This window comes from Streptomyces sp. NPDC002206 (assembly GCF_053593595.1).
Map to the genome: position 1 here is coordinate 395,289 of NZ_JBSFCW010000003.1, position 112,541 is coordinate 507,829.

A 112,541-nucleotide genomic window follows, 5' to 3' on the forward strand; every position below is an offset into this window, starting at 1 on the left:
GGCACCCGCAGGGCGAACCGCAACCGGGGCCTGGCAAAGCTCGCCAAGAACGACTCGCTGCAGCGGGCACGCGCGGCCGGCTACACGGACGCGTACACCGGCAACGACGCGGACAACGGCCCGATGCTGGCGATCAACACATGGTTCGGCTACAAGATCTGCGCCACGGAGGTACGGCATGTACGCAGGCTCGGTTGAGGTCGCTCTGGTCAAGGCGGGCCGGACGAAGATCCGCTACCCGGCGGACGTCGTACGCGACGACGGCATCCGGGTGACGGTGACGGCCCCGTGGGCCGCGCCGGGCGTGCGCGACTTCGGCTTCGTACGGTTCGAGCCGGGCGATGTCTTCACCGAGCACTACTGGCGCGACCGGTGGTTCGCGGTGAAGGAGGTCCGTACCGGTGGGGGGACGCTGAAGGGCTGGTACTGCGACATCACCCGGCCTGCCGTGCTGCGCGACGGGGAACTGCTCGTGGAGGACCTGGATCTCGACCTGTGGGTGTCGGCGGACGGCTCCTCCGTACTGCGACTGGACGAGGACGAGTTCGAGGAGAGCGGCCTGGCCGCACGTGATCCGGCGGCTGCGGATGCCGCCCGCCGGGCGCTGGACGAGCTGGAACGCCTGGCCCTGGCGGGCGGGCTCGCGGGGCTGCTGGCACCGCCGAGCCCGTCCCGCGACACCACCTAACGCACCACCAGCTCCACCTCGAAGCCCGCCGCATCCTCCAGATACGCGGCGCAGTGCCCCTCGCCGCCCGCGTACGGATGGCGGTCCGGGAACAGCAGTCGCCAGCCGTGGTCCGGGGCCCGCGCCACCAGTGCGTCCAGCGTGGCCCGGTCCCGGACATGGAACGCCAGGTGGTTCAGACCCGGGCGGAGCCGGTCATGCGGCCCCGGGGTCAGATCGGCCGACTGCTCGATCACCAGATAGCTGTCGCCGCGCCGCCAGCTGCGGCCGCGCTCCCAGCTCTGGTACGGCACATGGCCCAGCTCGCCGAGCAGCCAGCCCCATCCCGCCTCGGCCGCCACCAGGTCGGGCACCCACAGCTCGATGTGGTGCACCCCTCCGGTGCCGGCCCCGCCCGACGGCAGCGGGACCGCGCGGCGGATGCCGTGCGGCTGGTAGGCCACGGTGTCGCCGTCCTCGTGCCAGTGGATCAGGAAGCGCTCTCCCGCCCGGTATCCGTCCAGCCCCGCACGGCAGTAAGCGACGATGTCGTCGGGCAGGCCGTCCAGCGGGAACCAGGCGAGTCCGGAGCACTTCTCCGGTTCACGGTTGTACGGCGGGCGGGCCGGGTCGTACTCCGCCTCGAAGAACCAGCCGGTCCGGGGGGCGCCGCCGGGGCCGCGGTGCTGCATGACCAGGGCGACCCGCAGCTCGTCCGGGTCCAGTTCGACACCGATCTCCTCGGCGGCCTCGCGGATCATCGCCTCGCGGACGTCCTCGCCGTCCTCCACATGTCCGGACGGGCCGTTGAACAGCCCGTCCGCGTATCCCGTACGGGCGCGGCGGGCGAGCAGGACGTCGGGGCCGCGACGGAGGATCAGATGCACATCGACGATCTCGGTGTGCCGGTGCGGTGGTTCGGCGCGGGCCAGCAGTGCGTAGCGGTCGTCGTCGACGTGCTTGCCCCACAGGTCCGGGTCGTCGGAGAGCCGCTCGTGGTGGATGCGCTCGGTGAACGGGGCGAGGAGTCCGGTCAGCTGCCCGGCGGAGAGACCCACCCCGCCCCACACCCCTTCGATCATCAGCAGCCGCCCGCCGGGCCGCAGCAGTCCGAACCAGTGCCGCAGGGCCGCCGCGGGGTCGGGCAGCAGCCACACCACATGACGGACCATGATCACGTCGAACTGCTGCTTACCGACCGGCGGTCGGGCCGCATCCCCGACCAGCACCTCGGCACCCGTCCCGACGAGCTTGGCCCGCGCCTGCTCGACCATGCGCGGCGACCGGTCGACGGCGGTGACGCGGTGGCCCTGCCCGGTGACGAGCAGGGCCAGACTTCCGGTGCCGCATCCCAGGTCGAGTACATCGGAGCGCTCACCGGGCAGCCAGCTCTCCAACCGCTGCGCCCATGCGTGCCGGACCACCGGATCGAGCAGCCCGTGGTCGGGCTCCTCGTCGAAGGAGTCGGCGGCGGAGTCCCAGTCGATCGTCGTCATGCGCCGATCGTCCCAGCCACCACCGACACAGTCGATCAGCAGGCCGACCGCTCACGGTGGTGGAAGGGGTGGCACGCGCTGCCCGCGCGCCGCTCCACCGGCTCGCCCGCGGACGGCGGGACGGAGCGGACGGCGGGACGGAGCGGACGGCGGGACGGAGCGGACGGCGGGACGGAGCGGACGGCGGGACGGAGCGGACGGCGCGGAGTGGAGGCGCCGGACCACGTCTTCTTCGATCGCTGCTGAGCGGGTCCTTGAGCCCGCCACAACAGTCCTACCGGGTGTCGCGGACCTCTCTGCGCAGGTCAGCGCCCGGTCACGGGACTCGCACGCCCACCGGGGAGCCAAAGCGGGAGCCATCGTGCGACGATCACGAGGATTCCGACATACCGTCGGCCGTCGACGCAGTCGGGACACCGAAGAGCTTGTGCAGGCCGTCGTCACGCAGGCCCCGGATTTACCAACAGCGTCCGGATCCCGGTGCGGGCCGCCCGCTTATTTTTTGCGTACACACAGGCATAGCGGGGGGCCGCCGCGGACGTCATCAAGGACAGCAAGCCCGCCGAGGAAGATCCCAGAACAACAAGAGAAGGTGACGATGGATGCCGAGGGCCAGGAAAACTTCCGGGAGTTCGTGGAGAACAGGTCGTCCGCGCTGCTGAAGACCGCCGTCCTGCTCAGCGGCGGCGACCGGCACGCAGCCGAGGATTTGCTGCAGAACGCACTGATCAAGGCCGCGGGACGCTGGCACCGCATCGACGAGCCCGAGGCGTACGTACGGCAGATCCTCTACCGGCAGCAGGTGAGTCGCTGGCGGCTGAAGTGGCCGCGGCGCGAACTGAGCGTTCCCGAGCCGCTGGAGAACCCCGCGCGCCACGGCACCGACGACGGGCCTGGCGCGGCCGACCTGCGCATCGTCATGCGCGCCGCACTGGCCCGGCTCACCGCCCGTCAGCGCACCGTCCTCGTACTGCGCTACTTCGAGGACCTGCCCGAGGCCGACGTCGCCCGTCTCCTCGGCTGCTCGGTCGGCACGGTGCGGTCCACCACGCACCGCTCCCTCGCCCGGCTGCGGCGCCTCGCCCCCGAACTGGCCGCACTCGGCCCCGCGGGCTCCGAGCAGCAGCCGTCCCGTGACTTCTCGCCTGTGGAGGTGCGTCCGTGAACGTCGACGAACTGGTGCGCGACTCGCTGCGCGAACAGGCCGCCGAACAGCCGGCACCGGGGCCGGGCTTCGCCGAGCGGGTGCTGACGGTCCGACGGCGCCGTCGGACCCGGGCGCTCGCGTCCGCCGCCGCGGCCACCGCCGCCGTGGTCGCCGTCGCGGTGGCGGTCCCGCTCCTGGACTCCGGCAAGGACGACGTGCTCCTCGCAAGCGAGATGAACCCGGGCGACGTCATCGCCCACCCGGACCAGACACCGCCGCGCGACCTGATCGCGGCGGGGGACGTCGCGCTGGCCGCGTACTACACCTGGAGCAACGTCAAGCAGACGGACGACCGCGGTGTCGCCGTCCGCACCTACCAGCTCCTCGACCAGAAGACCGGCACGTACGTGAAGACGACCAAGTGGTCCGTCATCGACGTCGCCCCCGGCATGCGGACCGCCGCCGTCCTGGAAAAGGACCTGCCCGCCAAGCGGATCGGCCTGCTCAACCTGCTCACCGGCGAGGTCGAGCGCTGGATCCCGGTCGACCGCGGCGTCGCGGGCGTCGAGTTCTCGCCAGACGGCAGCAAGCTCGTCGCGACGACGTACAACACGAACCCCGACCTGCGGTACAAGGCGGACTACGACAGCGACGGCGACGGCAAGAAGAACGACTGGATGCCGCAGTACGGTCAGTCGAACCGGACCGGCTTCTACGTCCTCGACGTGGACTCCGGCAAAGGCTCCTGGAGCGAGGTCACGTACAACAGCGACGACCTCAACGTCCGCCAGGACTTCGCCTTCAGCCACGACGGCAAGCTGGTCTACTCCGGACTCACGACGAGTCCCCACATGCAGTACTACGACTTCGTGGGCAACGAGGTCGCCAAGCCCGCGAACGAGGAGTACGTGCACTGGTTCAACGACGCGGGGCTGTCCCCGGGCGGCAAGCTCGTCGCGGGCGGCTACGCAGGTAACAACAAGAAGTCCGCATCCGAGCTCCTCGACCCCTACACCGGCAAGCGGGTCACCAAGGTGAACGGGCAGCAACTGCTTGCCTGGGTCGACGACAAGCGGCTCATCGCCTGGGACATCACGCCGGGCTCGAACGAGTTCCACAACCGGCTCGTGCTCGTCACGATCGGCAGCGACAAGGTCGTACCGCTGAGCGGTTTCCGCAAGGGGAACGACGGCGCGGCCGGACGCTGGACGCCGATCTTCGCCGAACGCTGATGAGGCGGCCGCCAGCCGCTCGTACGCCGCCGGCATCCCGTCGGCCGCCTCCCGGCCGGCGGCCCGCAGCGGTGCGCGGACCGGGCTCGCGGGCAGCCCGAGCGACCCGAGCAGCGCCTTCGCTGTGACCGTGCCGGGCAGCCCCGACGTCGTCATCAACTCGATGAGCGGTGGATGAGACCATCCTTGGGTGGCAGACGCACAGCTTCCTCCGGGGTGGACCCTTCAGCAGATCCGCGACGTATCCGGGGACCAAGAGGCTGTCGTCCTGGATCCGAACAGGGCGGTGAAGCGGGTCGCCTTCGACGGAGCCGACGAGGTGCTGCAACCAGAAATCGTGCTCGGGTTCCGCAGTCTGTGCCTCGTGAAGCCCGTCCGTGACGACGACTGGTACATGGGCAGCCTGTACGAAGACGGCAGCGTCGACTGTTGGACAGCCTACGACGACCTGTGCGAGGCACTACGCGGCCTGTAGGGGCACGGGCCGAGCGGGTCCAACTGCGCTCCCAGGGGGGACCCGGCAGCCGAGCGCTCAGAGGCTCAGGGCGCCCGGTGGGACGCCGTACGCGACCCCGTACGACGTCAGCGCCGGCAGCCCGCTGCCCTGGCGTCTACATCGACGACTGCACGATGACCAGCAACAACACGCATCCTGTCTCGGCGCAGGATGCTCGGATGGCGCTCACGGACGCGCAAGTGGAGGCGTGCGTGTTCTGCCGACCGGACACCGAGCCAGGGATCCTCGACTGAGCCCCCGCACGAGCGAGTGCGGGGGCTCGATCCATATTCGGATGGCCGGAGCACACTGGGAGTATGTCCGGACAAGCGCCCGTGATCGTTCACCCGCCGCAGCCGGACGGCGGACGGCGGGTGACGATCCGCAATGAGTACGTCGGCACGGCGTACCACCTGCTCGACGTGGTGGAGTTCCTACGCCTCGCAGGCCTGCCCGAGGCCGATACGAAGATCGACGACCCGGAGCTGCTCGAATGGTGCGGCGGGGGACCGTCCTACTGGGCTCCGGAGGCGCGCGGCTGAGGTTGGTGCGGTTGGGTATTCGTGAGCCCCCGCACGAGCGTGTGCAGAGGCTTCGCTGTACCCCTGTACATGCCCGGACGAGCCGAGAGACCCTGGTTAGGCAGGCCCATCCGGGCCTGGGGCTGTGCCGTGCAACGCTGCTCCTGCCACGGGGTGCGCAATGCGAGTGGAATTGATCAAACGCGCCGCCGACGTGCTGCTGGACGTCCCAGCCGACGCGCGCAAGGAGATCATCATGCTCATTGGCGCCGCGGCCGAGGCTCCGTTCCCGCCGCCAGGGGCGAAAGCGGCAGCGTTCGGCAATCAGTGCTGGGTCGAGTACATGGCCCGGGGCAACGTGATCGAAGTGATTGACGTCGGGTGCCTCTGCTGACGGAGCTACGCAGCGGCGCTCTGCTCGGTCCGGATGCGTCCGCACCTGGTGCAGCGGGCGACGGGGTCCGTGGACCGAGGTCTACCTCCTCAACCGTTCCCAAAATCTGAGCGGGAGCGAGTCCTGTTGCCAGGGCCCATGCTCAGTCGCGTGTCCCGAACGGTGTTGGACACGCTGGTTCCCCGCTGTGTCCGCACGGCCGGTCGCCGCCCTCGGGGGGCTGGTTCCGTTCCGTGTCCGGTGGAGTCCCTCACGCCCCCGGGCGGCCGGTTCGGTCTGGACGTTCCGATGCCCGTCACCATCGCTCCGGTGGTGGCGGGGCGGTTTCGTCCGTCGCCCTCGGCGTGAGTGCCCGACTCCCCTGACCGTGGTCGGAGTTTGGCCCTCAGAGGGTCAGGGCCGCTGGGTGGCTCCCGGGGAGCCAGCTGGGGAGCCACCCGGCACGACATCGGACGGTCTCCCCCGGACAACCACGGACGGCCCCTGCAGCATCGAGGCTGCTGACAGAGGCCCACCGGTGGACTTTCCTGAGCCCCCTCTTAGACGCTCCTTAAGCCCGCCACAACAGTCCTCATGAGCGTCTCAGCCCCTCCAGCGCAGGTCAGGGGCCTGCCAAGAAGCGCACGCGGCCGGCGGGGAGCCAAAGTGGGAGCCACGGCGCCTCGATCAGAGGTTTCCGGTGCACTGTCAGTCATCGTCAGGCTCGGCACTGAAGATGTTGTCCATGGCTTCGGCGCCTTCAGAGATCACGGGGCGCAGTTGCTTGCGGTAGACCCTCTCAGTGATGTTGGTGCCACTGTGGCCGACTACACGGGCGATTACCTCGATGGGAATGCCGTGATCTGACAGCAGGGAGACGAAGCTGGTCCGCAGCTCCCGCGTCGTCCAATTCTGCGGATTCTCGAAGCCTGCTTCCTTGAGAAGTGCTCTGAAGTTGCGCCGCACGTTGAGTGAGCTCCGCTGTTCGCCGTCCGCAGTCGGGAAGACAAGCCGCTTGTCAGTCCACAGGGCGCCGACGGCGGTGCATGCGTCTTCCTGCCGAGCCTTGTACCCCTGTAGAACAGTGGCCGCTTGCTGGGGCATAGCCAGCGATCGGCGGCTCTGCCTAGTCTTCGTATCACCGTGCCGACGCACAGACCTCCACACATCGACGTGTGGCCTCTCCCCCTCCTCCGGGTCGATGTGTACGTGGGTCCAGGCCAGCGGCCGGGCCTCTTCGGGCCGGACGCCTACGAGAAGTGATAGAACTACGTAGGCATGGATCCAACTGCCTTCCTTGGCCCGTAGGACCGCTTCCCCCTGCTCCAGCGACAGCGACTTGCTCGGGCGCCCAGAGCGGCCTTCCGGTACCTGAACCAGTTCGGCCACGTTCCGAACGACCTTGTTCCTTCGCTGTCCATGGCTGATGGAACGGCGAAGGATCGAATGGACCATTCTCAGGGACTGTGTAGCCAGAACGGTGGCCCTCTCCTCCAACCACTCGTCAAGCTCGTCCGCGTCCAGATCACGGAGCTTGGCAGCACCCAAGTAGGGCGTGATGTGCGTTTCCGCGAGCGTCCGGTAAGTGCCGATGCTGGTTTCGTCTCGCCCCTTCAGGCCCTTGTCGAGCCAGTCATTCACTGCTTGGGCAACGGTATAACTCGCTGACGTCTTCACACCGGCACCCAGGTCCTTCTTCAGGTCCCTGAGCTTGCGACGAACTTCGGTCTTCGTCTTCCCTGACACCTTCACTCGGTTTCGCTTACCTGCGGGCGTGTACCCGAGCGACACGGCGCCCACAAAACGATTCCTAGACTTGTCCCAGTAGATCGAGTCTTCTCCGTTGGCCACCTTGCGGCTGTGACCAGTCGGCTCGCTCATGCATGACCCTTCGTGAAACGCGCACGGGCCGCGTCCGTGCGGACGCGGCCCTGATGGGAGCGGTTGATGTCAGTGCGCGGAACGGGCCTCGCGTTTGAGTAGTTCGACGTAGTCCTCGATGTACTCCGTCGGGATGCGCCGGCAGCGGCCAATGCGGACGGTCCGAAGTCGTCCGAGCCGGATCTCTTCATAGGCGGTGGAGCGCTTCACTCCGAGGATCTCGGCCGCGGCTTCAACGCGGTGGAGTCGGCGCTGCGGGGTGGATGCGGTGGGTGCCGTGTCCATGGAGGTGTGTCTCCCTCGATATGCAGCCGATTGGAAGGGCTGGCCCCTCCCCCTGTCAGGTCCGCTACCTCCGCTACCTCCGCTACCGCCCTGGTCAGGGGCATGATCGAGGTAGCGGATAGGGGTAGCGGTAGCGGATAGAAGTCGGTTGAATGCCGGCATGCAGGAGAGCGACGACCATGCGAGAACCAGTGCCCGACTGACGACGTTTGGTTGTCTAGCTGGGTTGCTCGTCGCTCTCGCGATCCCTCTGTGGGTGGTCGGTGCTCTCCTCTTCGACGTCCTCTCCCGCTAGCCGCGCAGCGTCAAAACCGCTGCCGGCCCGGTGCGGTGAGCCATCGGGCCGGTAGCGGCAAGGTGGTGCGGGTAGCGGACAGGTAGCGGCTTGCCGCTACCTGGAAAGGGCCTCTGAGCTGGCCGGTAGCGGAGGTAGCGGAAGTAGCGGACTTTCAGTGGGGGGAGGGCAGTACCGCTGCCAGGCGTCGTAGAGGTCGCGGGCGTAGTAGCCCTTCATGACGCTGCCGCCGGTCTTGATGTTGCGGGCGGCGATGGGCTTGTTGTCCGCGGTCATGTACTCGCGGAGCATCTTGGCAAGTGCCCGGGAGTCGAGGGGCTTGCCGCCCATGTCGGCCCAGGGCGCTTCGTCGAGAGAGTTCAGCCGGTCGAGGATTGCGATGGTGGGCAGGCGGTCGATGCCGTTGAACACCTGGTCCCGCAGATCGGTGAGCAGCCGGATTCCGGTGGACCCTTTGTCGTCTGCCTTGGACGCGGTGACCATCTCGATGCACGCGGCCCGTGCCCGGTTGGGCCAGTCCCCGCCCGCCGCGTCGGCCACGGCGAGGAGGGGTTCCCATACGTCGGCGGGCCGGTCGGTGACCTCGTCGGGCATCTCGGGAAACGCCCCGTCGACCTTCTCCCGCACGCTGTCGGCCCATTCGGCGAGCCGGTCCCGCAACGCGTGGCCGATGCCCTCGTGGTGGCGCTGTCGGAACGAATCCACCTGCTCATTGGGAGCCCGGCGCCGCATGCGGACGATGACGGACCGGCTCAGGATCGTGTCGGGCAGGGTGCCGAGACCGGCGACGGCCACGGCGCAGAAGCTGGGAAACTCCTGCACCTGCTGGTTCGAGCCGTCCCCGACGCACCGATACATGACGCCGGAGCGCCGGTGGCCGGCGTTCAGGAAACCCCGCAGCTGTTCGTTCTCCCCTGCCTTGGGGCCGAACACTGTGTCGATCTCGTCGAAGAGGATCGTGGGCCGCGCATCCATTCCGGAGACGGCCCGGAAGAGGGCGGATGCGGAGGCGTTGACCGCGACCATCGGATACGGGGCAAGGGTTTCCACGATCTCCAGCGCCCTGCTCTTGCCGCTGGCCGGTTCCGGCGAGAGGAACGCAAGGCGGGGGGTGGCGTCGAAGCAGTCGAGCAGGTGGGCGTGTGCGTCCCACAACGTCACGGCGACGTACGCGGCTTCGAGCGGGAAGATGTTGAACCGGCGGTGGAAGGCCTCCACCTCATTGAGCAGGGCCGCACCGTCGAGGGGGCCCGTGATCTGCTGCGCGCTCATGCGGCGTTCCTCCTGTGCTCTGCGGGGGCGCGGTGCGGGCACTGCCCGACGCGTACACGGGTGGTCAGTTCTGTGACCGCCTTGCGGCCCCGTGCGCGCTCGTGGTGGCCACAGGCGCACAGCCAGTCGGCGATCGGGAACCCGCCCCGCTCCAGCCCTCGGAGATGAAGCCCGGGGCGGAAGCTGGTCACGGTGAGCGTCCGCGGGCCAGGGAGAACAGCAATGGGGACGGCCTGCCGGCCGACGACCTTCAGCGCGCTACTGCCGGATGCGGCCGGTGCCGGTTCGGCGATGCCGGGGCCGGTAGGGGTGGCAGGAAGGCTTTTCAGGTCCGGGCGTGGCTGGCGGCTCATGCGGCGGTCTCCCTCGGCCGGCAGGTCCGAATGGACCAGTTGAGGGCGCTGCGCACGGTGGAGCGGCACTCGGCAGCCGACAGTCCGGCCGACTCACCCGCGACCTGAAAAGCCTGCTCCACCTCGTGCCGGGGCAGGTCGCCCCATGCGACGAAACGGCCCACGGCGCGGGCGCTCCTGAGCAGCTGCTCGTTGCGGTCGCCCTCCGGTGCGGTGGCAACGGCCACGGTCTCGCGTTCCAGGGCGACTTCGGCGGCCCGGTTGCCGCACCGGGGCACGCGGATGCGTACCGGCTGTGCGGGCTGCGGGCCGGGCGTAAGGGCGGCCAGCAGCCATGCGGGAAGCTCAGCGACGGGGGCGGTGTCGGTGACCTCGTATGCCTGGCCGTTGATGGTGCTGCCAGGGGCGACGACGTTGCCGCCCCATACCCGGGTGTCGATCCGCTTGGCCAGCTTCCCTTTGCTGCTGGGGAGCCGAACTGTGGTGGGGGCGGTGAAGTACAGGTGCATTCCACCGCTGGGAGTCCGCACCCGGTAGGTGGTGGGAACGGCCTGTCCGGCGCGCTCGCAGAGCGCCTTGAAGGAATCCACACCGGAAGGTGTGTCCGCATCGTCTTCAGGCTTGGGCATGTCGAGGTCCACGACGACCAGCCCCGACGGGCCCGGCGCGAGACCGACGTTGAACGGCCGGACCGCCCACGCACCACGGATACGGTCGGTATCCAGGGTGGCGCGCTGCTCCCACTTCTGATGACCGGCCGCACAGCCTCCGGTGCCGGTGCAGTGTTCCTCTCCGTGCAGTGCGGGGGCTTTGCCGCCGGGGCGCAGAGGGTGGACGTACCAACCGCGATCGGCTGCCCGTAAGGCTGCGCAGAGCAGCGCAGTCTTGCGTTCATGGGTCATGCTGAATGCCTCCAGTTCTGTTGTGGCGTGCTGGACGAGGGCGGCCCCGGTTCATTGGCGTGAGATGGGGCCGCCCTCGACATAGCTACTCGCAGGTGCAGTCGGGGAACTTTCCGCTGCCGTCGGCGCCGCAGGCGCAGCAGTGCGGATACGGGTACGGCTCGGAGTCGTCGTTGGGGTCACACAGCTCGCAGTCGATGAACTCGTCGTCGTCCATGGGTCCTCCGGGGTCAGTTGTGGAAGCGGTTGGAGTTGGGGTTCTGGTCGAGCCAGTCCTCGGCGCACACCTTGTGGACCGGCTCGCGGTCGTGAGAGCGCATCGGGGTGGGCCTGCCGCAGAGCACGTAGGGCAGGTCCCTGTGCGGGTCGAAGTGCCGGTTGTCTCGCCAGTCGAGGAGGGCGGCCACGGCTGGTCATCCGTGGAAGTGGTTGCGTTTGATGACGGCCTTGCGGATGTTCACCGTTGTCGCGCCGCGCTGGTTGGTGGCGGTGAGGACCTGGACGGCGATCCAGCCGCCGAAGATGACGGCGGCCAGGATGATGAGCTGCTGGACCAGGGCCGCGAGTGCGGCGATGAACGTGGTCAGCAGGACCAGTCCGCCGCAGACGGCACCGAACCCGATCCCGCCCAGGGCGATGTTCACCGCCGCGCGGGAGACGACCGGCTTGGCCGTGACCGGTTCGGGTTGGCTGGGGGCGATGGCGTAGCCGGTGATGACCCGTCCGTCGGGCAGGACGATGGACGTCACGGCCGGCACCACGCCGGGCTGTATCGGGATGACAGGTGCGGCCGGGATGGTGGCGAGGGGGGTGGGTTGGTGGATGGTGACGGCCTGCTCGGTGAGCCGGTGGGCGGTGTTCTCGGGGTACATGCGGAATCTCTTCCTCTGCTGGGTCAGGGAGGCGGAGGCACCCCCATCGGGAGGCGCGCGGGAGGGGTGTCGGGGGTGTTGAGCTGGGGTGACTCCCTGACTCCCTGAACATCATTTGTGCAGGTCAAGGCCAGGGAGGCGGGGCAGGGAGGCGGTGAGGGAGTTCTCCCTGCCTCCCTGGCCTGCCGGGGGTGCGCTTCCCTCTACCGGGAGGCGGAAGTGGAACCGTCGGTGTCGCGGTTGGTGAGGGCGCGGGCGATGCGGTCGCGGCCGACGACCATGCGGCCGTCGGACTTGTACGGCTCGGCCCCGGTGCCGTCGAGGACCCGCTTGAGGTCGGCGTGCGTCCACTTCCCGTATGCGTCTTCGGACAGGGCGGTGAGCCGTTGCAGCACGTCCTGGGTGAAGACGCGGTTCGTGTCTCCGATGACGGTGGCGATGTCGGCGAGCGGGTCACGGTCCTCGTCGCGCTCGATGACGTGGAGGGTGGTGACGCCGTCGCGCAGGGCCCGGGCGCGGTTGGCGATCTCGACGGCCTGGTCGTCGTCGACGTAGTGGGTGCGGATGGTGATGGATGCCTGGCCGGCGGGGATCTCGATGCCGTCGCTCGCGACGACCAGCGTTCCCTTGTCCAGGCCCTGACGCAGCAGATGCGGAGCCGCCCCTCCCTCAACAGCCTTGTCACCCAAGGCCATCCGTGCCTGCGACTCCGTGCCCAGGACCAGCGAAGCGCGGGTGTGGGCGCCCTCGCGGACCAGCTTGGGCAGGTTCTGGTCCGTGGGGTCCTGCGTGCCCTCCCACAGCGTCACGTTGACCGCACGCCCCTGGTTGTGAATCTTGCGCACCGCCATGAAGTACCGGGACGTCGCCTTCGACCCGCCGTACGGCCGCTTTTCGCCGTCGACCACCGGGCACATGAACGCCACCTGTGCCTCATCCACGATCAGGACCAGCGGCGGGAACACCGTGCCGGGCGGCGCCTGGAGACGCCGCTCCATCTCGCTCACGCCACCCTCGACCATCTCCGTGGCCTGGACGACGTGGTCGTCGGTCGGGCCCTGGATGAGCACCGTGGCCAGGCCGTCGAACATGTTCCAGTCCCCAGCCCCCTTGAGGTCAGCAAGCCGGAACTCGACCGTGCGGTCCAGGGCCAGCCACAGGGCCAGGGCCCGGAGTGCTGCGGTCTTGCCCTGGTTGGACAGGCCGGTGATGAGCAGGTGGCGCTGGTAGAGGCTCAGGGCCGCTGCGTCGCCGCGCAGGTCCTGGCCCCAAGGGGCCCGTCCGGTCTTGTAGTTCGCGGTCATCGTCTGGTCGGTGACCAGCGGGGACGGGCCGATCGGCTCGTCCAACGCGCCGCTGTCCGCGATCCACAACCGGACGGTGCGGGCCGCTTCCGGGATCGTGATGAACACCTCGTGCTCGTGCCGGGACAGGTTCTCGGCGAGCTTGCGCCGCCGGTTCTGCACCTCGTTGGTGGCGACACCGGAGGGCAGGGTCACGTCCACCTCGACGCCGCATCCGGCGATCCGGATCGGGCCGAGCATGGACGCGCCGGCGTCGCCCATCTCCTTGATGGCGTTCCGTAGCGGAGCGATGCCCAGGTTGCGGAGGGCCAGGACGACGATGGACGGAGTGATCGGCTCCTCCCCGTTCCGGGCGTTGGCCGGGAGTGCCCACTGGGGTGCGGCCTGCTGGTGCTTGCCCACGGCCCACAGGCCGAGCACGGCCACCCACGGTCCGAGGGTGACCAGCGGTCCCCAGGTCACGGTGATGATGAGGACGATCCAGCGGACCAGTTCGATCACGGCCATGGTCGGCGCCGCGATGTCGGTCCAGTCTTTGTTCGCAACGGCGAGCATGATGCCCAGGATCAAGAGACCACCCGCGCCGATCCCGGCGCCGGCCGCGATGCCCTTGGCCGCGTCGAGCGGGGCGGTGAGCAGGTCCATGCGGCGGCGGTGGCGTTCCTGCCGGAACTGCCGCCCGCGCTCCTCCCACTCGGCTGCGGCGTCCATGTTTCCCGCGGCTTCGGCGGCACGGAGCAGGCGTTCGTAGCGGGAGGCGGTGCGGCCCTCCCAGGTACGGCGGGCCACGATCCTCGTGCCACCGAGGACGTAGAGGCCGTGGCGGGCAGCGGCGCGGCAGGCTGTCTTGGTGTGTTCGTGGGTGGCCATCGTGCGGACGCCCCGCGCGGAACGCTCCCACAGCGGCACAGATGCACTGTCAGCGACGGGCGCTGCTACAGCAGCCACTGGGGCGGCCTCAGGGGCGGGGGTGGTCGCTTTGAAGAGGCGGACGACGTTTTCACTCATGACGGAAGCACTCCTGACCGCCCCCGGAACCCGGGGGCGAAAGAATGGGGGAGGGTCGCCGGAAGGTCAGGCGGCGGCGGACGGGACGAGGCGGCCGGCGAGGTGCTCAGCCCCGTACGCCTCGCGCTCCTCGGCCTCCAGCAGCCGGTCGTGCTCACGGGACTGACGGCGCGAAAGGCGCTCGACCCCGAGGTCGTTGCACAGTGCGGCGATGAGCCGGTCGCGGACGCCCTTGCGGCTGGTCTGCATCGCGTGGACCAGCTCGTGCACGAGCGTGATGGCGAACGTGGCCTCGTTGGGGTGCTGGTCCACGTTGACGACGATCAGCACCCCACCGTCGGACAGCGGGATCGCGCGGGCGGCGGTCTCGCCGGCCAGCTTCTTCGCGGATCGCAGCGCACGGGACTGGACCCGCTTGTCCACGCATCCGGCAGTCTCGATCTCGGCGGCCGTGGCCACCTCGGCGAAGTACCGCTCCGAGGTGAGGACGACCTGCACGTCGGGCATCCGGCCGGCCACGGACCGCTCCACGACCCTGACGGCCTCTTCGGTCAGGTGCTTGGCGGTGCGGAGGGTGGCGCGGTAGCCGGGCAGCTTGTGTGTGCTGACGGTCAGCTTCACTACGTCTCCGTTCATCGCCGCAGCTCAGGCGGCGGACTCGGCGTCCAGGTCGGAGCAGGCAACGCACATGCCGAGCGAACGCGGGATGCAGTACCCGACATCGCGGCGGCAGTTGGGGCAGGTACGGCGCGCGGCCATCGCCGCTTCGAGAGCAGCCCGGCGGCCCGGCGTCATCGGACGGACCGGCTTGGCCAGGTCGATGCGGTAGAGGTAGGCCACCAGCGGGCCACGCCGCTTACGGGGCCGCTGAAGTTCGGCGGCCACGTCCTGACCGCCGGGCCGAAGCCCGAGGGCACGGAGCTGACGGCGAGTGGCGTACCCGTCCGGGGCCAGGCGCCACCGGTAGACGGAAACCAGCGGGTTCGCGCGATCCGAAGGCTGTCCTGACGGGAACCGGCCAGTGGGGTGTCCGTTCCCAGGTGGGGTGGCACGCGGGTTCCGCGTGGGCCGATACGGCACGATGAGATCTCCGATCGTCATAGGAGGGCTCTGGGGTGGGGTACGAACTGCAGGCAGTGATAGCCGGGGATGGCTTGCTTCGAGCCGCCTCACAGGACCTGGCTGCCGCTCGGGTGGCCCCCCTTGGGCAAGGCCTGGCCTTGATGCCGATGACCGACGAGCTCTTCGACTCCGTCACGGACGGCAGCACTGATCGACCGCTGGGATTCTGGAAACTGCCGGGAGCCTTTGACCAGGTCCTCGCGGAGTGGTCGACGGCAGGGCCGGTTGCCTATGTAGAGGCCGACTACTTCGGTGGTGCCGGCGAACAACGGGCCGCAGTCTGGGCGGAAGGAGCGCTCGATTTGGGTCCGCTCCAGACGGACAGCTCGATCTCACGAGCGCTCAGGCGGCTCGGTGCAGTGGCAGGTGCGGCCACGGACGAGTTCTCAGCCGTTGGGCTGGACCGGTACCGGTACATGGAGGACTGGGTTGACTAGGCAGCAGCTTCCGGATTCCTGCATGGATGCGCAACATGCTGGATCTCCTCACGGAATCTGCCTCTACCTGCGAGAACTCGACGCAGTCGTGTAACCACGCCGATCCGCTGTCTCACCTGGTCGCTTGCATGGATGCCTTCGGCGAAGGACCCATCGAACCCGCTGGAACTCCAATTGGCAGTGCCCCCATCACGCCACCATGCGTTTCCATGCGGCCCGCAGGCGGACCTCGGAGGCGGAGTGGCCCGCAGCCCGGAAGCGGGTGGCCATCTCCCGGTAGGACAGGGCAGGCGTCTCGCTGTGCCGGATGCGGTCGACGAGCGCGTCCAGCGCCTCATCGGTGAGCGCGCCGGCCGTCTCCAGGGCGAACGCCGAAACCGGCTCGGTCGGTCCCCAGACCGGCAGTTCCCAGCGGGGTGTGACGCCGGGTGTGACGCGGGTCGTCACGCTGGTCAGCGCCCGTCCGGTGTCCTCGCCCTCCCGCGCTTCCTCCAGCGTCGACCAGGCTCGGGAGAGGGTGTTGGCGGTCTTTGCCTGGACGTGCGCGACGCGGGCACCGGCCTGCGTCACGGCCGTCAGCCGCGTCTCCTCCGTGGCCGCCTCAGCCCGCAACCGGGCGCGGGCCACAGCCGCTTCGTCGCGGGCTTCCTGCTGGATGCCCTGGATCGCGTCCAGAGCCTCACCGGTGAGTGCGGTCCGCTCCCACAGCCCGTGGACCAGCCACAGCGCCTTGGCCGCGATCGGCAGCCACGCCACGGCCAGCCACGCGCCGGTGGACTCCTCGGCGGTCAGGGCGTGGGCGATCAGGACGCCGGTCGCGATCAGGCCGAACGACCAGCCGACGGCGGTGACCGGGGTGCTGTGGTCGCCCTGCGCGGCCAGACGCCGTTCGTAGGCGAGGGTGGCCAGCCACCCGCCGTCGATCCCGAGACCGACGACCAACGCGACGGGCCACGGCATCGCCGTGCCGAGCCACATCACGACCACGGCCAGGGTGAGCACCATGGACACCGCCGTCATCGCGACGGCGGGCAGAACGGTCTTGGCCTTCATGCCGCACCCCCGTCCAGCGGCCGGACCTTGGCCGCGGCCAGTAGTGCGACGCGCACCGGGTGCGGGTGGTACTCCGGCCCGGTGCCCTCCGTCCACTCCCAGTCGGCGCCGTCGGCGAGCGTGAACCCGAGTTCCGTCAGTGCCTCCAGGCGCTGATCGGAGGTCGGGATCTGGGAGGACGTCGGCCACGTGTAGGTGGGCCACTCACTGACCAGCCCGGTCATGGCAACGAACACCTGCCAGCACGGACCGGCCGTCACCTCCGGCATCGTGGTACCGCAGCAACGCAACGACAGGTGCGCTCCGAGGATCTGCTTACTCATGCCGCACCCCCGGACACCGTCGCGCCGACCGTGCGGTTGGCCAGGTCCCGCCGGGCCGCCATGACCCTGCGGCGGGCACGGCGGATGCGCCGGGCGTCCACCTCGGACACCGGGCGATCCAGCGTCATGATCTGCGCGTCCAGCAACTCGACTTCCGCCCGGATAACGGGCATCTCCAGCTCGATCGCGTCCAGCTCGGCGTCCGACGGCTCACCCTCAAGCGAGGCCGCCGTAACAAGGTTCTGAAGTGCAGCGATGGTCTTCATGAGTCGTTTTCTCCCTAGCAGGTGGTACGGCTCGAAAGCGGCCCCGGTGTTTGCCCACCGGGGCCGCGTGCCGTCTACGGGTCGTTCATGGCTACGAGCGACCACGGCGACCCGACACCGCCGCCCGCCAAAACAGCGGGGCGAATGCCGGGGACCGTGAGCGCTGGTGCAGGGTTCGGTTCTCGTGTTCGCTACGGCGCTGCTCGTTCCGGAGAGTTCCGAGATCCCGGAAGTTGTCGCAGTTTCGAAGGTGTGCCGTAGCGGTTCTTTAGAGCCGATGGTGTGTCCCCCACACGGAGGGGTGGGGCCCGGTTGTGACTCCGGGCCCGGTCTCGATCGGCTGATCTCCACTCGCCTCGGCCGGAACGGTCACGGCCGTCGCGCTGCGGTGGATCACGCTGTGCAGTTGTTGAGCGGTGCGACAGAAGTGCGCGTTCGCCCATCGATGCCAAAGCGACACCCATGAGGAACATGTATTACATGTTCCTCATCATGCAGAGAGGGGTTCGCGCCGTCAAGCCCGTTGGCTGAGCGATTCGGCTGTCCCTCTTGCTCGATGTGCTTCCAGACTGGCGCCGAAGCCAAAGACGATCGACCCCGCTCGTGTACGACTGGCAGACGACTTCGCTACGGTGAAGTCGTCCCAAGTCGTCCCAGCGGGGGAGAGCACGACATGGCAAACGAGAGGCTCCGCGGAGCGATCACTGAAAGCGGCCTGACGCTCGATCAAGTGGCGACTAGGTTAGGCGTGTCAGCCAAGACCGTTGAGCGATGGATCAGCGAACCGAACCGCAAGCCCTATCGCAGGTTCCAGTACGCCACGGCATCGCTACTGCAATCTGAGGTGTCGTATCTGTGGCAGGAGGAGCGCACATCTGCCGAGGTAACTGAGGCTGGAAACGCTGAACTTGTCCAGCTGTACCCGCATCGCTCCGTCGTACCGAACCGCCTATGGCCGCAACTGTATGCGCAGGCCAGGAACCACTTCGACGTACTCGTGTACTCCGGCTTCTGGCTCACTGAAGACGCCGCGTTTCACCAAGTCGTGAAAGAGAAGTCCGCAGCCGGCGTCTCCATCCGGTTCATGCTCGGAGATCCGGACTGCGCCGCCGTTGCGGCACGTGGTTCGGACGAGGGCATCGGCCCAGCCATGGCCAGCAAGATTCGGAACGCCCTGCTCAACTACGGCTCACTCTTCAGGCTCCCGGGTGTCGAGTTCCGCCTGCATTCCACAACGCTCTACAACTCGATCTATAGGGCAGACGACGAGATGCTGGCCAACGGTCACCTGTACGGCGTCGGCGCGTACATGGCCCCGGTTCTGCACCTCCAACGTGTGCCAGGGGGAGAGCTGTTCGACGCCTACGCTGAGAGCGTGGAACGCGTCTGGGAGTCCGCCCGGCCCATCTCCAAGCCCGACAACATCGGAGGTCAGGGCACATGAGCCGAATCGACCACTACAACGACCCATCCGCCCCCGAGGCGAACTCGGTCGTTCCCTCGGTCACGGCAGTCGTCCGCGATGACAGCGGACGATTACTCCTCATCCACAAGACCGACAACGATCTGTGGGCGCTGCCGGGCGGTGGCCACGATATTGGCGAGAGCGTGGCCGGCACCGTCGTCCGCGAGGTGGCGGAAGAGACCGGGATTGCTGTGAAGGTGGACAGCCTCGTAGGCCTCTACACCAACCCGCACCACGTGATCGCATACGACGACGGCGAGGTGCGCCAGCAGTTCTCGATCTGCTTCCGCGCTCACCCGGTCGGTGGTTCGCTACGTACCAGCCGTGAATCGAAAGAGGTCCGCTGGATAGATCCAGCGGACCTCAGCGGTCTCGACATCCACCCGTCCATGCGGCTGCGCATCGCGCACGGCCTGGACGACTCACGGCGTGAGCCCTACATCGGCTGATCAGCGGCCTTGACCAGCGAGAGCCGCCGCTCGACTCGCATTGCGGCTGCGTGGATTTCCGGGGCCGCCCGTTGGATGAAGCGGCCCACGATGCTGTCCGGGCCGTACCGCTTCACGATCTCGTCCAGCCGCTCGGATGGTGTCGTCTCCACGCCATCCGGCGTCGTCGTCATGTCGCAGAACACAAGGGCGTCCACCAGCTCGGGGCGCTCAAGCTCGAACTCGCTCTCAAGCTCCTCTCGGAGTCCGCGTTCCTCAGCTTCCAGGACGGCGCAGGAATGATGAGCCACAAGACGAACGACCCGCTCGTCCGCCCCCTGCCTGCGCAGGAACCGGGCGCCGTCCAACGGATGAAATCCTGTGAGGGCCAGCTCGGGCGAATACCCGATGTCGTGGAGCACCGCGGCGGCTTCCAGGAGCTCCGCGTCCTCGCCGAGAACCGAGGCAAGCGCCCGAGCCCGCTTGGCAACCCCGAGGGAGTGCGCCCACCTCCGCGGCAGCGAATCGGACAGCAGCGATTCGGAGAGCGAGTACGCCCACTCATTCAGTCCCATGGCGGCCAAGACTACGACCGGCCGGCAGAAGCCGGGAGAGCGCGCACAGTGCGCCCCTTGCCATGAACCGTGGCAAGCAATCCCGTCCCCTCCATCTGAGCAAGGCCCCGCCGCACAGCGGTGCGGGAGACACCGAACCTCTCGCAGAGCTTCGCCTCCGACGGATACGCGCTCCCCACCGTCAGCGAGTCTTCTTCGATCACGGCAATCATTCGTTCCACGAGGGTCCGCCGATCTCCACCCCGAGCCACGCGCCAGCCGGCGCCTGGTGCGGACTCCAGCGCGCCTTCCGCTTCGAGCACTTTGAGAGCGCGGCGAACCGTGTTGCGCGCGACACCGTAGGTATCCCCGAGCTCCGCCTCGGACGGCAGGTCATCGACAAGCTCGCCCTCTTCGATCCCGTTGCGTAGTGCCTCCGCGATGACCAGGTAGGTGCCGCGCGGACTGGCTTCCGACACGTGGGCTCCTCTCGCATCTCCATCACTCTGGTGCCAAGCGTCCCATGGCGCTCGGCAACGCATCAGTGCTGCTCCCGAGCCGCGTGCTCAGGCCGTTCGTCTCAGGTGGCGCCGCGGCCAGTGCAGCGCGGTAGCTGCAAAGCACGCAGATCGGCTTGTAAGCCACCGCGGTAGTACTTTCCCTAGATCATCAAGGCATCCAGCTCCGCTCCGCCGGGCGCGCTTCCCGGCTCTGGCTGCGCCCGCGCTCCTACCTTCGGCCCGCTCGGCGCTGACGCCGCAGATGCGCACATCGCTGCCTCCTCGTTCTGGCACGCTTTTGGCACAGTGGGTGAGGCGCCCACTCCGCCTTCGGGCATCGGTCCGGGGTCCAGTTGGGCACACGCCTCCTCACACGTCTCTTCCATGGCTGGCGGCCGTACCGCGACGTGAGGCTCCTGGCGGATAATAAGTGCACACTCATTCGAGAAATCCCTAAACCTGCCGCGCTGTTCGCTAGTACCGTGCACTCTGATTGGTGTCACGGGAAGGTGGGGGGATGCTGACAGAGGGATTGGTAGCCGTCGCCGCGGCGGGCGGAACCGCAGTGGTCCAGGCAGTGGGAACAGACCTTTGGACTGTTGTGCGAGGTCGCGTCGCGGCACGACTAGGTCGCGGGAGTGTAGAGCGGCAGCAGGTGGTACTTGAGCGACTGGACCGTACTGCGGCAGACCTTGTGCAAGCCGAAGTGAGCGAGTCTCAGCGCACACGTCTCGAAGCATCCTGGCAAGCCAGATTCGAGGACTTCATTGACGAGTTGCCTCCAGAGGAGCAGACCGAAGCCGTTGAGTGGATGCGCGAAATTTCCGCGCTTGGCTCACTCGCGCAAGGCGGTACGAATGCGGGTCCGCGCGGGCTGGCTGTGAGCGGAGATCTCACTGTTCGTGCTGAGACCGGTTCGATGGCAGGCGGCGTGCTGAACATCGATGGGGGCGTGAACCTCGGAAACCCCCCAAAGCCGGCGGCGAGCGAGGGCTGACCGCCTCCGGCACCTATCAGAGCCCCGAGATCGCAGCCGAGACATCCGTTGTGGCGCTTGCTGGTGGCGTTGCAGCCGGATACATAGGGCAACTCGTAACAACCCAAGACCGCAAAATGCCCGATCGGCCCATGTTGATTGGAGCTATGCCTCGGGAAGCTGACTGTTTTCAACATCGAGATCAGATCGATGAGATAAATCGAACGCTGGACAACAGTGATAATCCAAGTCGATTCCATCTGCTCGTTGGCGCAGGCGGAGTTGGTAAGACGCAGATTGCAGCTCATTACGTCAGGCAAATCCTGGCACGCAAAAGCGTCGAAGTCGTGGTTTGGTCATCAGCAAGCAGTCGCGAGTCAGTTCAGTCTGTTTATGCACAGGCTATTGGGGTCATTACTGGAGTCGATCTGGAAGATTCCGAACAAGCTGCACAACTCTTCTTGGCTTGGGCGCAAACCACTACGAAGGCGTGGGTGGTCGTCCTAGACGATGTAGACAGTCCCGCGACTCTTCGAGGGCTCTGGCCTCAACCTAATTCTTGCGGCCGAGTAGTGGTTACTACACGGCGTCGCGATGCTGCTCTTGGAGGATCGAGACGAACGCATATTCCGGTTGGTCTTTTTAGTCCGACCGAGGCTGCGAATTACCTTAAATCCAAATTGTCGGCGCATGTCCGCTCGGACGATATCGCCGAAATCTCGGCTCTGTCCGCAGAACTCGGATATCTCCCATTAGCTTTGGCTCAAGCAGCGGCATACGTTGTGGACTTCAATCTTAGTTGCGCAGACTATCGAAGCCTCCTATCGGATCGTCGCAACGCACTGTCTGAACTGCTTCCGGATTTTGAAAGCCTTCCAGACGATCACCGGGCGACCGTTGCAGCAACTTGGTCCCTATCTATCGAGCAGGCAGACCTACTCTCTCCGCGAGGGATGGCACGCCCAATGTTACGCATGGCTGCCACTCTAGACCCGAACGGAATTCCTGAAAGCGTCCTAACTGGTCGAGCGGCAACTGCATATCTAAATAAATTCATACCCGGAAAAGAAAGTATTGGCTCTGCGGGGCGCTCTGCTGGCGATGAAGTTCGAGCAATGGCTACTCTGCGCAACCTGCACCGCCTAAGCCTCTTGGAGGCGGGAGTAGGAACACCCGATCCCGTTGTTCATATTCATTCTTTGGTGCAGCGAGCAATCATTGAGGACTGCGAAGTCGTCGAACTCCAGGATGCGGCGAAAGCGGCCGCAGATGGTCTGCTCGAATTGTGGTCGGCGGATGAAGTCCACTCAGAATTTGCCCAGACGCTTCGATCTAACGCTGAGGCGCTTTATCAAAATTCCGGGTCGTTGCTATTTGATGATTCATGCCATGATGTTTTGATTCGCCTTGGGCAAAGTCTTTTGGAGGCCGGTTTCCCGACGGCGGCAGTAGCACACTTCACCGAGCTTCATTCCAAGTTGCAGTCGAGTACCCCCGGTCACTCGGATCTGATTTTTGTTCGCCTCGAGTTGGCTGGCGCATTGGAGTTTACGGATGATGTCGCTGCGGTGGCGGAGTATCGGTCAGTGGTCAACGACGCAACTGATATGTACGGGCCGGATGACAGCCTCGCTCTGCTTGCTCGCAGCTCATTAGCGGACGCGATGTGCGCCTCCGGAGATACGCATGGCTCTGTTCGGGAGTTCGAGGATTTGCTGCGCGATAGGATCCGTATCCAGGGAGCGGACCATGAGGATGCTAGAGACACCCGGCGTCGGCTTGCGGCAGCGCGTAGTGCGGATGGGGACTTTCCTGGCGCCATTGCAACATGCGAAGAACTTCTAGCTGAAGAAGTCGAGATCTACGGATCACAGCACCCTCACACACGACACACCCATCTCCACCTGGCCGAAGCGATTGGCCAGTCCGGAGACGTTGAAGGCGCTATCCGAATGCTGGAGGAGATAGTCTCTGATGTCGCCCGAACGCATGGATCAAAAAACGCAGAGACGTTCTCGAGCCGTGCCCACTTGGGGCGATGGTACCTTGCAGATGCCCGTCCGTCGAAAGCAGCTGCTATTTTCCGGGAACTCGTCGATGACGAAAAGGGGGCGCTTGGAGATGAACACCCTCAAGTGCTTGAGCATCAATGGCGCCTTGTAAATTCCCTGGGGCTGGTCGGCGATGTGGAACATGCAATTGCAGTCGGTGAGGATATTCTGAATAAGTGTGCCAACGTTTACGGCGCGCAGCATACAGAAACCCTAGATGCTCGCGGCTTGCTTGCCCATTGGAAGGGAGCTTCGGGAGACGTCGAGTCCGCCCTGGAGGAATTCGCTCATCTTGTCAAGGAGTGTGAGGAGTGTTTGGGGTCGGACCACGTTCTTACAATTGATATGCTGCAGCATTATGCAACATGGCTAGATGGGTCAGGTGATCTCCAGGCCGCTCTTCCCGTGTATCGAAGGGTGCTAGCAAGCAGGCTGCGAATCCACGGGCCTGATGACGGCCGCGTGTTGAGAGCTCGCGACGTCCTTGCGTACCATCTTCTAGAAATGGAAGACTTCGAGGGGGCGCTGGTTGCCTTTCGAGTTCTGCTTACCGAGCAAGTACGTGTACTGGGAGAAAATCATCCCGATGTGCAACACACGCGGGAGCACATCGAGGACCTTGAAGTATGAAGCGCCAGCCTCAGTCGGTGGTGCGGGTTTGGCCGGTGTCTTGCCCGGTTTGGGGTCGAGCATGATCAGGGGGCCGTGCGCTGGCCGGCATCTCGGGCAGGCTGTGATCCTTACCGGAATTTGAACGAGTGGCCCCCTGGTCTTACTCGACCCCAAACCGGGGAGGTGGCTAAAGCCGTGGGGCCGACCGCCCCCGCCCCAGCAGATTTCTCCCCACCAATGGCCCTTGCTGCCAGAGCGGGCCGAAGGCACGAGCGCCAGGCCTGGGCGGTGAGCTGGGGACCGCGTGGCGAGCGGAGCGAGGCGCCTTGACGAGGTGGGAAGACTTCTATCGCTGTCCGCGCTCTGGCTGGACGACAAGGCGAGTGTGAGTACCTCACGGACCCGTGGAACCGCTGTACAGCAGCCCAGTACCGCAACCACAGCAACCGTCCCCGTTCGCTACCGTCTTACTGGGGCCTCGTAACGGCCGGTATGGCCGTCGCTGACCGTTCCGCCTAGAGCTACGGATCAGAAGGTGTCCGAGCCCCTGCGGTGCCCGATCGACCGGTAACTGACGGGGAATTGGTTGACAGAAAGTGCACATGAGAGCGGCCTCCAACCGATTTATCGGCTCAGGGGCGGTTCATCTGCGGCAGGTGTGGGATTTGAAACCCCCGGTGACATCGCTGCCACGACGGCTTTGAAGATTGCTCAGGAGCTGACTCGCCCATTTAGACTCCACCGACCGGTACTTCCGGCTACGCTCCGGGAATGGCGACCGCGAACGCGTGGGGCGACGCCTCACTGCCCCCAATGCTGATCCAGTGTTCGTACTGCGACACACCTACCCTTGGCACACAGCGAGGGACATGGGAGCTCCTGCCGCAAGGTGAAGACGATTTTGAGCCCACGCTCTACACGCTCGTGGCATGCGACAAATGCCGCTCCCCTCAACTCCTGGTGCAGTCTGGTGGCATGACGGCTGGCGACTTCGGCTGGGGCGACCCGATTCGAGAGTGGCCGAGCGATTCGTCTGGGCCACTGAGCCCGAGTATTCCCCGCGCGATAGCACGCGAGATGCGCGAGGCGCGGGCGTGCTTCAGCGCCAAGCTCTACACCGCCACCGCAGTGATGGTTCGGCGAACCCTTGAGGGTATGTGCGTTGACCAGGGCACGGCTAAGAAGGTTCTCTTTCAGGCGCTTGGCGAGCTACGCGACGCCAATAAGATCGAAGGGCGTCTCTTTGACTGGGCCCAAGCCCTTCGTGTCCTCGGCAACCAGGGAGCGCACTTCAGCAAGGAATCAGTGAGCAGGGAGGACGCCAAGGATGCTCTGGAGCTTGCTGAAGCCCTGCTCGACTACATCTATGTCTTCACCGCCAAGTACGAAGAGTTCCAGAAGCGTCGATCAGCACCGCCTGCCGGCAGCGCAGCCAGCATGACGTGAAGCCGGTCCGGGCCCGTCGACCAGTGCCCAGACCAGCGAAGACCGAGGTCCCCAGGAGTGGCGACAAGACGAAGTAGTACCTGAGCGCGAAGGAGCCCGCTACCGACGGTTTCTCCACTGGTAGGGGGCTTGAGAGGCAGCCCGCTTGAGGGCGCCGTGTTTGGCGGAGCGGCTACGTGCGGGTGATGGGCTCGTTCGCCATGCGGGGACCCGGCATCGAAGCCCCATGTTCCGAGGCCTGTCGTCGAACGAGCGCCCGCAGTTCTGCAGGTGTGGGCCACGGCGCCGTGCGGTGGATCATGCGGTGGCAGTTTGAGCAGATGAGCGCGAGGTCAGAGAGCTTTGTTGTTCCTTCGCCTGCCTCGTGCAGCGGGACTACGTGGTGGCATTCGATGTAGCCCTCGCCGCGCTCGCCGTAGACCGCCGCGAAGTCGAACCCGCACGCCTCGCAGGCGAGCATGCCCCCTGACTTCAGCACCGCAGCGATCTTCTTCTGCCGGAGCCCCTTGTTGCGTTCCCGTGTGCGGTGCCGCCGATACAGCACGCGTCCCTCGGGTGCACTCGCCTCGTCCTCGGCATCATCGTCATCGTCCTCTGGCAGGACCGGGTCAAGGGTTCCGTGCTTCAGGCCTTCGCGCAGCAGGTGGGCAGCCTGGGCCATCTCTGCCGGCCGGTCGCGGAAGTCCTGCAGGACTTCCCGATCCAATCGACCCCCGTTGGTGCGCTTCTTCGTGTAGTCCGGGTGATGCGTCGCGATGTCGAAGGTCTTGCGTGCCGCTCCGTTGTTGTTGCGGTAGGTGGCTGCCCGTTCCTCTTCCGGGTAGGCGGCAAGCAGTTGCAGCAGATGTGAGAGCTCTGCGATCCGGGGGTCCTCCGCGGACAAGCCCTCCCATCCGTTCCGTACGACGACGTCACAGGCGAGGATCAGCTCGTCCCGTGTCCACTTCGGGTTGCGCGACGCCACGATGACGAAGCCTTCACGCTTGAGCCAGTCCACTGCGTGTCCCAGGCTGCCGCTGAGCTGCTTGTGCGTGAGGGGCGTGCCATGCTGGTGTTTGTGGGCCACTCCGGCGATGGCCTTGGCGACGTACTCCTTCCCGTTGTGCACGAGCAGGTACGTACTCGCCTCTCTGTAGCCGTAGAGGTCGAGGAACGCATCGCGTCCCAGACCGTCATACTCCTCAAGTGTCTTGAGGATGTCGTCCCGTGAGATCGCTCCCTTAGCCATGGGCGGGAGTGTATGGGGCGAGACTGACAACCGCGGTGGGCCACGTTTTCGCTCCCCTTCCCGGGCCGTCTCTGGGCCGTCGGAGGGCAGCCGACGGTGACCATCGACGACCATTGACGACCCCTCCACCTCCGCTTTGTGCTGCTGTTATGGAAATCGGCCGAGGCCACTGCAAGCCAGCACAAGTTCCTGCGCAACAAGAAGCAGCCGCGGACCTTCTTGGCGTGACGCCCGACGCTCAGCCTCTGGTGGAGTCTGGTCTGGTTCTCAGGGGAGTCTGGGCCGCTGGGTGGCTCCTGGGAGCCAGATTGGGAGCCACCCAGCACGACATCAGACGGTCTTCCCCGGACAACCACGGACAGCCCATGCAGCATCAAGGCTGCTCAGAGGGGCCCACGGGTGGGCTTTCCTGAGCCCCTTCTTAGACGCTCCTTAAGCCCGCCATAACGATCGCCGAGCACCCCTCCCAGCAGCCGTTTCCGGGCCGGCGGGCGGCTAGCTTCTCCTCCACGCAGACGTGAACCGCCGAAGGAGAGACGCACCATGACCGTGATCAGGACCGCTCGCCGCAAGGCCGCCGCAATCGTCGCGCTCGGTGTGGCGCCGCTCGCGCTGACCGGTCTGTCCGCGGCTCCGGCCGCCGCACATGGCTCGCTGACGGATCCGGTCAGCCGCGTCTCCGCCTGCTTCGCGGAGGGGCCCGAACATCCGAAGTCGGCGGCGTGCGTGGCCGCGGTCGCGGCGGGCGGGACACAGGCGCTGTACGACTGGAACGGGGTCAACATCGCCAATGCGGCGGGAAATCACCGACAGTTGATCCCGGACGGCAAGCTGTGCAGCGCGGGCAACGACAAGTTCAAGGGGCTCGATCTGCCGCGCGCCGACTGGCCGTCGACCAGGATGGCGGCGGGCAGCCACACCTTCCGCTTCCGCGCCACCGCACCGCACAAGGGCTCGTTCGAGCTGTATCTCACCAAGGCCGGTTACGACCCGACGAAGCCCCTGAAGTGGTCGGACCTGGAGTCCGAGCCGTTCGCCACGGCCTCCGAGCCGAAGCTGGAGAACGGATCGTATGTGTTCGACGGGACCGTGCCGAAGCGTTCGGGACGGCAGCTGATCTACACCGTCTGGCAGCGCTCGGACTCCCCCGAGGCGTTCTACGCCTGCTCCGACGTGGTCTTCGGGGGCGCCGACGGCGGTGGCAGTGGTTCGGTGGGCGCGGTCCCGGCGCCGACCGCGTCCGCGCCGTCCGAGCAGGAGATCGCCGGGGGCGCCGGCAAGTCGTCCGTGGAGCACGGCGGTCATGGTGACGACGACGCCGGTACGGGCGCGAAGGTCACCCGGGCGGCTCCGGCGGCCGAGGCGTCGGCCGGCCCGTCCGAGGCGAACGCACCCGAGCCGGACAGCGCCACCGGCCCCGCCCCGGCGGGCGAGAGCCTCGCCGAGACAGGTGGCGACAGCAGTACCCCGTACCTTGCGATCGGCGGTGCGGCCGCGCTCGCCGTCGGCGCGGTCGCCCTGTTCGCCTCGGTCCGTCGCCGGGCCGGCGGTGCGGCCCGACGCGGACACTGAGAGGCGGTTCAGGCCTGGCCTAGCCGAGGACGGAGGCGCAGGTGGTCGGGGTGGCGTGCGCCGGGTCCAGGGCGTTCGCCACCTCGTGGTAGGCGATCAGGTCCACGGTCCCGATCGCCACATGCTCGGACAGGTCGACCGGGCACAGGTCCTGGAGCAGGACGTTGCGTACGTTCGGCCCGTCCAGGTACTGCGTGCGGTACGGGGTCACCACCTCGTCGTACCTGGTCGCGATGACCGTGTACCGCACGCCGGGCACGGTGTCGCCGCCCGCGTTGAGCTTGGTGATGAAGGGGGATCCGGCCATCTGGTCGGCGAGGCCGGGCGTGTGGGCGTTCAGCAGGTCCTCGGCGCCCGGGAAGTACGGCAGCAGGTTGGTCAGCCCGAGGAGGGTGGTGCCGTGGTTGGAGGGGGCGAGTCCGATCAGGGCGTTCACCTTGGCGGCGCCACCGAGGAACTTCAGGTAGTAGTTGGGCATCATGCCGCCCTGGGAGTGACCGACGATGTCGGCCTTGGACGCTCCGGTGGCGGCGAGCACCTTGTCGACGAAGCTGTCGAGCTGGCCGGCTGATTCGTCGATCGGGCCGAGGCCGTTGAAGAACGGCACGCCGGGCAGCTGCCCGTAGTCGAGCGAGTAGACGCAGTAGCCCCGGCCGACCAGGTACGGGGCGAGGACGAGCCAGTTGTCGACCGAGTTCCCGAAGGTTCCGTGGACCAGGACGACGGGGCGGGGGTGGGCTGCGGAGGGTTTGCAGGAGTAGTCGTTCCAGCCACGGGAGGGGGCTGTGGCGGCGGCGGGGGTGGCGGCGGTGGCGGTCGCCGTGGGGGTGGCGAACGCTGCGACGGCGAGGAGCAGTGCGGCGAGTCTTCTCCGCGCACGTGGGGTGCGCGGCGCACGTGTCCAGGGCAGCATCGTGTGGTCTCCTTGCGGCTCAAGGGAGTTGCGATGTCACTGCGCCCTGCGGCCCGGACCACAAGTTCTGTACCGATGTTCCATGTGCTCATGCCAAATTACGCGCGAGTAAGGTAGCGGGGGAAGTTACGCGTCGGTAAAAACTGACGCAGCATCACTCTGGATCCAGGTCAATCCACATGACGACAGGTCAGGCAGCGAGTCGGCCCGGCATCACGGCCTGCGGACCGAACCTGGCCCGCAGCCGGTCCGCCACCGCCTCGATCCGCCGCGCCCGTTCGTCCACCGGGCCGAACGACAGCTGATGGGCGGCCCGTTCGCGGTCCGTGAGCCCCTCGGCGCGCAGCCCGATCCCCCGTACCCGGGCCCGCTGCAGCGCGAACGAGTCATGGATCCGGTAGGCGAGTCCGGTAAGCGCTGCGGAGTGGGCAGTGGGCTCACGGAGCGTGCGGCTGCGGGTCAGCGTCGAGTAGCCGGTCCGGTCGGCGTAGCGCACGGAGACCGCGAGTGCCCGGCACACCTGGCCGTCCCCGCGCATCCGGGCCCCCAGCTCCTCGGCGAGCGACATGAGTGCGCGGCGCTGCCGCTCCGGGTCCAGCTCGTCGCGCGGGAAGGACCGCTCGGCGGCGACCGACCGGGCGGCGGCGTTCGGCACGACCTTCGTACGGTCGATGCCGCGCGCCCGCTCCCACAGTTCGCGCCCGGTCCGTACGCCGGTGATCCGTTGCAGGGTGGCGAGCGGAGCCGCCGCGATCCGGCCGACGGAGTCGAGCCCGTATCCGCACAGGGTGCGGGCGGTCGCCGCCCCGACACCGTCCAGTGCGACGACCGGTTCGGCCGCGAGGAATGCGGCACCCCCGCCGCCGGGCACCACAGAAGTCGCCCCGGGCGCGGCCCGCCGCGCCGCCATCCGGGCGAGCATCGGGTTCTCGGCCGCCCCGATCGCGCAGTCCACCCCGTGCAGGGCGAGCGCACGGACCCGGATCACAGCCGCCAGCCCTGCCGCGTCCCGCCCGAAGTAGCGCAGCGCACCGCGCACATCGGCGAGCGCCCCGTCCGGCGGCGCCGCCTCGACGACCGGGGTGAACGCGCCGAGGAGAGCGAGCAGACCGGCGTAACCGGCACTGCCCGGAAGGCCACCGCCGACCTTGCGGAACCGCAGGTACAGGATCCCCGGCTCCTCGTGCGTATCGCTCATCCCGCACTCCCCGGGGACTGGTGCCACAGCTTCCTTCCGGTGGCGACGCCTTCGCCGGGCGGCTGGAGGTCGGACCAGGGGTTCATCTCGTATCCGGTCGGCAGGTGGATGCGGCGGCCGTTGTCGGCCGCCCGGTCGCCCGGGGGCTCCTCCTCCGCCGCGGGGCCCTCCGCCAGCCGGGCCGCGACCGCGTCGAGCCCGCCGGTACGCCGCAGTTCGGCCAGTTCCGCCAGGTTCCAGGCGGCCTCGCCGACCACGCTGAGACTCTGCGGCCCGCGCCGCTGCACCACTCCACGCACGAGCAGCAGCCAGGAGTGGAAGACGGTGTGCGCGCAGGCGGCGTGACTGTCGTCGAAGAAGGCCAGGTCGACCAGGCCCGTACCGTCGTCCAGGGTGGTGAAGATGACCCGGCGGCCGGACCGGATCGGCGGGGTCTGAGTGGCCGCCTTGGCGCCCGCGACCAGCACGGTCTCCCCGTGCCGCGCCTCGCGCAGCCGTTTGGCGGAGACCGCACCGAGCTCCTTCAGGAACGCGTGGTGATCACCCATCAGATGGCGGGAGACGTCCATGCTCAGAACGCCGAGCTCGGCGCTGAGGCGTTCCGCGTCACTGAGGTCGGGCAGGCCGATGGAGCCGGTCTTCCGGCCGTCGTCGAGCGGGAGTTGCGCGCCACCGGATCCGGACCTCGTCCCGGTTCCCCGCTGGGCACGGTGGAGCTCGGAGAGATGCAGCAGCAGATCCCGGCGGTTGGCACCGAAAGCGTCCAACGCGCCGACCTGGGCCAGCCGTTCGGCGGCCGGCTTGCCCGGCCGGGTCCGCTGCCAGAAGTCCAGCAGCGAGGTGTAGGGCTGCCCGGCCTCGATCCGGGTGACCTCGGCCTTGCTGATGCCGTGGACGTCCGAGAGCGCCAGCCGCAGCCCCCACACCTCGGACCTCTCCCCCTTACCGGACACCAGTTCGATTCGATGGGCGGCCGCCGACCGGTTCACATCCAGCGGCAGCACCGGCACACCGCGCCGCCGCGCGTCCGCGAGCAGCAGCCGCTTCGGGTACATCCCCGGGTCATGGGTGAGCAGCCCGGCGTAAAAAGCCGCCGGGTGGTGCACCTTGAGCCACGCCGACTGGTACGTCGGTACGGCGAAGGCGACCGCGTGCGCCTTGCAGAAACCGTACGAGCCGAATGCCTCGATGATCTCCCAGGTCCGGGCGATCACTTCGGTGCTGTAGCCCTTCGCCGCCGCCCGCTGCGCGAACCCGTCCTTGATCCGGCCCTGCAGCTCGGGGTCGGAGAGCCCGCGCCGCACCCGGTCGGCCTCGTCCCGGCCGCAGCCGGTCATGATGTCGACCATCTCGATGATCTGCTCGTGGAAGACGACCACGCCGTATGTCTCGCGCAGCGGTCCCTCCAAATCGGGGTGGGGGTAGCGGACGGGCGCCCGGCCGTGCCGGGCCTCGATGAACGGACGCACCATGTCGGCGGCGACCGGCCCCGGCCGGAACAGCGAGATGTCGACCACCAGATCGTGGAAGGTGGCCGGCTGCAGCCTGCCGACCAGATCGCGCTGGCCGGGCGATTCGATCTGGAAGCAGCCCAGCGTCTCGGCGGTCCTGATCAGCCGGTACGTCTCCGGGTCGCCGGGCGGCACGGCGTCCAGGTCGACCTCCTGGCCCGAGGCCCGCTTCACCTCCATGACCGCGTGCGCCATCGCCGACTGCATCCGTACGCCCAGCACATCGAGCTTGAGCAGCCCGAGGTCCTCCACATCCTCCTTGTCGAACTGCGCCATCGGGAAGCCTTCGCCGCTGGTGGGCATGACGGGCGTACGGCGCAGCAGCGAGGCGTCCGAGAGGAGCACCCCGCACGGGTGCATGGCGATGCCGCGCGGCAGGGCGTCCAGCGCCTCCACCAGCTCCCAGAACCGCCCGTATTTCTCCTTCTCCCGCGCCACCTCGCGCAGTTCGGGCAGCTCCTCCATGGCCGCGCGGGCGTCGCGGGCCCGGATGTGCGGGAAGGCCTTGGCGAGCCGGTCGGTCTCGGCCGGGTTCATGGAGAGCGCGGCGCCGACGTCCCGGATGGCATGGCGCACCCGGTAGGTCTCGGGCATGGCGACGGTTGCGACCCGCTCGGCGCCGAAGCGTTCGATGATCGCGCGGTAGACGTCGAGGCGGCGGGCGGACTCGACGTCGATGTCGATGTCGGGCAGCACGAAGCGGCGCTTGGAGAGAAAGCGCTCCATCAGCAGCCCGTGCTCGACGGGGTCGGCGTGGGCGATGCCCAGGAGGTGGTTGACCAGCGAGCCGGCCCCGGAGCCACGCGCAGCCACCCTGACCTTCATCCCCCTCACGTCATCGACGACTTGGGCGACCGTCAGGAAGTAGGAGGCGAAGCCGTGATAGTCGATGATGTCCAGCTCGTGATGCATCCGCTCCCAGTAGTCGCGCCTGCGGTCGTAGCCGCGCAGCACCATGCCCGCGGCGGCGCGGGAGGCCAGTACGCGCTGGGCGGTGCGGCGGCCCGCACCGACGAAGTGCGGCTCGGGGAAGTGAACGGTGCCGAGGCCGAGGTCGCGCTCGGGGTCGACGACGCAGGCGTCGGCGGTGCGCCGGGTCTCCGCGAGCAGCCGCGCTCCGGCATCGCGGCCGAGTCCGGCGGCGGAAGTGATCCGCTCGGCCGTCTCCCGCATCGCACGGTCGTCCTTGAGCCAGCGCTCACCGCTGTCGAGCGGCGCACGGCGCGGATCGACGGGGACGAGCCCGCGGGCGGCGTCGAGCACATCGGCGACCGGGCCCTGTCCGGCGTCGGCATACCGAACGGCATTGGTCAGCACGGCCCGTACCCCTTGTTCGGCAGCGAAGCCGACGGTACGGGCGGCGAGCCGCAGCGACCCGGGGCCGGTGCCTTCACGCCCGTGATGGACGGCTTCGAGGCGCAGGTCGTCGCCGTAGATCTCCCGCCAGGGCGCGAGCAGCACGGCGGCCCGGTCGGGGCGTCCGGCGGCCAGCGCCCTGCCGACCTCGGAGGCCGGGCCGAGCAGCACGGTGAGCCCTTCGGCGGGCAGCGCGGACCGGTCGACCAGGGGCTGCCCGGCACCGGTCCGCAGGTCGCCGGTCACGGCATGCGCGGCGGTGACGAGGCGGCACAGCTCCGCCCAGCCGCGTGCGCCGTCCCGGGCGAGGAAGGTCACCCGGGGCGCCGATTCATCGACGAAGGCGCCGCCACGGACCGGGGTCCGCAGCCGGTGCGTACGCCCGCCCTCCGGCGCGCGCTCCGCACCCTCCGCCTCCACCGCGAGCCCCACCCCGAAGAGCGGCCGCACCCCGGCCCTGTCGCAGGCCTTGGCGAAGCGGACCGTGCCTGCGAGGGTGTCGCGGTCGGTCAGCGCGAGGGCGTCCATCCCCCGCTCGGCAGCGCGCTCCGCCAGCCGCTCCGGGTGCGAGGCCCCATAGCGCAGGGAGAACCCGGAAACGGTGTGCAGATGCGTGAACCCGGGCACCCGCACCTCCTGAACCGATCCGTACTCACCACCCCCTCGCTCTCCACCATAGACCAAGTTTCGAACATGCGTACGATAATCGAGGCGCATCCACTCCTCCGCCATGCGACCCGCCCCTGCCTGCGCGAATGCCGGACTCCCCGGACCGTGAGGGCATGACTTTCGCTGACGAGGTGAGGAACGTCGCCACCGCACGGGCCGCGCTGCCGGTCGTCGGCGTCGGCACTGCAACTGCTGTTCATCGCCTCCTACGTCGGCGCGCCGGACGACGCCAAGGGAGCGGCGACCGCCCCTGGTGGCTCGGGCCCTGCCTGAGGGCAGGGTTCAGCCCAGCATCTCCTCGATGAGGCCGGCCGCCCGTGCCGTGCCGCCCTCGGACCGTGTTTCGGCGCGGAGCTGTGCCGAGCGCCGGGCGACATCCTCGTCGGCGACGAGTTCGGTGAGCGCGGTGCGCAGGGCCACGGCGGCGGCCTGTGCGGTGTCGATGCGGCGGGCCACGCCCAGGCCGACGAGCCGGTCCGCGTTCATGAACTGCTCGGCGGTCTGCGGGACAGCGATCTCCGAGCGACCGTTCCGCCCGGCGTCCGAAGATTCGCATCACAGAAGACTGTCGCCCCGTTGGCAGTGGCCCTGTTGACTCTCGCGGCCTCCGGCTGCGCGTCCGAGGAGGAGACACAGACCAAGGACGTCCTGTGTCACGCCGCCCCGGCCTCCGCCGAGGGCAGGGCTCTCCATCGCGTCCTGAGCGCGGCGGAGGAGATACGGACGACCATCCCAGCGGGCCGGCGCCACCAGTCTCAGAGGTCGCCGTCGAGCTCTTCATCCGCCCCGGGTACTGTCCGCTTGTTCGAACCGAGCCCCGAGCCAGGGGCTGCACGCGGGAGGGGCGCCATGAGTGGTGCGGAATCGGTCGACAGTATCTGGAAGCTGAGCAACGAAGATGGCGGAGAGCTCGCGGGCCGCTGGTGGAAATGGGCGCTGTCCGCCCCCGACGACCGCAGTCCGGTCAAGGACACAACAGGCGAGCACGCCGCCTGGAACCAGCCGGACGACCTCTGGTTCCTGGCCGGCACCTACGGCGGCCACGTGGTGCGGCGCTGCGCGATTCCCTCGGACCGGCCGGTCTTCTTCCCGGTGCTCAATATGCAGCACACCAGGTCGTACTCGAGGGTCCCTCGGTCCATGACGGTGGCAGAGGCCACGGCGTCGCTCAACAGCATTCCGTTGCCGCTGCAGGAGTTCTCCGCACCGTTCAGGACGGGGCTGACCCAGCGCTACGCATGGGGCATCTGGGGCGGTATCGCGTCGCTGACTCCCGGCCAGTACGTGCTGGAGATCAAGGCCAGGGCCACGAACGGCTTCTGGGTCGACACGACCTACCACCTGGAGTCAACGGCCTCCTGATCAGGGCTGCTCTGCGAGCAGTCCGACGCCGGCCTGACGCCTCGTCCGGTGCTGCTCGGCCGGAGCCTGAACTCCGGTATGACCGGTCGGGGTTCAGGGGCGACTGCCTGATACTCCACCCTGCCATCGCGGGTGGGTGCATGTGGCGCCGGTGTGACAGCCGTACGCGGGTCCAGGTGCCACGGAGCGGGCCCGGGGAGCGCGGTGCGCGGTGCGCGGCGGCACGAGCCGCGGCAGGGGATCGGTGGACGATGTCGGCGACCGGCTCGCTGCAGGTGGTCTCGCGACTACCCGCAGCGGAATGCCAGGGCCGGTACGGGCGCATATCTGACCGGCATCGAAGCCACAGGCCCTCCCGCCATCCGCGTCATGCCCGGACTCGTTCGTTGGCCGGGTCCGTCTCCGGGCCCGGCCAACGAACAGGGTCAGCGCACGTCGATGACCCGCCTGATCAGCCGATTTCCGCCCCGAACGCTGCCAGCGCCTCGGGCACCGGCTGGAAGAAGGTTTCCCCGCCCGAGGAGCAGTCGCCGCTGCCGCCGGAGGTCAGACCGATCGCGGCGTCGCCCGCGAAGAGCGAGCCGCCGCTGTCGCCCGGCTCCGCGCAGACCGTCGTCTGGATGAGGCCTTCGACGATGTCGCCGTTGCCGTAGTTCACTGTGGCGTCCAGGCCGGTGACCTGGCCGTCGTGCACCTGGGTGGTGGAACCGCTGCGGGTCACCGTCATGCCGACGGTCGCCTCGCCCGCCTTGGTGATCGGCTGGGTGGAGCCGTTGTAGAGGTCGACCTCACTGGGGTGGGGCGTGTCGGAGGTGTACTTCACCAGCCCGAAGTCGTTGCCAGGGAATTCGGAGCCCGCGTTCGTACCGATCTCCGCGCCGCCCTGCGAGTCGGACCAGCTGCTGATCGCCTCGGTGCAGTGTCCCGCGGTCAGGAAGTACGGCTCACCGTCCTTGACCACGTTGAAGCCGAGCGAGCAGCGCCCGCCGTTGCCCAAGATCGCGTCGCCGCCCGCGATGAACGGCTTGAACTCCCCGGCGGTCTTCTTGAGTTCAGCCTTGCCGTCCAGCCCGTCGACGACCGCGCCGAGTCTGTCCCAGGCCGCACCGTCGACCGTACGGTCGGCGGTGACGACCACCTTGTTGCTGACCGGGTCGACGGCCCATGAGGTGCCGGGGATCGTAGCCTTGGCAGTGAGGGTCTGCCGGACCGACTTCAGCTCGGCGAGCGAGTTCGTCACGACCCTGGCCCTGCCGCCCGCCTGCCGCACCTGCTCGGCTGCGGCCCGGTCGACCACGTTCACGATCAGGTTCTTCGACTTGGCGTCGTAGTACGAGCCGGCCGCGTCGCCGCCCAGATCCTGCCCGAGAGCGGTGGCGAGCTTTCCGGCCGCGTTCGCCGTCAGGGTCCGGGCGGTGAACTGCGGTACGTCGTCACTGGCGTTCGCACTCTGGAACGTGACTCCCGCTGCGACCAGAGCGACAACGGCCGATCCGGCCATCACCGCACGCTTCCTGGATATGCGCCGATGCTTCAACTTCGACCTCCTGTGGGGGCCGCACACAGGCAAGTGGGGTGCCTGTGTGCGGAGGATGGAGCCGCCCACTATTCCGACCGGGTCGATAGCACACAAGGTCGACTTCAGGACGCACACACGACACCACCGTTTCGCCGCGCCGTGTTCACCTTTCCGGCGTCACACCATGTCGGTTCCGATTGCGAACACCGCGTGCAACCGGCCGATCGGCAGTGGGTGAGGACTGGACCTGTCCGGTACTCGTCGTTGATTTACCTCAATTGCCATTCCGCACAAGGACTTTGATGAGCCATCATCGAATTGCAAGGAAAAGCCGGGCACTCGGTGCCCGCACGAAGTGGAGGAGGCGCGGAGTGCGCAATCGGGTGCGCGCAAGGGACGGGCGGCATCTGATGGTGGAGCGTCTGGGTGATCCGCGGGGCAGACCGGTCTTTCTGCTGCACGGAATGCCCGGCAGCCGGCTCGGTCCGGCCCCGCGCGGCATGGTGCTGTACCAGCGCAAGACACAGCTCATCACCTACGACCGGCCGGGCTACGGCGGCTCCGACAGACTCGCGGGCCGCTGCGTGGCGGACGTCGTGGAGGATGTGCGGGCCATCGCGGACTCGCTCGGGCTGGAACGGTTCGCCGTGGTGGGCCGTTCCGGCGGGGCCCCGCATGCGCTGGCCTGCGCCGCGCTGATGCCCGAGCGGGTCACCCGTACCGCCGCGCTGGTCGGGCTGGCCCCATGGGGCGCGGACGGCCTCGACTGGTTCGAGGGGATGGCCGCCTCCAATGTGCTGGCGTACTCCACGGCGGCGGCCGATCCGGCTGGACTGGCGGAGTCGTTCATCTCACGGTCCGCGGTGATCAGACAGAATCCGGTTCGGCTCATCGACGATCTGCGCCGGGAGCTGACCGACTCCGACCGGGTCATCGTCAACGACGCCGGGATCCGTTCGATGCTGCTGCGCAACTACCGTGAAGGGTTGCGCACTTCGGCGTACGGATGGATCGACGACGCGATCGCTCTCTGCACCCCGTGGGGCTTCGATCCGGCGGACATCACCGGCTCCGTGATGCTGTGGCACGGCGAAAAGGACGTGTTCTCGCCGGTCGGGCACTCCCGCTGGCTGGCCGGGAGGATCCCGGGCGCCACCGCGGTGCTGGAGCCGACAGCGGCGCACTTCGATGCGCTGTCCGTGCTCCCAGGCATCCTCAACTGGCTGTTGGAGGAGCAGGACACCACCGCCGCCGCCCTGCAGGGCTGACTCAGGCAGGGGCCCGCCATCGGCGGGCCCCTGCCTGCTCAGATCGTGATCGGTTCCAGTTCGCGCTGGAACCGGCTGTCGTCCCGGGCGATCCGGGTCAGCGGATGCTCGTCGCCGAGCTGTCGGGTCAGTTCCTCGACCGCCTCCGCCCGCACCTGCAACGCCTCGTCCTTGCGCCCCATCTCATCGAGCGTGACAGCGATGTTCGACGCCATGGCCAAGGTTTCCGGATGGTGCGCCCCGAGAGCCTCCCGGAGCTGCGCGGACACCCGCCGCTCCGTCTCCAGCACGATGTCGAGGCCACCGAGGTCCGCGGTTGCATTGGCCAGGTTCATGACGCAGAACAGCGTGTGCGGATGCTCGTGGCCGAACACCTCCCGCATCGAGGCGACCACCCGCGTCAGCAGCTTCTCGGCCTCCTCCGCCGCACCGGCCCCCGAGAGATAAACGCCGAGGTTGTTCTGGGCGGCCAGGGTGTACGGATGCTTCTCCCCCGGCACCTTCATGTACTGGTCGACGACTTCCTGTGCCGTGTCCCTGGCCTCGACCGCCTCACCGGCCGCAAACAGGTCGGCCGCCATATTGAGATCGCAGGCCAGCGATTCGGGGTTGGCCGAGGTGTACTTGGCCCGGTACCTGGCACGGGTGGCCACCGTCAGTCTGCGGGCATCCTCCAGTTGGCCCGCCCTGCGCAGCGACACAGCCAGGCTCTTCGCCGCGCTCAGCGTGCCGGGGAAGGCGCGCCCGAGGTGCGACTTGTAACTGTCGTAGGTGCGACTGAGCAGACCGACGGAGTCCTCGTATCGTCCTACGTCCCGCAGGTCGCGGGCCAGGTTCATGGCGGAGGACAGGCTGTACGGGTGGTTCGCGCCGAGCACCTCGGTGCGCCGGTCGTAGACGTCCTGATCGATCTCCCTGGCCCTGGCGTACTGCCCGACGAGGCGCAGATTCAGCGCCAGGTTGTTGGCCGCCGCCAGCGTCCTGGGGTGCGCTTCGTGGAAGATCTGACTGAACCCCTCGGTGGCTTCGGTCGCCAGCTCGATCGCCCGGCCGTACTCGCCGAGCGTGCCGAGGTCCGTCGCAAGGCTACTGGTGGTCATGTACGTGTGCGGGTGCTCCGAACCCAGTACCTCCCGCTGACGCGTGAGGGTGATTTCGTCGAGCTCCTTCGCCTCCACATAACGTCCGCGCGAGCGATAGATGTTGGAGAGATGGAAGCAGAGGTAGAGGTACTGGAGATCCCGCTCGCCGAGCATCTCCCCCCATGCCTCGCGCAGTTCGGCTCCGAGGGTGCCGGCCGTCCTGAAGTCACCGCGCTTCCACAGGTAGCGCACTCGGTCGATCAAGAGCCTGCGGGTCTCGGGTTCCTTGCAGTTGCGCGCGTCGGACGGGCCGAGGTGCGGCCAGATGGTGGCGAACCGCGGCCAGGTCAACGGGTTGTCGATCGGCTCGTCGTCATCGGGCCGGGCACCCGCCAGAATGCGGTGGACGACATGCCGGGCCTCGCGCTGCTCCTCCTCGCTGAGCTGCGCCCGGATGACGGCCTGGACGAGGCGGTGGACCTGGATGGAGTTGGAGACCTGGTCGACCTTGGCCAGGGCGAACCGGCCGATCTCCCGGATGACCCGGCCCAGCACCAGCTTCTCCTGGAGCGAGGCGTCGTACGGTTTGAGTGCCTCGATCATCTCCTTGCTGTACAGGAGGTCCCCCGAAATCGGCTCGGGGGCGAAGAAGGCGCAGAGCTGCAGCAGGCGCACGGCGGCGGGTGAGCGCTCCTTGAGGCGCTGGATGGAGATGTTCCAGGTGGCGGCGACGGGTTCCGGGTAGCCCGCGGGCTGGTTGAGGGCCAGGACCTGCGGGGCCTGCTGAGCGAGCTGTTCCAGATAGGTGTCGATCGGGGTGGCGGTCTCCGCGATCCAGGCAGCCGCCTGTTCGACGGCCAGCGGCAGGTCACCGACGGCGGTGGCCACCTGGGCGGCGTCCTCGTCACTCAGTCCCGGGGCGCGGCGCTGGAGGTGCTCGATGGACTCTTCCCGCAGGAAGACGTCGACGGGCAATGCGTCACCGTGCTGGGACCAGGTCTGGTTCCTGGAGGTGACCAGGATGTGACCGGAGCCGCCCTGAGGGAAGTAGCGCCTGAGCCGCTCGGGGTCGTCGGCGTTGTCGAAGACCAGCAGCCAGCGGTCCGACGGAACTCCGCGGCGCAGCAGGTCGACGGCCTCCTGGGAGGCCGCGGCCATGTCGTCGCCGCCCTGGGCGCCGAGCCGGACAGCGAGTTCGGCGAGGCCGGCCACCACATCGTCGGTCTGCTCGGACGATATCCACCAGACCAGGTCGTAGTCGGCCATGAAGCGGTGCACGTACTCCAGGGCCACCTGGGTCTTGCCGACGCCGCCGAGCCCGTACAGGGTCTGCGGCTGGGGCAGTACGACGGCCATCCCGCCGCCGAGCTGGTCGCGCATCCGCTCCAGGACCAGCGAGCGGCCGGTGAAGCCGGGGTTGCGGGGTGGTGCGTTCCAGATCTTCGGCACGGTACCTGGGAAGCGTGGGCCTGGAGCGACCCCGTCGACGAGCTGCACCGGGCGGTCCAGGGCACGCATCAGCGCCGAGGTGGCGTGCACCTCGTCGAGCCTGAAAAGGTCGACGGGGTTGCGGTCGATGTAGGGCGCGGAGAGGCGTACGTCCCCGACCCTGAGGGGCAGCAGCTGGCGCCTGCCGCCACCTGGGTCCTCGGCGACCGCCCTGTCCCACAGGCTCACGGCCCGCTGGGACTTGAGATAGGCGCTGGAGAGCAGGACGACGGTACGCGTGGCGGTCTCGGCCGCGGCGTGCGCCGGGTCGGCTGTGCCCCGTTCGGCGGAGACATCGCGTGGGACGACGCGGAATCCGGCCCGGGTGAGGACCGATTCGATCCAGTCGGCCCACATCCGGTTCTCCGCCACGTAGTTGAGGAAGAGATCGGCGGGCAGCGCGGGCCTGCGCCGGGTGAAGGCGTCGCGGATGCGGAGTCGTACTTCTTCTGCCACGGGGGGCATCGAGGTGATCTGCCGGTCGGTGATGACGGCGGTGAGCCGCTCGAAGGCGGAGAGCAGCGAGTTGGTCAGACCTGCCTCGTCGCCGAAGGTGGCCAGGGTCTCCTCGTACGCGTAGTAGGGGCGGTACGGAATCTCCACCGCCCCCCAGTAGGCGGTGAGTTCGTCACTGGACAGGTCTCGGGGCAGCCGGTCGAACTTCAGCCGGGCCAGGGCCCGGCCCGCGTCGGCCTTCTCCTTCTCGCCCTCGTCGATCCGCATCGGGACGGGGAAGATGGAGATGGGGCGACCGGTGTAGCGCTCGGAAATCTGCCGGGCGACGGATGCAGCGCCGTCGATGGACTGGTCGCTGAGCGTGAAGCAGTCGACGAGCAGGTCCGGCAGGTGGACGGTGCAGATGTCGGCGATGTCGCTGAGGCCGGTCCGGCTGTCGATGAGGACGTAGTCGTAGTTGGCCTTCATGTCGTCGCGCAGGGCGTCGAAGAAGTGGCCACCGCCGAGCCGGTCGTAGAAGTTGTCCCAGTCGAAGGTGGAGACGGTCGCGGAGTACTCGCGGTTCTGCCGTCCGGCGGAGACGAAGTCGAGCGTTCCGCCCTGCGGGAACTCCCAGCCGAGTGTCTCGGGCGTGAGGGAGACCGCGTGCGGCTGGATCCGGGCGTAGTCGCGATGCCAGTCGTCGGCGCGCTCGACCGGGCTGGTCGCGGCCCAGGCGTACTCGGTGATCAGATCGATGACGCCGGTGGTGGCGCCGAGGGTCGAGGGGTCGAGGAACGGGTGGAAGAACCGGTGGAGTCCCGGCGCCTCCAGGTCCCAGTCGACGGCCAGTACCCGTTTGCCGTTGGCGGCGAGTATCCAGGCGGTGTTGGCCAGGGCCATGGTGCGCCCGGTACCGCCTTTGTACGAGTAGAAAGTGACGATGCGTCCGTCACGCCCGGCCGTCATACGTCCTCCGCATCCGTCGCAGGGTCGTGCATGTCCGGTATGAACTGCGTGTTGCCCATGGGCCCCATCAGTCGTGTCCGTTCAGTGTGGCCGCCGCCCGTCGCCGGCGGATAGACCGCCGCATGGCGCAGATACTGCTGGGCCGCCGCCTCCACGACCTGCGGCAGGACTTGTCCGAAGGCGTCCATGCTCGGCACTCCTCTTGCCGCGGCACGGCAATAGGCGCGCCCTTGGCGAATCTTGGACGGCATGGTCTGTTCGAGCCTCTCGGTCAGCTCGGCCTCGGCGGCTCTGCTCTGGGGGTCCTCGCGGTTCCAGGGCACCACCATGGTCACCCATGGGCGGTTCTCGGCGTCGAAGGCGGCGAGCCTGCGGCGTCGGTCCTCGTCCATCAGCGCCCAGCGGTCGACAACCAGGATCTCCGGCCTGTTCGGCGGCCCCTTGCTCTCCGCGTGGCCGGACTCCTCGTCGAAGGAAGTGATGGTGGCCTGATAGTTGAGGGCACGCACCAGGTCCTCGGCGACATAAGCCAGAGGGCGTGCGGAGGCCGGATGGTATGGGTTCCAGTCGTGCGGGTTGTCGCCGTAGTAGTCGGCGCTACGCCCCTCGGGCAGGTCGTGCCGGGTGGGAGCCACGATGGTCACCTTCATCGGGCGGGGTGCACCGGCACCGCTGCTCAGCGAGCCGAAGGCGCTGGGGGCCAGCCGGTAGTCGACGGGACGACCCACTTCGATCCGGGCGGTGGCCGCGACGCTGACGATGCGTTTCGCGAGTTCGTAGACGGCCCGTTCGTACTCCTGGGCGAAGAGCCTGAGTTTGATCAGCCCGTAGAGTCCGTCACTGACGTAACGGTCCCCGAAATCACGGTGATTGAACTGCAACCGCTCTGCCGGCCCGGGCAGTTGGTTCGGTGGTACCGGCACCCACAGAGCGGGCACGATCGCCTCGGCGGGCTGATTGCTGCGGGCCCGGTGGGCGATGGCGCGCTGCTCGAAAGCGTGCCACTCCTTTCCGCACATCTCGCTGGCGAAGTAGCGCGGCGAGAAGAGCGGAACGAACACCCGGCAGGTGGCCAGCACGCTGCCGAGCCGTTCCGACCACCCCTCGCCGGACCGTATCTCCCGGTCCATGAACCCGGCGGAGGCACCTGCCGGGAGGTCGGTCATGGCCATCACGTGGCCGCAGAGATCCTGAAACAGTCGCTCGACCCACATATCCGGGTCCGTTCCACCGCCGTACCCCGGTGTATGCGCATAGCTCAAGAAGAAGTACGGCCGATGGTCCGCCGCTCGCGGTTGCGTTGATGCGTGCACACGACCCCCGTCCTGTGTGAGCACTCGCATCCGAGGAGTGTGGAAAGAATGCGAGCGAATTCATCATTCCGGAGCGGACCTTGCTCCACCCCCATGGCGTTCGGTCATTCACCGCTGCTTTTCAGTCATCCATCCTCGCGCCCGGACAATCGGTTTCTTGATCGAAATCAGTCTTGCAACTGTTCTTCCCGGATGTCCCGTGTGTACCGCTGATCTCCTTCCGGACTGCGGCCAACAGCTGCTTTCCGTCGATGGTCGTCTCGGCCGCCGCTTCGAGCGTGTCGAGTGCCTGCGGCACACCGTCCAGGAACCGGGGGTCGAAGAGACCGAGCCCCACTCGCTCGTAGGTCGAGGACAGCAGTCGAGAGAAGGGAACGGACTTTTCCTGCCAGGGCGTCCGATGCTCCCAGGCTCCGTCCAATGCGTACAGATCCGTGACATCCACAAGGGCCCTCAGCTTGGCCCGCCGGAACCCACGGAGCAGACCGAGCACCAGCTCCTCGGTATCCGTGCAGCCCCCGATCCCCAACGCCCCGTAGCCGTGCTGCCCCACCACGGGGTGTCCGGTGACGAGTGGAGTCAGCGCGATCAGACTGCGCGCCATCTCGGCCGCCTGATCCGGTACAACCGCAGTCAGCCGTTCCCAGGCACCGACGAGGCGCGCGCTCCACGCATCGGCCTCGGACTGCCGGAGCCGGGAAGCGACGGGCGTACCGAAGCAGTCGCGGTACGGGTCGAGATCGTCGAGCAGGAAGCCGGGCGTCCCGTCGCCACCCACGTGGCGTACCGGAAGCCAGCCCGGGGGGTCCTCCGCCGCGTTCCGTACGATCCGCTTTTCGGCGGCGTGTCCGTCCCGCCGGATCAGGAATCCGTCGTCGGTGGCGCGCACAAGGGCAATGCCATGCTCCCCCGCCCCACCGATCCGCAGCTCTCCGAGGGTGGGGAGGAAGATGCCGCCTTCCCGGTAGGCGACGGGAACGGCCCGTTCGAGTCCGGCGCACACGGCGGCAGCGGCCACGGACGACGACAGCCGCAGCGTCGCCGACCGGCCGGCACCGGGCCGGTCGTCACCCACGGCGTCCAGCGCGTCGAGCAGCCAGGTGCGGGTGTAGGGATGGGCCAGAACACCGTCCAGGCCGATGGCGCCCGCTTCCGTCCGCTCCAGAGTCTGCACCAGCTCCCAAGCCTCGGCCCACCGCTCCCCGCCTCGGCCGTCGAGGTCTGCGTGGAGCCGGGCGAGCAAGGTTCGCGTCAGGTCCTGGTGTGCGGCGATCAGCTCGTGCGGCTCCGCAACCGCGGCCGACTCGGTTTCCGCAGCTGTTCGCACCTCGATGCCGTGTACCAGTGCTTCGAGATCTGCGCAGTACACCGAGGGGTTGTCGAATCCGCTGTCCGATCGGTAGCGATGCGTGTAGAGCCCCCCGCCGCACGAACGCACGACGGGGCAACGGCGGCAGGTCTCACTGACCCCGGCCAGTCCGAGTTGCCGTGCCCGGACCCCCGGGTGCGCCGCGACCTCGTCGAAGGCGTTCGTGAAGACGTCGAACCCGGTGGAGGCCGCGCCTTCGTAGGCGCTCTTGAGCGAGTCCACCTGTTCCAGCTGCCCGTCGGTCTCGACGACGACGAGGTCGGTGGGGGCCAGACCCAGGGACTCGGTGAGACTGGGGCCGCCGCTCAGGCTGGACAGGACCGAGGAGAAGAACCGCACCGGCACCGGCCGGCCCTGTTCCCTCCAGCGGTCGAAGATCGCGAGGAGCCAGTCGGCATAGGCCGTGGGCGATCCGTCCGGACGCGGCGGGGGCTGGTCCCAGGTGGCATGCGGAAGAAGGAAGTCGATGAGCGGTGGTTCGAGTTCGGCCAGGGCGTCGAACACCGCGTGCGGATCGTTCCGGATGTCGACGGTGCACAGAAGGCCGAGGTTGAGGTGGCGGTAGCGCTCCTGGCGCAGAAGCTCGACGGCTCGGAGGACCAGGGGGTGACTGGTGCGTCCGTCGGCGAACCGGCGGTGCCGGTCGTTGGCGGTCCGGTCGCCGTCGAGCGAGATGCCGACCTTGACACCGAACTCGTCGAAGAGGTCCAGATAGCGCGGGCTGAGCTGCAGGCCGTTGGTATGGATCCGCAGATCGAGAGCGGCGATGCCGTTCAGTGCCGAGGTCAGCTCCTCGCAGACGCGGCGCAGACGCGCGGGGCCCGCCAGGAGAGGCTCCCCTCCGTGCAGGATCACTGACACGGAGGGCAGCGCATGCGTCTGAGCATGCTCAGCCAAGCGTTGAGCGGTCCAGGAAATAGCCTCATCAGAGATTGCCTTAGGGCGGGTACGCCAGCTCTGATCAGCATGTTCATAGACGTAGCAATGATCGCAGGCAAGATCGCACCTGCTGTGCACTTTGAGCACAATTTCACGGAAGGGGACCAGGGGTCCTGTCATTCCGTCAGTCTAGCTATCTTACGGCGCGACTCAGAGAGCCGAGCTGAAGGTTGACGCCTTGGTGGAACGGCCGGTTGACGTGCTGAATACCCGATCGAGCTTCCTGGTGGCTTCGGCACCACGGACGTCGATCTCGGCGAGCGGCACACGGCTCTTCGCATTGGCGAAGGATGAGTTGGATTCGTTGGTCTTCACGGCCGTCCTTGATGGGATTGTTCCGGACACTGAAACGCCTCCGGCTACTGCATAAATGCAGTGTCCGGCGGCACGACTTTACTCCGCTGACAGCGCTTGGCAAACGCCGACGTCGTACGAAACACAGCATTACGCCAGACGGAACGCGACTCGACATTCATCCGTCGGAGTGAGGAGCGAAAGCGCAGGCAGGAGCAGATGACACGAGCCAGTTCCGGAAAGCCGGGTGACCCTCCCCGCCGGCCTGTGCACAGCCCGGCGGGGTGCCCCTGCATCAAGGACGGGCGATGCGCCACCCCGATTTAGGCGAAAGGTACATGGATTTGACTTCGGGACAGATGCCCGACGCCGCGCGTTCACTTCCACTCCGTCCACCCGTTCGGCGCCACGTTCTGCCGGTTCCATCCGCGAACACCTCGCATCGACCGTCCCTGCCGAGAGGGTGGCCGGGTCCTGCCGGACCTCAGTCGAGCGGGGCACTGAGATCCGTCCTCGCCCCCTTCATGCAGTCCAGGATGCGCTCGTGGGTGTCCCCTACGACGTCGGTGACCCTGAACCGTATGTAGAACGCCTCGACGTCACGGACGAACCGTTTCGAGAAGGCACCCACCAGCACTGTGTCGTATCCTCCGGTGCTCACGAGAGGGAAGCCCGGACCGAAGTGGATGATCTGGAAGTCCTGCGCCACGACGAGCCCGGCAGCTGTCAGTTCGGCCACAGCCGCGTCCAGGTCGCCCCAACGCGCACTGGCGGAGTCGGCCTGTCCGGCCAGGACCAGGCGACAATCCCAGGCGTCGACCACGGCAAGGTGCTGCCCGCCGTTGAGCACGCCGACGCGCCACCCGGATGCGTCCCCCTTCAAATACCCCTTCTGCCACGATCCGCGCCAGCCCAGGTAGGGCCGCACTGTGCGGGCGTACTGCGCCCTGGCCAGAACTGCGCCGCCGGCGACAGCCAGCAGACTGCCCAGGGCATCCATATCGAGCAGGTGCAGGCGCCACGGCCAGGTGGACCGCGCCCCGCCCGCCATGTTGGCTCGGATCACTTCCCAGAGAAGGATCGCGGTGAGCAGTGCGAGGAGCGCGAGGGGTGTGGTGAACAGCAGTGGGCTACGCCGGATCCTCCGTTGGGCACCGACCGGCGACTGCACATCGTCCTGATTCGCATCCTGCACGTTCGCTCCCCCAGCGAGAGGCGAGCCCGAAGATCCAAGGGGCAACTCGCCTGAAATAAAAGACAGTTGCTCAACCATGCCACAGCGCTTCGGTTCGCACGAGAGCGACCGGATCCCGGCCGAGGTAGGCCGTCGTCGCCCAGGGCACCATTGCAGTGCCCGGACGCTCGATCTACTCTCGTGCCCCCGGTCGGCCTCCGCCCACGCACGCGTGCGCCCCGGGCACCGCACAGGGGCCTTCCAGCTTCCGGCCGGACCGAACAGGCCATCCGCCTGGCTGAACGAGCATGTCCAAAACTGCAGACGGGGTGAACATGACGGCGATTCCCGGACCGCTTCAGTCCATGGTCTTCAGGAGCGAGGACCTCCCGGCGCTCTTCCACCACACGGACGCCATCGCCATCGCACGCCAGCGGGAGGCGGTCAATACGACCCGCGGCCAGCTGATCCTCCTCGTGGTAGGTGCCGTACCGGCGGCCCTGCCGTGGCACGGCAGGCTCGGTGGCTCATTTCAACTGCTCGACGGAATCGCAGCGTTGGCCTATCTCGGGGTTCTGGTCACGACGTATGCCGCTTCCCGGCGCAAGGCAAAGTCGCATTGGCAACTGAACCGTTCCGCCGCCGAGTTCATCAAGTCGATGTGCTGGCGATACGCCGTGCACGGCTCTCCGTTCGACACCGGTACCCAGCACCCGGAAGCGGTGTTCGCCAACCGGCTCGAAGAGGGTCTGCAGGAGCTCAGGAAGGTCGGCTGGGTGGACCCCCGGGACGAGATGGGCGATGCCGGCGGCGGGCTCATCACGGAGTCCATGCGGGAGTTAAGGAGCAGGGCGTTCACGGTGCGCAAGGAGACCTACATACGGGACCGGCTGATCGAACAGCGGCGCTGGTACCGCAGGCGCCAGCACGTTTCGCGGCGCGGCGCGCTCGTCTGGTCGAGCGCCATCGCCGCGCTGACCACGCCGGCGCTGGCGCTCAGCCTGCTGCAGGCATTCGGGGCCGCCCGGTCCTTCGCCCTGACAGGGGCGCTCTCGGCGGCAGCGGCCGCCTGCCTCGCCTGGAACGAGATGCGTCGCCATCACCCGCTGATCTCCGCGCACTCACTGGTCGAGAAGGATCTGGAGTCGATGCAGGCCGCAATGGAGACCAGTCTGACCGAACGGCAGTGGCCCGTCGCGGTCTTCGAGACCGAGCGGATCGTCTCCCCCGAACACACCGACTGGCTGGCCCGGCACCGCATGTGACGTGACGTCGGTGAGGGGACGTCGGATCAGGCTCGCTCGACTCCGTCGCGCCAGATCACCGTCACCGGGCGGCCGAGCGTACGGGCGTACGTCACGATGTCGCCCGTGCCGCCGAAGCCGCGGGCCGGCCGGCCGTCCCACACTGCGAGCAACCGGTCGCAGTGGTCGGCGATGTAGGCGCCCGCCGCGTAGTACGCCTCGTCGGTGGAGTGCGGGAAGTCCAGCCGGACCTCCCGGGCCGCGCGGCCCTTGAGGCTTCGGTAACGGGCCAGTTCGGGCCCGTCGGCGAAGCAGGCCTCGTAGTCACCGCTGGGGATGACCACAGTCAGTTCCGCCCCGCAGGCGAGTGCCAGGTCGGCGAAGAGCTGGTCCGCTCCCACAGCCAGGCTGGAGAGGGCCTCCAGGGAGCCGTCGAAGCCGCAGAGCACCGCTCGTATCCCGGCCATCACATGGGCGTGCGCTTCCTCGGGGATGCTGCGATGTCCGGTCACTCCGATGCGTTTCACGGACTGGAACCCCCTGGGGTGTCTGCCGGGGGTCCCGGAGGGCATCCCTCCGGAAGGCACAGCATCCGCCCCCGTTGCTCCTGCGCGACCGTCCTCCCCCACATCCTCTCAAAAGCCGCGGGGTGAACGGGAGCCCCCGCCCGGAATTCGGGCGGGGGCTCTGGCGTTGCCGAACGCGGTTTCGAGAGGGTGCGTGGAGTGCCGGGCGTCAGTAGACGCTGACGCCGTATGCGCTGAGCGCCTCGGTGACCGGCTGGAAGAACGTCGTACCACCGGAGCTGCAGTTGCCGCTGCCCCCCGAGGTGAGTCCGATCGCCCTGGTGCCGGAGTAGAGCGCGCCACCCGAGTCGCCGGGCTCCGCACACACATTCGTCCGGATCATGCCGTAGACGATGTCGCCGCCGCCGTAGTTGACCGTGGCGTTGAGGGCGGTGACGGTTCCGCTGTGGATGCCGGTGGTGGAGCCGCGGCGGGTGACGGACATACCGACCGTGGCGTTGGCCGCGCTGGTGATGTCCTGGCTGCCGACGGTGCCCGGGTGGGCGACCGAGGCGTTGTCGTACCGCACGATGCCGTAGTCATTGGTCGGGAAGCTCGATCCGACCGTCGGGCCGATGCTCGTGGAGTTCGACGAGTTGGTGTACCACGGCGGGTTGCCGTCGGTGCAGTGACCGGCGGTCAGGAAGTAGTAGGTGCTGCCGCTTCGGACATTGAAGCCCAGCGAACAGCGCCAGCCGGGCGCGTAGATGGCGTCGCCGCCGGAGAGCAGCTTGTTGAATGTGCCGGACGTGCGCTCGATCCGCAGGGCGCCGGCGTTGGCTCCGGCGGACTTCTTGATCTGCTTGATCTCGGCCTGGGAGACCGTGCTGTCGACCGTGACCCGCAGGGTCTTGGTCGCCGGGTCGACGTTCCAGGCGGTTCCGGCTATGTCCGCGCCGAGCACGGCGTCGCTCGCGGCGGTGAGCTGGTTGGCGCTGAACGTCCCGGTGGAGTTGGCGTGGGCGCTGGGCACGGCGAGAGCGGCGACAGCGACAAGGCCTGCGGAGATCGCGACGACCCTGCTTCGTCTCGCCATGCCGCTGAGGGGGGTGGTGCGCTTGATCCTCACTTCTGATTCCTCCAAAGGGGAAACGGGGGTCCGCCCGTGGGGTGGTCGGACCCGTGAGGCGCAGTCGGGCGCACGGCCGTGGTCCGCATTCCGGATACGGCGTGCCCCTGACAAGCGCTGCTCGGGAGTATTCAAGGCGTCAACTTCTGGCGCAAGAGGGCCTTTTGGCCTGAGGTCGTCGCCCTGCACCTGCGGCCGGCAGGCGCCGGACACGCGGCAGGCCCCGGCAGCTCGCGAGCTGCCGGGGCCTGGCCGGATGAAATACGAGGGTGTGTCGCCGGTACGTCAGCGGTACGTCAGTTGTCGATCCGGTTCCGCTCCCCCGCCTCGACGGCTACGGAAAGGGTGTTGCCCGAGGGCGGAAAGGGGCAGATGAAGTGATCGGCGAAGGCGCACGGCGGCAGCAGGGCGCGGTTGAGGTCGACCGTCACACTGCCGTCCTCGGCCGGCGCCCCGGGCCGCAGGAAGCGGAAGCGGAAACTGCTGTTCCCGCTGGTGGCGTCGGCGAAAACCGCCCAGAGCGAGCCGTCCTGCTCGACCGTGACCTGGAGGGTGTGCTCCGTTCCGTCCACCTCGAAGGCGATCTCACCGCCGAGGCCGAGTCCTCGCTCGATTCCGTCGGCGTTCTCGACCCGGACCGAGCGGGTGGCGCCGTACGGACGGAAGGTGCCCGTCAGCGCCCAGCGGGCGTCGTACGACGTCGCCTCGATGGCCCGGAAGGCTTTCCGCGCCGCGGAGTCCGGGTCGAAGTCCCGTACCGCCCACAGCCCTTCGCGGCTCAGCACGACCAGCCGCCGCTCGCCGTGTGCGACGCGGGAGGTTTCGATCGCACCACCGTCCACGGTGAGCCGCACCTCACCGGTGAAGGGCTTCCCGTCGACGGTGAGCCCGTCCTCGGCGGCGGCTGTGAGCACCACCTCGTCGCCGTCCTCCCGCCACTGCCCGGGGACGGCCGGAATTTGACCCTCCGGGTGGTCGGACAGCCAGTACGTGCCGGTGAGGGAGAGCGGTCCGTACGGTGCCGAGACCGTGGCGGTGCGCTCCTCGTGCCAGCGGATCCACTCCTGCTCCGCCTGTCCCACTTGTTGCGCCTGCTGCGTGTCCATGCTCATGCGATCAATCCTTCCCTACTGGATCGGCCAGCCCGAGATGGGACCGGAGAGTGAGACCGGTGTATTCGGAGCGGAAGGCTCCGCGTTCCTGGAGCAGCGGGACGACCCGGTCGACGAAGTCGTCGAGGCCGCCCGGGGTGAGATGCGGTACGAGGATGAAGCCGTCGGCCGCGTCGGTCGAGACGAACTCGACGAGCTCCGAGGCGACCGTCTCCGGGCTGCCGATGAACGACTGGCGCCCCGTCGTCTCGATGACCGTCTGCCGGATGGACAACCCCTTGGCCTCGGACAGCGCGCGCCAGCGAGCCGCGACGGCAATGGGGCCTCCCCCGGTCGAGCGAAGCCGAGAGCTTGGGGACGGGTCACCGATCCTGACCCGGCCCTGGACCAGCCCGGAATCGGGGTCCGGGTCGATCTCGGGGAGCGGCCCGTCCGGATCGTACGAGGAGAGGTCGCGGCCCCAGACCTGTTCCAGGGCGAGGATCGCGTTCTGCGGGGAGATCTGCTGGCGGCGGATCTCGGCCGCCCGCTCCTGGGCCTCGGCGTCGCTGTTGCCGAGGACGAAGGTGACCCCAGGCATGATCTTCAGATCGTCGGGTTGCCGACCGTACTTCGCCAGCCGCGCCTTGATGTCGGAGTAGAAGGTGCGGCCTGCCTCCAGGGTGCCGTGCCGGGTGAAGATGACGTCGGCGGCGGACGCGGCGAACTCTCGGCCCTCCGGGGAGTCCCCGGCCTGGATGACGACCGGGTGGCCCTGCGGGGAGCGCGGGACGGTGAACTCGCCCTCGATGGTGAAGTGCCGCCCCTGGTGACGGAAGGGGCGCGGGGTTCCGTCGGGGGTCCAGGTGTCCCACAGTTCGCGGGCCGTGGCGACGAACTCTGCGGCCCGGGTGTAGGGGGTCCCCCCTGTTCGAGCGAAGCCGAGAACTTGGGGGAGGTCGGCCCGGTCGAGATAGCCGCCGCGCCGGAAGTTCTCCCCGGTGAAGGCGTCGGAGGAGGTGACGACGTTCCAGGCGGCCCGGCCGTCGCTGAGGTGGTCGAGGGTGGCGAGCCGCCGGGCCAGTTCGTACGGCTCGTTGAAGGTCGTGTTGACGGTGGCGGCGAGGCCGAGCCGGTCGGTGACGGCGGCCAGAGCGCTGAGCACCGTGAGGGACTCGGGTCGGCCGACCACGTCCAGATCGTGGATCCGCCCGTTGTGCTCGCGCAGCCGGAGCCCCTCCGCGAGGAAGAAGAAGTCGAACCTGCCGCGCTCCGCCGTGCGGGCGAGGTGCTCGAACGAGGAGAACTCGATCTGGCTCTTCGAGCGGGGATCGGTCCAGACGGTGGTGTTGTTCACGCCGGGGAAGTGGGCGGCGAGATGTATCTGCTTCCGCGTCGGTGCGGTCATGCTCGTCTCTCCGCAAGGGCGTATCGGTTCGCCGGGCGCGCCAGTCCCAGGTGCTCGCGGAGCGTGCCTCCCGGGTAGAAGGTGCGGAACAGGCTGCGGTGCTGAAGCAGGGCGACGGTTCCGTTGACGATCCGTTCGAGATCGCGCTCCGGTGTGATGGGCGTGAGGTGGAAGCCGTCGACGGCTCCGGCCCGGTGCCACTGGGCGATCAGTTCGGCGAGGTCGACCGGGCCGCCCCGGTAGTAAGAGCCCCCGGCGGCGAGCGGCGGTCCGCTCTCCAGACCGGGTTCCGGTGCGGTCTCGGCGTCGCCGAGGTCGACGGTGAGCGCCACCAGCACCCGCAGGGTGTCGGGGTCGCGGCCGTACGCCGCGGCGCGGCGCCGTACGTCCGCCCGGATGCCCGCGGCCTGCTCGGGCCCGGTGGCCCGTACGAGTACGACATCGGCGTGGCGCGCGGCGGCCTCCTGGCTCGGCCCGCCCGTCCCGTCGATCACGGTGACCGGGTGGCCCTGCGGGGGCCTGGGCACGATGGCCGGTCCGCGGACGGTGAACGTCGCGCCCTCGAAGTCGACGTAGTGCAGTTTGTCGCGGTCGATGAAGCGGCCGGTGGCGACATCCCGGATCTCCGCGTCGTCCTCCCAGCTGTCCCACAGCCGGGCGCCGACATCGGCGGTCTCGCCCGCCTCGCGCCACAGCTCGGCGGCGGGCGCGGCGGACCGCCGGCCGAACAGCCGGGCCTCGGCCTCGGTCGTCGACACCTCGGCGCTCCAGCCCGCCCGGCCGCGGCTCACCCAGTCCAGGGTGGCCACGGCGGACGAGACATGGAACGGCTCGGTGTGGGTGGTGGTGACGGTCGGCACCAGCCCGACCCTGCGGGTGGCGGGCGCGACCCGGGAGAGCACGGCGAGCGCGTCGAGCCCGGGGCGGGCGAACGAGTCGCCGAGGGTCACGAAGTCGAGTGTCCCGCGCTCGGCGAGCCGGGCGAGCTCGACGTAGTGCCGGGCGTCGTAGTGGGGCGGGCCGCCGATCTCGGCGGCCAGATGAAGAGCGGTGGTGGCAGACATTGCTGTGCGTACCTCTCGGGCTCAGTTCTTGGGCTTGGGAAGGCCGGGCGGGTTGATCTCGGACTTCTCGACGGCCTCGTTGGAGAGCCCCCAGCGCCCCAGCACCTTGGCGTACGAGCCGTCCTCGATGATGTGGTCGATGGCGGCCGCGTACGCCTCGACCAGGCCGCTGTCCTTCTTCGTGGTGGCGGCGATCTTCCCCTGGAGCCCGTCGCCGCCGCCCGACAGCGTGCCGACGACCTCGGACTGGCCCGCCGACGCCACGTGGTAGTTCACCGACGGGCTGGGGCCGAGATAGCCGTCGATCCGGCCGGACTGCAGGGCCAGGTAGTAGTCGGTGTCCTTCTGGAAGTACTTGATGTCCACCGGCTTGCGCCCGGCCTCGACGTTCTGCTCGCTCCAGTCGACGAGGATCTTCTCCTGGTTGGTGCCGGATGCGACGGCGATGGTCTTCCCCGCCACGTCCTTGGGGTCCTTCACCTTCCAGCCGGATCCCTTCTTGGCCTCGAAGGCGATGTTGTCGAGCCGGTAGGTCGCGAAGTCGTACTTCTCCTTGCGTTCCTCGGTGACCGTGACGTTCGACAGGACGCCGTCGAACTTGGAGCTGTCGAGGCCGACGAAGAGGTTCTCCCAGGAGACCTCCTCGAACTCGGGCTTCAGCCCGAGCGTGTCGGCGATCAGAGTCGCTATGTCGATCTCGGATCCGATCCGGGTCTTGTCGTCGGTGGCGTAGAAACCGAGCGGCGGCGAGGCGTCGGCGCTCGCGCCCAGCCGCAGCGTGCCGCGTTCGCGGACGGCTGCCGGCACCTTCGCCGCGATGACGTCGACCTTCTTCTCCCGGATCCGGTGCTGGTCGGGCCCGATATTGATGCCGGTGCCCCGCTGCCCCTTCGGGTTGATCTCGTCGGTGGCGGCGTCGCTCGTACCGCAGGCCGTGAGGAGTCCGGCGGCGGTGAGGGTGGCGAGCGAGGCGGCGAGGGTACGGCGGACGGACACGTGGGCGCTCCTTGCAGACAGTGCGGAAGGGGTGGAAAGGGACATGGGAGGGTCACAGGACCTTGGAGAGGAAGGCGCGGGTGCGCGGATGGTCCGGACGGTCGAGTACGTCGGCAGGGGCGCCCTGCTCGACGATCCGTCCCTCGTCCATGAAGACGACGGTGTCGGCGACCTCGCGGGCGAAGCCGATCTCGTGCGTGACGACGATCATCGTGGTGCCGCCGTGTGCCAAGTCCTTGATGACGTCGAGGACTTCGCCGACCAGCTCGGGGTCGAGCGCCGAGGTCGGCTCGTCGAAGAGCAGCAGCTTCGGTTCGAGAGCGAGCGCGCGGGCGATGGCCACGCGTTGCTGTTGCCCGCCGGAGAGCTGCTTCGGGTACGCCCCCGCCTTGTCGGCGAGTCCGACCCGGGTGAGGAGCTTCTCGGCGGCGGCGACCGCGTCCTTGCGGGGGCGGCGCAGGGCGGAGACCGGCGCCTCGATGATGTTCTCCAGGACCGTGAGGTGCGGGAAGAGGTTGAAGTTCTGGAAGACGAAGCCGATCCGGGTGCGCTGGCGCAGGACCTCGCGCTCGCGGAGCTCGTACAGTTTGTTGCCGTCCCTGCGGTAGCCGACCAGGGTGCCGTCGACGCTGATCCAGCCGTTGTCGACCTTCTCCAGGTGGTTGATGGTGCGCAGCAGGGTGGACTTGCCGGACCCGGAAGGGCCGAGGACGACGGTCACCTCTCCGGCGCCTACGGACAGATCGATGCCGCGCAGGACTTCGAGGGTGCCGAAGCTCTTGTGCACGGCGCGGATCTCGACCATGGCGTCCGGGACGGCATCCGTGGAATCGGTGATGGTGGCGCTCATCGCGCGGCCCCCTTGGCGTAGTGACGTTCGACGTAGTACTGGAGGACGGAGAGCACGGTGGTCAGGAGGATGTACCAGACGGTGGCGACCATCAGCAGCGGCACGACCCTGCCGTTGCGCCCGTAGACGACTTGGACCTGGTAGAAGAGTTCGCCGATCGCCATCACGGAGACGATCGAGGTGCCCTTGAAGAGCGAGATGATCTCGTTGGCTGCGTTCGGCAGGATGGAACGCATCGCCTGCGGCAGCACGATCCGCCACAGCTGCCGGTGCCGGGCAATCCCGAGCGCGGCGGCCGCCTCCAACTGGCCGCTGTCCACGGCGAGTACGCCGCCGCGGACGATCTCCGCCGCGTAGGCCGCCTGATGCAGTGCGAGCCCGAGGACGGCCGCACTCATCGCGCCGACGAGGTTCATCGTGTCGAAGGAGAAGAAGCCGGGCCCGAACGGGATGCCGAACTGCAACTCCTTGTAGAGGTAGGCGAGGTTGAACCAGAAGAGCAGCTGGACGATGAGTGGTATGGAGCGGAACGCCCAGATGTACGCGTAGGCGACCGCGCCGAGGAACGGGCTGGCCGACAGTCGCATGAAGGCGAGCACGATGCCGAGCGCGAAGCCGAGCACCGTGCCGTAGAAGGTCAGTTGGAGGGTGATCCAGACGGCCTTGAGGATGGTCTCGGCGGTGAAGAAGCGGGCGAAGACGTCCCACTCCCAGCCGGGGTTGGTGACCAGACCGTGCAGGAACTGGGCGAGCAGGACGGCGGTGGCGACGACGGCGGCCCAGCGCCAGGGGTGGCGCACGGGGACGACGGTGAGCGCGCCGTAGTCGATGGCGGAAGCGCCTTCGGCCTGGGGCCCGGTCGTTTTGTCGAGAGGTGGATCGCTGGTGAGCGACATGTGGATTCCTTGGGATACGAGCCATGGGGGTAAGGAAGTGCGGAGGTGGGACGGCACCGCGGTCAGGCGCTGAGGCGGTCGCTGCCGTCCGTTCCGTCGCTGCGGTCGCCGCCGTCGCTACAGAGCAGGTCGCGGAGGAACGCCAGAGCCGTCCGTGCGGTGGCGTCGTTCTGCCGGAACGCCGGACCGCCGGTGCGCGGCCGCGTGAAGGCCCCGCTCACCCGTGCGGTGGTGTGCGGGCCGAGGGCGAAGCGCCGGGGGTGCGGGCGGCCGTCACGGCCCAGGATCCGGCCGTCGTCGGGGTCGACGGAGAGCAGTCCGGTGGCGGTGGCGGCGGCTCCGTCCTCGTACAGCGCCTGAAGGATCGGGCTGCGGGTGCGCTCCAGTGACGGATCCGGCAGCCGGGCCTCGACCAGTGCGCGGGCCTCGATCCACTGCCCCGGCACGGTGGCGCTGCCGGCCCGGAAGATGCCCCGTTCCTCGTCCGTCTCGACGGTCATCCCCGCGCCGAGGAAGCGGACGACCCCGGCCCTGGAGAGGGCGAGCAGCTGGTGCAGCCGCGGTCCCGGCGGGCCGGACGCAAGATAGCTGAAGAAGCCGTGCCACCAGCCGCCGATGTCGCCGAGCCGCATCAACTGCCCGTAGACGGACAGCAGTCCGAGGAAGACGGCGAGGTCCTCGCTGTGGGCGGGGTCGTGGCGGCGGTCGAGGTCGGCGGTGATGTAGTCGCGCAGCCCGGCCTGGAGTGCGTCGTACGACGGGTGGCGCACGCCGTCCAGCGGGTGGTCGAGCGCTTCGAGGTCGAGCCGGTCGGCGGGATCCGGGACGGCGGCGACGACGAGGGCGCGCAGTTCCTGACTGCCCGGGTCGGCGGCCGCGTACTTCTCCTCGAAGACCTGCCAGTCGACCGTCGTGCGCTCGGCGTGGACGGTGAAGAGCCGGTGGTAGTGGGCGTATCCGAGCTCCTTGTCGACAAGTGGCCACACATCGCGCCGGAAGTCGAGCGGGCCGGGCCGGCTCAGCAGCTCTTCGGTCCGGTCCGGGCCGAGGAACCGCGGCAGCGGCGGCCGTTCGCCCTGCCAGCCGTAGCCGATCTTGGAGTGGTACGGGACACCGCGCCGCGATCCGATGTGCAGCACGGGCTCCTTGCCGGAGGGCAGGTACTCGCCGTTCTCGTACCGTCCGCCGCGTCCCTCGGTCAGCAGCACCATCAGATCGATGAAGGCGAGCCCGAAGCCCCGGACGATGACCGGTTCACCGGCGGGCAGGGCGGTCAGGTCACTGTCGGCGGTGAAGTCGGGTGGCAGGTGGACCAGCCCGTGCCGGTCCGCAAACTCGGTCAACTCGACCTGTTCGGAAGTGGGTTCGGCATCGAGGTGACCGATGGTGAGCACGACGAGGTCGGCGGTCAGCGGTTCGTCGCGGCCCTCCAGCCAGACGTGCTGACGGCCGTCGCGCTGCCCGGTGACACACAGGGCGTGCCCACGGTGCTCATGCACGATGATGCCCGCCGGGAGTGCGGCCACCGCCTGTTCGTACACCCATCCCAGATAGGCGCTCTGCAGCCGTCTGCTCGGGAAGTCCTGGCCTCCCAACGCCTTTATCTGGGCGAGGAGTTCCGGTTCGACCCCGGGGGTGACTCGGCCGTCGCGGACGTCGGCCGCCCAGGTGTGCAGTGCGGGCCCCGGACGTATCGGCCCCTCCTGCTGGACCGTGTCGTCGGTGAACATGGTGACGTCCTCGGCCATGGAGTTCATCCAGAGCAGCGGGGACTGGTCGTGCCGCCAGATACGGCCGCCGCCGGGCGGGTGCGGGTCGACGAGATGGATGTCCAGCCGCCGGCCCTCGTACAGCTCGGGGGCGTTGGCGGCGATGCGCTCGACGAGGCCGGTGCCGCGCGGCCCGGCGCCGACGATGACAAGGGTCGGCCCGACGTTCACCGGGCACCCGCCGTGCCACGGGCGTAGTGCCGTTCGATGTAGTGCTGGCCGACGCTGAGCAGCGAGGTGACCACCACGTACCAGAGAGTGGCGACGAGCAGCAGCGGGATCACCTGGTAGGTGCGGTGGTACACGAGCTGCGCCGAATAGAGCAGGTCCTGCACGGCGATGATGCTGACGATCGAGGTGCCCTTGAGCGTGCCGATCAGCATGTTCCCGGCGGGCGGGACGATGGAGCGCATCGCCTGCGGCAGCACGATCCGGCGGAACCGGCGCCAGGCGCCGAGGCCCAGCGACTGTGCGGCCTCGATCTGCCCGCGCTCGACGGACAGGATGCCGCCGCGGACCACTTCGGCCGCGTACGCGGCCTCATGCAGGGTGAGGCCGATGACGGCGACCGTGACGGGCCCGAGGAGGTTCGCCGTACGGACGCCGAGGATCTCCGGGTAGAGCGCGCCGATGTTGAACCAGAAGAGCAGCTGGACCAGGATCGGGGTGGACCTGAACAGCCATACGTAGCCCCAACTGACCGCCTGCAGAACGCGGTTGACGGAGAGCCTGAGTACGGCCAGCACTGCGCCGAGGGCGAAGCCGAGCGCCATGACGAGGGCGGTGAGCCAGAGGGTGAGGCCGAGGCCGCGCAGGACGGAGTCGGTGGTGAAGTAGTCGCCGACGACGTCCCACTGGAAGGCGTCGTTGCGGATGACGGAGTTCAGCGCCGGGGCGAGCAGCAGCAGGACCACAACGGCCGCTGCCCACTGGCCTGTTCGGCGCGCAGGGACGATCCGCAGGTGGTCGGCGTCATTGTCCTTGCCGCTGTTCTCGGAGAGCGGGGCCGGGCGTGATTGAAGAAAGGCATCTGTCTGCGCAGACATGCGAAGGCTCCGTGGATGCAGAGATCGAACACGGGACGTGCCTTCACGAAAGAACACAACGCGGACCGGGCCCCTCAGCGCGATCCGCTTCCGAGGTAAGCGCTGTTCACAACATATTGTCAAGCCTGTCCACACTGTGAGTCATACGTCTCAGGTCAGTTGACGGACCGGTGGATCGCCTGCTCCACTTGGGCCATGCATTCGCAGCAGTGGCTGGTCAAGCGCTCCCACATCGACTTCGGTCGCGTGTGGTCCTCCTCCTGTTGAGCTGACCCCCTGCGGTTTCTCGCGTCCGTGCCTCGCGCCGTGTCCGGCGCCTGAGCACCGTTCCCTGCGCGTCTTCACGTACACAACATCGCTGCACCCTCCCCTCAGGTTGTTCGCCGTTCCGAGCTTCTTCCGCTCTTCCTTCGCCCCGCCCGTGGCCGTGCTGCCGTGGCGCGCCGCCCGGCGCTGCCCGGCTGCCCGCGCACGGTCGACGAACCTGGAGAACCACACCTCATGCCCCGTACCCGGCACACCGCCGCCTTCGCGCTGATCACCGTCGCCGCATTCGCTCTCACCGCGTGCGGGTCCGGCGATCCGGCAGCCTCTCCGGCCGGCGCGGCCGGCCCGGCCACCTCCGCCAAGGGAAGGATTCCGACGCAGGACGTCGTGTCGTCGGTGAGGAGGAACAAGGCCGCGGCCGCGTTGCTGCCCGCCGAGGTCCGGGCCTCCGGCACGCTGACCATCGCCTCCAGCGTCGGCACGCCGCCCGGCGCCACCTATCTGCCGGACGGGAAGACCGTGGCCGGCACCGATATCGACGTCGCGGACGCCGTGGCCAGGGCGCTGGGGCTGAAGCTGAAGCGCGAGGTGGCCGCCTTCGAGGCGATCCTGCCTGCGCTGGGCAGCGGGAAGTACGACCTGGGGACGGGAAACTTCGGGGTCACCGACGAACGCCGCCGGACGATCGACTTTGTCACGTACCTCAATGACGGGCAGGGCTTCGCGGTCCGCGACGACAGCAGGCCGGCGAAGGTCACCGATCTCACCCAGCTCTGCGGCCTGACCGTGGGCACCGCCGCTGGCACCACCTTCGAGGTGACGCTGGAGGAGAACAAGCACCGGTGCGCCGAGGCGGGCAAGAAGCCGTACGACGTGAAGACCTACTCCGACCCGGCGGGGGTCTGGGGCTCGCTCCAGCAGGGCCGCAGCGACGTGGTGATGTCGACCATCAACGGGTTGCGCTATGCGGTGGACCAGCAGGAGGGCGTGCGCTTTCTCAATGAGTTCAAGCGACTCGATGTCGGCTTCGCCTTCAAGAAGGGCACCCCGCTGGCGCCCGCCTTCCGGGCGGCGGTCAACGGGCTCAAGGCGGACGGGACGTACGACCGCATCCTGAAGAAGTGGGGCATCGGCGCGTCGGCGATCGAGTCCTCGCAGATCTCGCCGCCCGAGATCAAGTGACCCGGGGCCGCTGAGCCGGCCCGAGGCGTGGCTCAGCAGTCGCACCCGCAGTCGCAACAGTCGCAGGAGCTGCAGCAGTCCCCGCAGTTGGTGCAGCAGTCGCACGCATCGCAGCAGTCTGTGCAGTCGCACTGGCTGCACAGCCCCTCGCGCCGCTGCCGGCTCCACGGGTCCTCGAAGGTCCCGCAGCACATCTGGCAGGTGCAGGCGAGGCCCGCCCACACCAGGCAGCCCGTGATCAGCCCACGCCGGTCGCGCGGCGGCTCCGGCGGGGGCTGAGGCGGGCCGAACGGGCTGCCGGGGTTGTTCGGCGCGTACGGATTGCCCGGCGGCGGCCCGAAGGATCCGGTCTGCCGCAGCCCCGCCGCATCGCCCGGCGCCTTCGGGGAGGACTCCGTCTGCTGCCTGTCCGTCAGTACCCCGCCGCCGCGACAGGCATCCGCCTGGTGCGAGCACGTCTGCGTGGCGAAGGCCCGGTCCACCGAACGCCGCAGTTCGTGCACGAGCAGCACATGTGTCAGCTTGTCGTCGGTGAATTCGGCGTCGCGCAGCGCCAGCCGTACGCCACGCAGCGCGTCGTCGCACAACCGCCGGGCCTCGGCGCGCGAGGTGCCGGTGGCGGTGAGCGGGTTCCAGGCACCCGACGCGGCGTCAGCTTCCTGATCCTCCACGGCATCCAGCAGATGCGCGAGCCGCCCGAAGAGCCGGCCGGCCTCGGCGAGGGGTTCGGCGTTCTGCGGTCGGCCCGCGAGTGCGGCGGTGTGGGCGAAGGCCGCCGCGGTGGCCGTCTCGGTGGGCTCGGTGACCGTCAGCAGCGGAGTGCCCGGTCCGGCGAACCATTCGATGCCGGTCTGCCGGTCGACGGCGTCCACGAGGACGGCGGTGTCGAACCCCAGCTCCGCGCCGGTACGCGCGCCGGCCCGGTCCCAGCCCGCGGCGACCCGGCGGGCGGCCGCTGCGACCGGGCGGCGCCCCAACAGCCCGTCCCGGTCCGCTATGTGGTCCCGTACCTTCGCCGAGGCGAGCACCAGCGAGACGGCGGCTGCCAGTCTGGCCCCCTCGCCGCGGGCGACCGGAGCGGTCCGCATGGAGCGCAGTGGACAGGGCCCCGCGGTGCGTCGCCATCCGGCGGTGCGCTCCGCCTGAGCCTCCGTCAGAACCGAGACGATCAGGCCGTCATAGTTCGTGACGATCCGGGCGAACTGCCCGTGGTCCGAGCGAAGTGCGAGGCAGAGCCCGCACAGATGGGCCATCCACTCGGTCTTGAGGCCCTCCGACAACCGATGGGCGCAGGGCCTGACTATTCCGAACACGACGATCCCCCGAGAGTCGCTCCGTTGTGCGCCGCACTCGTGCGCGTGCGCGACGGGCATCGTATCGAGCGAACCGTTCACCCGTACGCACCCCACGTCACCCGTACGGACCGGGACATCATATTTTCTTTTCACCAGGGGTCCCATGCAGGAGGAACCTTGACGAATCGCCACATCTTCTGCACCAGTAACGTCACGAATCCCCTGCGCGCCGACTATCCACTTGGCGCACGATCCGCATCATGGTCGACCATAGGGATACGAATGAGATGCGGAACACCAAGGAACCGCGGTGAGAGGAGGCGTCCATGGGATCGGTGCGCAAGGCGAGTGCCTGGCTGGGCCTCGTAGAGGACAACGACGAGCGTTACTACGAAGACGACGACGAGTACGCCGAGGGTGCACGGACCGGGACCGGCAATGCCTGGGTGACCGACCCACGGGTGCAGGTGGTCTCCGAGGCGGCCGAGGAGACGGGCCGGCGGATCGCCACAGTCACCCCCGACAGCTTCCGGGACGCCCGCGGCATCGGCGAGCTCTTCCGGGACGGCGTCCCGGTGATCATGAACCTCACGGCCATGGACCCCTCGGACGCGAAGCGTGTCGTGGACTTCGCCGCAGGACTGATCTTCGGGCTGCGCGGGTCGATCGACCGCGTAGCCACCCGCGTCTTCCTGCTGACCCCGGCCGACACCCACGTGGTCAGCGGCGAAGCCGCCGGCCGACCGGCCGACGGCTTCTTCAACCAGAGCTGAGCAGGGCGCTCGCCGGATCGGTCCGGCCGGCGTCCCGTTCTACCGGAATGCGTCCAGACCGGTGAGCGCCTTGCCCAGCACCAGCTGGTGCATCTCCACGGTTCCCTCGTAGGTGAGCACCGACTCCAGATTCGTCGCATGCCGCATCACCGGGTATTCGAGCGAGATCCCGTTGGCGCCGAGAATTGTGCGTGAGGTGCGGCAGATCTCGATCGCTTCCCGCACATTGTTGAGCTTTCCGAAACTGACCTGTTCCGGGCGGAGCCTGCCCGCGTCCATCCGACGGCCCAGATGGTGGGCGAGCAGGATGCCCTTGTGCAGTTCGACGGCCATGTCCGCGAGCTTGGCCTGAGTGAGCTGGAAGCCGCCGATCGGCCTCCCGAACTGTTCCCGGGTCTTCGCGTAGTCGACTGCTGCCTCGAAGCTGGCTCGTGCGGCACCCATGGCTCCCCAGACGATGCCGTAGCGGGCGTGGCTGAGGCAGCCGAGCGGGCCGCGCAGGCCGGTGACCCCGGGGAGTACGGCATCGGCGGGCAGCCGTACCTCGTCGAGTAGCAGTTCACTGGTGACGGAGGCGCGCAGCGACCACTTGTGCTTGATCTCGGGTGCCGAGAAGCCGGGGGTATCGGTCGGCACGACGAAGCCGCGGATGCCCTCGTCGGTCTGTGCCCAGACGACGGCCACCCCGGCCACCGAGCCATTGGTGATCCACATCTTGCGGCCGCTGAGGACCCAGTCTCCCCCGCTCCCGGCTTCGCCCGGGCGGGAGGTGCCCCCTGGTTCGCGCTTGGCGTACGTCCGCATCCCCGCCGGGTCGGAGCCATGGTCCGGCTCGGTGAGCCCGAAGCAGCCGATGATCTCGCCGGCTGCCATCCCGGGCAGCCACTGCTCCTTCTGCTCCTCCGAGCCGAAGCGGTGGATGGCGTACATGGCGAGGGAGCCCTGGACGGAGACGAGCGAGCGGATCCCGGAGTCCGCCGCTTCGAGCTCCAGGCAGGCCAGTCCGTACTGGACGGCGGTGGCACCCGCGCAGCCGTACCCCTGGAGGGACATGCCGAGGGCGCCGATCGAACCGAGTTCGCGGGCCAGCTCACGGATGCCGGGGAGCTCGCCGTTCTCGTACCACTCGGCGATGTGCGGCATGACCCGGTCGGTGGCCCAGGCACGGACGGTGGAACGGATCGCGAGGTCCTCGGGGCCGAGCAGATCGTCGATGCCGATCGGGTCGGCGGGGTCGAAGGGCGGCAGCTTCGACGGCTTCGCGGACTCAGCGGACTCGGTGGTGGACATGAGAGTGCCTCCGGCGGCTCGCACGGTACTAAAACTAGCAGTGTTAGTTATGGCGTCGTGCTGACGTTACGGCTCAGTGTGCCGCTCGTCCAGAGCCGGTGGCCTCGGCAGGTTGCCGCCGGACAGGCAGCGAACGGGGCCGGTTCGGACGGTCCTGTCCAGGGGCTCCCGGGGCACCGTGGAACGCCCGGGCCTCACGGAACTCGCGGTCCTCCCGCACATCGCGCGGATCGCAGAGAACCCGCGGCGGGCACTCCATCACCCGCGGCAGCCGCAGCGCGGCGAGCGCGCCGAGCAGCAGCAGTCCCGCGCTGACCAGCAGCGTGACGTGCAGACCGTTGACGAAGGCGTGCCGGGCGGTGCTCCGCAGCACCTCGCCCAGCGGACCGCCCAGCTGGGACGCCACCTGATAGGCCTCGCCCAGCGAGTGGGAGGCAGCGGTGGAGGCCTCGGCGGGAACGCCCGCCTCGGAGAGCCTGGCCAGCCCGGGGGTGTAGGCGGCGTTCATCACGCTGCCGAGCAGCGCGATCCCCATACCTGCTCCCAGCTGGTACGAGGTCTCGCCGATGGCCGCCGCACCACCGGCCCGGTCGGCGGGGGCCTCGCTGAGCATCGATTCGTACGCACCGAAGAGCGTGGACTGGAGCCCGAAGCCGAGCACGACAAACGCAACGGTCAGCAGACCGGGCCGGTCGTGCTGCCCCATCAGGGTCAGGATCAGCACCGAGGCCGCCGTGAGCACGAAGCCCCAGCCGACCATCCGGCGCGGGCCGATCCGGCGCAGGGTGTACGAGCCGGTGGCGCCCGCGGCCATCGCGGCGAAGGTGAGCGGCAGCAGCCGCAGACCGGTCTCCAGCGGGCTGAGGCCCAGGACCAGCTGGAGGTACTGGACGGCGATCAGTTCGAGACCGACCAGCGCCAGCATGGCGAGGACGATGCAGCCGACCGCGGTGGAGAAGGCGGGTCTGGCGAACATCCCCATGTCGACCAGTGGATGCGTACGGCGCTTCTGCCGCCGTACGAACGCGACGATCAGCGCCCCGCCCAGGAACAGGGGTACGAGAGTGGCGAGGACGAAAATGCCCTCGCCGGTACCCGCGCGCTTCACACCGAGGACCACACCGAGTACTCCGGCCGCGGCCATCAGCGCACCGAACACGTCCCAGGGGCCGTCATTGCTGCCCCGCGATTCGGGCAGCAGCAGCCGGCCGACCGGAAGTATCAGGGCCATCAGCGGGATGTTGATCAGAAAGACCGAGCCCCACCAGAAGTGCTCGACGAGGAAGCCGCCGATGACCGGTCCGATGGCCGCGCCGACAGCGGCGACCGCGGTCCACACCCCGATGGCGACGGCCCGCTCACGCCGGTCGGGAAAGACCTGACGGAGGATCGACAGCGTCGCCGGCATGATCATCGCGCCGCCGACCCCGAGCAGGGCGCGCGCCGCTATGAGTACGCCCGGACTGTCGGCCATCGCGGCAACCGCGGAGGCGACCGCGAAGAGGGCGTAGCCGAGCAGCAGTATGCGGCGGCGGCCGACCCGGTCGCCGAGGGTGCCGAAGAGGATCAGCAGTGAGGCGCAGACCAGTGGATAGGCGTCCACGATCCAGAGCAGACCGACGGCGCTCGGCCGCAGGTCCTCGGTGACGGCGGGGACGGCGACGTGCAGCACGGTCGCGTCGAGCGCCACGAGCAACAGACTGAGGCAGAGGACGACCAGGACGACCCATCGGTTGGCACCGTCGGCGGCTGCGCGCAGCCGGAGTCGGGCTGTGGTCGTCCCGGACATGCATGTACCTCCCAAAAGGCCTCGCGCTCGGCAGGCCAACCGGGGATGCAGCGTCTGCTGCCCCTCCAGGCCCGGCATCGACGGGCGAGTGATCCGTCAGCGTACGCGAGTTCGGCGCGGCCACACGTGGTCCATCTCATACCTCGGCGGACCACGGAGTGTGGCGTGCGCCACGTCTGACCCCGCATCCGGCCCCGGCCGGACGGCGCCCCGCGCCGCCGAGGATGCACACCGGACCCGCCCCGTGACGGGCCCGGCACCGTCCGTTCACCCGGGCGTGACGGCCGGAGAAAATGCATAAGGCATCGATCTTTGTTATTCACGGTTACCCAAACACCCTTCCGAAATGAGTGCGGGAAAATAGATCGGAAGGTCGCCGGGATTCACCGATCGGTCAGGAAAAGATGCCCGGCTGAGACATAGTCCACATCACATCGTCATCACAAAGCGGCCGGATCGACCGGAACGCGCACTCACTCGCTGTAACGTCGATTGGGTGCGTACCGACATCTTTGCCCGGCTGGACCGGGAGCCGGAACCGCCGAAGATAGAGCCACCGCGGATGAGCCGTCACCGCATCGCTCTCTTCGGCGGGACGTTGGCGTTCCATCTCGCCATCGTCTTTGCCGTACTGATCGGCTCCTGGCTGGTGACCCTGGACTGGAAGGTCATGCTGTTCCGGCCCTACCAGCAGTGGCCAGGAATCCATGCCTTCCTCGACTACTACGTCGTGCTGGGCCAGCGAGGCCCCACGGCCGTGATGGTCGCCTGCTGGCTCGGCTGGCGCTCCTGGCGGCAGCACACACTGCGGCCCCTGCTGACGCTGGGCGCCTCACTGCTGCTGCTCAACCTGACGGTGGGTGCGGTCAAGCTCGGCCTGGGCCGGCTCGGCCCGCACTACGCGACCCAGATCGGCTCCGCGGAGCTCTTCGCCGGCGGCGATATATTCCCGTCCGGGCACACCGCCAACGCGGTCGTGACCTGGGGAATCCTCGCCTACCTGGCCACCACCCCGAGAACCAGACGCTATCTGTCGGCCCTGTCGGCAGTGGTCTCGCTCGGGGTCGGGCTCACGACCGTCTATCTCGGCACGCACTGGCTCAGCGATGTGCTGCTGGGCTGGACCGCGGGACTGCTGATCCTGCTGGGTCTGCCGTGGGTCGAGCCGCTGATCACCCGCGCCGAGGACTGGATCTTCGCGGTGCGCGAGCAGTGGCGCGCGCGCGGCAGGGCAGTGCCTTCGGTGCCTGTCGCGGCCGGCGGCCCCCGGACCGTGCCGCTGCCGCAGCGGCATGGTGCTGACGCCATGGACGAGGACCCGGCGCTCGAACCGGTCGCCGCGGGAAGCCGCGCGGGGGCCGCGGCCCCGGCAGCGGGTACCCGGCCACGGGCTCACACGGTGCGCTCGGAGCGGACGCCCATCACCCCGGCCGGCAGCCGCCGCCCGCCGCACGCGGACCGTACGCCGCGCGGCGGCACCAGCCCTGCCCGCCCGATGAGCGGTGGCTGACGGACCGAACCCCCACGATTCGGGGACGGTACGCACAGCCTCACCCCGCACAGGCAAGGCCCCGACCTCGGTCGGGGCCTTGCTCGTGTCGCGGGCCGGTCGCAGCCGTCCGGCGGCGGTGCGGTCTCAGCCCACCCAGCAGCGGGTCACGACGGCGCCGTCGACTTCGAAATTGATCCGTCCGGCCCGGTACTCCATGGTGATGATCGCGCCCGGCGGCAGGGATCTGACGCTGCTCCAGCCACGCGCGCGGGCCCTCCGCTCGGCGGCTTCGGCGGCGAGACCGACGTACGCGCCAGGTGTGTCGTCAGGCTGTGCGGGAGGAGTCGGTATAGGTGCCATGTCTCTCACCGTAGGCGGCCCCGGACGGGTTCGGAAGCCTGGCTCCGGCGGCGGCGCGGCATCCTCACGTACGCCACCGGTCACGCTTGTGTCACAGGATCACTACACACGTTTACTCGAACTGCTTCACTCGAACGTGCGGTCCGTAAGTCGACGCACAGTAATCGCAGAAGCCGAAGAATGATCTCGGAACGGGCAGAGAAATCAAACGAATTACGGCATCCCAGGCAGTCGAAATTCCCGTCCCGGGCGGTGTCCGGAAAATGAACCGATCACCAGGAATTCACGCTTCCTTATGACGGCCTTATCTTTTGGACACGATATCCACACCATCGGACCGGGACGGCCGCCCACATCCACCCGTATACCGGACACAGCGAGTTGACAGACGAAAGAGCACGGCACGGTTCAGTCGAGCGCCCGGGACAGCCGGTCCCGGGCGGTCCTGATCACGTCGGTGAGCTCCTGCGGCTCGACGACTTCGAAGTCGAAACCCATGAGCATCACGTGGATCACCAGAACGTCCAGACCGGCCGCCCCGGTGCGCAGCAGGCAGCTGTCCTCGTCGATCCGCTCCAGCACACCCGAGGACGGCGAGATCCGCTCGGCCGCCCGCTCGACGGGCACCTTCAGCCGGATCACGGCACGCGCCGCGTACGCGGCGGTGGAAACGCCCTTGGAGACATACGCGGCCAGGTCGTCGGCGGGCGGGCGGCGCGGGGCGAAGCGGGGACCGTGCGGCGGCGTGGGGGTGATCCGGTCCGCCCGGAAGGTACGCCAGTCCGCGCGGTCCAGGTCCCAGGCGACGAGATACCAGCGGCGCTCTGTGCACACCAGCCGGTGGGGTTCGACGGTCCGGCGCGATACGGAGCCGTCGTGGGCGCGGTACGCGAAGCGCAGCCGCTCGCTGTCCCGGCAGGCCCCGGCCAGCTCGGTGAGGACCCCCGGATCGACGGTCGACGCGTCGGGTCCGCGCAGCATGGGCACGGTGAAGGCGCCCAGCGCGCTCACTCGCCGGCGCAGCCGGTTCGGCAGTACCTGCTCGAGCTTGGCGAGTGCGCGTACGGAGGTCTCCCCGATGCCCTCCACGCCGTTGCCGGCCGCCGTGCGCAGCCCGACCGCGACCGCGACGGCCTCCTCGTCGTCGAGGAGCAACGGCGGCAGCTCGGCCCCGGCACCGAGCTGATAGCCGCCGCCGGTGCCAGGGCTTGCGTTGACCGGGTAGCCGAGCTCCCGCAGCTTGTCGACGTCGCGCCGGACGGTCCGGGGGGTGACGCCGAGCCGGTCGGCGAGCTCGGCGCCGGACCAGTCCCGGTGGGCCTGCAGCAGTGAGAGCAGGCGCAGCAGTCGTGCCGAGGTCTCCAACATGGGACGAGTCTGCCAGCGGTTGCGGACAGCTGGCGTCCGCAATCCGGATCGGCCTGCTGCGGGGCCCGGCCCCCGAGAACCGGCTGCGCCTTACCCAACGCGTAGACGACTTTCAGCCACTGGATACGTTCCCTGTTTTCCTGATTTGTCGACCTGCCGTCGCACCCTCCCCTCCCTCGGCCGGTCTCGCCGATGCGGGTTCGATCAGCGGGTATTGACCGGGAGCAAACCCATCGGTCCCCCGATTCACGCTCTGCGCCGGATGGTTCGATTCCGTTCCTTTTCCCGCGTGACCCCGGCCGCAGCTCACCCGTTGTCTGTTCATGAGCCGGGAACCGCCCGGCGCACGCACCGAGTTCGAGGAGCCACCCGTGCCGCGCATGCTCGACGTCAGCGAGGACGTACGCGCCGAGATCGGCGATGCCGAAGCCGATCGGCTGCTCGTCGGCGACAATGCCCCAGGCAGCTACGACTGCACCTCCTGCCGCACCCCGGGCGACTCGGAGCAGGAGCGCACCAGCACGGTGCTGTTCGTCGGCGACGAGACCGCCGTGCTCGCCTTCGCCCACGCGACCTGCATCCCCTCCCAGGTCGTCCAGGTCTCCGAGGAACAGCTGCAGGGCGCCGTGCGCAGCATCACCGGCAGCGAGCCGGAGACCCCCGAGGGCCTCATGCCCGAGCAGGCCGTCCTGGGCATCACCAGCGGACTCGTCCTGATCGATGACGAGCTCCACCCGGCGCTGGTCGTCGAGCCGACCGGCGCGATCACCCGCCCCGGCGGGTACGGCAGCGGGGGCGACGAGTTCCTGCAGCTCCTGCTGGAACAGGGCTTCCACCCGGTCCACCGGATGGACCAGGTGCCCGCCGTGCTGCACGGCTGGTCGATCCTGCTCGCCATGGGCCAGCTGCACGCCGTGCTCCAGCCGGGGACGGGCGGCGGTGCCCCGGTCGCCTGGTGGCAGGCCCATGCGCCGCTGCAGGTCACCGACGGCTGGCGGGCCGCGGCCAACAAGTCTCGGACCGTGCTCGTCTTCGCCGCTCCGGTCGGATCGATCGGCCAGCAGCCCCGCGAGGACCTGCTGCGCGACGCCCTGGAGAAGGCCGCGGCAAGCGGCCTCCTGGTCGCGGCCGCGATGCCGCTGGCCGGGACCTGATCATGTCCGTACGCTCCTCGCACCCCCGACGAACAGCTATTTCTCCGCCGGGCCCGCATCCGACGGCCGATGGGGTCGTTGGCACATACGTGCACTCATACGACCCCTCCCACCAGCGCCCGAGCCCGATCCCTGCCATGCGTCCGTCGCAGGACCGCTCGGGCGGCCAGTCCCACACCCCGATCTACGACGCGCTGTACTTCGAGTACCGCCGGTCGTTCCGGGCGCTGCCAGGTGATCGGAGCGGCGAGGAGAACCTGGGCTTCGTGGCGTTCGGGACCGGTATGTTCGGCAGCCGGGCCCCGCTGAGCAGCCACTCCAGCCACTCGGGCCACTACGGCCCGGGCACGCACACCGGAAGCCTCGGTTCCTGGCAGCGGGTCGGCCGGCACGCCGGGCGCCCCCAGCCGGCGGCGCTGCCCCCGGGATCCCGGGGAGCCTGACCGTACGGCGAAGCCCGGACATGACGAAGCCCCGCACCGTTCACGGCAGGGACGGTGCGGGGCTTCGTCATGTCCAGCGTCATGGGGCCGGGACAGGGCGGATCAAGCCGGTGTCACTTCTTGCGGCCGCGCTTCTCGCGGACCCGCACCGAGATGTGGATCGGGGTGCCCTCGAAGCCGAACTCCTCGCGCAGCCGGCGCTCGACGAAGCGGCGGTAGCCGTGCTCGAGGAAGCCGGAGGAGAAGAGCACGAACCGCGGCGGCTTGGTGCCGGCCTGGGTACCGAAGAGGATGCGGGGCTGCTTGCCGCCGCGGACCGGGTGCGGGTGGGAGGCGACGATCTCACCGAGGAAGGCGTTCAGCCGGCCGGTCGGGATCCGGGTCTCCCAGCCCTCGATCGCGGTCTCGATCGCCGGGACCAGCTTCTCCATGTGACGGCCGGTGAGGGCCGAGACGTTGACCCGGGGGGCCCACGCGATCTGCGCGAGCTCCGTCTCGATCTCGCGCTCGAGGTAGTAGCGGCGCTCCTCGTCGAGGGTGTCCCACTTATTGTACGCGACCACGAGCGCGCGCCCGGCCTCCACGGCCATGGTGATGATGCGCTGGTCCTGGACGCTGATGGACTCGCTGGCGTCGATCAGGACGACGGCGACCTCGGCCTTCTCGACGGCGGCCGCGGTACGCAGCGAGGCGTAGTAGTCCGCGCCCTCCTGGAGGTGGACGCGGCGGCGGATACCGGCCGTGTCGATGAACTTCCAGGTGATGCCGCCGAGCTGGATCAGCTCGTCGACCGGGTCGCGGGTGGTGCCGGCCATTTCGTTGACGACGACCCGGTCCTCGTTCGCCACCTTGTTCAGCAGCGAGGACTTGCCGACGTTCGGACGGCCGATGAGCGCGATGCGGCGCGGGCCGCCGAGCGCAGTGCCGAAGCGCTGGGCCGGGGCCTCGGGCAGTGCTTCGAGGACTGCGTCGAGCAGGTCGCCGGTGCCACGGCCGTGCAGCGAGGAGACCGGGTGCGGCTCGCCGAGACCGAGCGACCAGAGCGCGGTGGCGTCGGCCTCGCCGCTCTGGCCGTCGACCTTGTTGGCGCACAGCACGACGGGCTTGCCGGCCCGGCGCAGCAGCTTGACGACGGCCTCGTCGGTGTCGGTCGCGCCGACGGTCGAGTCGACGACGAAGACGACCGCGTCGGCGGCCTCGATCGCGTACTCCGCCTGGGCGGCGACGGAGGCGTCGATGCCCAGCACGTCCTGCTCCCAGCCGCCGGTGTCGACGACCTTGAAGCGGCGGCCGGCCCATTCGGCCTCGTACGTGACACGGTCCCGGGTGACGCCGGGCTTGTCCTCGACGACCGCCTCGCGGCGACCGATGATCCGGTTCACCAGGGTCGACTTGCCGACGTTGGGACGGCCGACGACGGCAAGGACGGGCAGCGGGCCGTGACCCGCCTCGTCGATCGCGCCCTCGACGTCCTCGACGTCGAAGCCCTCCTGCGCGGCGAGCTCCATGAACTCCGCGTACTCGGCGTCGCCAAGCGCTCCGTGCTCGTGGTCCGAGCCGTCGGAGTGAATCTGGTCGTTCATGAAGTCCGTTCCTCTTTGCATCATCATCGATGGACCACGATCACGCGGCCCACTACTCAAGTCTTACCTGGCGCCCGGTGAAACGCCTGGCGTTCTCCAGGTGCGAGGTCAGCCGTGCCTGGATCCGCACGGTCGCCTCGTCCAATGCCTTCCGGGTCCGCAGGCCACTTCCGTCACCCGCGTCAAAGGCATCGCCGAAGACGACGTCGACCCCGCTGCGCAACGGCGGCAGTGCCGATATCAACCGTCCGCGGCGCTCGGTGCTTCCCATGACGGCCACGGGCACGATCGGCGCCCCGCTGCGTACCGCGAAGTACGCGAGCCCGGCCCGCAGCGAGGCGAAGTCTCCTTCGCCCCGGGTACCCTCCGGGAAGATCCCGAGCACCCCGCCGTTCTCCAGTACACCGAGGGCCTGGGTGATGGCGGTGCGGTCGGCGCTCGTACGGTCCACCTTCAGCTGACCGATTCCGCGCAGGAACGGGTCGAGGGGGCCGACGAACGCCTCCTTCTTGATCAGGAAGTGAACGGGCCGGGGCGCGGTGCCCATCAGCATCGGCCCGTCGATGTTGTGGGAGTGGTTCACCGCGAGTATGACGGGTCCGGAGGCGGGCACCCGCCATGCACCGAGGACGCGGGGCTTCCACAGCCCGTACATCAGCCCGATGCCGATCCCGCGCCCGACCGCCGCTCCGCGCAGCGTGGGCGTGCCCGAGGCTACGGTCACTTCGCGGCCCGCTTCTCCTCGACAAGGGTGACGACGCACTCGATGACCTGCTGCAGGGTCAGGTCGGTGGTGTCCACCTCGACCGCGTCGTCCGCCTTGGCGAGCGGCGAGGTCTTGCGGCTGGAGTCCGCGGTGTCCCGCTTTATCAGCGCCTCCTTCGTGGTGGCGAGATCGGAGCCCTTCAGCTCTCCGCTGCGGCGGGCCGCGCGGGCCTCCGGGGAGGCGGTCAGGAAGATCTTGAGGTCGGCGTCGGGCAGCACGGTGGTGCCGATGTCACGGCCCTCGACGACGATGCCGATCTCGGCGGCCGCCGCGATGGACCGCTGCAGCTCGGTGATCCGGGCACGCACCTCGGGGACCGCGCTGACGGCGCTGACCTTCGAGGTGACCTCCTGCGTACGGATCGGGCCCGCGGCGTCCTCGCCGTCGACCGTGATCGTCGGGGCGGCCGGGTCCGTGCCGGAGACGATGACCGGCTTCGCCGCGGCGGTCGCGACCTCCGCGGCGTCCTGCACGTCGATGCCGTTGTTCAGCATCCACCAGGTGATGGCCCGGTACTGGGCGCCGGTGTCCAGGTAGCTCAGGCCGAGCTTGGCGGCGACGGCCTTCGACGTGCTCGACTTGCCGGTGCCCGAGGGCCCGTCGATGGCGACGATCACTGCGGCCGGGGCCGTCCGGGCTGCGGCGCTTACGGTTTCCACGGTGGTGGACACCTTCCTGGTACACGGGGTGGGCGGGACGAGGGCGCGCGAACCCGCCCCGCACAAGGTTACCGAGTGTCGGGACGGTCCTTTGCACCCCTGTGGACAACTGCCTCGGACCCCGGCCGCCAGGGGCCTACTGGCGGATCGACCAGCCCCGCTCGCGAAGCGCCGCGGCAAGTGCCGGGGCCACGCTCGGCTCGACCATCAGCTGCACCAGGCCGGCCTGCTGCCCGGTGGCGTGCTCGATACGGACGTCCTCGACGTTGATCCCGGCCTTGCCCGCGTCCGCGAAGATCCCGGCCAGCTCGCCCGGCCGGTCGCTGATGAGCACGGCCACGATGTCGTATGCCGCCGGGGCCGCCCCGTGCTTCCCGGGGACCCTGACCCGGCCCGCGTTACCGCGGCGCAGGACGTCCTCGATGGAGTCGGTGCCTTCGCGGCGCTTGTCGTCGTCGCCGGACTGGAGGCTGCGCAGCGCCCGGACCGTCCCCTCGAGATCGGCGGCGACCCCGGCGAGCACATCCGCGACCGGTCCGGGGTTGGCGGAGAGGATCTCCACCCACATCCGGGGATCGGAGGCCGCGATCCGGGTGACATCCCTTATGCCCTGGCCACAGAGGCGTACGGCCGTCTCGTCGGCCTCCTCCAGGCGGGCGGCGACCATCGACGAGATCAGCTGCGGGGTGTGGGAGACGAGGGCGACGGCCCGGTCGTGGGCGTCGGCGTCCATGACGACCGGGACGGCGCGGCAGAGTGCGACCAGCTCCAGGGCGAGGTTGAGGACCTCTGTGTCGGTGTCCCGGGTCGGCGTGAGGACCCAGGGACGGCCCTCGAAGAGGTCGGCGGTGGCGGCGAGCGGGCCGGAACGCTCCTTGCCCGCCATCGGGTGCGTACCGATGTACGGCGTGAGGTCGACACCGAGGGCTTCCAGCTCGCGGCGGGGGCCGCCCTTGACGCTGGCGACGTCGAGGTAGCCGCGGGCGATGCCGTCCCGCATGGCGGTGGCGAGCACCGAGGCCACATGGGCGGGCGGTACGGCGACGATCGCCAGGTCGACCCGGCCCTGGGGCGCCTCGTCCGTACCGGCGCCGAGCGCGGCCGCCGTGCGGGCCGACGCCGGGTCGTGGTCGACGAGGTGGACATGGATGCCACGCCCGGCGAGGGCGAGGGCTGCGGAGGTGCCGACCAGGCCGGTTCCGATGACGACGGCGGTTCTCACTGGGCAATGTCCTTGCGGAGGGCGGCGGTGGCACCGAGGTAGACATGCTGTATCTCGGACTTCGCAAGGTACGTCTCGACGTGGGCGAGGATGCGCACCACGCGGGGCATCGCCCCCACGATGTCGAGCTCCTGGGCGCAGATCAGCGGTACGTCGACGATGCCGATGCCCCGGGCGGCGGCGGCCGGGAAGTCGCTGTGCAGATCGGGGGTGGCGGTGAACCAGATGCTGATCAGGTCGTCGGCAACGAGGCCGTTGCGCTCCAGGACGGCGGTGAGCAGGGCGCTGACCTGCTCGTCCATGTGTCCGGCCTCGTCCCGCTCCAGCTGGACCGCTCCACGGACCGCTCGTACCGCCACGTCTGGCTCCTCACTGCTTCGTGCGCTTCTCTTCATGCCGCTTCGTGCTTGTCGCGCCTGCTCTGTGCCCGCCTGCGCGATTTCAGCCTAGAGGGGCGGGGCGACGGGCGGCCGGGGTGCTCTGTAGGTGAGACGCGAGGTCAGCGGGGAGCAGCAGCGGTGTGCACGGCCGACAGCATCCGCCAGATCCCACCCGCCAGCTGCACCGGGGTGGCATCGGTCCGGCCGTGCACCCAGTCGGCGAGGACACCGGTGAACAGTCCGGCGACGGCGCTCGCGACCAGGTCCTCCGCGAAGCCCGCGGGGCGGCGACGGCGCAGTTCGCTGATGCTGCGCTGCCGCAGCTCCTGGTGCAGCAGCTCGCCGAGCGGTCCGCCGCCACCCGCGCGCAGCAGGCTCCGGTAGACCTCGGCCCGGGTGCGGACCGCCTCCAGCAGGGCGACGAGCTCGGCGGGGGGCGTCTCAGGACCGGGCGGCACCTCGTCCCAGGCGTGCAGGGCATCGACCGCGTGCCGGACGATCTCCGCGCAGGCGTCCACCGCCAGGGCGCGCAGATCGTCGTAGTGCAGATAGAAGGTGGCCCGGCCGACTCCGGCCCTGCGGACCACGTCGGAGACGCTGACCCGGTCGAGCGGCTGTTCCTCGCAGGCTGCGAGAAGCGCCTCGCGGAGCTTGCCGCGGGTGCGTGCGGTACGGGGGTCTCCGCCGCCTGCCGTCGCTGCGGACGTCATGGGCTCAGCCCGCGAGCAGGACGAGGACGAGGGCCGCGGCGGCGGGGGCCGCCTGGACGAGCAGGATCTTGCGGCTCACAGTGGCCGCTCCGTACACCCCGGCGACGATCAGGCAGCCGAGGAAGAAGATCTGCGCCTGGTACGCGACAGGGTCGCCCGCGATCAGGCCCCAGACGAGTCCGGCGGCCATGAATCCGTTGTACAGGCCCTGGTTCGCGGCGAGCGGGGCGCTCTCCCGGGAGAACGCCGGGGTGGTGGCGAAGACCTTCCGGCCGCGCGCGGTGTCCCACAGGAACATTTCGAGCACCAGGAAATAGGCGTGGATCAGCGCGACCAGTGCGACCAGCACCTGGGCTGCGATGTGCATGGCGGACGGCCTCCCGTATCGACTTCCTGGACAACTGTACAGGAAGTCGATACGGGGTTCGGCCCAACGTTCAGAGCGCCTGCGCCCGGATCAGGTCCTCGAGCGAGCCGCCCTTCGGGACCTCGCCCGCGGGGGTCAGCTTGTCGACCGCCTCGGGCAGCGACCTGGCGATGTCGTCGGCCGCCTGCTCCGTCGACACCCCCGCCTCCTGGGCGACCTTCTGCAGGGTTTCGTCCGGCAGCGCCTGCGCGATCTGGGCGCCGCTCACCGGCTTGTTCTCACCGGTCCCGACCCAGGACTGGGCCTGGTCGAGAAGGCCGGACTTGGTGAGCATCCCGATCAGGCCCTCAAGAGCATTCGCACCGCCCCCGCCCCCGCCGCCCGTGTTGCCGTCCAGCGCGCCCAGCAGCGCTCCGAGGATGTTCCCGGCGCTGCCGGAACCCCCGCCCCGGCTTCCGCCGCCCAGCAAGCTGCCCAGCAGACTTCCGAGGTCGTTTCCTGCCATGGTTCTGCCTTTCCGAAGGGGACGGATTATCGACAATGTCGATCAGAACCAGGGCTTCTGCCACTCGGGGCCCGACGGTCGCCGTCGCACCGACGGCTACGGACGTCCGCCGGCAACGCGGCCTCGGCGACCTCCGCGTACGCACTGCCCCGCAGCGCGTGCTGCCCCCTGCCCGGACGACGAGGCGCACGAGGCCCCCTCGCGTACCCTCACCCGCATGATCACCCCCGATGCCGAGACTCTCGTACGCGATCACACGGTCTACTCCTGTGTGATGGGCTCACGTGCGTTCGGGCTGGCCACGGACGACAGCGACACCGACCGGCGCGGCGTCTTCCTGGCCCCGACCCCGCTGTTCTGGCGGTTCGACAAGCCGCCGACGCACGTCGAGGGCCCGGCGCAGGAGCAGTTCTCCTGGGAGCTGGAGCGTTTCTGCGAACTGGCGCTGCGCGCCAACCCCAATGTGCTGGAGTGCCTCCACTCGCCGCTGGTGGAACAGGCCGACGCGGTCGGCCATGAACTCCTCTCCCTGCGCGACGCGTTCCTGTCCCGCCTCGCCCACCAGACCTTCGTCCGCTACGCGCTGGGGCAGCACAAGAAGCTGGAGGCGGATGTCCGGCAGTACGGTGCGCCGCGCTGGAAGCACGCCATGCATCTGCTGCGGCTGCTGGCGAGCGGCCGGGATCTGCTGCGTACGGGCGAGCTGACGATCGAGGTGGGCGAGGCCAGGGAGGACCTGCTCGCGGTGAAGCGGGGCGAGGTCCCGTGGCCGGAGGTGGAGCGCCGCATGACGCGGCTGGCCGAGGAGAACGACGCCTCGGCACCGGGCTCCCCGCTCCCACCGGAGCCGGACCGGGCCCGGGTGGAGGACTTCCTCATCCGCACCCGCCGGGCGTCCGCGTCGTTGCCCGACAAGGGGTGACCGGCCGCCCTGACCAACGCAGAAATCAAGCCCGTCCGGAGCTCGAGGACAGAAACCCGAGCCCCTTCAACCGCGCTCGCACCACGAGCTCGTGCAGCCCGTCGAACCCTCCCGCCCCATCCGGCAGCCTCGACTCCGCCTGCGACTCGTCCAGCACCCGGTGCAGCGCTTCGACGTCCCGGGACACCACCGCACCGTCCACACCCCCCGCTCCCCCGTGCTCGGCCGCCGCCTTCGCCTCGATCAGCTCGGGCAGATACGCGGGCGCCGCCACCTCACCCAGGAGCGTCGGCAGATGCGCGAGCACCTCGCCACTGCGCATCAGATGAATGCCGGTCAGCAACGCCCGGAACGTGTAGAGCAGCGGCTTCAGTTCGCCGGTCCTCTCGAACAGCCGGCACTGTGTGCCGGCGAACCCGCGGTAGTGGTGCGCATGGTTGCGCGTCACCACCGCGGGCGCCAGCGCGACCAGTTCCGCGTGCAGCTCACTCGTGTGCACGACCAGCGGCGACAGCAGCTGCTCCAGCACATAGCCGTTCGGCTTCAGCATCAGCCGGACGAACTTCCGCAGATCGTGGGTGACGAGGTCCATCTCGACCCCCTCCCGGTCCCGGATCCGCGAGCGCGTCTCGTCCGGTTCACGCAGCCCCACCAGGTCCGCGGCGGGCAGGAGGTGGACCCCCCGCAGGTCCACGTCCGAGTCACGGGACGGAAACCCGTACAGATGCGCCCCGGAGACCGTGGCGAACAGCAGCGGTCCCGGCTCTTCGGCGAGGACCGGGCCGAAGTCCGTGACCGGCAGCCCGGCCTCGTGGAGTTGGATCGTTTCCGTACGCATGGGTCAAGAGTCCCAGAGCGCCCCCAGCGACAGCAGATCGCTGCGGTACTCGATCCGCTCCGACCACTCCTTGGGCCACGCCCCGGCGCCCAGATGCGCCCCGGCCAGCGCCCCGGTCAGGCAGCCGATGGAGTCCGAGTCGCCGCGGGTGCAGGCGGCCCGGCGCAGTGCGGTGACCGGTTCGTCGGGGAAGAGCAGGAAGCAGTGCAGGGCCGTGGCGAGGGCGTCCTCGGCGATCCAGCCGTCGCCGGTCGCCTCGCACGGGTCGGTCTCCGGTGACGGGTCGCGCAGGGCGTCCTGGACGCGGGCCAGTGCGGTCAGGCACTCGTCCCAGCCGCGCTGGATGTAGCTCTCGCCCGAGTCGTCACCCGCGTACCGCCACAGGTCGCCGAGCCAGCGCGTGAGGTAGCGGCTGCCGTTCTCGTGCGCGTACGAACGCAGCTGACCGATCAGGCCCGTCGGCTCCGCACCCTGCGCCAGCAGATACACCGCGCGCGCCATCAGGTCGGAGGCGGCGAGCGCCGTGGGATGGCCGTGTGTGAGGGCGGCCTGCAACTGCGCCGCACCGGAGCGCTGTTCCTCGCTCAGCCCCGGTACCAGCCCGACCGGCGCCACCCGCATATTGGCGCCGCAGCCCTTGGATCCGGTCTGGCTGGCCTCCTGCCAGGGCCGGTCGTTGTCGAGCAGCCGGCAGGCGCTCATACAGGTGCGGCCGGGGGCGCGGTTGTTGTCCGGCGAGTGGTACCAATCGACGAACTCCTCGCGTACCGGCCGGACCAGCCGCAGCGGTGTGAGCAGTCCGCGGTCCATGGCGGTGCGGATGCCCCGTGCGAGGGCCAGTGTCATCTGCGTGTCGTCGCTGACGAACGCGGGGTTCGGCAGCCGCATCTGCCGCCACGGCCCGCACTTGGCGAGGATCGACGGCACATTGTTGAACTCCGTCGGGAAGCCCAGCGCGTCGCCGAGCGCGAGCCCGGTCAGTGCGCCGGTGGCGGCCTGTTTGGTGATGGTCCGGGTCACGATCATGCGCTTCGTCCTTCCGGTCGCAGAAGTGGAGGGTGCAGGGCGGTGGCGGCACCCGCCCGGTACAGAGCAGCCGGTTTCCCCCGTCCGCCGGTGCGGCGCGGTGATCCCTCCACGGCCTGGACGAAGCCGGGCGTGGTGAGGACCTTGCGCCGGAAGTTGGGCCGGTCGAGCTCTACGCCCCAGACCGTCTCGTACACCTGCTGGAGCTCGCCCAGGGTGAATTCGGCCGGGCAGAAGGCCGTCGCGAGGCAGGTGTACTCGAGTTTGGCGCCGATCCGGTCGTGCGCGTCGGTGAGGATGCGGTCGTGGTCGAAGGCGAGCGCGCCGAGTGCTCCGGCGTCCCACCAGCGGGCGTTGGCCGCATCCCCGCCGCCACGCGGCTCGGGCAGATCGGGAATGAGTGCGGTGTACGCGACGGAGACGACCCGCATCCTGGGGTCGCGGTCCGGATCACTGTAGGTGCGCAGCTGCTCCAGATGGAGTGCGGAGACGGTTGCCTCGGTCAGCCCGGTCTCCTCGGCAAGCTCCCGGCGGGCGGCGTCCTCGGCGGACTCGCGTGGCAGCACGAAACCGCCGGGCAGGGCCCAGTGGCCCTTGTACGGGTTCTCGCCGCGCTCGACGAGCAGGACGTGCAGCCGGCCGTCGCGGACCGTGAAGACGGCGAGGTCGACGGTGACCGCGAACGGTTCGAAGGCGTACGGGTCGTAGCCTTCGGGGGCGCCGGTGCTCATCGTCGCTCCGGGAGGGGTGCGGCGAAGTCCCAGCCCGCCGCGAGCACGGCGTCGACGGCGTCGACCGCGGCGTCCAGGCGTTGCCGGTGCGGTCCGGTGAGTTCGATGAACTGCCGCCCCGTACCGGCGAGTTCGGCCCGGAAGCGGTCGGTCATCCAGGGCCGCAGCTCCTCGCCGTCGCGCAGCCCGTCGTCCTCGAAGGCGACGCCCTCGTGGTCGGTGAGCAGCCACAGGTGGTGGGCGACCCGGTCGGCGGTCTCCTCGACGCGCGGGTTGCGGCCGCCGATGTACCGCTCGTGCCAGACGGTGGTGGCGAAGGAGTCGGTGTCGCAGAAGAGCACCGGGGACCCGGTCCGGGCGGCCGCCTCCTCCTTGGCGTTCTGGGCCGCGGCGATCAGCGGGAAGTCGTCGGTGGTGAAGGCGACGTCCTCCCACTGGGCCCGGGGCCACCGGGTGCGCAGCGCGGCCAGCTTCTGTTCGCTGAACTCCCGCCCGTACTCGGCGACATACCGGGTCTGTGCCCAGACTCCGCCGCGCCGGCGGTAGTGGTCGGTGAGGGCTCGAGCCATCGTGGTGGTGCCGGTGGACTCGGCGCCGAGGACGACGATGCGGCGGGTGAGCGCGGCCCGTACGGGCGGTTCGAGGAAGTCCCAGCAGCCGACCGGGTCCTTGCGGACGGCTGTGCCGGAGACCGGGAAGACCGTACGGTCGGGGTCGACGCAGACGGATTCGGCACCGAACCGGCGGGCCAGTTCGTCCCCGTACGGCTCCGAGGTGAAGACGGCATCGACCTTCTCCGGGACGGCCCCCTTGAAGACGGCCATATGGGCATCCCAGATCGCCGGGTCGTGGAGATCCATCCGGGTGTCGTCGACGGCGCCGACGACCCGTACGTCCGGGTGCACCTCCCGCATCCAGGCCACCCGCTCGGCGAGGGGGACGGACTCGACGGAGGCGGCGCAGACCAGGACGGTCAGCCGCTCGCAGCGGTCCTGGGCGGTGCGGACGAGGTGGTGATGGCCGGCGTGCGGCGGATAGAACTTGCCGAGCACGAGCCCGTGACCGAACCGCGTCACCCTGTCACCTCCGCCAACTCCCGCTGCAGAACATAGAGATCACGCTTCCAGTTGCGCAGTCCGACCAGGCACAGCGCCAGGAAGCCGGCGTACAGCAGGGAGGTCGGATAGAGCTCCTTGTACGCGTACAGCGGGATGTACACGACATCGGCGGCGATCCACAGCCACCACGACTCGACGAGCTTTCGGCACTGCCCGTACGTCGCAGCCAAGGACAGCGCGGTCGTCAGGGCGTCCCAGAACGGCACGGTCGAGTCGGTGGCGTGGTCGAGGAGAACGGTCAGACCGGCGGTCCCCAGCACCCCTGCCGCGCACAGCCGGATCCATTCGGTGCGGCTGGTGCTCCGCACCGGCAGGTCCGGCGAGCCCGGTCCACCCCCGTGGGTCCAGGTCCACCAGCCGTACGCGGCAAGGGCGATGAAGACGATCTGCAGTCCGGCGTCGGCGTACAGACCGGACTGGGTGAACAGCAGGATGAAGAAGAGGTTGTTGGCGATGCCGATCGGCCAGTTGGCGAGATGCTGGCGGGCCACGAGCCAGACGCACAGCGCTCCACTGCCGAAGCCGAGCACCTCGGTCCACCCGACCGGGGTGTCCAGGACTGTCACCAGGGGTTGCTGCAGGGGATCGAGGATGTCCGCGAGACTCACACCCGCCTCCTTAATAGTCATCTTGACTATAAAGGTGATTCGATGGCAGCAAAAGGCCCGCGGCCGGTTTCCTGTTCGAAAATCGAAACCAGGAACCGGCCGCGGGCCGTACAGCGGACGCCGAAGACGGACTACAGACCGACCTCGCCCATCAGCATGCCCACCTCGGTGTTGGTGAGGCGGCGCAGCCAGCCGGACTTCTGGTCGCCCAGCGGGATCGGCCCGAAGGACGTCCGCACCAGCCGCTCGACCGGGAAGCCGGCCTCGGCCAGCATCCGGCGGACGATGTGCTTGCGGCCCTCGTGGAGGGTCACCTCGACCAGGTAGTTCTTGCCGATGTTCTCGACGACGCGGAAGTGGTCGGCGCGGGCGTACCCGTCCTCCAGCTGGATGCCGTCCTTGAGGTGCTTGCCCAGGTCGCGCGGGAGCGGTCCCTGGATGGCGGCCAGGTAGGTCTTCTTCACGCCGTACTTCGGGTGGGTCAGCCGGTGGGCCAGCTCGCCGTGGTTGGTGAGCAGGATGATGCCCTCGGTCTCGGTGTCCAGCCGGCCGACGTGGAAGAGCCGCGTCTCACGGTTGGTGACGTAGTCGCCGAGGCACTGGCGGCCGTCCGGGTCCTCCATCGAGGAGACGACACCGGCGGGCTTGTTCAGCGCGAAGAAGAGGTACGACTGGGCGGCAACGGTCAGACCGTCGACCTTGATCTCGTCCTTGTGCACATCGACGCGCATGCCCTGCTCGACGACGATCTCACCGTTGACCTCGACGCGGGACTGCTCGATCAGCTCCTCGCACGCACGGCGCGAGCCCATGCCGGCCCTGGCCAGGACCTTCTGCAGACGCTCGCCCTCCTGCTCGGCGCCCGGGTGGGTCTTGGGCGTCTTGATGTCGGGCTTGTTCGCGTACCTGTCCCGGTTGCGCTGCTCGATCTTGGCGTCGAGCTCGCGCGAGCGGGACGGGGCGCCCTGCGGTCCACGCCGCGGGCCGCCGCTCCTCGCGCCGCCCTGCGAGGGCTTCGGACCACCCTTGGCGCCACCGCGGGCTGCGGCGCCGCGGCCCTTGCGGGGGCCGTCGCCGCTCTTCTCGCCGGCCCCGGTGCCGCCCACGTCGTAGCGGCGCTCCTCGGGGCGGGGCTTGCGGGGACGCTTGTCCTGCCTGTCGTCGCGCCCGGCGCCACCACCCCGGGGGTTCCGGTTGCCGCCGCTCTTGCCGCTGCCGCTTCCGCTGTTCCTGCCACTGCTTCGCATCAAAATTCCGTCTTGTCGTCTGCGTGAGTATCCGGGGTGTCCGGTGCGTCCGGATCGAACGACGGCACACCCTCTAGCGTCTCAGCCTCGATCGCGTCCGCCTCGGGGAGGAAGGGCGCGAGCTCCGGGAGCTCATCCAGGCCACGTAGGCCCATCCGCTCCAGAAAGTAGTTCGTCGTCCTGTACAGGATCGCACCTGTTTCGGGTTCCGCGCCCGCTTCCTCGACCAGGCCCCTCTGCAGGAGGGTCCGCATCACGCCGTCACAGTTCACGCCGCGTACCGCGGAGACCCTCGACCGGCTGACCGGCTGGCGGTACGCGACCACTGCGAGGGTCTCCAGAGCCGCCTGGGTGAGGCGGGCCTGCTGGCCGTCCAGCACGAAGCCCTCGACGGCCTCCGCGTACTCCGGGCGCGTGTAGAAGCGCCAGCCGCCCGCGACCAGCCGGAGATCGAAACCGCGGCGCTGCACGGTGTACTCGTCGGCCAGCTCCCGCAGCGCGTCGGCGACGGCCCGCCGGGGCCGCTCCAGCACCTTGGCGAGGTGTTCCTCGGTGGCGGGTTCGTCGACAACCATGAGAACGGCCTCGAGAGCGGGCTTGAGCTCAAGATCCGCGACGGTGCTCGCACCGGTGGGGCGCTGCTCGCTCATGCCTGCACATCCTCTTGTACGTCCATGTCCTGCACCTCTTGATCGAACTCGTCCGTCACCGCGGGCTCAGCCGCCTCACCCCCGGCCCAGCGCACCATGAGCTCGCCGAGCGCCTCCTCCTGGTCGAGGGTGACGGCCTTTTCCCGGTACAGCTCCAGCAGCGCGAGGAACCGGGCGACGACGGTGAGGGTGTCGGGGGCGTCCTCGGTGAGCCCGCGGAAAGAGATCTCCCCCGCTTCCCGCAGCCGCGCCACGACGATCTCGGCCTGCTCACGCACGCTGACCAGCGGGGCGTGGATGTGATCGATGTACACCTGCGGCTTGGGCTTCGGCTGCATCGCCTTCACGGCGAGCCGGGCGAACCCCTCGGCACCGATGCTGATCACCACCTCGGGCAGCAGCTCGGCATGGTGCGGCTCCAGCCCCACGGTCCGGGGAAAGCGCCGCCCCTCGGACTCCAGCCGGGCGCTGAAGATCTCCGCGATGCGTTTGTACGCGCGGTACTGCAGGAGCCTCGCGAAGAGCAGGTCCCGCGCTTCGAGCAGCGCGAGATCGGCCTCGTCCTCGACCTCGGCGGCGGGCAGCAGGCGGGCGGCCTTGAGATCGAGCAGAGTCGCGGCGACGACGAGGAACTCGGTGGTCTGGTCGAGATCCCAGTCCACCCCCATGGCTCGGATGTGGGCCATGAACTCGTCGGTGACCTTGGAGAGGGCGACCTCGGTCACATCGAGCTTGTGCTTGGAGATGAGCTGCAGAAGAAGATCGAACGGCCCCTCGAAGTTCGCCAGCCGAACGGTGAACCGCCCGTCGTCGGCGGGTGCCCCGGAGGCGGCGGTGTCAGCGCGGGCCGCAGGACCGGCGGGGTCGGCCGGGGCGACGGCGGCGGCGGCGATGGTATCGGCAGGCGCCGCGGCGGTGCCCGTGACGGCGGGGGTCGCAGGACCGGCGGGATCGGCCGGGGCGGCGGCGGTATCGGCGGGGACCGCAGGACCCGTGGCGGCGACGGTGTCAGCAGCGCCGACGGGCACCGCAGGACCACCGGCATCAGCGGGGCCCGCAGAACCGGCGGGGTCGGCTGGGGCGACGGCGTCAGCCGCAGGCGCCGCAGCGGCATCCATGACCGCTGTCGAAGGGTCCGGGGACGCCTCCCCGGTTCCGGGAAGGGGCGGGGTGGGGGACACACCGACGGCGTCGCCCGCCACCACCGCGGCCCCGGCCGCGGACGGCACAGGCCGGCCCCCCGGACCGCGCCCCAGAGGGCGCCGGGGCGTGCGGGCGGGCTCGTCGGTCGTCGGCATGGGGGTCCAGGGTGCGGCGGGGATACGGGCGGGCGGTGAGCCGTACGGAGACGGCCGGGCCGCTCGGCGGCGGCCCCCCGGGCAGGTTACCGGCCCGCCGTACCGGTCAGCGGCCGCGCAGCCGCCGTACGAGGATGCTCGCCTCGCCCCGCGACTCCAGGTCGGCGAGGACCACGGCGACCGCCTCGCGGACGATCCGCCCGCGGTCGACGGCGAGCCCGTGCTCGCCGCGCAGGACGAGCCGCGCGTGTTCGAGGTCCATCAGTTCCTCGGCCGAGACATAGACGGTGATCTTCTCGTCGTGGCGCTCCCGGCCGCTCGGCCGCCGGTTCGCCCCCCGCCCGCCTCCGCGCCTGCGCTGCTGCTGGACGGCCGGAACCGCCTCCTGTTGCGTACCGGACGGCATCCCGGACGAGGGCTGGGGCCGACGGCCCGCCTGAGCGGCCGCCGACCGGTCGTTCTCCCCGCCCCGGCTGCGGGAGTCCCCCGCGTCGGCGTCCGCCGCCGAATGCTCCTCCCCGGGTGGCAGGGTGCCGGCTCGACCGGCCTCGGCCGTCCCGGATCCGTTCGCCGCGGAATCGCTCTCACCGGCCGGAGCCGGAACCCGCGCCTCGCCGTTCGCCTTGCGCCGCCGCTCCGCGGGGGACGAGGACTGGAGCCCCATCCCCCCGGTGGTGCGGAACAGTTCGTCGGCCCCGGGCAGACTCACTCGGCGTGACACCGGGCGAGCACCTCCCTGGCGAGCTGGCGATAGGCGGCTGCACCGACCGAGTTGGAGGCGTACGTGGTGATGGGCTCACCGGCGACCGTGGTCTCCGGGAAGCGCACCGTGCGCCCGATCACTGTGTGGTAGACGTGCTCGTCGAAGGCCTCGACGACCCGCGCGAGAACCTCGCGGCTGTGCACCGTACGGGAGTCGTACATGGTGGCGAGAATGCCGTCGAGCTCCAGCTCCGGGTTGAGCCGCTCCTGGACCTTCTCGATGGTCTCGGTGAGCAGTGCCACACCACGGAGTGCGAAGAACTCGCACTCGAGCGGCACTATCACCTTGTGAGCAGCCGTCAGGGCGTTCACCGTGAGCAGGCCCAGCGAGGGCTGACAGTCGATCACGATGTAGTCGTAGTCGGCCATCAGCGGCTTCAGGGCGCGCTGCAGCGTGGACTCCCGGGCCACCTCACTGACCAGCTGCACCTCGGCTGCCGACAGATCGATGTTGCTCGGCAGCAGATCCATGTTGGGTACGGCAGTCTTGAGGAGGACCTCGTCGGCCGACATGCCCCGCTCCATGAGCAGGTTGTAGACCGTGAGGTCGAGCTCCATCGGGTTGACGCCGAGACCGACGGACAGGGCGCCCTGCGGGTCGAAGTCGACGAGCAGGACACGACGTCCGTACTCCGCGAGAGCGGCACCGAGGTTGATGGTCGACGTGGTCTTGCCGACGCCGCCCTTCTGGTTGCACATCGCGATGATCTTCGCGGGACCGTGGTCGGTCAGCGGGCCCGGGATCGGAAAGTAGGGCAGGGGCCGACCGGTCGGGCCGATCCGCTCGCGGCGCTGACGGGCAGCGTCGGGCGCGAGGGTGGCCGCGTACTCCGGATCGGGCTCGTACTCGGCGTCGGGGTCGTAGAAGTGCCCCTTGGGCACCTCGGCGAAGTCGGCGAAGTGGGCGGTCTCTCGGCCACTCTCGTTGCCGGCCATGGCGTTCACGTTTAGGCCGTCCATCATCTGGGGGGCTGTCGTCATGTGCTGGTGGGTGGCGAAGGTGCGGACAGCGACGGAGCCGACAGCCTCCAGCCCGATCGGGCTCTGGCCCCGTGCAGGCCTCCCTGGTTGAACACCCCCGGGAGTAAATGTCGACTCATTCACAAGTCGTCTTACCTCCTTGGACGTGACCAGGAAACTTATCGATAGGTCAGCGTGACACCATGCCGACGATTGGCGACTCTATGGCGTGTCACCGGTTCGCAGCAACACAATCCGCCGGACCCGGCCCGATGTGTCGGCAATCGAACACCCCCCTGTCAAGGGTGCGCGGTCGCTCCGGCGCACATTTCACCGGTGCACGAAACGGGTAAAGGGTTACCTTCGAGGCGAGTTGCGCAAGGCTCTCACAGCGGCCCGACATGCCTCCGGCCGGACCTTGCTCGGCAAGGTCCGGCCGGACGCGTGAGGTTGACGAATGATGTTGACCCGTCAGCCGAGAAGCGTGCTCAGCTCGACGTGCTCCAGACCGTGCGCCTCTGCCACCTCGCGGTAAACGACCTGGCCCTCATGGGTGTTGAGGCCCTTGGCGAGCGCGGCGTCACGGCGAAGCGCCTCGGCCCAGCCGCGGTTGGCGAGCTCCAGGATGTACGGCAGCGTGGCGTTGGTGAGCGCGTACGTGGAGGTGTTCGGCACCGCGCCCGGCATGTTGGCGACGCAGTAGAAGACCGAGTTGTGGACCATGAAGGTCGGCTCGGCGTGCGTCGTCGGGTGCGAGTCCTCGAAGCAGCCACCCTGGTCGATTGCAATGTCGACAAGTACACTTCCGGGCTTCATCTTGGCGACGAGCTCGTTGGTGACCAGCTTCGGGGCCTTCGCGCCGGGGATCAGCACGGCACCGATGACGAGGTCGGCCTCGATGACCGCCCTCTCCAGCTCGAAGGCGTTGGAGACGACCGTCTTCACCTTGGTGCCGAAGACCTTGTCGGCCTCGCGCAGCTTGTTGATGTCCCTGTCGAGCAGCGTGACGTGGAAGCCGAGACCGACGGCGATCTGCGTGGCGTTCCAGCCGGAGACACCGCCGCCGATGACGACGGCTTCGGCGGGCGCGGTACCCGGGACGCCGCCCGGCAGCACGCCGCGGCCGCCGACCGAGCGCATCAGGTGGTACGCACCGACCTGCGGGGCCAGCCGGCCCGCGACCTCGGACATCGGGGCAAGCAGCGGCAGCGCGCGGTTCGCGGTCTCGACGGTCTCGTACGCGATCGCCGTGGTGCCGGACTCCAGCAGCGCGTCCGTGCACTCGCGGGAGGCGGCGAGGTGCAGGTAGGTGAAGAGCGTCTGGTCCTTGCGGAGGCGGTGATACTCCTCGGCAACCGGCTCCTTGACCTTCAGGAGCAGGTCGGCGGTGGCCCAGACCTCGTCGGCGGTGGGGAGGATCCGCGCCCCCGCGGCGATGTACTCCTCGTCCGTGATCGATGACCCGGCACCGGCGTTCTGCTCGACGACGACCTGGTGGCCGTTGCGGACGAGCTCATGCACACCGGCGGGCGTGATGGCCACGCGGAACTCGTTGTTCTTGACTTCGCGGGGGATGCCGACCTTCACGTCGATCACGGTCCTTGACTCAGAGGGTTACTCCGGGCATAGAGGCGCATACCCGGATACACACAGTGTAAATGGAGACACCGCGAACGTACGCGGCAGAGCCAGTTTAATGAAGGGCTTCTCGCTGTCTAGCCTTACAAAGCATTAATTTTCAGTCGACACACTACGGATTTCGCAGGCGGGCGCATCCTTGCCCAGCAGTCTCTGCGCCGCACCGCGGTGCAACCCGGCCGCAGCCGGGTCGCCGAGCCGGTCGAGCGTGTCGGCCAGCCGCAGTTCCAGCGCGGCCTGCAGCCGTACGTCCTTGGCCTGTCGTGCCCACTGGACGGCCTCCTGACAGGTGCGCAGCGACTCCTGCGGCCGCCCCGCGTACTCCTGCACCCGCGCGGCCTCGCTGAGCGCCCGCGCCTGGGCGGCCAGGTCGCCGAGCCTGCGGTACCCGGCCGCCGCGGCCCGCCAGTTCCGCAGCGCCTCGCCGTACTGCCCGGCGTAGGTGTGGACGGAGCCGAGCCGCCCGTACAGCCGCGCCTCGTCGGCGAGCTCGCCGTGGGTGAGCCGCTGCGCGAGCGCCCGGCCGTACCAGTCGGAGGCCCGGTGGAAGTCCCCCAGCTCGGCGTAGGCGCCGCCTACGGATTCCATCGCCCTGCCCGTGGCGTACGGGTCCTTCGCCGCCCGTCCGGCGTCCAGGGCTGCCCGATAGCGGGTCAGCGCCTCCCGCGTACGGCCGGTCCTGGCATCCAGATCGGCGAGATTGAGCAGTGCGGCGGCCCGCTCGCGGGGCAGCTCGCGCCGCTCGGCGACGGCCAGGACCAGTCCGTGCAGTCCGTACAGATCGGATGCCGCGGCCTCGGTGCCCTGGTGCGCGGCCAGCGCCCGCACCAGCGCGGCCACCAACCTCCTTGCCAGGGTGTCGAGTTCACCGTCCTCCACAGCGATCCGGGCGGAGGCGAGGAGGGCCGGCCGGCGGATCCGCAGCCAGGCGGCGGCCGCTTCGGGGTGCGGAAAGCGCAGCGAGCTCGGCAGTCCGGCGAGCTTGCGGCGGGCCTCGGAACCCTCCGGGTCGGTGATCGCCCGGCAGGACTGGAGCTGGCGTACGGTCCGCTCCAGCAACCGGGCCCTGGCGAGCTGGATCTCGGCCGGCCGGTCCCGGTCGGCGAGCAGGGCCTGCAGCAGCGGGGCGAGGCAGCCGGGCACCTCGTACTGCGGCAGCTCCGCCCCGTTGGTACGCAGCAGGCCCAGCTGGACGAAGTCGTCGAGGGTCGACTGGGCGGCCGAGACCGAGCAGCCGGCAAGCGCGGACGCGGTGTGGGCGTCGGCGAGCCCGGCGGGGGCGAGCGCGAGCAATCGCAGTATCCGGCCGGCGGTCTGCGGCAGGGACTCGTGGACCAGCCGGAAGGCGCGGGCCAGCGGGCGGGCGCCGGTGGGCTGCTCGGCGTCGTCCGGCAGCTCGCGCAGCTGCTTGGCGACATCGGCGACCGATGCCATCGGGTGGGCGGCGAGCCAGCCGCCGATCATGACCAGGGCGGCAGGCTGTCCACCGCACTCCTCGGCGAGGCTCTCGGCGGTCAGCGGGTCCACCGTGATCCTGACCTGCCCGATGGCGCCGGCCAGCAGCTGGACGGCGGAGCCCTTGTCGAGGCCGCCGATGGTGCACGGACGGACACCGGGGATGCCGGTGAGCGGACCCTGGGCGGTGGCGACCACGAGGCAGCCGGGGTTGTCCGGCAGCAGCGGGTCGACCTGTTCGGCGTCGGCCGCGTCGTCGAGCAGCAGCAGGACGTGCCGGTCGGCGAGGGCCTCGCGGACCAACTGGGACAGTTCGTCGCCGTCCGCGCCGGGCGGCCCGGCGACCTCCAGTTGGTCGAGGAGGTCCCGGGCGGTGCGTTCGGTGGGGACGGGGGCGCCGCCGAGTTCGGTGAGCCGGACCCGGAGCAGCCCGTCGGGGTAGTCGCCGGTGCCGAGCAGTGCGCGGGTGAGTTCCTCGGCGAGTGCGGTGCGCCCGGAGCCGGGGCGTCCGGCAATCAGCAGGACCCTGGCGCGGGCCGCTTTGCGACCGGCCAGGGTGTCCAGCCCGGCCCGTTCGATGTCGGCCTTCAGCTCCTTCAACTCGCGTTCGCGGCCGAAGAATTGGCGTGGTGCGGCGCCGGACGGCCCCTCGGTCCCCGCCGCCGATGCCGGGCCGCTGGTGTCCACCGCCTGATCCGTCACGGGCCACGCTCCACTTCGCTGCACGCGGTGCCCGCCGGGACTCCGGCCAGGGCATTCCGAGCGTAGTTCAGGCGGGTACGCGAACACGGTGGAGCGTGGCGGGGAGGTCCCCCGATCGGATCAGCATTTTGTCCGATCAAAGGACCCTTGTTCGCCGCAACAGACCGACGAACCGCCGGACCGACGGAACCTCAGACCTCGAACGGCCTGGCCGGCCAAGGCGCCTCCGCCGGCCGCAGCGAGTCGATCCCGTCGCCGGCGAGCACGGCCGCAAGCGAAAGAACACCCACCACGAGACAGTTGTTGTGCAGCTCCCCGGCGAGCACCCCCCGCACGAGTTCCCTGAGCTCCACCCGGGCCAGCTCCATGTCGGCCTCCTCCTCGGAGACCTCGAAGCGCTCGCCGTCGGCCTCGGAGAGATTCCGGGCCAGGAAGATCCGTACCGCTTCGTCGCAGCCGCCGGGCGTGGTGTAGACGTCGGTCAGCACCCGCCAGTCCTCGGCCTTGACGTACGCCTCCTCGTAGAGCTCGCGCTGCGCCGCGTGCAGCGGGTTCTCACCGGGGATGTCGAGCAGGCCGGCCGGGATCTCCCAGAGCTTGTGCCGCACGGGGTGCCGGTACTGCCGCAGCACGAGGACCCGGCCCGCGTCGTCGAGCGCGAGCACGGCGACCGATCCCGGGTGGACCTGGTAGTCACGGCGCACGACGGAGCCATCGGGCATCACCACGTCGTCGGTGCGGACGCTGGTCTTGTTGCCCGTAAAGGGGGTCTCGGTCGCGGTGACCGGCCACTCCTCGGGCGTGTCCTGGATACCCATCTACGTCCTCCCACAAAAAACCAGAAACCGGGGTACGGACCCTCGGTGGGTCCGTACCCCGGTCAACGGTAACGCCTGCCTGCTGTCGGACTACTTGCCCGACGTGGTGCCCTGCTTGCCCGCGGTCTTGCGCTCGACAGCCGCCTTGACCAGGCCCGCGAAGAGCGGGTGCGGGCGGGTCGGCCGGGACCGGAGCTCCGGGTGCGCCTGGGTGGCGACCAGGTAGGGGTGGATCTCGCGCGGGTACTCGACGTATTCGACGAGCTTGTTGTCCGGGGACGTGCCGGAGAAGACCAGACCGGCCTTCTTCTCCAGCTCGGCGCGGTAGGCGTTGTTGACCTCGTAGCGGTGGCGGTGACGCTCCTCCACGTACGGCTGGTCGTCGTACGCCTCACGGACCAGCGAGCCTTCGGCGAGCTTCGCCGGGTACAGGCCGAGCCGCATGGTGCCGCCCAGGTCGCCGGCGCCCTCGACGTACGCGAGTTGCTCCTCCATCGTCGAGATGACGGGGTGGGAGGTGGCGGCGTCGAACTCGGTGGAGTTGGCGTCGGGGATCTCGGCGAGGTTGCGCGCCGCCTCGATCACGATGCACTGCAGGCCGAGGCAGAGGCCGAGCAGCGGCACCTTGTTCTCGCGGGCGTACTGGATGGCGCCGATCTTGCCGTTGACACCGCGGTCGCCGAACCCGCCGGGGACGCAGATCGCGTCGACGTCGGAGAGCTGCCTGGTGGCCCCGGCCGGGGTCTTGCAGTCGTCGGAGGCGACCCACTTGACCTTGACGCGGGCCTTGTTCGCGAAGCCGCCGGCCCGGATGGCCTCGGTGACCGAGAGATACGCGTCGGGCAGGTCGATGTACTTGCCGACGAGCGCGACGGTGATCTCGTGGTCGGGGTTGTGGACGCGGTCCAGCAGGTCGTCCCAGGTGGTCCAGTCGACGTCGCGGAACGGCAGGTCGAGCTTGCGCACGACGTACGCGTCCAGGCCCTCGGTGTGCAGCACCTTCGGGATGTCGTAGATCGACTTGGCGTCCACACAGGCCACCACGGCGGCCTCGTCCACGTCGCACATCAGCGAGATCTTGCGCTTGATGGCGGTCGGTACGTCACGGTCGGCGCGCAGCACGATCGCGTCCGGCTGAATACCGATGTTCCGCAGCGCCGCGACCGAGTGCTGGGTGGGCTTGGTCTTCAGCTCGCCGGACGGGCCGATGTACGGCAGCAGCGAGATGTGCACGACGAAGACGTTGTCCCGGCCGACCTCGTGGCGGACCTGGCGGACGGTCTCCAGGAACGGCAGCGACTCGATGTCGCCGACCGTGCCGCCGACCTCGGTGATGACGACGTCGACGTCGTCGGTCGCCATGCGGCGGATGCGGTGCTTGATCTCGTTGGTGATGTGCGGGATGACCTGGACGGTGTCACCGAGGTACTCGCCGCGCCGCTCCTTGGCGATGACCTGCGAGTACACCTGACCGGTCGTGACGTTGGCGGAGCCGTCGAGGTCGACGTCGAGGAAACGCTCGTAGTGGCCGATGTCCAGGTCGGTCTCGGCGCCGTCGTTGGTGACGAACACCTCGCCGTGCTGGAACGGGTTCATCGTGCCAGGGTCGACATTGAGGTACGGGTCGAGCTTCTGCATCGTGACCCGAAGGCCCCGCGCCTTGAGCAGGGCACCCAGGCTGGAGGCAGTCAGACCCTTGCCGAGGGAAGAGGCGACACCCCCGGTGACGAAGATGTGCTTGGTCGTCGTGGATGTGGGCTGCATAGCCAAAGGGGGCTCCCGTGGTCGCGTATCTTGAGGTGCGTACCGGCGTTGCCATCCGGAGACTCCGAAGGTGCCGTCGCTGCGGTTCGGGGGCCTCGTCCGCTGTTGCTGACGACCACCGGTCCACGGGCTACCAGGGTATCAGCGACTGGGGGAGCCTGCTTCCGGCCACACCCGGCGCACCGGCGTCGCAAGATCACCACACCGTGTTCGGTCCCCACCCGTTCGGCTCAGATGTCTTACCTGGACCGTCGCGCGGATCATGGACGTGCGTCGTATCCTGCTCGGACACTCGCAGCCGGGCGACCCATACAAGCCCTCGGCTCCCCACAACAACCCCTTGAAACGACCTTTTTACCCGCAGTAAGCGCCCCACGGGGCGACGTGGCCGTTCGACTGGAGATGCACGTGGCCGGGCGCATCGAGGATTACGCACTCATCGGAGACATGCAGACCGCCGCACTGGTCTGCCGGGACGGTACGGCGGACTGGCTGTGCCTGCCCCGCTTCGATTCGCATGCCGTCTTCGCGGGACTGCTGGGTACCGAGGAGCACGGCTTCTGGCGCCTGGGTCCCGCGCACGCGGCCGGGTCCGAACCACCGCCCGCGGACCGGCGGCGCTATCGCGGCGACTCCCTGATTCTGGAATCGGAGTGGGACACGCCACGCGGCACGGTCCGGGTGACCGATTTCATGCCCCCGCGTGACAGCGCACCGCAGCTGATCCGGATCGTGGAAGGGATCAGCGGCCGGGTGCCGATGCGCTCCGAGCTGCGGATGCGGTTCAGCTACGGGCGGGTGATCCCGTGGGTGCACCGGGTCGACGGCCGTACCGTCGCCGTGGCCGGCCCGGACTCCGTCTGGCTCGACACGCCCGCCGACACGTTCGGCGAGAACCTGACGACGTACTCCGACTTCACCGTCGCACCGGGCGACCGGATCGAGTTCACCCTCAGCTGGCAGCCCTCGCACCGGGAGCCGCCCGCGCTGCCGGACCCCGAGAGCGCGCTGGAGGCGACCGAGGACTTCTGGCGCGAGTGGGTCGAGCAGTGCACGTACCACGGCCCCTACCGGGAGGCGGTGGTCCGCTCGCTGATCACGTTGAAGGCCCTGACGTACGCCCCGACCGGCGGCATCGTCGCCGCGCCGACCACCTCGCTCCCGGAGGACATCGGCGGCTCGCGCAACTGGGACTACCGCTACACCTGGCTCCGCGACGCCGCGATCACCCTCTCCTCCCTGCTGCGCACCGGCTACCGCGAGGAGGCCCGCGCCTGGCGTGAGTGGCTGCTGCGGGCGGTCGCGGGCGACCCGGAGAACCTGCAGATCATGTACGGCATCGCGGGCGAGCGCGAGCTGGGCGAGGCCGAGCTGGACTGGCTGCCCGGTTACGAGAACTCCGGCCCGGTCCGGGTCGGCAACGGCGCGGCGAACCAGCTGCAGCTCGATGTGTACGGCGAGATCGTCGAGGCGCTGCATCTCGCACACATGACGGGCCTGACCCGCAACGACTACGCGATGGGGCTCCAGCTCAAGCTGATCGAGTACCTGGAGGACCACTGGGACGAGCCGGACGAGGGCATCTGGGAGGTGCGCGGGCCACGCCGCCACTTCGTCCACTCCAAGGTGATGGCCTGGGTCGCTGTCGACCGCACCATCAAGCTGATCGAGTCCGGGGACACCGATGGGCCGCTGGAGCGGTGGCGCGAGCTGCGCGACGACATCCACCGCGATGTCTGCGAGAACGGCTACGACAAGGAACGCAACACCTTCACCCAGTCCTACGGGTCGAAGGAACTGGACGCGTCGCTGCTGCTGATCCCGCAGATGGGCTTCCTGCCGCCGGACGACAAGCGGGTGATCGGCACGATCGAGGCGATCCAGCGGGAGCTGTCCACGGAGGACGGGTTCGTGCTGCGCTACCCCACCACGGGCGAGGCCGCGGGCGTCGACGGCCTGGAGGGGGACGAGGGCGCGTTCCTGGCGTGCTCGTTCTGGCTGGCGGACGACCTGGCGATGATCGGCCGGGTCGACGAGGCGCGGCAGCTGTTCGAGCGGCTGCTCTCGCTGCGCAACGACCTGGGGCTGCTGGCGGAGGAGTGGGATTCGCGGCTGCAGCGTCAGGTGGGAAACTTCCCGCAGGCGTTCAGCCACGTGCCTCTGATCGACACGGCGCTGCGGCTGACCGCGAGCGGGGCGTACGTCGGCTGACTGACGGATGGCGTGGCAGGACCGTGCCCGACGGCCGGTGCGGAACCTGCCCGCCCGGTCGGACCGGGCAAGACTTCGCGGACCCGGCCCAAGGGCTGTCCCGTAATCCCTGGTGGATCAGCGCGCGGCGACAGATGGGGTGCATCGCAAGGCGGAGGGGCGTCCTCGTACGGGGCGTATTCGGGCGTTCCGACAACGCAGCGAGGTGCCGTAGCTGTCGTCTGCGCCCGTCAGGGATGACGGGACAGCCCTTAGGATGGAAGCGACCTGTCACGCCCTCGGAAGGGGGCATCATGACGCCCCGCACCACCGGCATCAGCAGTGCGACGGACAGTGCCCTGGACGGTCTGCGCCGGGACTTCAGCGGTGAGGTCCTCGCCCCCGGTGACTGCGCATACGACGAGGCGCGCACGGTCTTCAACAGCATGATCGACCGACGGCCCGCGGTGGTCGCCCAGTGCGCGTCGGAGACCGACGTCGCACGGTCCGTGCGGTTTGCACGGGAGCACGGTCTGGAGATCGCGGTCCGTGGCGGCGGCCACAGCGTCGCGGGCATGTCGTCCACCGACGGCGGCCTGGTGGTCGACCTGCGCCGGATGAACGGCGTGACCGTCGCCCCGGCCGACCAGGCGGCACGTATCGGCGGTGGCGCCCTCATGAGGGATCTGGACCGGGCCACCCAGGCGTACGGCCTGGCGACCACCGGTGGCCGGGTCTCCACCACCGGTGTGGGCGGCTTCGTGCTCGGCGGCGGCTCCGGCTGGCTGGAGCGCAGCTTCGGCCTGGCCTGCGACAACCTGGTGGCCGCCGAACTGGTGACGGCGGACGGCAGCACCGTCCACGCGAGCCTCGACGAGAATCCCGAGCTCTTCTGGGCACTGCACGGTGGCGGCGGAAACTTCGGCGTCGTCACCTCTCTCACGCTGAATCTGTACGAGCTGCCCGCCATGTCCTACGTGATGCTGCTCTACCGCCCCGAGGACGGGCCCGAAGTCCTGCGCGCGTACCGGGACTTGATGGCCTCCGCGCCAGACGGGGCGGGCGGCGCCTTCCTCTACTTCACCGCGCCGCCGGAGGACTTCGTACCGAAGCACCTGGTGTCCACGCTCATCTGCGCGGTCCTGGTCACCTGGACGGGTCCTCCGGGCGAGGCCGTCGACGTGGCCCGGCCGGCCCTCGCCATCGGCCACGAGGCTGAGGTGATCTCCGACATTCCTTACGCGGAGCTGCAGTGCATGCTCGACGACCCGCCGGGACTGCGGAACTACTGGTCCGCCGAGCATCTCGACAGTCTCCCCGACGAGGCGGTGGACCTGTTCTGCGCCCGCGCCCACGACATGCCGGTCCCCTCCAACTCACAGCACTTCCTCTTCCCCGGGGGCGGCGCGGTGGCCCGGGGCCCCGCCGACTACCCGCTGCCGTGGCGCGCCGCCCCCTGGGCAGTGCACCCCTTCGGCGTCTGGGAGAGCCCGTCCGACGACGAGCGCGGCAAGCAGTGGGTGCGCCGGTTGCGCGCCGATGTCCGCCCCTGGTCCAGCGGCGCCGTCTACCTCAACTTCATCGGGCGCGAGGGCGAGGACCGGGTCGTCGCCGGACTCGGCGCCGAGAACTACGCCCGCCTCGCCGCGGTCAAGGCCACGTACGACCCCGACAATGTGTTCCGCCTCAACCACAACGTCGAGCCTGCGTCCGTCGCCCGATGAACTCCCCCGACGACGCCCTCCCGCCATCCGGCCGGTACCTTCCTGGTCAGGGCGACAGCCCGCCCGACGCGAACGGAAGCACGAGGCCCGAACCAGTGGAGAACCAAGGCGGCATCACCGTGCAGCGCGCCCTTGAGCTGCCGGGGCTGCGCAGCGGACTCCCCGAGGTGGTGGCGGGCGCGGACCGACTGGGCCGCACGGTGCGCTGGGTGCACGCGGGCGAGGTCCCGAACATCGCCTCGCTGCTCAAAGGCGGTGAACTGCTGCTCACCACCGGCCTGGGGTTCGGCACCCGGCCGGCCGAGCAGCGCGCCTTCGTGCGCAGGCTCGCCGACCGGGGCATCGCCGCCGTGGTGGTGGAGCTCGGGCCGCGGTTCAGCAGGCTGCCCGCCTCGATCGTGGACGCCGCGCGGGCCGCCGGTCTGCCGCTCGTACAGCTTCACCGCGAGGTGCCGTTCGTGACGGTCACCGAGGAGATCCACACCGAGATCGTCAACGGTCACTACGCATTGCTGCGGCAGGCCGAGGACGTGCACCGGCGGTGTACGGAGGCGCTGCTCGGCGGCGGCGGGATCCCGCAGGTGCTCGGCATCCTGGCGGACTTCACCGCCAACCCGGTCTTCCTGGAGACGGCGGACGGTCAGCTGCTGTACGCGGCGGGCCCCGGCTCCGGCCCGGTCTCCGCCGATCCGCTCCAGGTCTGGGACGGGATGCGCGGCGGCCGGGCGGCGCGCGAGACACCGCCCACGGGCGCCGTGCTGGTGGATGTGCCGGGCGGCGGTCCGGGATCCGGTGCGGTACGGGCCAGGCTGGTCCTGCTCGCCGTGTCCGGGCCGCTGGTGACCGTGCACCGGATGGCGGCCGAGCGGGCGGCGGGCATTCTCGCCGTGGTGCTGATGCAGGCCCGTCAGGAGGAGGAGCTCGCCGCCCGCGGCCGCGGCGACTTCCTGACGGACCTCGCGGAGGGCCGGATCACGCCGGAGGACGCACCCGCGCAGGCGCGCGTACTGGGCTTCAAGCCGGGCGAGGCGCCGTTGCTGCCCGTGGTGATGCGGCTGGCCCCCGAGCTGTCCCCGTCGGGCAACTGGGCGCTGCTGGCGCGTGCGGTCCTGGAGGAACTGTCATCGGTGGGGGTGCCGGTACTGCTCGGCGTACGGCCCGTGGAGGGCCGGGTTCCGCTGCTGCTCGGGCTGCGGTCCGAGACGGAGCGCACGGCGGTGGCCGACCGGGTGGCGGCGGCGCTGCGGGCGGGCGTCGAACGGGCCGGTCTGGAACGGGCCGGCTCACATCCACCGGTCGTGGTGGTCGGGGTCGCGGGCGGCTGGGCGGCCGCCGGAGCGGGCCTGCGGCACGCCGCGGAGACGGCGACGGCCGCGCAGGGCCTCGGCGACCGGCCCTGGTACGACGCCCGGCGGCTGGACATCGACCTGCTGCTGTGGCGGCTGCGGAACCACCCGGACCTGGCGGCGTTCGTGGACCGGGCGATCGGCCCGCTGCGCGACCACGACCGCACGTCGCGCCCACCGCTGCTGCCCACCCTGGAGTCGTATCTCGCCCACGCGGGCCGCAAGGCGGAGACGGCACGCGACCTGCACCTGAACCGCCAGACGCTCTACAACCGTCTGGCCCGCATCGGCGAACTGCTCGGCACGGACCTGGACGACCCCCAGACGGTCCTGGCCCTGAGCCTGGCCCTGCGAGCCCGCCGCCACGCCACGTCGGGCCCGTCCGGCAATTGAGAACAGAACGACGACCGGGACGCCGAATTCAAGCCCATCCGGCGATCGAGGACAAAGCGGTCACCGGGCGCCCCCGGTGACACCCCCACGTCACCGCCCCCGCGCACCCGCCAACGGCTGAGCCAACTCGTCGTAGACACTCAGCACTTGAGCGATCGTGTCGTCCTCCGTGGGCCAACTCGCCGCCTGCACCCGTCCCGCATCAGCCATCCGCTGCCGCGCCGCCGGATCTCCCAGTAGCCGCGCAACGACCCGCGCCAGCGCCTCCGCGTTCCCGTACGGCACAAGTTCCGCCGCATCCCCCACGAGTTCGGGAACTCCGCCCACCGCGGTGGCGACCAGCGGCACCCCCAGCCGCAGCGCCTCCTGTGCCAGTACCGACCGCGCCTCCCAGCGGCTCGGCAGCACGGCCAGATCCGCGGAGGCGAGGAGTTCGGCGATGTCGTCCCGGCTGCCGATCAGCCTGGCGGGCAGATCCTCGTTCCGGATCCGCCGCTGCAGAGCACTCCGTTCCCGCCCCTCCCCCGCCATGACCAGCAGGGGTACCGGGTCGAGTTGGCGCCACATCCGTGCCGCGTCGAGCAGCGTGCCGTACCCGCGATGCGGTACGAGACTACCTACCGAGATGAGTAACGGCCTTCCCACCGCACCGAGTTCGGCGCGCACCTTGCCGCCGTGGAGCGGAGCGGGACTGCGCGGCGCGGGAACGGCGATCGGAGCGAGACGAGCGTCACGCGCACCTCGGTGCCGCGCCCGGTCGACCAGATCCGACGACGTACCGAGCACAACGGCCGCAGCCCGGGCGGCTCTTCGCTCCAGCAGGAGGAGCAACCGGCTGCGGGCACCTTCGGCATAGGCCCGGGTGTGCCAGGTCAGGACCAGCGGTGTGCGCCGCCCACCGAGCGCAAGACCGGCGCGTACGGCGGCGTGCAGCCCGTGCGCATGGACCACGTCCGCCCCCGCGCATCCCGCCCGCAGCGCGGCGACGGCGGCCGGGTCACTGCGTCGCGGTACAGGGACGAAGCGGGCCCCGGTACCGGAGAAGTCGTAGGCGCGGTCCAGTTCGGCCGGGGCGCAGACGGTGACCTGCACGCCTCTCGCCACCAACCCTGCGGCCAGCGAGCCGACGTGAGCGCTGCTGTCGGCACTGCCGCCGCCCAGGACTTGGACCGTACGCAGCTGTGACACGTTGAATGGCTCCCGGAGCTCCCGAGTCGGCGGTATGTGCACCGCCAAGGATGCCAGTCCGTACGCACGTTCCGGGACCGTCGGGCCGTCGTACCGGCGTGCGCGGCGACAACCGGGCACGCGTTACCACCCGGACGGGTGAGTACAGCGGTGCGATATTGCCGTGTCAGCGACCCGACAGCGCCTCGGCGAGCCCGCTGATCCGGCCCCCGTACACAGCCGCTGCCACAACCCCCGCCGCATGGGCGGCGAGCCCGGCCCGGCCGCTGCCCGCGACGATCGCGACGCCGACGGCCGCGCCCAGGGCGTGCGCCCCGGTGTCGCCGATCATGGTGCGTTCCGCCCACTCGTCCGCGGCGACGGCCGCCACGGCCCCCATCGGCGCGGCGGCGAGTCCGCCCCGGGCCAGCCCCGGGGCCCCGAGGGCGAGCACGGTGACGGTCGCGGCTCCGGGCCGTACGTCGGTGAGGTTGACGAGATGAGCGGCTCCGGCGATCACGACGCCGGCGAGGATCCGGTCGACGGGCCGGTCCTTGAGCAGCGCTCCGGCGGCGAGCCCGGCAGCCCCGATCCCGAAGAGTTTCACGACGCCGCTGGTGACCTCGCCGTGGCGCAACGCGGTCAGATGGGCGCAGAACCCGCGGCGCGGATCGCCGGCCCCGGCGAGGTCGTCGTACGCACCGCAGCCCCCGGCGGCCAGCACGGCAAGCGCGGCGGCCGTCCGGACGCGGGGCGGCAGCGGAAGGACGGCTGCTCCGGCGGCGGCCCCGAGCGCGGTGGCCGGCCCCGCGTACAGATCGACGGCGCGGCCCGCGTAGTTGGTGCGCTGCCACCGCTGGTGCGGCCGGGCCCGAAGCGCCCGGTGGACCCCACCGGCGACCCCGGCGGCGACGGCACCGGCGACGATCCTGCTGATCATTGCTCCCATACGGGCCAGGCTACGAACCCGGCTCCGGACCGAAGCACCGGGGCACAAGGACCCAGCGATACAGGGCGTCGCGCCGCCCCTACCCGTCCGCCCGCGCCGCGGCCAGCAGCTCCTCGGCATGCGCCCGGGCCGTCTCCGAGTCCTCCTGCCCCGCAAGCATCCGGGACAGTTCCCGTACCCGCTCCTCGCCCTCCAGGACCTTGACACCACTGCTGGTCACCGACCCGTCGACCGTCTTCTCGACCAACAGCTGGCGGTCGGCGAAAGCCGCCACCTGCGGCAGGTGCGTGACGACGACCACCTGTGCGGACCTGGCGAGCTTCGCCAGCCGCCGCCCGACCTCGACGGCCGCCTTGCCGCCGACACCCGCGTCGACCTCGTCGAAGAGATACGTGGGTACGGGGTCGGAGCCCGCGAAGACCACCTCGACGGCCAGCATCACCCGGGACAGCTCACCGCCCGAAGCTCCCTTGGCGATCGGCCGGGGCTGGGCGCCGGGGTGCGGTGCCAGCAGCAGCTCGACGTCGTCGGCGCCGGACGGACCGTAGACGACGCTCCGCCCGCCGATCTCGATGCCGGACGCCTCGTCCGCCGCGTCGGTCTGCCGGATGTCGAAGGAGACCCGGGCGTGCGGCATGGCGAGCGAGGCCAGTTCCGCGGTCACCGCTTCCGCGAAGAGTGCCGCCGCCGCCGTCCGCGCATCGGTCAACGCCTGTCCGAGATCGGAGAGTTCGGCCCGCAGTGCGTCCCGTTCCGCGGTCAGCTCGCCGATCCGGTCGTCGTCGCCCTCCAGCTCGGTGAGCCGGGCGGCCCCGTCCTCGGCCCAGGCGAGGACGGCGGCGATGTCCTCACCGTACTTGCGGGTGAGCCCGGTGAGCGCGGCGCGGCGCTCCTCCACCGCGGCGAGCCGCAGCGGGTCGGCGTCCAGCTGATCGGCGTATCCGGCCAGTTCGCCCGCCACATCGGCGAGCAGGATGGAGATCTCACCGATCCGGTCGGCGAGCGCGGCCAGCGCCGGGTCGTGGGCGCGGACGGCGTCCAGCGACCGTCCGGCGGCCGCGACGACGGTCGTCGCGTCGACGGCCTCCTGGTCCTCCGGGTTGCCCGCGAGCGCGGCGTGCGCGAGGGCCGCGGCGGAGGCGAGCGCTTCGGCGTGGCCGAGCCGCTCGGCTTCGGCGGCCAGGTCGGTGTCCTCTCCGGGGAGCGGTTCGACCCCGTCGATCTCACCCAGCCCGAAGCGCAGCAGATCCGCTTCCTGGGCACGTTCGCGGGCGCGCGTGGTCAGCTCGTCGAGCTCCGTGACCACGGCCCGCAGCCGCCGGTACGCCGCCGCGTACTTGGCGTGCGGCACGGCGACTCCGTCGCCCGCGTACCGGTCCAGGGCCTGCCGCTGCCGGGCGGGCTTGAGCAGCCCCTGCTGGTCGGTCTGGCCGTGCACGGCCACGAGTTCGTCCGCGAGTTCCGCGAGCACGCCCACCGGCACGGACCTGCCGCCGAGGTGGGCGCGCGAGCGCCCCTCCGCGGAAACGGTACGGCTGATCAGCAGCGCACCGTCGTCGAGTTCGGCCCCCGCTTCCTCGGCCCGCACGGCAGCCGTGTCACCGGCGGACACCGTGATCCGCCCCTCGACGACAGCAGCTTTGGCGCCGACCCGCACCAGGGCCGGGTCGGCGCGCCCGCCGAGCAGCAGCCCCAGGCTGGTGACGACCATGGTCTTGCCCGCGCCGGTCTCACCCGTCACCGCGGTGAAACCGGGTGACAGCTCCACCACCGCGTCGTCGATGACCCCGAGCGACCGTATCCGCATCTCCTCCAACACGGACACGACCTTACGAGGTCCGGGCCCCCCTGTGCGACGGGCCCCGGCTGCGGATTCACTCTCCCGTGCGCCGTGCGGCCACGACCTGCGGTTCCGGGGCAGACATCCGGCGCACCACGAGCGATCAGTGGGGGGCGCCCCGCCACCCCGAGACCGGCAGCGCGAACTTCGCCACCAGCCGGTCCGTGAACGAGGCATGGTGCAGCCGCGCCAGCCGTACGGGCACCGTCCCGCGCCGCACCTCGACGCGCGCCCCGGCCGGCAGTTCCACGGTCCTGCGTCCGTCACACCACAGCACCCCGTGCGGCGTGTGCGGCTGGACCTCGACGGCGAGCACCGAGGTCGGCGACGTCACCAGTGGTTTCGCAAACAGGGCATGGGCGCTGATCGGTACCATCAGCAGCGCCTCGACCTCCGGCCACACCACCGGTCCGCCGGCCGAGAACGCGTACGCCGTCGAGCCGGTCGGCGTCGCACAGACGATCCCGTCACAGCCGAATCCGGTGACCGGCCGGCCGTCGATCTCCAGGACGACTTCGAGCATCCGCTCGGGCGACACCTTCTGCACGGCCGCTTCGTTGAGCGCCCAGTCGGTGTGGACGATGTCGCCGTTGCTGTGCACCAGGACATCGATCGTCATGCGCTCCTCGACCGCGTACGCCCGGGTGACGACCCGGTCGACCACCTTGTCCAGGTCGTCGCGCTCGGCCTCGGCGAGGAAGCCGACCCGGCCGAGGTTGACGCCGAGCATCGGCACCCCGGAGGCCCGGGAGATCTCCGCGCCGCGCAGCAGCGTCCCGTCCCCGCCGAGCACGATCAGCAGCTCACAGCCGTCCACGGCCCCGGGCGTGGCGTCCTCGACCGTCTCCACGGACGGTGGGAGCGGCAGATCGGCGGCCTCCGCAGCAAGGACCCGTACACCGAGTCCACTGCGCAGCAGCCCTTGTACGACGAGCTCGGCGCTGCGGATCGCGGCCGGCCTGCCGGTATGTGCCAAAAGAAAGACAGTTCGTGCCGCATTCGTCGTCAACGAGGCCCCTCCGCCACTGCACGGTCGACATCCGCGGGATCCAGTTCCGGTGCTCCGGCCCGCAGCCACAGAAAGTACTCGACATTGCCGGAGGGCCCGGGCAGCGGGCTCGCGGTCACCCCGCGCACTCCGAGCCCCAGCGCCCAGGCCCGGCGCGCCACCTCCCGTACCGCTTCGGCCCGCAGCTCCGGGCTGCGCACCACACCACCGCTGCCGAGCCGTTCCTTGCCGACCTCGAACTGCGGCTTGACCATCAGGACCAGGTCCGCGTCGGGGGCGGCGCAGCGCGCCAGAGCGGGCAGTACGAGCCCCAGCGGGATGAACGACAGATCGCCGACCACCAGGTCCACCGCCCTCCCGTCGATCGCCTCCAGCGTCAGTTCCCGCACGTTGGTACGGTCCTTGACGGTGACGCGTTCATCGGACTGCAGCGACCAGGCGAGCTGCCCGTAGCCGACGTCGACGGCGACGACATGGCCGACTCCGGCCCGCAGCAGTACATCGGTGAAGCCGCCGGTCGACGCCCCGGCGTCCAGCGCCCGACGCCCCTCGATCTTCAGCCCGAGGGGTACGAAGGCGGCGAGGGCGCCCGCGAGCTTGTGCCCGCCGCGCGAGACGTACTCGGGGTCGCTGTCGTCCTTGATGACGACGACCGCGGCGCTGGTCTCGACCTGGGTGGCGGGTTTGGTCGCGGTGTTGCCGCCGATGGTCACCCGCCCTGCGGCGATCAGCTGGCTCGCGTGCTCACGAGAGCGGGCGAGATTACGGCGTACCAGCTCGGCGTCGAGGCGGCGACGTGCCACTCCTGCCACGTTCGGTTCAGCTCCTGTTGTTGTACGAGGGCATCGGTGCGGGTACCGGTGCGGGTGCGGGCCGGGCGTCCAGCGCGGTCAGCGCATCGCGCAGCCCACGGTGTACATCCTCGTACACCTCGATGTGTCCGTCCGCCGGGAGGTGGTCCGCATCTGCCAGCCGCTCCAGCCGCGCGTCCACCTCGGCGTTTCCGGTGGGGGTGCGCACGACGCCGAGGGGCGCGGGGGCGGCGGGGTCGGGGGCGGGCCCGGCCGTCCCCTCCTGCTCCCCGGGCACCGCTGCGGGCTCCGGCATCAAGTCGCTCATGCGGAAACGCTACCGCGAAGGGCTGAGGTACCGTCGATCACGATGGCGACCATGGCGGAGTGCCGCAGCGCACTCGACAGACTTTCCGACAACCTCACGACGGCCGAGGGCGACGTGCGCAGCGCGGCCGCCCTGGACCGCTCGCTGAGCTGTCACATCAAGGACCTCGCAATCACCTTCACCGGCCGTCTCAAGGGTGGCCGGATCGAGGTGCTGGACACGATCGAGGGCCCACCGGTGGAGAAGGCCGAGATCCGTCTCACGATGACCGGCGACGACCTGGTGGCCATGGTGAACGGCGAACTGAACTTCGCAAGGGCCTGGGGCTCGGGAAGAGTCCGCCTGGAAGCAGGCTTCCGAGACCTTCTGCGCCTCAGAACGCTGCTGTAACCCCGCCGCCGGCAGTTGAGGGCAGAATCGCACCCGCCCACGGCCCCCTCCGACAGCGCACGCCGGGCGGACTCAAGCCCGTCCGGCGCTTGAGGACGAAGCGCGCCCGCAGGCGCGAACCACCACACCCGCCGCCGTTCAGGCGTCCACCGAATCCGCCGCCCGCGCGCCCCGCGCGCTGCGCGCGGCCGGCACCACCAACGGCGTCCCCGTCTCCGGATCATCGATCACCTGGCACCGCAGCCCGAACACCCGCTCCACGAGCTCCGCCGTGACCACATCCCCCGGCGCACCCTCGGCAATGATCTCGCCCTGGCGCATGGCGATCAGATGCGTGGCATAGCGCGCGGCATGGTTCAGATCGTGCAGCACGGCGACCAGCGTGCGCCCCCGCGTCTCGTGCAGTTCCGCGCACAGGTCGAGGACATCTATCTGGTGCTGGATGTCGAGGTACGTCGTCGGCTCGTCGAGCAGCAGCAGCGGTGTCTCCTGAGCGAGCGCCATCGCGATCCAGACCCGCTGTCGCTGCCCGCCGGACAATTCATCGACATAGCGATCCGCAAGCTCGGCGACACCGGTGGACATCATCGATTCCTCGACAATGCGTTCGTCCTCCGGCGACCACTGCCGCAGCAGCCCCTGATGCGGATAGCGGCCACGCGCAACCAGGTCGGCGACGGTGATGCCGTCCGGTGCGATCGAGGACTGCGGCAGCAGCCCCAGGGTCTTCGCGACCTTCTTCGCCGGCATCCCATGGATCGTCCTGCCGTCCAGCAGAACCCGTCCCCGGCTCGGCTTGAGCATCCGGGACAGCGCCCGCAACAGGGTGGACTTCCCGCAGGCGTTGGGGCCGACGATCACGGTGAACGAGTTGTCGGGGATCTCGACCGAGAGGTTCTCCGCGATGACCCGCTGGTCGTAGCCGAGGGTCACCGAGTCCGCGGTGAGGCGCTGCATGGTCGTACTCCCGGATTCGGTGGGAAGGATCGTCGATGTACTGGCATCACGGGGCGGATTCACCGTCCGGCGGGCTCTCATATCCGCCCCGCCCTGCGCTCGGAGACGAGCAGCCACAGCAGGTAGCAGCCACCGAGCACCCCGGTGACGACGCCGACCGGCAGCTGCCGGTCGCCGAAGGCGTCCATCGCGATCCAGTCGGCGACAAGCAGCAGTGCGGCGCCCATGAAGGCGGCGGGCGCCAGATTGGGCCCGGGCGAGCGAGTGAGCCGACGGGCCAGCTGCGGGGCGCTCAGCGAAACGAAGGTGATGGGGCCGGCCGCGGCGGTGGCGACGGCGACGAGCAGTACGGCGCAGCCCATCAGGACGAGCCGGGTGCGTTCCACCCGTACACCCAGGGCGTACGCGGCGTCGTCGCCCATCTCCATCATGCGCAGCGCCCGCCCGTGCCCGAGCACCAGCGGAATGAGCAGGCCGCACACGACCAGCAGCGGCCAGACCTGCGCCCAGTCGCGCCCGTCGAGCGAGCCGGTCATCCACACGACGGCGCGGGTCGCGTCGACCAGGTTGGCCTTGGTGATCAGGTACTGGGCAGCTGCGGTGAGCATCGCAGCCGAGCCGATACCGACAAGCACCAGCCGGTAGCCGTGCATCCCGCGCTTCCAGGCGAGCAGGTAGACGACGACCCCGGTGACCAGCCCACCGACCACCGCGCCGCCCGCGACCGCGGCCGCACCGCCCTGGAAGAGGACGATCACCATCAGCGCCCCGACCGTGGCGCCCTGGCCGAAGCCGAGCACATCGGGGCTGCCGAGCGGATTGCGGGAGACGGTCTGGAACACGGCGCCGCCGACCCCGAGCGCCGCGCCGACCAGCAGCCCGACGAGGACCCGCGGCAGCCGCAGGTCCGTAACGATGAACTCCTGCTGGAAGGTGCCGTGCCCGAACAGCGTGCTCACGACCTCGCCGGGCGTCATGGCGTAGTCGCCGCTGCCGATGAGCACGATCGCGGCTCCTGCACCCACCGCGGCGAGCACCACGATCACCACGAGCGCCCGGACGTCCACCCGGAAGGAGAACCCCCCGCCGGTCCGCACGGCCCGCACGGCCCGGATTGCGCCGGTTCCGTCCGTCGTACGGGTCTTCATAGCCTTCACAGCTGGGCCATCCTCTTGCGACGTACGAGATGGATGAAGACGGGGCCGCCGAGCAGTGCGGTCACGATGCCGACCTGCAGCTCGGACGGCCGGGCGATCACCCGTCCCATCACGTCCGAGCCGAGCAGCAGCACCGGGGAGAGCACGGCCGCGTACGGCAGGATCCACCGCATGTCGGGCCCGGTGATGACGCGCACCAGGTGCGGGATCATCAGTCCGATGAAGACGATCGGCCCGCAGGCGGCGGTCGCGGCCCCGCACAGCAGGGTGACGGCGAGCATCGCGAGGACGCGGGTGCGGACCAGATGGGCGCCGAGCGCCCTGGCGGTGTCGTCGCCCATCTCCAGGGCGTTCAGCGGCCGGGCGATGAGCAGCGAGAGGACGACGCCGACCGCTATGAACGGCCACACCTTGCCGACGGTCTCCATGTTCGCCGAGGCCAGCGACCCGACCGTCCAGAACCGCAGCCGGTCGAGCGCCGCGGCGTCCAGCAGCTGTACGGCGTTGACGTAGCCGAACAGTGCGGCGCTGGCCGCGGTCCCGGCGAGCGCGAGTCGTACAGGGGTCGCGGACCGGCTGCCGCCGAGGAGGTACACCACCACCGACACGATCGCGGCACCGAGGAACGCGAACCAGACGTATCCGGTCAGCGAGGTGACACCGAAGAAGCTGATGGCCGATACGACGGCCGCCGACGCGCCCGCGTTGACCCCCAGCAGTCCGGGTTCGGCCAGCGGGTTACGGGTCAGGGCCTGCATCACCGCACCGGCGAGGCCGAGCGCGGTACCGACGATCAGCCCGAGCACGGTCCGCGGAACGCGCACGTCCCGTACGAGGACATCGCCATGGGTTCCGGAGGCGTGGAACAGACCGTGCCAGACATCGGCGAGCGGCAGCGCCTTGGCGCCGATCGCGATACTCGCGAGGCATACCAGCACCAGCGCGACGACGGCGAGCAGCAGTCCCACAACACGTATCGCAGGGCGCCCGGAGGACGCGGATGTCACCGGCGCGGCTATCGGACCTGCGCTCGGCTCTGGGGGGCTCTCGACCAACACGAGGTTAGGTTAGCCTACCCTCCAAAGTTGTCGAGCCGCCTGGATCCCCGCGCACAACGCAGCGCCGGTTACACCCGATTCGTCCCGCATGGATCCGCCACCCGGTGAACTCCCGGACACGCCCGCCGAGTAGCGGATCCCGGACGCCGCCCTACAGCCCGAGCCTGGCGACGGCCTTCCCCGCGTCCAGCCCGCAGGCACCCTCACCCGCGTACGACCAGGCAGCCCCGCACAGCGCCCGCAGCCCGTCGAGCACGTCCCCGTCGCCCTCCAGCACCAGCTCGTCGGCGCGCACCGCGGCCGTCCAGCCACCGCAGTCGAACCCGCCGGCCGTCTCGGTCACCTCGGGCTGCCCGGTCAGCAGCCCCCGCAGGTCCGCATCGACATATGTCGGCCGGTGCCTGGGCTCGGCCGCCACCAGCTGCCTCGCGTCCGTGACCCCGGTGAGCACGAGGAGCGAGTCCACACCGCCGTTGAACGCACCCTCGATGTCCGTGTCCAGCCGGTCCCCGACCACCAGCGGCCGCTTCGCCCCGGTCCGCAGCACGGTCTCCCGGTGCATCGGAGGCAACGGCTTCCCGGCGACCTGCGGCTCGGCACCGGTGGCGATCCGTACGACCTCGACCGCCGCGCCATTGCCCGGCGCGATCCCCCGCGCACTCGGAATCGTCAGATCGGTGTTGGACACGAACCACGGCACCCCCCGGGCAATCGCGTACGCAGCCTCAGCGAACCGCCCCCACGTCATGTCGGGGCCCCCGTACCCCTGCGCCACCGCCGCCGGATCGTCGTCCGCCGACTCCACCGGCACCAGACCGCGCTCGACCAGCGCGGCCCTCAGCCCCTCTCCCCCGATCACGAGCACCCGAGCCCCGGCCGGCAGCTGATCGGCCATCAGCCGGGCCACCGCCTGCGACGAGGTGATCACATCGGCGGGCTCGGCCGGCACCCCGAGTTCGGTCAGATGCTCCGCCACCGCGGCCGGTGTACGCAGCGCGTTGTTGGTGACGTACGCGAGATGCATTCCGCCGTCCCGCGCGGCACCCAGCGAGTCGACGGCATGGACGATCGCAGCGCCGCCCGCGTACACCACCCCGTCAAGATCGAGCAGAGCCGTGTCGTACGCCTCGCTCAGCGCGGTGCTGCTCCCGCTCGGCCGGGTCCTGCTCGCCTGACTCATATTTTTACGCTCCTCATCGCATGCTTCTCCCCCGATCATCGCGCATCCCCACAACGCACATACGATGCAGAAATGAACACACCAGGTCCCGCCGACCAGGGACTGCGCCTGATCCCGTTCCGTGGACTGCGCTACGTCCCCGAGCGGGTAGGCAGTCTCGCCGCGGTGACCTCACCGCCGTACGACGTCGTCGTGCGCCCCGACGGGCTGCACCACCTGGAATCGGCGGACCCGTACAACATCGTCCGGCTGATACTGCCGCAGGCCGACACGGCCGCCGCGCGCAACGAGCAGGCCGCCGAGACCCTGAACCGCTGGCTCGACGAGGGCATACTCGCCCCCGAGCCCGAGCCTGCGCTCTATGTCTACGAGCAGCGCAACGGCGAAATCCTGCAACGCGGCATCGTCGGGGCACTGGCCCTCTCCGCCCCCGCGGACGGCATCGTGCTGCCGCACGAGGACGTGATGGCCCATATCGTCGAGGACCGGGCCGACCTGATGCGGACCACAGCCGCTCACCTCGAACCGCTCCTGCTGACCTATCGCAGCGAGGGTCACTCGACCGGCGCGACCGCTGTCATCGAGCGCACCATCCACCGGCCGCCGCTGCTCGCCACCACCACGGAGGACGGCTACTGCCACCGGCTCTGGGCAGTCACCGACCCGGCCGACCGGTCCGAGATCGAAACCGATCTCGCCCGACACCAGGCGCTCATCGCCGACGGCCACCACCGCTGGGCCACGTACCTCCGTCTCCAGCAGGAACACACGGTCCCCGGCCCCTGGGACTTCGGCCTGGTCCTCCTGGTCGACACGGCCCGCTACCCGCTGCGGGTACGCGCCATCCACCGGCTGCTGCACCGCCTCCCGGTCACCGACGCTCTGGCCGCTCTGAACGGCGCCTTCCGTATCCGGGACATCGAGGGGCCGCTCCCCGTGGCCCTCGACGCCCTCGCCGAGGCGGCCGCCGAAGGCAACGCGTTCCTGCTCGCCGGTGACGGCCGCTTCCACCTCGTCGACCGCCCGGACAAGGCGCTGCTGGCCCGCACCGTCCCGGCCGACCGCCCACTCGCATGGCGCACCCTCGACGCGACGGTGCTGCACGCGACCCTTCTGGACCATGTGTGGCAGATCCCGGACACCCCGGAGCACATCGCGTACATACACGACACCGGGGCGGCCGTGGACCAGGCCGAACGCCACAACGCCACCGCGGTCCTGATGCATCCGGTACGTGAGGAAGTCGTCCGGGACCTGGCCCGGCAGGGCGTCACCATGCCGCGCAAGTCCACCTCGTTCGGCCCCAAGCCGGCCTCGGGCCTGGTCCTGCGCAGCCTCACCCTCGACTGAGGCCGGAGACAAAGAAGAGGGCGGCACCCCTGTCGGGATGCCGCCCTCTTCTCATGTCCTAGGCCTTGTCCGCCGAACCTTCATCGCCGGCATCAGCATCGGCCTCGGCCGCCTCATCGGCGTCATCGTGGTCGTCGCCGAGAGCATCGACGAACTCGACACCGTCCAGCTCGGCGAGCCGGTCCGACGCGTCGGTGGAGCCGTCCTTGTCGGCCTCCACGGTCTTCGCGAACCACTCACGAGCCTCGTCCTCGCGCCCCGCGGCCAGCAGCGCATCCGCGTACGCATACCGCAGCCGCGGCGTCCACGGATGCACGGCGTTCGAGGCCAGCTCGGAGCTCTGCAGGGTGACGATGGCGGCATCGATCTGCCCCATGTCCCTACGGGCCCCGGCCGCCACCAGCCGCATCTCGACCTGCCCGGCCTTGTCCAGCTTCTGCACCTCGGGCTCGCCGGCCATCGCCATCGCCCGCTCGGGCCGCCCGAGTCCACGCTCGCAGTCGGCCATGACGGGCCAGAGTTCCACGGAACCGGTCATCCGCTTCGCCGCCCGGAACTCGGCCAGCGCCTCCGCGTACTTCTGCGTCGCGTACGCGGCAAAGCCGGCCGCCTCACGCACAGCAGCCACCCGCGAGGCCAGCCGCAGCGCGATACGCGCGTACCCGTATGCCTGCTCGGGGTCCTCGTCGATGAGCCGGGCAACCATGACGAGGTTCCTGGCAACATCCTCGGCCAGGGTCTTCGGCAGGCTCAGCAGCTCCTGCCGCACGTCCTTGTCGATCTCGTCACCGGTGACGTCGTCGGGGATCGGAAGCCGCTTGATCGGCTCCCGCTCCCGGTCGTCGCGCCGGTCGAAGCCACCACGGTCGTCGTGCCCGCGGGAGCCACCCCGGTCGCGGTCGTCCCGCTGTCCGCGGTATCCACCGCCACCGCGGCTGTCGTCACGACGGAACCCGCCGCGGTCACCGCCACTCGTGGGCCGACTGTCGTCACGGCGGAAGCCACCACCGGGACGCCCACCACGCTCATCATCACGACGCGGCGCACGATCATCACGGGGGAACCTGCCGGCACCGCCACCGCGGCTGTCGTCGCGACGGACGCCACCACCGGCACCGCCACTACGGCTGTCATCGCGACGGAACCCGCCGCGGTCACCGCCACTCGTGGGCCGACTGTCATCACGACGCAAGCCACCACTGCGGCTGTCGTCGTCGCGACGGGGCCCACGCGGCCGGTCGTCACGACGCTCGAAGCCACCACCGGGACGCCCACCACGCTCATCATCACGACGCGGCCCGCGGTACCCACCACGGTCGTCGTCACGGCGCGGAGCACGTTCATCACGACGGAAGCCACCACCGGCACCGCCACCGCGGCTGTCATCGCGACGGAACCCGCCCCGGTCACCGCCGCTCGTGGGCCGGCTGTCATCACGACGGAAGCCACCACCGGCACCGCCACCGCGGCTGTCGTCACGACGGAACCCGCCCCGGTCACCGCCACTCGTGGGCCGGCTGTCATCACGACGGAAGCCACCACCGGCACCGCCACCGCGGCTGTCGTCACGACGGA

At 69.4% G+C, this 112,541-nt stretch carries 104 protein-coding genes and 4 pseudogenes (1 of these 108 only partly in view); 31 read left to right on the plus strand and 77 right to left on the minus strand.

Annotated features, from left to right (window positions below; all coding sequences use genetic code 11):
- On the plus strand, positions 1-198 hold the end of the coding sequence (locus tag ACWCP8_RS09900; RefSeq protein WP_451115204.1) for an N-acetyltransferase family protein. It extends 723 nt beyond the left edge of the window; only the last 198 of its 921 coding nucleotides appear in the window; its start codon lies beyond the left edge, outside the window; it ends in the stop codon at positions 196-198.
- Entirely contained in the window at positions 179-688 is a 510-nt protein-coding gene (locus ACWCP8_RS09905) for a DUF402 domain-containing protein (RefSeq protein ID WP_352266536.1), read from the plus strand. Before ACWCP8_RS09900 ends, ACWCP8_RS09905 begins: the two co-directional genes overlap by 20 nt.
- On the opposite strand, the gene ACWCP8_RS09910 is transcribed toward ACWCP8_RS09905, so the two are convergent.
- Positions 685-2,163, minus strand: coding sequence for a trifunctional class I SAM-dependent methyltransferase/NUDIX hydrolase/VOC family protein (locus ACWCP8_RS09910; RefSeq protein ID WP_352266537.1), 1,479 nt, complete (start codon positions 2,161-2,163; stop codon positions 685-687). The genes ACWCP8_RS09905 and ACWCP8_RS09910 overlap by 4 nt on opposite strands.
- Before the next feature lie 598 nt (positions 2,164-2,761).
- Between ACWCP8_RS09910 and ACWCP8_RS09915 the strand changes: the two genes are divergently transcribed.
- Together ACWCP8_RS09915 and ACWCP8_RS09920 are read left to right on the plus strand one after the other, a co-directional pair.
- Positions 2,762-3,328, plus strand: coding sequence for a SigE family RNA polymerase sigma factor (locus ACWCP8_RS09915; protein ID WP_451115206.1), 567 nt, complete (start codon positions 2,762-2,764; stop codon positions 3,326-3,328).
- Positions 3,325-4,542, plus strand: coding sequence for a WD40 repeat domain-containing protein (locus ACWCP8_RS09920; protein WP_352266539.1), 1,218 nt, complete (start codon positions 3,325-3,327; stop codon positions 4,540-4,542). The genes ACWCP8_RS09915 and ACWCP8_RS09920 overlap by 4 nt, the downstream gene beginning before the upstream one ends.
- Before the next feature lie 3 nt (positions 4,543-4,545).
- Here ACWCP8_RS09920 and ACWCP8_RS09925 read toward each other — a convergent pair.
- Positions 4,546-4,713, minus strand: a pseudogene (locus tag ACWCP8_RS09925) (4-hydroxy-tetrahydrodipicolinate synthase); the annotation flags it as partial.
- Between the two features lie 19 nt (positions 4,714-4,732).
- On the opposite strand from ACWCP8_RS09925, the gene ACWCP8_RS09930 reads away from it, so the two are divergent.
- The 4 genes from ACWCP8_RS09930 (at position 4,733) to ACWCP8_RS09945 (ending at position 5,953) form a co-directional block, all read left to right on the plus strand.
- Positions 4,733-5,017 (plus strand): hypothetical protein, encoded by a 285-nt coding sequence (locus ACWCP8_RS09930; RefSeq protein WP_352266540.1) that lies wholly within the window; start codon positions 4,733-4,735, stop codon positions 5,015-5,017.
- Positions 5,018-5,094: 77 nt separating this feature from the next.
- A complete protein-coding gene (locus ACWCP8_RS09935; protein WP_352266541.1) occupies positions 5,095-5,292 on the plus strand; it encodes a DUF6233 domain-containing protein in 198 nt (65 codons plus the stop codon).
- Positions 5,293-5,355: 63 nt separating this feature from the next.
- Positions 5,356-5,580, plus strand: a complete 225-nt coding sequence (locus ACWCP8_RS09940; protein WP_451115209.1) for a hypothetical protein — start codon at positions 5,356-5,358, stop codon at positions 5,578-5,580.
- 160 nt (positions 5,581-5,740) lie between these two features.
- The gene (locus ACWCP8_RS09945; protein ID WP_352266543.1) at positions 5,741-5,953 is read left to right on the plus strand and encodes a hypothetical protein; all 213 of its coding nucleotides are present in this window, start codon (positions 5,741-5,743) and stop codon (positions 5,951-5,953) included.
- Between the two features lie 687 nt (positions 5,954-6,640).
- On the opposite strand, the gene ACWCP8_RS09950 is transcribed toward ACWCP8_RS09945, so the two are convergent.
- The 11 genes from ACWCP8_RS09950 to ACWCP8_RS10000 form a co-directional block, all read right to left on the minus strand.
- Complete coding sequence (locus ACWCP8_RS09950; RefSeq protein WP_451115211.1) at positions 6,641-7,813, minus strand: site-specific integrase; 1,173 nt, start codon at positions 7,811-7,813, stop codon at positions 6,641-6,643.
- A gap of 69 nt (positions 7,814-7,882) precedes the next feature.
- Complete coding sequence (locus ACWCP8_RS09955; RefSeq protein WP_451115213.1) at positions 7,883-8,098, minus strand: helix-turn-helix domain-containing protein; 216 nt, start codon at positions 8,096-8,098, stop codon at positions 7,883-7,885.
- A gap of 391 nt (positions 8,099-8,489) precedes the next feature.
- A complete protein-coding gene (locus tag ACWCP8_RS09960) occupies positions 8,490-9,665 on the minus strand; it encodes a DUF3631 domain-containing protein (RefSeq protein WP_451115215.1) in 1,176 nt (391 codons plus the stop codon).
- Positions 9,662-10,018: a hypothetical protein gene (locus tag ACWCP8_RS09965; protein WP_451115217.1), complete on the minus strand. Its 357-nt coding sequence runs from the start codon at positions 10,016-10,018 to the stop codon at positions 9,662-9,664. Before ACWCP8_RS09965 ends, ACWCP8_RS09960 begins: the two co-directional genes overlap by 4 nt.
- Complete coding sequence (locus ACWCP8_RS09970) at positions 10,015-10,920, minus strand: bifunctional DNA primase/polymerase (protein WP_451115219.1); 906 nt, start codon at positions 10,918-10,920, stop codon at positions 10,015-10,017. The genes ACWCP8_RS09965 and ACWCP8_RS09970 overlap by 4 nt, the downstream gene beginning before the upstream one ends.
- Positions 10,921-11,005: 85 nt before the next feature.
- The gene (locus tag ACWCP8_RS09975; protein WP_451115221.1) at positions 11,006-11,137 is read right to left on the minus strand and encodes a hypothetical protein; all 132 of its coding nucleotides are present in this window, start codon (positions 11,135-11,137) and stop codon (positions 11,006-11,008) included.
- A 13-nt stretch (positions 11,138-11,150) separates the two neighbouring features.
- Positions 11,151-11,327: a hypothetical protein gene (locus tag ACWCP8_RS09980; RefSeq protein WP_451115223.1), complete on the minus strand. Its 177-nt coding sequence runs from the start codon at positions 11,325-11,327 to the stop codon at positions 11,151-11,153.
- A gap of 6 nt (positions 11,328-11,333) precedes the next feature.
- Positions 11,334-11,792 (minus strand): hypothetical protein, encoded by a 459-nt coding sequence (locus ACWCP8_RS09985; RefSeq protein ID WP_451115225.1) that lies wholly within the window; start codon positions 11,790-11,792, stop codon positions 11,334-11,336.
- A 203-nt stretch (positions 11,793-11,995) separates the two neighbouring features.
- Entirely contained in the window at positions 11,996-14,104 is a 2,109-nt protein-coding gene (locus ACWCP8_RS09990; RefSeq protein ID WP_451115227.1) for an ATP-binding protein, read from the minus strand.
- A 66-nt stretch (positions 14,105-14,170) separates the two neighbouring features.
- Positions 14,171-14,740, minus strand: coding sequence for a hypothetical protein (locus tag ACWCP8_RS09995; protein ID WP_451115229.1), 570 nt, complete (start codon positions 14,738-14,740; stop codon positions 14,171-14,173).
- Positions 14,741-14,749: 9 nt separating this feature from the next.
- Complete coding sequence (locus ACWCP8_RS10000) at positions 14,750-15,082, minus strand: RRQRL motif-containing zinc-binding protein (RefSeq protein ID WP_451115342.1); 333 nt, start codon at positions 15,080-15,082, stop codon at positions 14,750-14,752.
- A gap of 251 nt (positions 15,083-15,333) precedes the next feature.
- Between ACWCP8_RS10000 and ACWCP8_RS10005 the strand changes: the two genes are divergently transcribed.
- Positions 15,334-15,663 (plus strand): hypothetical protein, encoded by a 330-nt coding sequence (locus ACWCP8_RS10005; protein WP_451115231.1) that lies wholly within the window; start codon positions 15,334-15,336, stop codon positions 15,661-15,663.
- A gap of 189 nt (positions 15,664-15,852) precedes the next feature.
- Here ACWCP8_RS10005 and ACWCP8_RS10010 read toward each other — a convergent pair whose 3' ends face one another.
- The 3 genes from ACWCP8_RS10010 to ACWCP8_RS10020 are packed head-to-tail and all read right to left on the minus strand — an operon-like array spanning position 15,853 to position 17,305.
- Positions 15,853-16,716, minus strand: coding sequence for a protein spdB (locus ACWCP8_RS10010; protein WP_451115233.1), 864 nt, complete (start codon positions 16,714-16,716; stop codon positions 15,853-15,855).
- Positions 16,713-17,039, minus strand: a complete 327-nt coding sequence (locus ACWCP8_RS10015; protein WP_451115235.1) for a DUF6303 family protein — start codon at positions 17,037-17,039, stop codon at positions 16,713-16,715. Before ACWCP8_RS10015 ends, ACWCP8_RS10010 begins: the two co-directional genes overlap by 4 nt.
- The gene (locus tag ACWCP8_RS10020; RefSeq protein ID WP_451115236.1) at positions 17,036-17,305 is read right to left on the minus strand and encodes a DUF6284 family protein; all 270 of its coding nucleotides are present in this window, start codon (positions 17,303-17,305) and stop codon (positions 17,036-17,038) included. Before ACWCP8_RS10020 ends, ACWCP8_RS10015 begins: the two co-directional genes overlap by 4 nt.
- Positions 17,306-17,978: 673 nt before the next feature.
- On the opposite strand from ACWCP8_RS10020, the gene ACWCP8_RS10025 reads away from it, so the two are divergent.
- Both ACWCP8_RS10025 and ACWCP8_RS10030 read left to right on the plus strand, forming a co-directional pair.
- Positions 17,979-18,749: a helix-turn-helix domain-containing protein gene (locus ACWCP8_RS10025; protein ID WP_451115238.1), complete on the plus strand. Its 771-nt coding sequence runs from the start codon at positions 17,979-17,981 to the stop codon at positions 18,747-18,749.
- Entirely contained in the window at positions 18,746-19,219 is a 474-nt protein-coding gene (locus tag ACWCP8_RS10030; RefSeq protein ID WP_451115240.1) for an NUDIX domain-containing protein, read from the plus strand. Before ACWCP8_RS10025 ends, ACWCP8_RS10030 begins: the two co-directional genes overlap by 4 nt.
- Here the strand turns inward: ACWCP8_RS10030 and ACWCP8_RS10035 are convergent.
- Both ACWCP8_RS10035 and ACWCP8_RS10040 read right to left on the minus strand, forming a co-directional pair.
- Positions 19,207-19,773 carry an HD domain-containing protein gene (locus tag ACWCP8_RS10035; RefSeq protein WP_451115344.1) on the minus strand — a complete coding sequence of 189 codons (567 nt, stop codon included), beginning with the start codon at positions 19,771-19,773 and terminating at the stop codon, positions 19,207-19,209. The genes ACWCP8_RS10030 and ACWCP8_RS10035 overlap by 13 nt on opposite strands.
- A gap of 11 nt (positions 19,774-19,784) precedes the next feature.
- The gene (locus ACWCP8_RS10040; RefSeq protein ID WP_451115242.1) at positions 19,785-20,231 is read right to left on the minus strand and encodes a GntR family transcriptional regulator; all 447 of its coding nucleotides are present in this window, start codon (positions 20,229-20,231) and stop codon (positions 19,785-19,787) included.
- A gap of 727 nt (positions 20,232-20,958) precedes the next feature.
- Between ACWCP8_RS10040 and ACWCP8_RS10045 the strand changes: the two genes are divergently transcribed.
- The 4 genes and pseudogenes from ACWCP8_RS10045 (at position 20,959) to ACWCP8_RS10060 (ending at position 25,337) form a co-directional block, all read left to right on the plus strand.
- Positions 20,959-21,249, plus strand: a complete 291-nt coding sequence (locus tag ACWCP8_RS10045; RefSeq protein WP_451115244.1) for a hypothetical protein — start codon at positions 20,959-20,961, stop codon at positions 21,247-21,249.
- A gap of 146 nt (positions 21,250-21,395) precedes the next feature.
- Positions 21,396-21,908: pseudogene (locus ACWCP8_RS10050) on the plus strand (NB-ARC domain-containing protein); the annotation flags it as partial.
- A gap of 294 nt (positions 21,909-22,202) precedes the next feature.
- Positions 22,203-23,909, plus strand: coding sequence for a tetratricopeptide repeat protein (locus ACWCP8_RS10055; protein WP_451115346.1), 1,707 nt, complete (start codon positions 22,203-22,205; stop codon positions 23,907-23,909).
- A 753-nt stretch (positions 23,910-24,662) separates the two neighbouring features.
- Complete coding sequence (locus ACWCP8_RS10060; RefSeq protein WP_451115246.1) at positions 24,663-25,337, plus strand: DUF4145 domain-containing protein; 675 nt, start codon at positions 24,663-24,665, stop codon at positions 25,335-25,337.
- A gap of 172 nt (positions 25,338-25,509) precedes the next feature.
- On the opposite strand, the gene ACWCP8_RS10065 is transcribed toward ACWCP8_RS10060, so the two are convergent.
- A complete protein-coding gene (locus ACWCP8_RS10065; protein ID WP_451115248.1) occupies positions 25,510-26,565 on the minus strand; it encodes an HNH endonuclease in 1,056 nt (351 codons plus the stop codon).
- Positions 26,566-27,108: 543 nt separating this feature from the next.
- Between ACWCP8_RS10065 and ACWCP8_RS10070 the strand changes: the two genes are divergently transcribed.
- On the plus strand, positions 27,109-28,137 hold the full coding sequence (locus tag ACWCP8_RS10070) for a lytic polysaccharide monooxygenase auxiliary activity family 9 protein (RefSeq protein ID WP_451115250.1): 1,029 nt from the start codon (positions 27,109-27,111) through the stop codon (positions 28,135-28,137).
- Between the two features lie 19 nt (positions 28,138-28,156).
- Here ACWCP8_RS10070 and ACWCP8_RS10075 read toward each other — a convergent pair whose 3' ends face one another.
- The 4 genes and pseudogenes from ACWCP8_RS10075 to ACWCP8_RS10090 all read right to left on the minus strand — a co-directional run.
- A complete protein-coding gene (locus tag ACWCP8_RS10075) occupies positions 28,157-29,050 on the minus strand; it encodes an esterase/lipase family protein (protein WP_451115252.1) in 894 nt (297 codons plus the stop codon).
- A gap of 190 nt (positions 29,051-29,240) precedes the next feature.
- Complete coding sequence (locus ACWCP8_RS10080; protein ID WP_451115254.1) at positions 29,241-30,248, minus strand: DNA polymerase Y family protein; 1,008 nt, start codon at positions 30,246-30,248, stop codon at positions 29,241-29,243.
- A complete protein-coding gene (locus ACWCP8_RS10085) occupies positions 30,245-33,742 on the minus strand; it encodes a DNA polymerase III subunit alpha (protein WP_451115256.1) in 3,498 nt (1,165 codons plus the stop codon). The genes ACWCP8_RS10080 and ACWCP8_RS10085 overlap by 4 nt, the downstream gene beginning before the upstream one ends.
- 324 nt (positions 33,743-34,066) lie before the next feature.
- A pseudogene (locus ACWCP8_RS10090) lies at positions 34,067-34,300 on the minus strand (glycosyl transferase); the annotation flags it as partial.
- A gap of 333 nt (positions 34,301-34,633) precedes the next feature.
- Between ACWCP8_RS10090 and ACWCP8_RS10095 the strand changes: the two are divergent.
- The gene (locus ACWCP8_RS10095; protein ID WP_451115258.1) at positions 34,634-35,146 is read left to right on the plus strand and encodes a hypothetical protein; all 513 of its coding nucleotides are present in this window, start codon (positions 34,634-34,636) and stop codon (positions 35,144-35,146) included.
- A 451-nt stretch (positions 35,147-35,597) separates the two neighbouring features.
- Here ACWCP8_RS10095 and ACWCP8_RS10100 read toward each other — a convergent pair whose 3' ends face one another.
- Complete coding sequence (locus ACWCP8_RS10100) at positions 35,598-36,683, minus strand: S1 family peptidase (RefSeq protein WP_451115260.1); 1,086 nt, start codon at positions 36,681-36,683, stop codon at positions 35,598-35,600.
- Between the two features lie 353 nt (positions 36,684-37,036).
- Here ACWCP8_RS10100 and ACWCP8_RS10105 point away from each other — a divergent pair, with 353 nt between their 5' ends.
- Complete coding sequence (locus ACWCP8_RS10105; RefSeq protein WP_451115262.1) at positions 37,037-37,933, plus strand: alpha/beta fold hydrolase; 897 nt, start codon at positions 37,037-37,039, stop codon at positions 37,931-37,933.
- A 38-nt stretch (positions 37,934-37,971) separates the two neighbouring features.
- Here ACWCP8_RS10105 and fxsT read toward each other — a convergent pair whose 3' ends face one another.
- The 5 genes from fxsT to ACWCP8_RS10130 form a co-directional block, all read right to left on the minus strand.
- Positions 37,972-41,907, minus strand: a complete 3,936-nt coding sequence (gene fxsT / locus ACWCP8_RS10110; protein WP_451115264.1) for an FxSxx-COOH system tetratricopeptide repeat protein — start codon at positions 41,905-41,907, stop codon at positions 37,972-37,974.
- A complete protein-coding gene (gene fsxC / locus ACWCP8_RS10115) occupies positions 41,904-43,250 on the minus strand; it encodes an FxsC protein (protein ID WP_352266581.1) in 1,347 nt (448 codons plus the stop codon). Before fsxC ends, fxsT begins: the two co-directional genes overlap by 4 nt.
- A 91-nt stretch (positions 43,251-43,341) precedes the next feature.
- Complete coding sequence (gene fxsBH / locus ACWCP8_RS10120; protein WP_451115267.1) at positions 43,342-45,648, minus strand: radical SAM/SPASM protein FxsBH, inactivated beta-hydroxylase extension form; 2,307 nt, start codon at positions 45,646-45,648, stop codon at positions 43,342-43,344.
- Positions 45,649-45,678: 30 nt separating this feature from the next.
- A complete protein-coding gene (gene fxsA / locus ACWCP8_RS10125; RefSeq protein WP_063756410.1) occupies positions 45,679-45,843 on the minus strand; it encodes an FxSxx-COOH cyclophane-containing RiPP peptide in 165 nt (54 codons plus the stop codon).
- A gap of 463 nt (positions 45,844-46,306) precedes the next feature.
- Entirely contained in the window at positions 46,307-47,017 is a 711-nt protein-coding gene (locus ACWCP8_RS10130) for a hypothetical protein (RefSeq protein WP_382830716.1), read from the minus strand.
- Positions 47,018-47,361: 344 nt separating this feature from the next.
- Here ACWCP8_RS10130 and ACWCP8_RS10135 point away from each other — a divergent pair, with 344 nt between their 5' ends.
- The gene (locus ACWCP8_RS10135) at positions 47,362-48,261 is read left to right on the plus strand and encodes a DUF4231 domain-containing protein (protein WP_352266634.1); all 900 of its coding nucleotides are present in this window, start codon (positions 47,362-47,364) and stop codon (positions 48,259-48,261) included.
- Between the two features lie 26 nt (positions 48,262-48,287).
- On the opposite strand, the gene ACWCP8_RS10140 is transcribed toward ACWCP8_RS10135, so the two are convergent.
- The 10 genes from ACWCP8_RS10140 to ACWCP8_RS10185 all read right to left on the minus strand — a co-directional run bounded on the left by ACWCP8_RS10140 (position 48,288) and on the right by ACWCP8_RS10185 (position 58,995).
- Positions 48,288-48,767: a hypothetical protein gene (locus ACWCP8_RS10140; protein ID WP_030977230.1), complete on the minus strand. Its 480-nt coding sequence runs from the start codon at positions 48,765-48,767 to the stop codon at positions 48,288-48,290.
- Between the two features lie 208 nt (positions 48,768-48,975).
- Positions 48,976-49,875 (minus strand): S1 family peptidase, encoded by a 900-nt coding sequence (locus tag ACWCP8_RS10145; protein ID WP_352266584.1) that lies wholly within the window; start codon positions 49,873-49,875, stop codon positions 48,976-48,978.
- 296 nt (positions 49,876-50,171) lie between these two features.
- Positions 50,172-50,987, minus strand: a complete 816-nt coding sequence (locus ACWCP8_RS10150) for a DUF1684 domain-containing protein (protein ID WP_451115270.1) — start codon at positions 50,985-50,987, stop codon at positions 50,172-50,174.
- 4 nt (positions 50,988-50,991) lie between these two features.
- On the minus strand, positions 50,992-52,374 hold the full coding sequence (locus ACWCP8_RS10155; RefSeq protein WP_451115272.1) for an NtaA/DmoA family FMN-dependent monooxygenase: 1,383 nt from the start codon (positions 52,372-52,374) through the stop codon (positions 50,992-50,994).
- Positions 52,371-53,438 (minus strand): LLM class flavin-dependent oxidoreductase, encoded by a 1,068-nt coding sequence (locus ACWCP8_RS10160; RefSeq protein WP_451115274.1) that lies wholly within the window; start codon positions 53,436-53,438, stop codon positions 52,371-52,373. Before ACWCP8_RS10160 ends, ACWCP8_RS10155 begins: the two co-directional genes overlap by 4 nt.
- A gap of 21 nt (positions 53,439-53,459) precedes the next feature.
- Entirely contained in the window at positions 53,460-54,434 is a 975-nt protein-coding gene (locus ACWCP8_RS10165; RefSeq protein ID WP_352266588.1) for an ABC transporter substrate-binding protein, read from the minus strand.
- A 52-nt stretch (positions 54,435-54,486) separates the two neighbouring features.
- Positions 54,487-55,239: an amino acid ABC transporter ATP-binding protein gene (locus ACWCP8_RS10170; protein ID WP_352266635.1), complete on the minus strand. Its 753-nt coding sequence runs from the start codon at positions 55,237-55,239 to the stop codon at positions 54,487-54,489.
- A 41-nt stretch (positions 55,240-55,280) separates the two neighbouring features.
- Positions 55,281-56,180, minus strand: a complete 900-nt coding sequence (locus ACWCP8_RS10175; RefSeq protein ID WP_451115276.1) for an amino acid ABC transporter permease — start codon at positions 56,178-56,180, stop codon at positions 55,281-55,283.
- 62 nt (positions 56,181-56,242) lie between these two features.
- Complete coding sequence (locus ACWCP8_RS10180) at positions 56,243-58,120, minus strand: FAD/NAD(P)-binding protein (protein ID WP_451115278.1); 1,878 nt, start codon at positions 58,118-58,120, stop codon at positions 56,243-56,245.
- Positions 58,117-58,995, minus strand: a complete 879-nt coding sequence (locus tag ACWCP8_RS10185; protein WP_451115280.1) for an amino acid ABC transporter permease — start codon at positions 58,993-58,995, stop codon at positions 58,117-58,119. The genes ACWCP8_RS10180 and ACWCP8_RS10185 overlap by 4 nt, the downstream gene beginning before the upstream one ends.
- Positions 58,996-59,496: 501 nt before the next feature.
- On the opposite strand from ACWCP8_RS10185, the gene ACWCP8_RS10190 reads away from it, so the two are divergent.
- Complete coding sequence (locus ACWCP8_RS10190; RefSeq protein ID WP_352266592.1) at positions 59,497-60,444, plus strand: ABC transporter substrate-binding protein; 948 nt, start codon at positions 59,497-59,499, stop codon at positions 60,442-60,444.
- Between the two features lie 32 nt (positions 60,445-60,476).
- On the opposite strand, the gene ACWCP8_RS10195 is transcribed toward ACWCP8_RS10190, so the two are convergent.
- Positions 60,477-61,757 carry a DUF5685 family protein gene (locus ACWCP8_RS10195; RefSeq protein ID WP_451115283.1) on the minus strand — a complete coding sequence of 427 codons (1,281 nt, stop codon included), beginning with the start codon at positions 61,755-61,757 and terminating at the stop codon, positions 60,477-60,479.
- Positions 61,758-62,065: 308 nt separating this feature from the next.
- On the opposite strand from ACWCP8_RS10195, the gene ACWCP8_RS10200 reads away from it, so the two are divergent.
- Positions 62,066-62,512, plus strand: coding sequence for a cell division protein SepF (locus ACWCP8_RS10200; RefSeq protein WP_352266594.1), 447 nt, complete (start codon positions 62,066-62,068; stop codon positions 62,510-62,512).
- A 39-nt stretch (positions 62,513-62,551) separates the two neighbouring features.
- Here ACWCP8_RS10200 and ACWCP8_RS10205 read toward each other — a convergent pair whose 3' ends face one another.
- Positions 62,552-63,802 (minus strand): acyl-CoA dehydrogenase family protein, encoded by a 1,251-nt coding sequence (locus ACWCP8_RS10205; RefSeq protein WP_352266595.1) that lies wholly within the window; start codon positions 63,800-63,802, stop codon positions 62,552-62,554.
- A 73-nt stretch (positions 63,803-63,875) separates the two neighbouring features.
- Complete coding sequence (locus ACWCP8_RS10210) at positions 63,876-65,591, minus strand: MFS transporter (protein WP_451115285.1); 1,716 nt, start codon at positions 65,589-65,591, stop codon at positions 63,876-63,878.
- 496 nt (positions 65,592-66,087) lie between these two features.
- Between ACWCP8_RS10210 and ACWCP8_RS10215 the strand changes: the two genes are divergently transcribed.
- A complete protein-coding gene (locus tag ACWCP8_RS10215; RefSeq protein WP_451115287.1) occupies positions 66,088-67,101 on the plus strand; it encodes a phosphatase PAP2 family protein in 1,014 nt (337 codons plus the stop codon).
- Positions 67,102-67,227: 126 nt separating this feature from the next.
- Here the strand turns inward: ACWCP8_RS10215 and ACWCP8_RS10220 are convergent, their stop codons facing one another.
- Positions 67,228-67,443, minus strand: coding sequence for an I78 family peptidase inhibitor (locus ACWCP8_RS10220; RefSeq protein WP_352266598.1), 216 nt, complete (start codon positions 67,441-67,443; stop codon positions 67,228-67,230).
- 408 nt (positions 67,444-67,851) lie between these two features.
- Positions 67,852-68,811 carry a helix-turn-helix transcriptional regulator gene (locus ACWCP8_RS10225; protein ID WP_352266599.1) on the minus strand — a complete coding sequence of 320 codons (960 nt, stop codon included), beginning with the start codon at positions 68,809-68,811 and terminating at the stop codon, positions 67,852-67,854.
- 371 nt (positions 68,812-69,182) lie between these two features.
- Here ACWCP8_RS10225 and ACWCP8_RS10230 point away from each other — a divergent pair, with 371 nt between their 5' ends.
- Entirely contained in the window at positions 69,183-69,965 is a 783-nt protein-coding gene (locus tag ACWCP8_RS10230; protein WP_451115349.1) for a hypothetical protein, read from the plus strand.
- A gap of 137 nt (positions 69,966-70,102) precedes the next feature.
- A complete protein-coding gene (locus ACWCP8_RS10235) occupies positions 70,103-70,408 on the plus strand; it encodes a hypothetical protein (protein ID WP_451115290.1) in 306 nt (101 codons plus the stop codon).
- A 113-nt stretch (positions 70,409-70,521) separates the two neighbouring features.
- On the opposite strand, the gene der is transcribed toward ACWCP8_RS10235, so the two are convergent.
- From der to ACWCP8_RS10275, 8 genes are all read right to left on the minus strand, one after another.
- Complete coding sequence (gene der / locus ACWCP8_RS10240; RefSeq protein WP_030977265.1) at positions 70,522-71,991, minus strand: ribosome biogenesis GTPase Der; 1,470 nt, start codon at positions 71,989-71,991, stop codon at positions 70,522-70,524.
- A 52-nt stretch (positions 71,992-72,043) separates the two neighbouring features.
- Positions 72,044-72,646 (minus strand): lysophospholipid acyltransferase family protein, encoded by a 603-nt coding sequence (locus tag ACWCP8_RS10245; RefSeq protein WP_382842320.1) that lies wholly within the window; start codon positions 72,644-72,646, stop codon positions 72,044-72,046.
- A 65-nt stretch (positions 72,647-72,711) separates the two neighbouring features.
- A complete protein-coding gene (gene cmk / locus ACWCP8_RS10250; protein WP_352266602.1) occupies positions 72,712-73,428 on the minus strand; it encodes a (d)CMP kinase in 717 nt (238 codons plus the stop codon).
- A 124-nt stretch (positions 73,429-73,552) separates the two neighbouring features.
- Entirely contained in the window at positions 73,553-74,638 is a 1,086-nt protein-coding gene (locus ACWCP8_RS10255) for a prephenate dehydrogenase (protein WP_352266603.1), read from the minus strand.
- A complete protein-coding gene (gene aroH / locus ACWCP8_RS10260) occupies positions 74,635-74,997 on the minus strand; it encodes a chorismate mutase (RefSeq protein WP_267005931.1) in 363 nt (120 codons plus the stop codon). Before aroH ends, ACWCP8_RS10255 begins: the two co-directional genes overlap by 4 nt.
- A gap of 140 nt (positions 74,998-75,137) precedes the next feature.
- Positions 75,138-75,728: a TetR/AcrR family transcriptional regulator gene (locus tag ACWCP8_RS10265; protein WP_451115293.1), complete on the minus strand. Its 591-nt coding sequence runs from the start codon at positions 75,726-75,728 to the stop codon at positions 75,138-75,140.
- Positions 75,729-75,732: 4 nt separating this feature from the next.
- Positions 75,733-76,095, minus strand: coding sequence for a DUF1304 domain-containing protein (locus tag ACWCP8_RS10270; protein WP_352266605.1), 363 nt, complete (start codon positions 76,093-76,095; stop codon positions 75,733-75,735).
- A gap of 70 nt (positions 76,096-76,165) precedes the next feature.
- Positions 76,166-76,600 (minus strand): YidB family protein, encoded by a 435-nt coding sequence (locus tag ACWCP8_RS10275; protein ID WP_352266606.1) that lies wholly within the window; start codon positions 76,598-76,600, stop codon positions 76,166-76,168.
- Between the two features lie 217 nt (positions 76,601-76,817).
- Between ACWCP8_RS10275 and ACWCP8_RS10280 the strand changes: the two genes are divergently transcribed.
- Complete coding sequence (locus tag ACWCP8_RS10280) at positions 76,818-77,522, plus strand: nucleotidyltransferase domain-containing protein (protein WP_352266607.1); 705 nt, start codon at positions 76,818-76,820, stop codon at positions 77,520-77,522.
- 25 nt (positions 77,523-77,547) lie between these two features.
- Here the strand turns inward: ACWCP8_RS10280 and ACWCP8_RS10285 are convergent, their stop codons facing one another.
- From ACWCP8_RS10285 to ACWCP8_RS10350, 14 genes are all read right to left on the minus strand, one after another.
- Positions 77,548-78,360, minus strand: a complete 813-nt coding sequence (locus ACWCP8_RS10285; RefSeq protein ID WP_451115295.1) for a nucleotidyltransferase domain-containing protein — start codon at positions 78,358-78,360, stop codon at positions 77,548-77,550.
- Positions 78,361-78,363: 3 nt separating this feature from the next.
- On the minus strand, positions 78,364-79,386 hold the full coding sequence (locus ACWCP8_RS10290) for an ADP-ribosylglycohydrolase family protein (protein WP_352266609.1): 1,023 nt from the start codon (positions 79,384-79,386) through the stop codon (positions 78,364-78,366).
- Positions 79,383-80,117: an NUDIX hydrolase gene (locus ACWCP8_RS10295; protein ID WP_352266610.1), complete on the minus strand. Its 735-nt coding sequence runs from the start codon at positions 80,115-80,117 to the stop codon at positions 79,383-79,385. Before ACWCP8_RS10295 ends, ACWCP8_RS10290 begins: the two co-directional genes overlap by 4 nt.
- The gene (locus tag ACWCP8_RS10300; protein ID WP_451115297.1) at positions 80,114-81,193 is read right to left on the minus strand and encodes an AAA family ATPase; all 1,080 of its coding nucleotides are present in this window, start codon (positions 81,191-81,193) and stop codon (positions 80,114-80,116) included. Before ACWCP8_RS10300 ends, ACWCP8_RS10295 begins: the two co-directional genes overlap by 4 nt.
- Positions 81,190-81,843 carry a nicotinamide riboside transporter PnuC gene (gene pnuC / locus ACWCP8_RS10305; RefSeq protein ID WP_451115299.1) on the minus strand — a complete coding sequence of 218 codons (654 nt, stop codon included), beginning with the start codon at positions 81,841-81,843 and terminating at the stop codon, positions 81,190-81,192. Before pnuC ends, ACWCP8_RS10300 begins: the two co-directional genes overlap by 4 nt.
- A 131-nt stretch (positions 81,844-81,974) precedes the next feature.
- A complete protein-coding gene (locus tag ACWCP8_RS10310; RefSeq protein WP_451115301.1) occupies positions 81,975-83,090 on the minus strand; it encodes a pseudouridine synthase in 1,116 nt (371 codons plus the stop codon).
- A complete protein-coding gene (gene scpB / locus ACWCP8_RS10315; protein WP_030977295.1) occupies positions 83,090-83,740 on the minus strand; it encodes an SMC-Scp complex subunit ScpB in 651 nt (216 codons plus the stop codon). Before scpB ends, ACWCP8_RS10310 begins: the two co-directional genes overlap by 1 nt.
- Positions 83,737-85,038, minus strand: coding sequence for a segregation and condensation protein A (locus ACWCP8_RS10320; protein WP_451115303.1), 1,302 nt, complete (start codon positions 85,036-85,038; stop codon positions 83,737-83,739). Before ACWCP8_RS10320 ends, scpB begins: the two co-directional genes overlap by 4 nt.
- Positions 85,039-85,144: 106 nt before the next feature.
- On the minus strand, positions 85,145-85,747 hold the full coding sequence (locus ACWCP8_RS10325; protein ID WP_451115351.1) for a hypothetical protein: 603 nt from the start codon (positions 85,745-85,747) through the stop codon (positions 85,145-85,147).
- Complete coding sequence (locus ACWCP8_RS10330; RefSeq protein ID WP_451115305.1) at positions 85,744-86,781, minus strand: ParA family protein; 1,038 nt, start codon at positions 86,779-86,781, stop codon at positions 85,744-85,746. The genes ACWCP8_RS10325 and ACWCP8_RS10330 overlap by 4 nt, the downstream gene beginning before the upstream one ends.
- Before the next feature lie 450 nt (positions 86,782-87,231).
- Positions 87,232-88,347, minus strand: a complete 1,116-nt coding sequence (ald, locus tag ACWCP8_RS10335) for an alanine dehydrogenase (protein ID WP_352266638.1) — start codon at positions 88,345-88,347, stop codon at positions 87,232-87,234.
- A gap of 144 nt (positions 88,348-88,491) precedes the next feature.
- Positions 88,492-90,555 (minus strand): tetratricopeptide repeat protein, encoded by a 2,064-nt coding sequence (locus ACWCP8_RS10340; protein WP_451115307.1) that lies wholly within the window; start codon positions 90,553-90,555, stop codon positions 88,492-88,494.
- A 191-nt stretch (positions 90,556-90,746) separates the two neighbouring features.
- Positions 90,747-91,373 carry an NUDIX hydrolase gene (locus ACWCP8_RS10345; RefSeq protein WP_352266617.1) on the minus strand — a complete coding sequence of 209 codons (627 nt, stop codon included), beginning with the start codon at positions 91,371-91,373 and terminating at the stop codon, positions 90,747-90,749.
- 90 nt (positions 91,374-91,463) lie between these two features.
- Positions 91,464-93,137: a CTP synthase gene (locus tag ACWCP8_RS10350; RefSeq protein WP_352266618.1), complete on the minus strand. Its 1,674-nt coding sequence runs from the start codon at positions 93,135-93,137 to the stop codon at positions 91,464-91,466.
- Positions 93,138-93,545: 408 nt separating this feature from the next.
- Between ACWCP8_RS10350 and ACWCP8_RS10355 the strand changes: the two genes are divergently transcribed.
- The 3 genes from ACWCP8_RS10355 to ACWCP8_RS10365 all read left to right on the plus strand — a co-directional run bounded on the left by ACWCP8_RS10355 (position 93,546) and on the right by ACWCP8_RS10365 (position 98,790).
- On the plus strand, positions 93,546-95,348 hold the full coding sequence (locus tag ACWCP8_RS10355) for a glycoside hydrolase family 15 protein (RefSeq protein ID WP_352266639.1): 1,803 nt from the start codon (positions 93,546-93,548) through the stop codon (positions 95,346-95,348).
- A gap of 293 nt (positions 95,349-95,641) precedes the next feature.
- Positions 95,642-97,051, plus strand: a complete 1,410-nt coding sequence (locus ACWCP8_RS10360) for an FAD-binding oxidoreductase (RefSeq protein ID WP_451115310.1) — start codon at positions 95,642-95,644, stop codon at positions 97,049-97,051.
- A 95-nt stretch (positions 97,052-97,146) separates the two neighbouring features.
- A complete protein-coding gene (locus tag ACWCP8_RS10365) occupies positions 97,147-98,790 on the plus strand; it encodes a PucR family transcriptional regulator (protein WP_352266620.1) in 1,644 nt (547 codons plus the stop codon).
- A gap of 90 nt (positions 98,791-98,880) precedes the next feature.
- Here the strand turns inward: ACWCP8_RS10365 and ACWCP8_RS10370 are convergent, their stop codons facing one another.
- The 6 genes from ACWCP8_RS10370 to ACWCP8_RS10395 form a co-directional block, all read right to left on the minus strand.
- Positions 98,881-99,978: a glycosyltransferase family 4 protein gene (locus ACWCP8_RS10370; protein ID WP_352266621.1), complete on the minus strand. Its 1,098-nt coding sequence runs from the start codon at positions 99,976-99,978 to the stop codon at positions 98,881-98,883.
- A gap of 166 nt (positions 99,979-100,144) precedes the next feature.
- The gene (locus tag ACWCP8_RS10375; protein ID WP_451115313.1) at positions 100,145-100,906 is read right to left on the minus strand and encodes a hypothetical protein; all 762 of its coding nucleotides are present in this window, start codon (positions 100,904-100,906) and stop codon (positions 100,145-100,147) included.
- Between the two features lie 79 nt (positions 100,907-100,985).
- Positions 100,986-102,731 carry a DNA repair protein RecN gene (recN, locus tag ACWCP8_RS10380; RefSeq protein ID WP_382842302.1) on the minus strand — a complete coding sequence of 582 codons (1,746 nt, stop codon included), beginning with the start codon at positions 102,729-102,731 and terminating at the stop codon, positions 100,986-100,988.
- Between the two features lie 118 nt (positions 102,732-102,849).
- A complete protein-coding gene (locus ACWCP8_RS10385; protein ID WP_030917881.1) occupies positions 102,850-103,755 on the minus strand; it encodes an NAD kinase in 906 nt (301 codons plus the stop codon).
- Positions 103,752-104,567: a TlyA family RNA methyltransferase gene (locus ACWCP8_RS10390; protein WP_451115316.1), complete on the minus strand. Its 816-nt coding sequence runs from the start codon at positions 104,565-104,567 to the stop codon at positions 103,752-103,754. Before ACWCP8_RS10390 ends, ACWCP8_RS10385 begins: the two co-directional genes overlap by 4 nt.
- 7 nt (positions 104,568-104,574) lie before the next feature.
- Complete coding sequence (locus ACWCP8_RS10395; RefSeq protein WP_326816830.1) at positions 104,575-104,874, minus strand: hypothetical protein; 300 nt, start codon at positions 104,872-104,874, stop codon at positions 104,575-104,577.
- Positions 104,875-104,916: 42 nt separating this feature from the next.
- Here ACWCP8_RS10395 and ACWCP8_RS10400 point away from each other — a divergent pair, with 42 nt between their 5' ends.
- Positions 104,917-105,264 (plus strand): SCP2 sterol-binding domain-containing protein, encoded by a 348-nt coding sequence (locus ACWCP8_RS10400; protein WP_267005909.1) that lies wholly within the window; start codon positions 104,917-104,919, stop codon positions 105,262-105,264.
- Between the two features lie 138 nt (positions 105,265-105,402).
- Here the strand turns inward: ACWCP8_RS10400 and ACWCP8_RS10405 are convergent, their stop codons facing one another.
- The 4 genes from ACWCP8_RS10405 to ACWCP8_RS10420 form a co-directional block, all read right to left on the minus strand.
- Positions 105,403-106,221 (minus strand): ABC transporter ATP-binding protein, encoded by an 819-nt coding sequence (locus tag ACWCP8_RS10405; protein ID WP_451115319.1) that lies wholly within the window; start codon positions 106,219-106,221, stop codon positions 105,403-105,405.
- A gap of 77 nt (positions 106,222-106,298) precedes the next feature.
- Positions 106,299-107,369, minus strand: coding sequence for a FecCD family ABC transporter permease (locus ACWCP8_RS10410; protein WP_451115354.1), 1,071 nt, complete (start codon positions 107,367-107,369; stop codon positions 106,299-106,301).
- A 5-nt stretch (positions 107,370-107,374) separates the two neighbouring features.
- Positions 107,375-108,436, minus strand: coding sequence for a FecCD family ABC transporter permease (locus tag ACWCP8_RS10415; RefSeq protein ID WP_451115321.1), 1,062 nt, complete (start codon positions 108,434-108,436; stop codon positions 107,375-107,377).
- 151 nt (positions 108,437-108,587) lie between these two features.
- The gene (locus ACWCP8_RS10420) at positions 108,588-109,616 is read right to left on the minus strand and encodes an HAD hydrolase-like protein (protein ID WP_451115323.1); all 1,029 of its coding nucleotides are present in this window, start codon (positions 109,614-109,616) and stop codon (positions 108,588-108,590) included.
- Positions 109,617-109,688: 72 nt separating this feature from the next.
- On the opposite strand from ACWCP8_RS10420, the gene ACWCP8_RS10425 reads away from it, so the two are divergent.
- Positions 109,689-110,966 (plus strand): DUF1015 family protein, encoded by a 1,278-nt coding sequence (locus ACWCP8_RS10425; RefSeq protein WP_382842317.1) that lies wholly within the window; start codon positions 109,689-109,691, stop codon positions 110,964-110,966.
- Between the two features lie 58 nt (positions 110,967-111,024).
- On the opposite strand, the gene ACWCP8_RS10430 is transcribed toward ACWCP8_RS10425, so the two are convergent.
- Entirely contained in the window at positions 111,025-111,720 is a 696-nt protein-coding gene (locus tag ACWCP8_RS10430) for a tetratricopeptide repeat protein (RefSeq protein WP_352266642.1), read from the minus strand.
- A 117-nt stretch (positions 111,721-111,837) separates the two neighbouring features.
- Here ACWCP8_RS10430 and ACWCP8_RS10435 point away from each other — a divergent pair.
- A pseudogene (locus tag ACWCP8_RS10435) lies at positions 111,838-112,541 on the plus strand (hypothetical protein); the annotation flags it as partial.

Coding starts and splice junctions, on each gene's coding strand:
- ACWCP8_RS10280 (WP_352266607.1), top strand. CDS start 76,818: ATGATCACCCCCGATGCCGAGACTCTCGTACGCGATCACACGGTCTAC.
- ACWCP8_RS10270 (WP_352266605.1), bottom strand. CDS start 76,095: ATGCACATCGCAGCCCAGGTGCTGGTCGCACTGGTCGCGCTGATCCAC.
- ACWCP8_RS09970 (WP_451115219.1), bottom strand. CDS start 10,920: ATGACCCATGAACGCAAGACTGCGCTGCTCTGCGCAGCCTTACGGGCA.
- ACWCP8_RS10295 (WP_352266610.1), bottom strand. CDS start 80,117: ATGAGCACCGGCGCCCCCGAAGGCTACGACCCGTACGCCTTCGAACCG.
- ACWCP8_RS10225 (WP_352266599.1), bottom strand. CDS start 68,811: ATGTTGGAGACCTCGGCACGACTGCTGCGCCTGCTCTCACTGCTGCAG.
- ACWCP8_RS10350 (WP_352266618.1), bottom strand. CDS start 93,137: ATGCAGCCCACATCCACGACGACCAAGCACATCTTCGTCACCGGGGGT.
- ACWCP8_RS09940 (WP_451115209.1), top strand. CDS start 5,356: ATGTCCGGACAAGCGCCCGTGATCGTTCACCCGCCGCAGCCGGACGGC.
- ACWCP8_RS09990 (WP_451115227.1), bottom strand. CDS start 14,104: ATGAGTGAAAACGTCGTCCGCCTCTTCAAAGCGACCACCCCCGCCCCT.
- ACWCP8_RS10155 (WP_451115272.1), bottom strand. CDS start 52,374: ATGACCGCACCGACGCGGAAGCAGATACATCTCGCCGCCCACTTCCCC.
- ACWCP8_RS10290 (WP_352266609.1), bottom strand. CDS start 79,386: ATGATCGTGACCCGGACCATCACCAAACAGGCCGCCACCGGCGCACTG.
- ACWCP8_RS10235 (WP_451115290.1), top strand. CDS start 70,103: ATGCGTCCGTCGCAGGACCGCTCGGGCGGCCAGTCCCACACCCCGATC.
- ACWCP8_RS10245 (WP_382842320.1), bottom strand. CDS start 72,646: ATGTACGGGCTGTGGAAGCCCCGCGTCCTCGGTGCATGGCGGGTGCCC.
- ACWCP8_RS10095 (WP_451115258.1), top strand. CDS start 34,634: ATGAGTGGTGCGGAATCGGTCGACAGTATCTGGAAGCTGAGCAACGAA.
- ACWCP8_RS10010 (WP_451115233.1), bottom strand. CDS start 16,716: ATGAAGGCCAAGACCGTTCTGCCCGCCGTCGCGATGACGGCGGTGTCC.
- ACWCP8_RS10170 (WP_352266635.1), bottom strand. CDS start 55,239: ATGGTCGAGATCCGCGCCGTGCACAAGAGCTTCGGCACCCTCGAAGTC.
- ACWCP8_RS09910 (WP_352266537.1), bottom strand. CDS start 2,163: ATGACGACGATCGACTGGGACTCCGCCGCCGACTCCTTCGACGAGGAG.
- ACWCP8_RS10060 (WP_451115246.1), top strand. CDS start 24,663: ATGGCGACCGCGAACGCGTGGGGCGACGCCTCACTGCCCCCAATGCTG.
- der (WP_030977265.1), bottom strand. CDS start 71,991: ATGAACGACCAGATTCACTCCGACGGCTCGGACCACGAGCACGGAGCG.
- ACWCP8_RS09960 (WP_451115215.1), bottom strand. CDS start 9,665: ATGAGCGCGCAGCAGATCACGGGCCCCCTCGACGGTGCGGCCCTGCTC.
- ACWCP8_RS10030 (WP_451115240.1), top strand. CDS start 18,746: ATGAGCCGAATCGACCACTACAACGACCCATCCGCCCCCGAGGCGAAC.
- ACWCP8_RS10070 (WP_451115250.1), top strand. CDS start 27,109: ATGACCGTGATCAGGACCGCTCGCCGCAAGGCCGCCGCAATCGTCGCG.
- ACWCP8_RS10200 (WP_352266594.1), top strand. CDS start 62,066: ATGGGATCGGTGCGCAAGGCGAGTGCCTGGCTGGGCCTCGTAGAGGAC.
- ACWCP8_RS10405 (WP_451115319.1), bottom strand. CDS start 106,221: ATGCAGCGCCTCACCGCGGACTCGGTGACCCTCGGCTACGACCAGCGG.
- ACWCP8_RS10210 (WP_451115285.1), bottom strand. CDS start 65,591: ATGTCCGGGACGACCACAGCCCGACTCCGGCTGCGCGCAGCCGCCGAC.
- ACWCP8_RS10005 (WP_451115231.1), top strand. CDS start 15,334: ATGACCGACGAGCTCTTCGACTCCGTCACGGACGGCAGCACTGATCGA.
- ACWCP8_RS10310 (WP_451115301.1), bottom strand. CDS start 83,090: ATGCGAAGCAGTGGCAGGAACAGCGGAAGCGGCAGCGGCAAGAGCGGC.
- ACWCP8_RS10205 (WP_352266595.1), bottom strand. CDS start 63,802: ATGTCCACCACCGAGTCCGCTGAGTCCGCGAAGCCGTCGAAGCTGCCG.
- ACWCP8_RS10220 (WP_352266598.1), bottom strand. CDS start 67,443: ATGGCACCTATACCGACTCCTCCCGCACAGCCTGACGACACACCTGGC.
- ACWCP8_RS10275 (WP_352266606.1), bottom strand. CDS start 76,600: ATGGCAGGAAACGACCTCGGAAGTCTGCTGGGCAGCTTGCTGGGCGGC.
- ACWCP8_RS09995 (WP_451115229.1), bottom strand. CDS start 14,740: ATGAACGGAGACGTAGTGAAGCTGACCGTCAGCACACACAAGCTGCCC.
- ACWCP8_RS10190 (WP_352266592.1), top strand. CDS start 59,497: ATGCCCCGTACCCGGCACACCGCCGCCTTCGCGCTGATCACCGTCGCC.
- ACWCP8_RS09905 (WP_352266536.1), top strand. CDS start 179: ATGTACGCAGGCTCGGTTGAGGTCGCTCTGGTCAAGGCGGGCCGGACG.
- ACWCP8_RS10135 (WP_352266634.1), top strand. CDS start 47,362: ATGGTCTTCAGGAGCGAGGACCTCCCGGCGCTCTTCCACCACACGGAC.
- fsxC (WP_352266581.1), bottom strand. CDS start 43,250: ATGCGAGTGCTCACACAGGACGGGGGTCGTGTGCACGCATCAACGCAA.
- ACWCP8_RS09975 (WP_451115221.1), bottom strand. CDS start 11,137: ATGGACGACGACGAGTTCATCGACTGCGAGCTGTGTGACCCCAACGAC.
- ACWCP8_RS09965 (WP_451115217.1), bottom strand. CDS start 10,018: ATGAGCCGCCAGCCACGCCCGGACCTGAAAAGCCTTCCTGCCACCCCT.
- ACWCP8_RS10375 (WP_451115313.1), bottom strand. CDS start 100,906: ATGGGAGCAATGATCAGCAGGATCGTCGCCGGTGCCGTCGCCGCCGGG.
- fxsT (WP_451115264.1), bottom strand. CDS start 41,907: ATGACGGCCGGGCGTGACGGACGCATCGTCACTTTCTACTCGTACAAA.
- ACWCP8_RS10400 (WP_267005909.1), top strand. CDS start 104,917: ATGGCGACCATGGCGGAGTGCCGCAGCGCACTCGACAGACTTTCCGAC.
- ACWCP8_RS09985 (WP_451115225.1), bottom strand. CDS start 11,792: ATGTACCCCGAGAACACCGCCCACCGGCTCACCGAGCAGGCCGTCACC.
- scpB (WP_030977295.1), bottom strand. CDS start 83,740: ATGAGCGAGCAGCGCCCCACCGGTGCGAGCACCGTCGCGGATCTTGAG.
- ACWCP8_RS10175 (WP_451115276.1), bottom strand. CDS start 56,180: ATGTCGCTCACCAGCGATCCACCTCTCGACAAAACGACCGGGCCCCAG.
- ACWCP8_RS10410 (WP_451115354.1), bottom strand. CDS start 107,369: ATGAAGACCCGTACGACGGACGGAACCGGCGCAATCCGGGCCGTGCGG.
- ACWCP8_RS09950 (WP_451115211.1), bottom strand. CDS start 7,813: ATGAGCGAGCCGACTGGTCACAGCCGCAAGGTGGCCAACGGAGAAGAC.
- ACWCP8_RS10080 (WP_451115254.1), bottom strand. CDS start 30,248: ATGAGCGATACGCACGAGGAGCCGGGGATCCTGTACCTGCGGTTCCGC.
- ACWCP8_RS10075 (WP_451115252.1), bottom strand. CDS start 29,050: ATGCTGCCCTGGACACGTGCGCCGCGCACCCCACGTGCGCGGAGAAGA.
- ACWCP8_RS10185 (WP_451115280.1), bottom strand. CDS start 58,995: ATGTCTGCGCAGACAGATGCCTTTCTTCAATCACGCCCGGCCCCGCTC.
- ACWCP8_RS10020 (WP_451115236.1), bottom strand. CDS start 17,305: ATGAAGACCATCGCTGCACTTCAGAACCTTGTTACGGCGGCCTCGCTT.
- ACWCP8_RS10265 (WP_451115293.1), bottom strand. CDS start 75,728: ATGACGTCCGCAGCGACGGCAGGCGGCGGAGACCCCCGTACCGCACGC.
- ACWCP8_RS10285 (WP_451115295.1), bottom strand. CDS start 78,360: ATGCGTACGGAAACGATCCAACTCCACGAGGCCGGGCTGCCGGTCACG.
- ACWCP8_RS10160 (WP_451115274.1), bottom strand. CDS start 53,438: ATGTCTGCCACCACCGCTCTTCATCTGGCCGCCGAGATCGGCGGCCCG.
- ACWCP8_RS09915 (WP_451115206.1), top strand. CDS start 2,762: ATGGATGCCGAGGGCCAGGAAAACTTCCGGGAGTTCGTGGAGAACAGG.
- ACWCP8_RS10055 (WP_451115346.1), top strand. CDS start 22,203: ATGGCTGCCACTCTAGACCCGAACGGAATTCCTGAAAGCGTCCTAACT.
- ACWCP8_RS10360 (WP_451115310.1), top strand. CDS start 95,642: ATGACGCCCCGCACCACCGGCATCAGCAGTGCGACGGACAGTGCCCTG.
- ACWCP8_RS10320 (WP_451115303.1), bottom strand. CDS start 85,038: ATGCCGACGACCGACGAGCCCGCCCGCACGCCCCGGCGCCCTCTGGGG.
- ACWCP8_RS10025 (WP_451115238.1), top strand. CDS start 17,979: ATGGCAAACGAGAGGCTCCGCGGAGCGATCACTGAAAGCGGCCTGACG.
- ACWCP8_RS09945 (WP_352266543.1), top strand. CDS start 5,741: ATGCGAGTGGAATTGATCAAACGCGCCGCCGACGTGCTGCTGGACGTC.
- ACWCP8_RS09955 (WP_451115213.1), bottom strand. CDS start 8,098: ATGGACACGGCACCCACCGCATCCACCCCGCAGCGCCGACTCCACCGC.
- fxsBH (WP_451115267.1), bottom strand. CDS start 45,648: ATGACAGGACCCCTGGTCCCCTTCCGTGAAATTGTGCTCAAAGTGCAC.
- ACWCP8_RS10425 (WP_382842317.1), top strand. CDS start 109,689: ATGAACACACCAGGTCCCGCCGACCAGGGACTGCGCCTGATCCCGTTC.
- ACWCP8_RS10015 (WP_451115235.1), bottom strand. CDS start 17,039: ATGAGTAAGCAGATCCTCGGAGCGCACCTGTCGTTGCGTTGCTGCGGT.
- ACWCP8_RS10330 (WP_451115305.1), bottom strand. CDS start 86,781: ATGACGACAGCCCCCCAGATGATGGACGGCCTAAACGTGAACGCCATG.
- ACWCP8_RS10150 (WP_451115270.1), bottom strand. CDS start 50,987: ATGAGCATGGACACGCAGCAGGCGCAACAAGTGGGACAGGCGGAGCAG.
- ACWCP8_RS10345 (WP_352266617.1), bottom strand. CDS start 91,373: ATGGGTATCCAGGACACGCCCGAGGAGTGGCCGGTCACCGCGACCGAG.
- ACWCP8_RS10065 (WP_451115248.1), bottom strand. CDS start 26,565: ATGGCTAAGGGAGCGATCTCACGGGACGACATCCTCAAGACACTTGAG.
- ACWCP8_RS10395 (WP_326816830.1), bottom strand. CDS start 104,874: ATGAGCGACTTGATGCCGGAGCCCGCAGCGGTGCCCGGGGAGCAGGAG.
- ACWCP8_RS10035 (WP_451115344.1), bottom strand. CDS start 19,773: ATGGGACTGAATGAGTGGGCGTACTCGCTCTCCGAATCGCTGCTGTCC.
- ACWCP8_RS10420 (WP_451115323.1), bottom strand. CDS start 109,616: ATGAGTCAGGCGAGCAGGACCCGGCCGAGCGGGAGCAGCACCGCGCTG.